Genomic DNA, 115343 nt, shown 5'->3' with positions numbered 1-115343 from the left:
TTGGAAATGAATATGCTTACTTGATACAAAATGAGTACAGGTATACATACAATTATTTGACTGGTAACATCTGGAGGTGTAATGATTGCTGATAGTACCAAAATGATCACCAATGCAATTTTTCGGTATTTCTTCAGGATTTCTGGTGTTACCAATCCTACCTTGGTCAAGAAGAAAATAACAATGGGCAGTTCAAACATTATTCCACAGGCGATTACCGAAGCCCTTACCGTCCCGATATACGAGGCAAGGTCGATTTCATTCAGTACTTCTTTACTAACTTGGTAGGATCCTAAAAAGTTGATGGATAATGGAGCAACTATATAATATCCAAATAATACACCTAAAAAGAACAGACCAGAAGCTGTAATAATGAATCCCCTAGAATGTTTCCTTTCGTTCTCGTAAAGCCCCGGGCTAATAAATTTCCACAATTCATATAAAATATAAGGAAAGCCAAGAATTACCCCAGCCCAAATAGATGTCCAGATATGTGCGGAAAACTGTCCTGCCATCAATCTACTTTGGATGGTAAATGGAATTGTATCGCTACAGAACTCGGAATCTACCCCGAAGAACTTTCCAATGTTGCAAAAGAACTGATAGGTTGGAAAATCCATGTTCTTGGGACCGAACAATATTGTATCAAAAATAAAGCCTCTAAATACAAATGCTACGCAGGCAATTATAACAATTGCTAAGGTGGAGCGCACCAAATGCCAGCGTAATTCTTCCAAATGGTCCAAAAAGGACATTTCATCTGGACTTTTTCTCTCTTTTTTTGCCATTATAGGATTCCCTCATTTATAAGGTTATGAATATGGACCACTCCCGCATATGTTTCCCCATCAAAAGCCAATAACTGGGATATGCTTGTTTCTTGTAGCATTTTAAGAGCCTTGACAGCCAAGGTATCTACATCTATAGTTTTCGGGTTGGAAGTCATAATGTCCTTCGCTGTTAGTCCACTAATATTATCGTATTTACTCAACATTCTTCGAACATCACCATCGGTAACAATGCCGACCACCTTGTCTTTGTCCAGTACTGCGGTAACTCCAAGCATTTTTTCGGATATTTCCATAATTACATCTTTTACTTTGGAATTGATGTCCACCTGTGGCTTTTGATTGTTCACCACAATATCGGCAACGCGCAAATATAATTTTTTCCCCAAAGCCCCACCTGGATGATATTTGGCAAAATCGGAACTACTGAACCCTTTCAATTCCAATAAACAAATTGCAAGGGAATCTCCCATGGCCATTTGAGCCGAGGTACTTGTGGTGGGTGCCAAATTATTTGGGCAAGCTTCTTTTTTTACATGGGTGTTCAGAACAAAATCTGCTTGTTTTGCCAAGACAGAGTCCATATTTCCGGTGATGCCGATTAACTTGTGCCCTCTAATTTTTATTAAGGGAAGCAATGCTTTTATCTCTGGGGTGTTTCCGCTTTGTGACAGACATATGACCACATCGTTGTTTTGGATGGTGCCCAAATCTCCATGTATCGCATCTGCGGCATGCATAAAAATGGCAGGTGTACCGGTAGAGTTTAATGTTGCAACAATTTTGGATGCTACGATGGCACTCTTGCCTATACCGGAAACAATAACTCTTCCTTCCGATTCTAAAATATGTTGTACGGCGTGCGCAAATTGATCGTCCAAAAGATCGATTAGATTGGCTATGGCCTTACTCTCTATTTCGAGAGTTCTCTTTGCTGTAGATAAAATTGACTTAATGTCGTTCAAAGTAAATAACCGATTAACTGATTGTATTCCTAAAAGAATGTCTTATATTTAAAATTACAAAACTAATCAAACTATCTTTTACAGACTATTTGTAAGAGAAATTAGATTTCTTAGTAATTTAACGGACAAAAACAGCATCAACTACCTTTTAGGTTGCTTGAAATAAATTGAAAAATGCGGAAATGAGCCTAACGAACACTGATTTGCATTCCTCGCTCAAAAAATATTTTGGTTTCTCAAAGTTCAAAGGATTACAGGAAGGTGTAATCCAAAATATATTAAGTGGTAAAGACACTTTTGTAATTATGCCCACTGGGGGGGGGAAATCCCTTTGCTATCAGTTGCCGGCACTTATGGAAGAAGGAACAGCAATAATTGTATCCCCCTTGATTGCCCTTATGAAGAACCAGGTAGATGTCATCAGAGGAATATCGGAGCAGCATGGTATTGCACATGTATTGAACTCATCATTGACAAAAACAGAGGTGAGACAGGTGAAAGAGGATATTACCAACGGTGTTACCAAATTACTATATGTGGCTCCAGAATCCCTCACCAAGGAGGAAAACGTGGATTTTTTAAGAAAGGTGAAACTTTCTTTTGTTGCTGTAGATGAAGCCCATTGTATCTCGGAATGGGGGCACGATTTTAGACCTGATTACCGGAATCTTCGTAGTATCATAAATAGGTTGGGAGATAATATTCCAATAATTGGACTTACCGCCACGGCTACACCAAAGGTGCAGGAAGATATTATTAAAAATTTGGGTATGACAGATGCAAAGGTTTTCAAAGCATCGTTCAATAGACCAAATTTATTTTATGAGGTGCGTCCAAAAACCAAGAACGTAGATGCTGATATAATTCGCTTTGTAAAACAAAATCAGGGAAAATCTGGAATTATTTACTGCTTGAGTAGAAAGCGTGTGGAGGAATTGGCTCAGGTACTACAGGTAAATGGGGTCAGTGCCGTACCTTATCATGCAGGGTTCGATGCCAAAACCCGCTCAAAATACCAAGATATGTTCCTCATGGAAGAAGTGGATGTTGTTGTTGCAACTATTGCTTTTGGTATGGGAATAGATAAACCAGATGTGCGTTTTGTAATCCATCATGATATTCCTAAAAGTATTGAGAGTTATTATCAAGAAACCGGCCGTGCAGGTAGAGATGGGGGCGAAGGACATTGTTTGGCCTACTATGCTTATAAAGATGTAGAAAAACTGGAAAAGTTCATGTCGGGTAAACCAGTGGCCGAGCAAGAGATTGGAAATGCCTTATTACAGGAAATTGTAGCTTATGCCGAAACATCCATATCCCGTAGGAAATTTATACTTCACTATTTCGGGGAGGATTTTGATGAGGTGAACGGCGAAGGAGCCGATATGGACGATAACTCAAGAAACCCTAAGCCCAGAGTAGAAGCTAAGGAGCAAGTGGTTAAGCTATTGAGCGTGGTAAGGGACACCAAAGAAAAGTTTAAAACCAAAGAAATTGTTAGGGTTTTGGTCGGACAGACAAATGCCATGCTATCTTCCCACAGAACAGATGAAAAACCTTTTTTCGGAATAGGAAAAGAAGAGGATAAACCTTTTTGGATGGCTTTGACGCGACAGGTATTGGTTGCCGGTCTCTTAAAAAAAGAAATTGAGCAGTATGGGATTCTTCATTTAACAGAAGCAGGTAAAATGTACATTGCCAATCCGGAGTCGTTCATGATGACTAAGGATCATGTGTATTCTAAAGATGATACAGGTAATATTGTGGTCGCCGAAAAATCGGGAGGCGCTGTTGCCGATGAAAATTTATTGAAATTATTAAAAGACCTTCGAAAAAAAGAAGCGCTAAAAAGGGAAGTTCCTCCTTTTGTGGTTTTTCAAGACCCTTCTTTGGAAGATATGTCACTAAAATACCCAGTGACCATGGAAGAACTTTTAAATATACAGGGTGTAGGTGAAGGAAAGGCAAAAAAATATGGAAAGCCTTTCGTGGAAATGATTTCTACGTATGTGGAGGAAAATGAAATCATTAGACCAGATGACCTAGTTGTGAAAAGCACGGGTGCAAATTCTGGTTTAAAGCTCTATGTAATACAAAGTGTTGACAGAAAATTATCTTTGGATGATATTGCTTCCGCCAAAGGGTTGGAACTTCCCGAACTAATAAAAGAAATGGAGCAGATTGTTTTCAGTGGAACAAAACTGAACATTGGTTACTGGATCGATGAAATATTGGATGATGACCAACAAGAAGAAATCCACGATTACTTTCTAGAAGCCGAAAATGACTCCATTAATTCCGCCATTGACGAATTTGATGGCGATTACGAGGATGAAGAGCTTCGTTTGTACCGGCTTAAATTTATAAGTGAAGTGGCGAATTAAAATTCGCCACTATATTCACCGGTAGTTAAAATAGCAATGATAAATCCAAAATAAAGGATGAAAATCACTAGGAAGATCAACGCTAGGGCTAATCCGATATAGGATAATATCTTTCCCGTTTTTACATTGCTGTAATCCGTGTAGTTTTCTGGGTTTTGTTGGTATAATCCGTTAGCGGTCTTCGCCTTAACCAATCCTATGATACTGAATATTGCACCTAATGGACCACAACAAAACAGGGTGCCGACAATGGAAAGTATCCCCATTGTCAACACGGTGCTTGCCCCAGGTAAGGGTTGTTGGTTCATATTGTTAATTTATTGATATTGTTCCATCATTTCATTAACCTTGTCCATGTAGCCATCCCAGCCACCCATTTGGCTGACAGACCATAATGTGTAAATCAAATAAAGTGCTCCAATTGCCATTCCTATAATGGCTAAAATTTTTACAGTTTTAAGCGTACTGTAATTTTTATACAAGTCTGGATTTTCTGCATATGTGCTCTCATCTTTTTTAATTAAGAAAAAAGCTATGCCGCCAAGTACAAGGCCGGGCACACCTCCAAAACAACAACAGAGGAATGATAAAATGGCCAACACTAGGGCGATGGTTACATTAGGAAGATTTTTTTGTTCCATGGTTAAAATGTTTAGTTTATAAATTTGATTAGGTAATTTATTAAAATTAAAACAACAGAGGCTACTCCCAGTCCAATGATTGACCGGTTATCGATTTTTAAATTAAAAACCTTCGTGCCAATGACCGCTGCAAAAAGTGGTAATATGGTATAAATGGCCGGATACATGTGAAATGCGGCCACAAACTCACCATGCAACAATAAGTCAAGCGAGCGTTGCATTCCACATCCGGGACAATCCACTCCCAAAAGCTGTTTGTTAAGACATGGAAGCATATAATCCTGTAAATTAATGGCGTATATGAATGGTCTTAGGTGTATCATAGTCTGTAGTGCCCGAAAAATACTATTATTTTTGTATTCAGGTTTAATTTTCGCATCATTTTTTACTATAACAATTAAATATGGGCAAGTTTTCGGTTGGTGATAGGGCAGAGGTTTTGGATGAGGCTGTTTCTGGCATAGTTCAATTAATAGAAGGCGATTCGGTGACACTGCTTACAGATGATGGTTTTTCCCTTCAATATGCTGTTGATAGTCTTGTAAAAATTGAAGGGGATATTGCCGTAACCAATTATGAAGCTGCCCAAATAAAAAAACAAAAAGAGCAACCAAAGAAAAGAAAAGCTCCGACGATTAAATCAAAGGAACGGAATACTCCCAAAATGGAAGTGGATCTTCATATTCATCAATTGGTGAAATCCAGTAGGGGCATGAGCAATTACGATATGCTCAACATTCAATTGGATACTGCAAAGCGGCAATTGGATTTTGCCATTAGAAAACGTATACAAAAAGTAGTGTTCATACACGGGGTTGGCGAAGGTATCTTAAAGGAAGAATTACGGTATCTTTTTAAAAGGTACGAGAACGTAAAGTATTACGACGCTGATTATCAAAAATATGGACTTGGAGCTACCGAGGTGTATATTTATCAAAATAATTAATCGGGCACATTTGTGGTTACATCCCCAAATTCACTAATGGCTAAATTGGTAATGCGTTCTCCACTTTCTGTAACAAAGGAAATGCCGCTTAAACTTATGGTGTGAACAAACACAGTAGCGTCATCTGGGTCAATCACAGTTTCAACTATTACTTGGCCTCCTTCGGCTTCAACTTCGGTAACGACTGTGGGTTCGGCAGGAGGAACGTCGTCACAAAAGTATCCATCATCCACGGTATCGGAAAAAATACGGTAAGTAACCTGCGATTGGCTAGGAACAGTACTTTCGGATGTAACGGTCTCGCCAACTTCACCATTGTTTAAAACGCCACTTTGAAGTTCCAAAATAAGGGCTTCACTATCGTTTATTTTAAATAACAAATTCTTGGAATCGGTTGTTGGTTCGGAACAGTATTCCAATGATACACTATCAAAGTCAATGGTCTCAATTTCAAGGTCACCATCGCTACAAGAAAAGAGTATGCCCGAACAAAGAGCTAAAAGGATGAATTTTCTCATAGTCCAAATTTAATGTAATTCCATTTTAATACCCCAATTCCTGGATATAGTTTAAAAGAAATTAACTTTATTTCATGTACTTTTACACCTCTTTAAAAGTGAACTCAGCCATGCAAAAAGTATATCTGGATAACGCTGCCACAACGCAGGTAAGAAAAGAAGTAATAGAACGTATGCAAGAGGCTCTTGCCCAGCATTATGGGAATCCATCTTCTACCCATAGTTTTGGAAGATCGGCAAAGACCGCCGTTGAGCAAGCGCGGAAAACGGTAGCTAAGACCTTGAATGCCCAACCATCTGAAATAATTTTTACATCAGGTGGAACTGAGGCGGACAACATGATTTTGAGGTGTGCGGTAAGGGATCTTGGTGTGAAGACCATTATTACCTCCAAAATAGAGCACCATGCCGTTTTACATACTGTGGAAGAGCTGGAAAAAGAATACAATATTGCTATTTGGTATGTGGATTTGGATAAGTTCGGAAATCCAAAACTCGATCACTTGGAACAACTCCTGCAAGAGGACGATTCCAAGAAATTGGTCAGTTTAATGCATGTGAACAATGAGATAGGTAATATTACGGATATTGCGGCTGTTGGTGCTCTTTGTAAAGAGTACAATGCACTATTTCATTCGGATACGGTACAGTCCATTGGACATTACCCCTGGGATGTACAAGCTGTTCCTGTTGATTTTATGACTGCGGCAGCACATAAATTCCATGGGCCAAAAGGAGTTGGTTTTGCTTTTATCCGTAAAAATTCAGGATTAAAACCGTTGATTTTTGGTGGCGCCCAAGAAAGAGGTTTTAGAGCTGGAACTGAGCCCTTTCATAACATTGTTGGATTGGAAGAAGCTTTTATCAAGGCATATGAGCATTTGGAGGAGGAGACCAATAAAGTTAAGGAGCTCAAAAGATACTTCTTGGACAAAATCGGCAAAGAAATTCCCGAAGCAACTTGTAATGGTCTTTCTGGCGATTTGGAAAAAAGCACCTATACCTTGACGAACATACGCTTGCCTTTGGATAAACAAAAAGGATTAATGCTGTTGTTCCACTTGGATATGAAGGGAATTGCTTGTTCGAAGGGTAGTGCGTGCCAGTCCGGAAGTAACCTTGGTTCCCATGTACTTTCCCAGATCTTGTCGGAAGAGGAGTTGGAGAAGCCAAGTTTACGTTTTTCTTTCTCTATGTACAACACTAAAGAAGAATTGGACTATGTGATTGAGGTTTTAAAAGAGTTCGCCAAAGCTTAGATCTAGTTTTTAGCTCTTTTTTTCTCCCTGTCATATGGGAATTTCCTAGATGCGGTTTTCATCATTTTATCGATGAGCTCAGTGGTGTTTTTACCGGTTTTTTTGGAGATTTCGTTCTCGTACTTCCAAAGCAGTTTACCAGTTTCACCGTCACTTACCTTAACCCCGATTCTACCATAGTTGGCATTCCCGCTAAAATAATCCAGGATACTAAAATCCGTGGGCACGCCTTCAGATAGCAAAATGTTAAGATTTAGATTGCCACTTATAATTCCATCGACTTTCAATATCTCGCACAATTCTTGCGTGGTAAAAGTGTCGATATTGTTATAATCGATATCGTTTTGGGTCAAAATAGCATTGGTGTTATTGATGTTCTGGAAATCAACATTAAACTTTTTACGAGATTTTCTTTTGGAGAAATACATCTCCAGTGCGTTTTGTACGGCATAACCCTCTTTTTGGGCCAGTACCTTTAATTCATTCATGTCCACTGCCATTTTCAGTTCCAAGTGCGCTATAAAAGGAATAATGGCCAACACCTCATGATTGTTCGTGAGTTCATCAAACCTAATGTTTTCATAGATGTTCTTTTGGGCCGATACCATAACGGAAATCAAAAGAATAACAACGAAGACGATTTTTTTCATTAATCAATTTTTAATTTAACACCTCTTAATTGCTAGCTTCGGATGGTAAAAAGTTTAGGTTGATTTGCTTTTAAGGATTGGTGAAAAAAAACTATAGAGTGGTCGAGGCTACAATTTGTTTGCAAAAGTAAGTCTATTTCCTGAAAAAATTACTGGTAAAGATAGTGGAGTTGCCTACATTATCAATTACAGTGACTTTTAGTTCGCACTCGGTATCGTTAGTGACGTTATCTTCAAAATTATAAGTTATGGTGTTTGTCTTGGGTTCGTATTCCATAAGTATCCATTTGCCATTTAAGGTGGCCGAATAGGAGTCGATTCCACTAAGGTCATCTGTAATGCTTAGACTTAAGTAATTATAGTTGCTAAGCCATTGTTTCTCCTTGAAGTTTTTTGGACTTACCTTGGGCGCAATGGTATCCCTTACCAATGTGTAGGTGCCCAAAGTACGAGTTCGGGTCGTAAATGAGCCATCTCGCTTGTAGGTTTTTGAATAGGACGGCCTCATTTTACTGTTCAAGTGTGCAATAAACATTTGCTTCTTTTCTTCGGTCGTGTAGTTTGATGGGTCAAAACTAATGGTGAAATTTCGGTGCGCTGCCACACTATTGTCGTGTATGGTGACGGTATCTTTTCCCTTTTCTAGTTTGATGAAAAAATCTTCGTAAAATGTATTTGCAGGAAAAAACACTTTTGCCGCACCAAGGTCAAAGTTGTTGGGTTTGTTTGCAATTACAAAATTATCCGTGGTTTCATCTTCCTTCGCAATTTTTATCTCTTGCTTTTTTCCTTCTATGGGAATAATAAGCTTTGTAGTGTTTCCCGCTAGGTCTGATATGAGCAATTCCACATTATAAGCCATGCCCTCTCTTATATTTATTTTACCATCATTGTAAAGGGATTTATAAATGCTCAAATGGTTGTAAGGCTCTTTAAAACATTTTTGGATACGCTGTCGATGATCATAAAAATGAGCATAATCAATAAGGGTGTTGATATATCTGGTCTCACCAAAAGAGAAAGATTCAAAATCAAATTCTGAATAAACCTTTCCGTTAACAATTTGTTTTATGGCATAAACCCCATTTTTGTTAGCGGCCATGTCCAAACGGTCAAAACTGTTGATGCCTAAACCAATAGTACCTAGCGCGATTACTTTATCGGCCAAATACGAGCCATCAGCTTGTCTGGTATAGTTCAATTGGATTTTTTTAGCGCTATGGTTTATCAAAGCATCGTTGGACAATGGGTATCCAAATAGTCCTAGGACCGAAGGATCTGTGGCATCTCTAACATCATAACCGTACAACAGTGGATTTGTAGGTTTACCGTTTACGCTATTCCGTATTTCGAAATGAAGATGAGGTCCTGCCGACCCTCCAGTATTTCCCGAGTAGGCAATGATGTTTCCCTTTGTAACCTTAAGTTCGCCGTAATCGGGAAACATTTCTACTTCATACGATTGTTTTTGATACTGTATTTTTTTTACATATTCCTCAATCTCTGGACCAAATTTTTTAAGGTGGGCGTAAACCGATGTATATCCGTTCGGATGTGCAATGTAAAGAGCTTTTCCATAGCCCCAATGTGAGACTTTGATTCGTGTAACCGTGCCATCCTCAATGGCAAAAATGGGCAAACCCTCTCTTTGCTGGGTTTTTATGTCCATGCCAGAGTGGAAGTGGTTGGACCGCAACTCACCGAAAGTTCCTGCCAAAACCAATGGAATATCCAAAGGAGAACGGAAGGTGTCTTGGGGATATTTTTTTTGTGCAGGTAAATATAGTGTGATCAAAAAAAGGGCTAAAAAAAAATTACAACGCATAAAAAACCAATATTTTCTTACGAAAGTAACCAATGTTTTGCTTTGAGAAAAAGATTTAAGGGGCCGCCGAGTGTCTTCAAGCAAAGCTTTAAGAATAAATCTTAAAAGTATTGCGAGGTTGCATTAGGTTGGTTAACTTTGTGTAATACGTATTGTTGTTTGCATATATGAGCGAACTTGTTGAGATTGTGGATTCTTTAGAGAACAAGGTGAGCAAGCTGCTGCACAAAATGGAGCTGTTGCACCAGGTCAATGCCAAATTGAAAAAGGAATACGAACTTCTAAAAGAGGAAAACGAACTTAAACAGAATGCTATAAATGAATGGGAGGAAAAATATGACTCCCTGAAAATGGCGAACACGATGCTGGGTAGTAATACAAGTAAAACAGAAGCTAAGCTCAAGATAAATACATTGATTCGCGAACTTGATGTTTGTATAGCAAAATTAGCGGATTAATTGGCACCGAAATTATGGACGAGAAGCTCAAAATAAAGCTTTCCATTGCAGATAGGGTTTATCCTTTAACGATTGATCCAAAGCAAGAAGAAGGGTTGCGCAAAGCGGCTAAGAACATAGAAAATCTGGCAAAAAAATTTGAGCAAAATTATGCCGTTCGGGATAAGCAAGATGTATTGGCCATGTGCGCCTTGCAGTTTGCTTCTAAAATTGAGCAAGGAGGAATAGATCGTTCGGAAAATGCGGAGGTCACTATGCAGCGCCTTAGAGCATTGGACGAATTGGTTCATTCTAAATTGGGGGAATAAGTTCTTTTAAATAAAATATTGTTACTGCCCACATTGGTAATTAATTTTTGACAAACTCAACACTATTATAATTAGAAAGGGTGAGTTTAGGTTGTAAAAGCAGGCCCTACTTGTATAGGGATCCTTGATCAGTCTGTTAGCCCTAAACCTGTAATTAGGAGTTTGTACAAAACTTCGGCCGATGTGGGCTTTTTTTTTAACTAAACACAAGCAAACATGGATAATATCATATTAATTGTAGTGGCAGCGGTTGTGGGGCTGGCAATAGGTTTCGCAATTGCAAAGATGATGGAGAAAGGCAAAGCATCCAAAACCATTGCAAATGCAAAGAAGGAATCGGCAGACATCATTAAAGAAGCGAAGAAAGAAGGAGAAAGTATAAAGAAAGATAAGATTTTCCAAGCCAAGGAAAAGTTTTTGGAGCTGAAAGCTGAGCATGAGAAGGTAATTATCAATAAAGATAAAAAGATTGGGGAAGCTGAAAAGAGAACCAGGGACAAAGAATCTCAAGTAAGTAGTGAGCTTGCCAAAAACAAAAAACTTAACGAACAACTACAGGAAAAAATAAAAGAGGTTACCTTTAAAAGTGAAATACTCGAGAAAAAACAATCCGAAGTAGAGAAGCTGCATAAGAGTCAAGTTCAACAACTGGAAGTAATATCTGGACTTTCCGCAGAAGATGCTAAAAGTCAATTATTGGAATCTTTGAAAGAAACTGCGAAAAGTGATGCCATGACTTATCTTCAAAGTACGTTGGAAGAGGCAAAGCTAACCGCACAGCAGGAAGCCCGTAAAATTGTGGTGAACACTATACAACGAATTGGGACGGAGGAAGCTGTAGAAAATTGTGTTTCCGTTTTCAATTTGGAGTCCGATGATGTAAAAGGCCGTATTATCGGTCGTGAAGGAAGAAACATTCGTGCCTTGGAATCTGCTACAGGTGTTGAAATTATTGTAGACGATACTCCTGAGGCTATTATCCTATCTTGTTTTGATTCAGTAAGAAGGGAAGTTGCCCGTTTATCATTGCATAGGTTGGTCACCGATGGAAGAATACATCCAGCACGTATTGAAGAGGTGGTGAAGAAGACGGAAAAGCAAATCAACGAAGAAATCGCAGAGATTGGTAAGCGAACCGTAATTGATTTGGGTATCCATGGATTGCATCCAGAATTGATAAAAGCTGTAGGACGAATGAAGTATCGTTCATCATACGGACAAAACTTATTACAACACTCAAGAGAGGTTGCGAAACTCTGTGGTGTAATGGCCGCGGAATTGGGATTAAATCCAAAACTTGCCAAAAGAGCCGGATTGCTACATGACATTGGTAAAGTTCCCATGGCCGAAGTTGAAGTAGAGACACCACACGCCATTTTAGGAATGCAATGGGCACAGAAATATGGTGAGAAAGATGAAGTGTGCAATGCAATCGGAGCCCACCATGATGAAATTGAAATGACCACCCTGATTTCTCCTATAGTACAGGTGTGTGACGCCATAAGTGGTGCACGCCCAGGAGCTAGGAGACAAGTATTGGATTCCTATATTCAGCGTTTAAAGGATTTGGAAGATATAGCCTTTGGTTTCAATGGGGTGCAGAAGGCTTATGCCATCCAAGCTGGTAGAGAGCTACGTGTGATTGTTGAAAGCGAAAGAGTCAATGACGACAAAGCTGCTGAGCTGTCCTTTGAAATATCACAAAAAGTACAAACTGATATGACTTATCCCGGCCAGGTAAAGGTTACCGTAATTCGGGAAACACGCTCTGTGAATGTGGCCAAATAGCAAGAGCTGACAATTATCATACTTTTCCAGTTATTATAACATTAATTTTATTTAATGAATCTTAAACTACTGGAAACTATGAAAATTGGTATACCTGTTTCGAAAATAATGACCAAAAACTTGGTGACATTGAGTGTCAAGGATGATTTGGTGACTGCTGAAGGACTTTTTAAAAAGCATCATATACGACATATTCCTGTAGTGGAGAACAATACTATTAAAGGTATGTTGAGCCACACAGATTTAATGCGAATCAGTTTTGCCGATGCTATAGATGATAATGAGCAATCTGTGGACACCATCGTTTACAACATGTTTACTATTCCACAAGTTATGGTGCATGATGTTGTGAGTGTAACTTCTGATACGACTATCAGGGAAGTAGCGGAAATCTTATCTAAAAAGGAGTTTCATGCCTTACCGATAGTGGATGATGGAAAGCTAAAAGGAATCGTTACTACAACGGATCTTATACAATACTTTTTAAAAAATATAGATAATAGTTAACTCGTGTTGATTAAGAGTGAGTAAGTCAGTTGACTTACTCCTCTTCATTGACGTTTTCTTCTTCTTCTTCTTCGGTTTCTTTATTGATTTTACGCTCTAAAATGTTAAGCCTCTTCATTTTTTCTTTCCAAGTGAGAAGCGCTTCTTTTTGTTTATCCAGTTTTTGGATAACCTCTTTGACCAAAGGATTGTCTTCGGAATCATTGGAGAAAAACTGAAGGTTGTTTTCCAATTGGCGAATTTCTGATTTTACCTCGTCAATCTTGCGTCTTACAAAAACGCGTTCGTTGCCAATGGCATAATTGTCCTCGGTTTTGGCAAGTTCCTGAACCTTGTTTCCATATTTGAGTAGTTCGGACTCTTGTTTGCCAATCCCCAGCTTTTTAAAAAGGGCATCCACAATTTTATTGAACTTGCTATTGATATGTTTCTTGTTGTAAGGGATGCGCCCATATTCTTTCCATTCGGCCAAAAATTGTTTAAGATCTTCAAGATCTTTCTTTTTATCGCCACTTAATTGAAACTTTTTAAGGCGGTCCAAACATTCATTTTTCTTTTTAAAATTTTCAAATTCTTCATTATGCGCATCATTTTTTTCTGCGTGTAAACGATCAAAGTAATGGTTGCAAGCATTTTTGAATTCTTTCCAAATTTTATCGGAAAATTTTCTGGGAACATGGCCAATTTTTTTCCAGTCCTTTTGTATACGCTTCATTTGTGGGGTAACCTCAGACCATTCATCGCTATCCTTTAAGGAAATGGCCAAAGCCAATAGTTCCTTCTTTTTTTCCAGGTTTGTTTGTTGTTCTTTTTTCTGATTTTTATAAAAAGCATTTTTAGACCTGTTGAACTTGCGAACGGTTTCTTTGAAATTGTTCCAAGTTTTCTCATTTACTTTCTGTGGCACCTTTCCAGCCTTGAAAAACAAATCTCTTAGTGCTTCGACTTCTTTTATTTGTTGCTGAATGCCTCGATGGTTGTCCGCCACATTCTCTGAAATTTTTTCTAAAGAAGCAATAATTTCTTGCTTTTTCTCCAGGTTCTCCTCATAGACCTTTTCCTGTTCCTGAAAATGTTCTTGCCTACGTTGATGCATTGCCTTTGTGGCATTACTGAACTTTTCCCAGATTTCTTCTCGATGTTCTTTGGCCACTGGGCCAATATCCTCTTTCCAAATCTTGTGGAGTGTTTGAAGCTCTCTAAAGGCTTTGCCTAAATCGGGTTCTTCAACCAAAGCTTGTGCTCGCTCTACCAGTTTCTGTTTTTCCTCAAGGTTATGTTTAAAATCTAAATCGCGCAATTCACGGTTCAGATGTAGAAAATCATAAAAGATTTCCATGTGGTGGTGATAGGTGCGCCAAACATCGCTATAATTCGTGCGTGGAATGGGTCCAGCATTTCTCCAGCGGTTCTGAAGGTCTTTAAAATTGTTATAGGTGGTATTTATATCCTCCTCAATGTCAATCAGTCCTTTCAATTCTTCTATAATATCCAACCTTTTTTTTAGGTTGTCTTTTAAGGACTGGTCAAGTTTTTTATAGTACTGGTCTCGTTTTTCACGAAAGTCCGCATACACTTCATTAAATTGCCTTTTGGCCACCGAATTGTATCTAAAATCTATTTCGTTTCCTCCTTTGGATACAAACTCTTCCTTTTTCTCATCTAGAAATTCTTGAAACTTTTGGTCAAACTCGTACTTTATGGCACTCACGTGTTTGCTTATCGCTTGCACTTTTTCATTCTTGACCAAACGTTGTAATTCTCCAACGAGGTTTTCCATGGACATGGAATGGTAGTCCAACACTGGGATAGTATGCCGCTTTTCGTTTTCGCTGTCTTCGGCATCCTCTGCATTGGATTCGTCTATTTCGTCCAAATGTTCATTGGACTCATTCTTTTCGCTACTTTCTTTGTCGCTTTCAACTTTAGGAGCAGTATCCTTATCAGGAACTTTTTCTTCCTCGTTTTCAGACGTTGCCGATTCGGACGGTTTTGGTTCTGCTTTATTACTTTCTTCCAAATGTCCTTGCGTGTTTTCTGACGTTTCTTCTATTCCACCTTCAGCTTGCTGAAGTTTACCATCGTTTTCCTGCATTAGTAGCTTGTTTACTATTGATTGATGTAAATTAAGCCAATTTAACAACTTAATTGTCTAATAGCAAAAGTATTGATTCTTCTTTTGATGATGATAATACTTGTACCGATTGGCAAAACAGCTATGTCAATTGCCGTTTTCTTAGGATTTATTCCAAATTCCCCAGGCTTTCTCTGCTTGGTGTACCAACATCTGCGCTCCATTGCAAATAATGGCTCCATTGGCTTCCCCAGCGGCCAAGAATGCAGTTTTTTCTGGATTATAGGTGAGATCGTATAATAAATGTTTTGATCCAATATATTGATAGGGAAGTTCTGGTTTATCTTGGATATTGGGGAATGTTCCCAAAGGAGTACAGTTAATGATCAAGGTGTTTTTTTCGATAACACTTTTGTCGATGTCTTGATACGTATATTGTCCATTTTGTTTCCTACGTGAAACATAGGTATTTGCAATTCCCAACTCATCCAAAACAAAACGAATGGCTTTGGAAGCGCCACCTGTTCCCAGGATCAGTGCATTTTTATGATGCGGTTTTAAGAAGCGTTCCAAAGATTTTTGAAAACCATAGGCATCGGTGTTAAAACCTTTTAGACCATGTTCCATGAACTTAATGGTGTTTACTGCGCCAATTTTATCCGCTATTGGATCTAATTCATCTAGAAAAGGGATGACCTCTTGTTTGTAGGGAATGGTAACATTGAGGCCTTGTAAGTGTTTTTGGGCCAGCACGCTCTTGAATTCTGTTATATGTTGAATGTCAAAATTTTCGTAGCTATAGTCTGTAAGTCCGAGATCTTCAAATTTTTGTGTGAAATACCCCTGTGAAAAGGAGTAAGAGATGTTTTTACCTAGTAGCCCGAACCTGTTCATTTCTTTTCCTGTTTTTACCATACCAATCCAAAATCAATAATATGAGTATTCCTATTAAAATAAAAAGCATGGCCCACCATGTTTCTGCCTCTGCCATATCTGGAAAATGCCTAGTGTAGTTTAGGATGATTTTGTCCCCGTTGGAATCCAATAATGGATTACCTGACTCATCCAATTTAAACACAGTTCTTTTCCATGGCCAAAGTACACCCAAGCTGCCCGTAATAAACCCTAGCAATACGGCTGTTGTTGTAGTTTTAAAGTGTTTTAACACATAACTGAGCAAATGGGAGAAGGAGACGAGGCCAGCGGCAGAACCTAAGGTGAAAACACCTAATATTTTTAAGATGCGAATACGTTCTGCATCCTCCGTGAAGCTAAAATCACCTGAAAAAATTTCGGAAAAAGTATCATAGAGCGCATTTACCGAGTCTACCAAAAGCAGTACATAATTGCCTAAAAGTATCAAAATAAAGGAACCGGATAAACCAGGGAGCGTCATGCCAGAAACGCTTATTATTCCACAAAAAAAGATAAAAAATAAGTTGTCATTTTCTTTGGCTGGATTTAAAAAACTTATGGATAAACCGATAATCAATCCGATGGTTCCTGCAACAATGGTATGTTTGTTCCAAGGTGTAAAATCTTTTCCTATATGATAAATGGAGCCAATGACCATTCCGAAAAAAGTGGCCCAAACAAAAACTTCGTTATGCTCTAGGAAATAGTCTAAAATTCTGGAAACACTGAAATAGCTTACCAACATTCCAAAAATCAATAGGCCCAGAAATTTAGCGTTGATATACTGGAAAAAACTTTTAAACCTTCCGTTAAAGAATAATTTGAGGGCTTTGGAATTAAGTTTTTGTAGGGAATAGATAAATTCTTCATAAAAACCGGCCACAAAGGCAACAATGCCACCCGAAACACCGGGGACCTTGTTTGCGGCTCCCATACAAAGGCCTTTTACGACCAAAAAGAAATTATCCAGATATGTTCTAGGTTGATGCATATACCTAAGTGGGTTTCCCTTATTTTTTGGAGGCTAATTTTTCCAGTATAAAAATAAGTGAAAAACCTAGGACGGCTAATAAAATGGCAAGCATTAATTTGTTATCTCCCTCAAAAGCGTGTGGTAGTATGTTCATTTCATCGACCACAATAACCTTTTCTCCAAATGTTTTGCTTTCCAGCACCTTTTTCCATGGCCAAATTTTGTTCAGGGAGCCCAGGATAAACCCCGTTAAAAGTGCTAAAGTTATGTTTTTGTAATTGTTGAACATCCATTTCAGCAATCGGGCAAAGCTCAGTAGACCAAAAATTGCGCCTACACCCACCGTAAGTATAATTTTGATATCTCTTTCGTGAACGGCATCCAAAATGGTTTTGTAAGACCCTAAAAGAACCAATATAAAAGCACCGGAAATACCGGGAAGTATCATAGCGCATATTGCCAATGCACCGGATAAAAATAAATAGGGCAGACTGTCCACATTTTCACTTGCTGGCAGTTCCGTGATGAAGAATGCCAGAGCAGCACCAAAAATCAGTACGACGATTGTACCAATTGTCCATTTGGAAATTTCTTTCCCTACTAAAAAGATGGAAGCAACCACAAGTCCAAAGAAAAATGACCAGAGTAAAATAGGCTCGTTTTCCAATAACCAGCTCAAGAATTTTGCCAAGGAAAGTACACTGATAAATATTCCTAAAAAAAGAGCCAATAAAAAATTGCCATTTACTTTTTTCCAAACAGCTTTAATGCCGTCTTGTCGTAAAATCGAAATTAGGGAAAAATCGATATTGTTTATAGAAGTTATGAGCTCTTCATAAATACCAGATATAAAGGCAATAGTTCCTCCCGATACTCCGGGGACTACATCTGCGGCTCCCATGGCCATTCCTTTTAGCGTAACAAAAATGTAGTCAACTATACGACGTGCTTGCATGAATTTGGAAATAAGGTGGGGTTACTTTGCAGTTTTCCTAATTTGTGAAACCAGCATTTTGACCCAATCAACTTCGATGAATTCCGGGAACTCTTTTTCAAATTGCTGCAATTTACCAATATCCAATTTCATGGCCTTGGATAAAATCGTTTTTGCTTGGTCTAAATCATCATTTTTTAAATAAATACCTGCTAATTTATAAGTTAGGTCTACGTGGTCTGGATAAAATTCCAATCCTTGTGATAAAACTTCGATTGCGGAATTATAATCGCCGATTTTGTTGAGTACTTCTGCCCAGTTGCTCCATGTTTCCAATTCATAGTTGCCCAATTCAACGGTTTGTTTATAGGCAAAGTCGGCCTCGTCCATATTGTTCATGGCAAAATAGATCCTACCTGCTTTTTTCCAATATTTTGGGTTTTCTCCGTCAATATTTATGGCTTTATTAATGTAGTATAAAGCCTTCTCATGATTTTTTTGTTTAAAATAGAAATCAGTGATGGCCAACCAACCTTTATCCAATAAAGGGTCTTCGTGAACGGTATGGTAATAATAATGTTTGGCTAAATCGTAGTTTCCCAATTTTTCGTGGCATTTGCCTAAACGAAGAAAGGCATATGAAGTTGGGTCCTCAATGGCAATGGTGGATTCATAGTTCTCAATGGCTTCGTTGTACCGGCCCAATTTTTCCAGGACTTTGCCTTTCTCAAAGTAGGCGCCGATAAAGGAATCATCTGAAATAACGGCAAAATCAAAAGCAGTTAAAGCTTCTATGTACAATTTTTTGGCCAGATACATTTTACCCAATTGGTGCCAGGCCACTTCGCAATAAGGGTTGCGTTCCAAATAGTCGTTGAGATAATGAATACTACCATCAAAATCTTCCAAAAATTCAAAACAGTACACCACGTTATAAAGGGATGAATAATCTTGATCGTCCATTTCTACACAGCGCATAAAGCTGAGTTTGGCTTGCTCATAATTATCCATAAAAAGATATTCCATTCCCAACAGTGAGTGAATATCGAAAGAGTGGTCGGTTATATCCAATGCTTCCAATAATAAATTTACTGCTTCCTGGTGTTTATCTTGTTTGGAACGAATATTGGCACGTTGGATATAAACTTCTTCATTACCGGAATTAATGGTCTGAATTTCATCTAGAAGCGTTTCGGCAGCATCAAACTTGTCTTCAAAAGCTAAAACTTCTACTTGTAATAGTTTTAATTCCATTGAATTAGGGTGCTGTTCCAATCCAATTTGAATGGCTTTTTTTCCCAAGGAAACTTTACCATTGTTCAAATAGTAGTGTACAATTTCCTCAAAGTCCTCCGCATCAAAGAAATAGACGTCATCCGTCTTGAGCATGGACTCAAACTTGTTTATGGATTTGTCTGGATATTCGTTAGATTCTAACGCCATAGAAACGTTTTTGGTTGAACTATGGACTTAAAATTAACCCTTTGTGGTTCTGTTTAAGTCAAAATTCGGGGTATGTTATCAACAAATTAGTTAACAGCTTCGGATTTGTAGCTGTTTAAAATACTGAGGATTTGGTCGCATCCCTCCTCGATTTCTTTCAATGATATGGTTAAAGGTGGTGATATTCTCACTGCTTTGGGCTCGAACAATAGCCAAAAAAGTATCAAACCTTTTTTAGTGGCCTCTAGAACCAAATAGTCGGCTATTTCCTTGTTCTCCATAATAGGAGCGAGCATTAACCCTTTACCTCTTATCTCTTTTATCAGAGGATGTTTTAGCTTATTTCGGAACAGTGTTTCTTTTTCTAAAATTTGTGGGATTATATTGGTTTCGGTTATTTCTTTTAATGTAGCCAAACTCGCTGCAGCGATTACAGGATTCCCCCCAAAAGTTGTAATATGACCAAATTTGGGACTGTCCTTTAAATCGGCCATCAACTCTTTGGATGAAACAAAAGCACCCACGGGCAATCCAGAGGCCATTCCCTTTCCGATAACCAGAATATCTGGAGTACAGTTAAAGTGCTCAAAAGCGAACAATTTACCAGTTCGGCCAAAACCGGGTTGAATTTCGTCCAAAATCAACAGGGCACCGACTTCATTACAGCGTTTTTGAACCTTTTCCAAATAACCGTTTTTTGGCAAAATGAATCCGGCTCCACCTTGAATGGTTTCCAATACTACAGCGGCTGTTTTTTCGTTGATTTTTTTCAGTTCTTCATCAGAATTGAATTGGATAAACCGAATAGCTGGAATCAACGGTCGGAAAGCGCTTTTTCGCTCTTCCAGCCCCATAAGGCTCAAACTACCCATGGTATTTCCATGATAGGCATTTTTCGCTGCAATTATTTGTGATCTTCCCGTATGTCTTCGTGCCAGCTTTAATGCGCCTTCTATTGCCTCAGTGCCCGAATTGACCAAGTACGTACTATTTAAGTTCTTCGGAAGGTGTGAAGCCAATAGCTTTGCATATGCTACGGCAGGCTCTTGTACGTACTCACCATAGACCATAACGTGCATATATTTTTCCACTTGTGTTTTAACGGCGTCCACAACTTTTGGATGGCAATGTCCCAGACTGCACGCGGACACTCCAGCCACAAAATCCAAATGGGCGTTGCCATCTGTATCGTAGATGTAGCTTCCCTTGGCGTGTGAAACCTCCAAGGCCAATGGATGAGGGGAGGTTTGGGCTTGGTATGTGTAAAAATCGCTTTTGGACATTACGGGGTTTGTTCCTTTTTTGTAAGAACGGGCTTTTTTGGTTTTACTGCTTTGGTATTTGGAGCATTTATAGGATCGTTCTCGTTGTTCTGGCGTTCATTTTCTTCTGCATCAATATCAATGGGATTGTCGATACCTTGAATTTTAACTAGTTCAATGTTGTTGTCATCATCATCAAAAATTTCTTCTTTGGACCGAATTCGTTCATCCCCACGCCAAACAAAGCCTTTTAATTTTCGACTATCAACAGGTAAGTCAGTTTCAGGGAATATATCTCCATCCGGAGTTACAAAAAAGGTGATGTCTTCAATGTCGTTATTGGCCATGAGCAGCCTTATCTTGCTACAAATGGTTTTATCTATTCCAACAAGTTCTTCGTCATCATTGTACACATAATAAATGACTTCGGTATTTTGTACCAAATCGATGATTTTCAACTCATTTTCTATAAATTTTCCAAATAGATTTTTACCCTTCGCTTGATTGTACCCAGTTCCACTTATAGTGTCCAATGAAATAATAAAGGCATTATCTATAACCTTGAGTGAGTCCAACTTGTCGGTTGCCGTGTCGGATATTAGATGAATACTGTCTCCGGTAATTTGATTATCCACATTCCATAAGACGGGTTCGGTTATCAATTGAGTGATGCCTGTTTTCTCATTAAAATGTATGGAATCACACTTGCCACTCAAATCGGTTTTATAGAATTTGGCATTTCTAAATGCTCTAAGGATTCTTTCTTCTTCTTTACCCGTCACCATTAAAGTGTCCCCATGCATGTATAGTGAATCTTTTTCCACTAAACTAATAGAGACTGCTCTTTTGGTGGCAAAAACAGAGTCTTTGGCTTTGTGCACTTCGGCATAGTGAGCTTTGATCACCCCATTGTTAATGGTGTCCGTAATTTTTATGTTGTTGGTGGCCGAAGCAAACTCCGTGGCCTTATCAAAATAAAGACTGTCACCCTCTATAATCTTATTGTCATAATCAATGCGGGTATTTTTAATGCCATAACCTTGTTCGATGGTTGTATTGTAAAAGCCTCGCTCACAATATATTTTATATTCCTCTCCGGTAATGGTAGAAGGGCCATACATATAAGCGTTCTTTGAGGTTGTATAATAATCCAGTTGTTCGGAATCGATTACGTAATCGGGATTGTCTATATGTACATTTCTTTGAAACTGATACTTTTTTGGAGTCATGAAATAAGTACCTACTTTACTCGTGAGTATGTTAGCAGAATCTACTACTTTTCCACCCGAATTATAGTAAGCCTGTTGCTTTTCTCGATCAAAATAAAGCGTGTCGGTAACCAATGTCATCTGACCATTGGTTAGGTCTACTTTTTCCCAAGCTTTGGCCAGTTTGGTATTTCCATCATAATCCATTTTACCGCTATTCATTTCAATGGAATCACCTTGTTGCAGGCGAATATTGCCAATGGCCTTCAAACGGTTTTCTTTGGTGTAGAATATGGCAATGTCGCACCAAAGGTCGGCTCCCTGGTGTTCAAATTGTACTTGTCGTTCGTCATCCTTACTGAAAATGGAAGCACCGGGGAATTGAGCTTCATCTTTCGTAAAGTTGGCTCCGTAGACAATGTTGATTTGTCTCCCTTCCTCGGGCTGCTGTTCTTGGGCAGGTGCGCCAAAAGCCAAAAGAAATAGGATGAAAAATGAAATGCTTTTCAATTTCATGAAATTTTGCCCAAAAGTAGGATTTTTAACCGAAGTTGCACATATCCATTTGGAAAGCTTTAGGAAATCAGAGTTTGGTAAAGCTTACATAAAGCAAATAGTATCTCATGGTCATTATTTTAACCGAAGAGGAATAGGACCAAATAAAATAAAATTGCCCAGAAAACTGGTTACCAGTTTTCTGGGCAATTTTAATATATGATTGTCGTAGGATTTAAGATTATACCACGAAATCGCTCAAATTTTAATTTTATAATAGAATTAATTGTTCATAAATGCTGAGTACATCCAAATCAATTTTTCCTGTTCACGGATATAATCGCTCATTAGGGCATTGGTACCTTCATCTCCAGAATCTCCGGCCATTTCCAATAGTTCTCTTTCCAAAGGAAGAAGAACCTCATACCCGTTTAAAATTGCCTGAACGGCTTCCCTGCCATTTGATACATTCTTTGCGGCTTTAATCTTGGATAGCCCGGAATAATCGCCGTAGTTGTGGAGCGGGGTAAATCCTAGGGTTAAAATTCTTTCTGCGATTTCATCAATTTTTATTAGTGAATCATTATAAAGTTCTTCAAATTTTATATGGAGTTCAAAAAACTTTTCACCTTTAATGTTCCAATGAAATCCACGGGCGTTCATGTAGAATATTTGATAATTGGCCAAAAGTTCATTCAATTTGTCGGAAAGGTCGCTTGATGCTTTTTTGTCGAGACCTATTTGATTTAGTTTATCTGTCATGATTTTTTATTTTAATTTGATTCAAAGGTAAAAAACGTACGCTGTCTCTATTGTGATATTAATCACTTTAAATAGATGAAAATCAATTATTTTTCTTAATCAGGCTGATGGCAAATCCTCCACCTTCTGCCATCGGAACAGTTAAAGTAGAACCTTTATCAATATTGATGTTTTCAATGGCAATGGCCGTTGGATTGTTTTTATAATGTGCATCTTCCGCATCTTTGTAAATAATAGCTTCGTAGTCGGTTCCATCATCCAAAAAATCAAAACCTATAGTAATTTCCCTTGCGTTTTCGTCAGTGATTCCACCAATAAACCAGTTACCTGTTTTTCTCTCTTTACGTGCAATGGTTACATAGTCACCAACCTCTCCGTTCAATACTTTGGTTTGGTCCCAATCTACCCCGACATCTCGGATAAATTGTAAAGCAGGTTGGTTTTCATAATTTTCAGGAAGGTCGGATGCCATTTGAACAGGACTATAAATTACCACGTACAATGCCAATTGTTGGGCAATTGTGGTACTTACACGGTTATTTTCTTTTGTGGGAAGTTCAATATCAAAAACACCGGGCGTAAAATCTATGGGGCCGGCCAACATTCGGGTAAATGCCACGATGGGTAAATGTTCTGCTGGGTTTCCGCCATCTGCGGACCAAGCATTGAACTCTTGTCCTCTCAATCCTTCGCGAGAGATTGCGTTCGGATAAGTTCTTCGTAGTCCGGTCGCTTTTATGGGTTCGTGGGCGTTTATGGCAACATTGTATTTGGCGGCAGTTTCCAGTACTTTTCTGTAATGGTTGACCATCCATTGTCCATGGTGGTATTCCCCTTTCGGAATTATTTTGCCAACATATCCGGTTTTAACGGAATGTATGCCCAATTTGTTCATTAACTGGTATGCAGTATCCAATTGTTGTTCATAAGTTCTAGGTGCAGCTGAGGTTTCGTGGTGCATAATGATTTCCACCCCCTTTTCTTTGGCATATTTGTTCAGACCTTCCAAATCATAATCAGGATAGGGTGTTATAAAGTCGAAAACACCTTCACGATCCTCAAAACCTACCCAGTGTTCCCAACCCGTGTTCCAACCCTCTACCAAAACTCCCTTAATATTGTTTTCAGAAGCAAAATCGATATACCTTTTCGTGTTCTCGGTTGTTGCACCATGCTTACCGGTTGGTTTTACATCTTCGGTAAACGTCCCCATATCTTGCGAACCTGCATAGTCCCAAGTGGATTTACCAAGGTGCATCTCCCACCAAATACCAACATATTTTTTTGGTTCGAACCAGCTTACATCTCCCAATTTGTTAGGTTCGTTAAGATTGACGATTAGTTTGGACTCAATTAGTTCACTGGCTTTGTCTGCAATTTGGACAGTCCTCCAAGGTGTTTTAAAGGGCAGCTCTCTTTTTACTTTGTAACCTGATCTTCCAGAGCCTACCAATTCACTTGTCAGCAACAGCGATTCATTGTCCACTTTTAGCGTCATGCCGGCATAATCAGTGAGATTGGCTTCGTGGAAACTTAAGTGTAGACCATCTTCACCTCGCATGGTAACGGGTGTGTTTACTGCGTTTTCAGGGATATAAGTTTGTTTAAGGTCCGCGTTGTTACGTTTGGAAATGGCATCTATTTCGGAAATTTTTGTGGTGTTGTACAAATGCTCATAAATATCCCAATCCCCTGGAATCCACCATGATGTGTAGTCTTCTGTAAGTTGAAATTCAGTATTTTCATCTAATATGATGATACTGTCAATCCCGTGCTGCTGCATAAACTCGTAGCGGAAGCCTATTCCGTCATTGTATGCCCTAAAATAGATATTGAGTTTGCGGTTGGGAGCAACTGCTTCTTCAAGCTCAACGACCAATTCATTATAATGGTTCACCACTTCCTTTTGTTCGCCCCAGGGCATTTCCCAAGTTTCATTGACCGTCTTTGCAGTTGAATTGATGATATTGAGGTTTGATTTTAAAGCGTTTTGGTCTTTAAAATCAAATCCCATTGAAGAAGAATCGATAACAATTTTATTGTTATGATTGACAAAATAGTAAGGTGAGCCATCTTCCGACAAGTGAAAATTTATAGAATTTGACCCATTTGGTGATGTAACCGATAACGGAGTGGATTCTTTAGTGCAGGAAAGGATACTTCCTATTAATAATAGAAGAGTAATAGTTTTTTTCATTATATTGATTTTCAGTCAATTATATATGTGTAATTAATTAATGTCCAGTATTGGAAATTGGACATAAAAGTTACTGAAAAATCAACAAAAAACCGAGACTTATCTATGTATGGTTTGAAGCCTGTCTGGACCTACTGAGACTATTTTAATGGGAACATGCAACTGCTCTTCCAAGAATGTGATATAATCATTTAAAGCAGCTGGTAATTCTTCCACTTTTGAAAGTCCTGTGAGGTCTTTGGACCACCCTTTCATTTCAGCGAACACAGGAGATACGTGTTCTTCTTCAATATTGTAGGGCAAATGTTCAATTTCTTCTCCTTTATAATTATAGGCCGTACAGATTTTAATAGTGTCAAATCCGCTCAAAACATCAGCTTTCATCATTATTAATTCGGTTACCCCATTAATTTGAACTGCATATTTTAAAGCGACTAGATCCAACCAACCACAACGCCTTGGCCTTCCCGTGGTTGCCCCAAATTCGTTACCTATTTTTGCCATTTTGGCTCCATCCTCATCAAAAAGCTCGGTAGGGAAGGGGCCACTACCTACACGGGTAGTATAAGCTTTGAATATTCCCAATACTCTTTTAACTTTATTTGGAGCTACTCCCAATCCGGTACATGCACCCGCGGCTGTAGTATTAGAAGAAGTTACAAAGGGGTAGGTTCCAAAATCAATATCCAACAAAGAGCCTTGCGCACCTTCTGCCAAAATTTTCTTGCCTTCGGCCTGAGCTTTGAAAATATACTCCTCGCTATCAATAAAGGTCAGTTTTTTAAGTGTTTCAACTCCTTCACAGAATTCAGCTTCCAGCTCGGCGAGATTGTATTGGATGTCTACATTGTAAAAATCGATCATGGCCTCATGCTTATCGGCCAAGGCACGGTATTTTGTCTTCCAGTCATCAAATTCCAAATCACCGACACGCATACCATTACGCCCAGTTTTGTCCATATATGTGGGGCCAATCCCCTTAAGGGTAGACCCAATTTTTGCTTTTCCTTTAGATGCTTCCGAAGCGGCGTCCAGCAAACGATGTGTTGGCAAAATCAAGTGCGCTTTACGAGATATAAAGAGTTTGGATTCAATATCAATATTGAATTTTTCCAAATTGTCCAGTTCTTTCTTGAAGATAACTGGATCTATTACAACTCCGTTCCCAACAATATTGATGGCGTTTTTGTGAAAAATACCAGATGGAATTGTATGTAAAACGTGTTTTATACCATCAAATTCCAAGGTGTGTCCTGCATTAGGGCCTCCTTGAAACCGGGCGATAATATCGTATTCCTTGGTCAGTACATCAACAATTTTACCTTTTCCTTCGTCTCCCCATTGGAGTCCAAGCAATAAATCTACCATGAAATGTGTGGGTTATTCAGTTATGTTTTTTTCTTTGTTACGAGTTCCGTAGAAATATAAAGAGTGGTTATTGATCTTAATGTCAAAAACCTCCTCAATGGTTTTTTTTATGGATTGAATGCGGGGGTCACAAAACTCTACTACTTCACCGGTATCAGTAAGTATAACATGGTCGTGTTGACGATCAAAATAAGACTTCTCATACTGGGCTTGGTTTTTTCCGAATTGATGTTTACGGACCAGTTTGCTATCAAGCAAAAGCTCAATGGTGTTGTAGAGTGTTGCACGACTCACCCTGTAGTTTTTTGTTTTCATCTTAATGTAAAGGGATTCTACGTCAAAATGATCGTCACTATTGTAAATTTCCTGTAAAATGGCGTAGCGTTCAGGAGTTTTTCGGTGCCCTTTTTCTTCAAGGAAGGCAGTGAACACGTTTTTTACGATCTCCTGATTATTATTGTTTCCCATGACTTTCTACATACCTAGTGTACAAAGGTACAGTTTAAAATTAAATTCTTGTCACTTTATCTATCCCTTCAACCTGCTTTAAACGGTTCATAAGTTTTTTAAGGATATTGTTGTTTTTTACCACAAGGGTTATTTTACCTTTAAAAGTTCCTCCGTCTGCACTGAAGTTAAGGTTCCGCATATTTACGTGCATATTTTCGGAGATGATTTTGGTAATATCCTTTACCAACCCCATGTTGTCGATTCCAGTAATTTGAATATCAACCGAAAACTCTTCTTGTGACGAATCTATCCATTTTGCACTTATGATTCGATATGCATAATTGGATTGTAGGGATATGGCGTTGGGGCAATTTTTTTTGTGCACTTTGATGCCATCGTTGACACTTACAAATCCAAAAACTTCATCACCGGGTATTGGGTTACAGCATTGAGAAAGTTTATAGTTCAATCTTTCTTCCTCTTTTCCAAATACAAGAAGGTCATATTTTGTGGTTATTTCATTTTTGTCAACATCTTTTGGAGCGGGAGTTTTACGCATCCTGTTTTTAAAGAAATTGATAAAAGCATTGTGATATGTAGAAGAAAAATCTTTAAGCTTTTCGTTGTCAATGACACCGATTCCTACGCGATAAAACAGATCTAAACTGGTCTTTAGTTTAAAAAAAGTGACCAATTTGTTTACAGTGTCTTCGTTCAGGTTTATTTTTTGTGCCTTGAGTTTTCGGCGCAATATTTCTTTCCCTTCGGCTGCAACCTCCTTTTTCTCTTCGCTTAATGAAGATTTGATTTTGGACCGTGCTCTTGCTGTTTGGGCGTAATCCAACCAACTTTGGGTTGGTTTGGCACTTTCCGATGTTATGACCTCCACTTGGTCGCCACTGCGGAGCACGGTTCCCAATGGTACCAGTTTGCCGTTTACTTTAACACCGCGTGTCCGCATTCCCACCTCAGTGTGTATATTGAATGCAAAATCAAGACCTGTTGCACCCTTTGGCATCGATTTGAGGTCACCTTTGGGCGTAAATACAAATATCTCCTTGGCGTATAGGTTGAGCTTGAATTCTTCGACAAAATCGACAGCATTTCCGTTAGAACTTTCCATTGCCTCTTGAAGCTTGTTCAACCATTCTTCTATTCCTTGCTCTTTTTGTTCACCGTGTTTGTACTTAAAATGCGCGGCGTAGCCTTTTTCAGCAATTTCATGCATACGCTCGCTTCGAATCTGAACCTCCACCCATTTCCCTCTAGGTCCCATTACTGTAATGTGAAGTGCTTCGTAACCTGTAGATTTTGGGGAGGTTATCCAATCACGTAATCGAATGGGGTTGGGGGTAAAATGATCGGTGACAATGGAATATATTTTCCAAGCAAGAAACTTTTCATTCTTACGATCGGATTTATAAATAATTCGAATTGCGAATTTGTCGTAAACCTCATCAAAGGTGACATTCTGGGTCTTCATTTTTTTACGGATGGAGAAAATAGACTTCATCCGTCCTTTGATGTAGTAGTTGAGACCCTCTTTATCCAAAGAAGTTCGGATTACATTGGCAAAGTCTTCAATATATGCTAGGCTTTCCTCTTCCGTATCTTCAATTTTGGCCTGAATGTCATTAAACACCTCGGGCTCCGTATATTTTAGCGATAGATCCTCTAGGTGTGTTTTGATGTTGTAAAGTCCAATTCTATGGGCAAGAGGGGCGTATATGTACAGGGTTTCCGAAGCTATTTTCACCTGTTTGTGCTCTGGCATGGAATCCATAGTGAGCATATTGTGATAACGGTCCGCAATCTTTATGATGATTACCCGAACATCATCATGCAAGGTCAGCAACATTTTTCTAAAGTTCTCTGCTTGCTGACTTATGTCTTTGTCTTTTTTTAGGTGGGCAATCTTGGTGAGTCCGTCCACTATTCGTGCCACCGTTTCACCAAACATTCGCTCAATATCGGCCAAAGTATAGGGTGTGTCCTCGACTACATCGTGTAGTAGGGCAGAAGCAATGGAAACTGCGTCAAGGCCAATTTCCGAAGCTACAATTTTGGCCACGGCAATTGGGTGGAAAATATAAGCTTCACCAGATTTACGCCGCTGATCCTTGTGGGCGTCCACGGCAACGTCAAAGGCAGAACGAATCAACTTCTTGTCCTCATCCGTCAAAGTTTGGTAGCTTATACGAAGTAATTCTTTGTACTGCTTCGCAATCTCCTTGTTTTCTTTTTCAATAGCAGCCTCTGTCATAGTATATTAAATTTACCACAATCTTATATTCTAAACAACAAAATCTATGCCTTTAAGTTTCGGATGCGTTCAATTAATGGTGGATGTGAATAATGAACAAAAACATAGGCAGGATGCGGTGTTAAATTGCTCAAGCTTTTTTTGGACAGCTTTTTTAACGAAGTTACCAAGGGTGTTGCATCAAATGTGGTCTTGGCAAAATCGTCTGCCTGGAACTCGAACTTCCTCGATAAATAGTTCATAATCAATCCGGTTATCTCTGAAATTGGACTGTACAAAAGTGCAAACCCGACCAAAGCAGCATGAAAACTCGGTGTGGACACTCCAATGGCCAATGATACTTCGGGGTGGTTAATGAACAAAGAAAGAATAAAAAGCGTCAAACCTGTTGTAAGCAACGAAACGATTAGGTTTACGATAATATGTTTGCGTTTGTAATGGCCCACTTCATGTGCTAAAACTGCAACAATTTCATCTTCTGTCAGGTCATTGATCAATGTGTCGAACAGTGTGATGCGTTTTTCTTTTCCAAAACCTGAGAAATAAGCATTTGCTTTTGTGGATCGTTTGGAACCATCTATCACAAAAATGTTTTGGAGCTCAAAACCCACTTGCTGGGCATAGTTTTCAATGGAGCTTTTTAAGCTTCCATTCTGCAGTGGCGTTTGTTTATTGAAAAGTGGGACAATAAGACGGCTATAGAATAAATTGATAAAAAGGATGATTGCGGAAACCATTCCCCATGCATAAACCCAAAAATTTGAACCTGTAGACTGGTAAAACAGTATAAATAGAATCAGTATCCCTCCTCCCAGAACAATGGAAAGTATAGCTCCTTTTAGTTTGTCCGATAAAAAAGTGGACTTGGTGGTTTTATTGAACCCATATCTTTCTTCTATCACAAAGGTTTGGTAATAAGAAAAAGGTAACCCCAAGACCGCACTTCCCAGCATAATGATTCCGAAAAAAATCAAGGCCATTGGAATCATATCTTTCGTAATGGAGCGTGTAAGCTGATCCACCCATTCAAACCCTCCAAAAGAGAGAAAGCAAATGGTTAAAACTAGCGAAAACCCATCCGAAATAACTCCGAATTTATAATTTGTCCGTTGGTATTGTTGTGATTTTTGATATTCATCTTCATCAAAAACATCGGCAAGTTCAGAAGGTAAACTCGATTTAAAACGTTTGGCATTTAGGTGCTCCAAATACTGGTGTACAAGATATTGAACCACTAGAATGGCCAGAATTACATAAAAGAGTGAATTTTTTTCCATAGCTTAAAATCCGCGCTGGCGCTTCGCCTCAAATATAAGTATTGCAGCGGATACAGAAACATTCATGGAATCTATTTCTCCTTGCATCGGTATTATTATGTTTTGGTCGGAATTTTTTAGCCAATTCTCGGTTAATCCAGTCGCTTCCGTGCCCATCACCAGGGCCGAAGCGGCTTTGAAATCACAGTCCACATAATTTTTTGAAGCGGTTAATGCAGCACAATAAATTTTTATTTGGTTGGTCTTTAAAAAATCAATGATTTCGTCCGATGTCCCAACACCTATTTGATTGGTGAAAAGACAACCTACACTGGAACGAATAATGTTTGGACTATATAGATCGGATTTGGGGTTTGCAATTAAAACAACATCAACAGCAGCGGCATCGGCAGTACGTAAAAGAGCGCCTATATTTCCTGGTTTTTCAGGTGCCTCGGCAACAAGCACTAAAGGTGATTTATTTTTAAAAACAATCTGGGTCAAATTATGGTCCTTGGATTGCATTAACCCAAGCAGGCCCTCTGTAGTGCCACGATGTGCAATTTTACGGTATACATTTTCTGTAACCTGGATAATTTTAGTTTGGTGAGTTTTAGTGAACGATTCAATGGAGATATCTCCCATGATTTCTGGACAGTAAAGAAGGGAGTGTAATAAATATTCTCCTTTTTGAGCCAGTTCAATTTCCCGTTGACCTTCAACAACAAAAAGCCCGGTCTTTCTTCGTTCACGCGACCTTTCCTTAAGAAGCAGGATTTGTTTTACCAAGGGATTTTGGACACTACTTATCAATTTAGCTTCCATAGGATGGTAAAAATAGGTATTCTTGTAATTATAAAGAGATCTTTTCGTCCAAAGCACAAAATACGAAACAATGAATAAACCAATCATCCTATTATTTTTATTGGGCATTTTTGCCTGTAAACAAGCCCCGAAAGCTGAAAAAGTTGAAGAACCTGTTCCGCAGGAAATGACCGAATCCAAACCTAGGTATCCAGATGCAATGGTCCAGGTTTTTGAAGCACACGGAGGTATTAAAAAATGGAAAGAGCAGCGTACTCTATCTTTTGTTATTCCCAAACCCGATCTTCCGGAAATATATACCATTGACCTATGGTCGAGAATGAACCGGGTTGACACAGAGATGGTTTCTAGAGGTATGGACGATCAGGATGTATGGTTGCTGGATACAGGAAATAGTTATAAAGGTGATGCTAGATTTGCTAATAATTTAATGTTCTATTTCTATGCTATGCCCTTTGTGTTGGGAGATACGGGCATTGTTTATTCGGAAGCGGATGATTTGGAATTTGAGGGGAAAAGTTTTCCAGGAGTAAAAATCGGTTTTCAATCCGGTGTCGGGGATTCTTCCAAAGATGAGTATTTTATTCATTATGACCCAGAAACCTTTCAGATGGCTTGGTTGGGATATACGGTTACGTATCGTTCTGGGGAAAGCTCGGATAATGTTAAATGGATCAGGTATGACGATTGGCAGGAGGTTAATGGAATTTTGTTGCCAAATTCCATTAGTTGGTTCACGTTAGAAGATGGAAATTTGATAGAGCCAAGGAACACCGTTACCTTTAACGAGGTTACTTTGAGTGAAAACCCAAAACCCAAAGACTATTATTTAAAGCCAGAAGGAGCTAAATATGTTCCAGTTAAAAACTAAATTTAAAAAGGCGCCCAATTGGGCGCCTTTTTTATAAGAATCTACTTTACTGTCTTTATTGTCCTTCTTTTTCTCTCTCGTATTTACCCATATATCTTTTCCAAAGCTTTGTTTGGTGGGTTTCCAAAGAAACGTCCCTACCATCAATGTATGCTTTCTCCAATTTATTGGTGCGCATGTCCAATGCATCTCCTTCAGAAATAAATAGCGTAGCGCTTTTACCTTCTTCCAGAGTTCCATACATATCATCGATGCCCAGAATCTTTGCGGTATTGCCAGTAATAAGTTGTAGTGCAGCTTCTTTATCAAGTCCTTGGGCCACGGTTTGTCCGGCATAGAACCCTAAGTTTCTAGTTGAGAAATTAGCAGCTTCCTCATTTTGGAGGCCAACCAATAGCCCTGCGTCTACCAACAATTTTGGCAATTTATAGGCATGATCGTAGTCATCATCATCAAATTGGGGCAATGAATGAGTATGCTCTACTAAAATAGGAATATCATGCTCTTTCAAAAAATCGGTGATTTTGTGAGCGCGAGATCCACCTACAATGATTACATGTTTCACGCCCATTTGTTTGGTCAAGGTAATTGCATCGGTCATTTCTTTTTCTCCATTGGCATGGATATATAAATGCTGCGAGCCATCAAAAAGTCCTTGCATTGCGGCAAAAGGGAGGTTTTTTTCTTTTTCGGACGCTTTTCCATAGGCTATGGAATTTTGCAAAAAGATTTTAATATCATCCATTTCCTTTCCATACTCCTTATTTGGAATAAAGCCTCTGTCTTCTCCCATCCACCATCTACCTCGTCTAAAGAGGTTTGGCCAGTTCATATGGATGCCATCATCTGTTTTTATTGATGCATCTTCCCAGTTCCATGCGTCAAACTGCACAATGCTCGATGTCCCTGAAATAGTTCCTCCCTGAGGGGTTACCTGTCCGATAAGAACGCCATTGGGACGCATGCTCTCCACAACCTTGGATTCCGCGTTATAAGCAATTAAACTGCGAACATGTGGAATCATCTCTCCAATTTCATCTTGATCGTCACTGGCCCTTACAGCATCAACTTCTACCAAACCAAGCGATTTGGCTGGGGCTATAAAACCTGGGTATACATGTTTGCCTTCGGCATTTATCATGGTGCCCACAGTGGGTGCCATAAGGTTTGCTCCAATGGCCGTAATCTTACCATCTTTAAAAATAATGGTACAATTTTCAATCACCTCTCCATTTCCGATGTGGGCGGTAGCACCGATTATCGCAATTTGTTCAGATTGAGGTGGGGCAGGGGTTTGCTGTGCATTTAACGAAACCCCAAGTACTATTGCTATGATTAATACTATTTTTTTCATGACTTATTTTTTAAAGGGTTTCACATTCAAATCGTTCTTTTTTGTTTTGGACAGGAGTACGGGTTTTTGCCCCATTCTTTTTTTCATTCAACATCATTCCGATTAGTTCATTTCTCTCCTTTTTTACAGATTCTCTCAGTAATTTGTCTTTTTCCAAATCAAAATATACTTTTCCTTCAATCAAGGTTTTTTCCGCTTTGGCATATACAGATAATGGATGGTCGCTCCAAAGAACAATATCTGCATCTTTCCCTTCTTCAACGCTACCTACGCGATCGTCCAAATGCAATAACTTTGCGGGATTCAATGTTACGGTTTTCCATGCCTCTATTTCTGACATGCCACCATATTTCACGGTTTTCCCAGCTTCTTGGTTCAATCTTCGCGACATTTCGGCGTCATCACTGTTGATTGCAACAGTAATTCCTTGGCTTGTCATAATGGCGGCATTATAGGGAATGGCGTCATTTACTTCATATTTATAAGCCCACCAATCGCTGAATGTACCTCCTCCAACACCGTGTTCGGCCATTTTATCGGCTACTTTATAACCTTCTAGAATATGGGTAAAGGTGTTTACGGTGAAGTCGAATTTATCAGCTACCTTCATCATCATGTTGATTTCGCTTTGCACGTATGAATGGCACGAGATGAATCGTTCCCCATTTAAGATTTCCACCAAAGTTTCCATCTCTTCATCATAGCGGAATGGTTCTCCACTTTTTTTCTTGGTCTCGTATTCTTTGGCACGTTGGAAGTAATCGGTATACACCTGTTCAACACCCATTCTTGTTTGAGGGAAACGAGAGTAGCTACCCCAGTTGGATTGCTTTACGTTTTCACCCAGAGCAAATTTGATGAACTTTGGTGAGTTGTCAAATATCAATCCTTCGGAATTTTCACCCCACTTAAGCCTTAATATGGCGGACTGGCCACCTATTGGGTTTGCGGAACCATGTAAAAGTTGCGCAGTTGTTACTCCACCGGCCAGATTTCTATATATATCCATGTCTTTTGGATCTACCACATCTTCCATACGGACTTCAGCGGAAGAATTATGCCCACCTTCGTTAATGGATAAGGCTGCGATATGTGTATGTTCATCTATAATTCCAGCAGTTAGGTGTTTTCCTGTGGCATCCACTACAGTAGCTCCAGCGGCACGAAGGTCATTCCCAACTTTGGAAATTTTACCGTTCTTAATTAAAACATCAGTGTTTTCCAAAACACTTTCACCTGTCCAAACCGTTGCGTTTTTGAACAACATGGTTTCTTGTTTTGGTTTAGTTTTATAACCGTATCCCACGTTAGGGTAGGTCAATGCCATTAGCTGAGGTTTTTCCATGGACTCTTTGTCCTTTGATTTTTCCTCAAAAGAAGAAGTCTTCGTCATGTTGGCCGAAGTTTCATTTCCATTGGGTAATACTACGGTTCCTTTTAAGGTTTCTGTATTTGGAGAAACATGGGCCACCAATCGATAAGCACCGGTATCACCATCACTAAATGAAATATTTAACCATTCAGAGGAATAGCCAATCTTGGAATCCAAGGTTTCAGAGCCTTTTTTAACCTCTGTTTTGGGCTTATTCGCATCCCCTGTAAGCGAAATTGAATAAGTGTTTCCGTTTACGGTCAGGTTGTAATCGCCACGAATATCGGTTACATCTATATGCGCTACTATGTTTTTGCTTCCTTGTACCCAATTCTCGTAAAGTGTTGTTTCTTTCTCAAAAATATCTCCTGATGTAATTAAGAAGTTGGCTTGACTTCCAGCTTGTAACGTACCTAATTCATTGGATTTATTCAGAATCCCAGCGGGGATGGTAGTCAAAGCTTCCAATGCTTTGGTTTTTGATAGGCCATAGTTAATGGCTTTCATTAATTTTCCTTTTAGCTCTTTGGGTGAGTCAAGTCCGTGCAGGGTTATGGAAAAATCCACTCCGTTATCGGACAATACTTTTGGGTTGGAAGGTGCTAAATTCCAATGCTTCAAATCTTTTAAGGCAATGTATTTTGCTTTGTAAGGGTCGGAAACGTCAAATGCATCAGGGAAATCAAGGGGTAGAATCAGTTTGGCGTTTGTGGCTTTTATGTCTTCTATATGCTCATATTCATCACCTCCTGCCAAAATGGTGTATTGAATTCCGAACAAATCTCCGATTTTATCGGCACGGAAAACATTGCCATTGTCGCCAGCGGCATAAATCTGAGTCAATCCTTTATTGGCTATTAGGGCCTCCAAAGAACGATCTTTAGTGTCCACGTTGCCTTTGCTGTACCAATCCATGTCGTAGTATACTTGGCGCATCAATGCCATGGCTCCCATTAAGGATCCAGGATAGGATTGATTGGAGGCAATACTTTTGCTAAATGAAAAGTATTGCGCCGATTTATCAGAAAGAATTCGTTGTGCTTCCGAGGCGTCATCGTTCAAGGCGACCAATAAGCCAGTTCCTCTTGCGATGCCATCCTGAAGATGTGTGTTGATGGTTCCAAAGCCAGCATTTCTGAGTTCTTTAGCTTTTTTAGCATCATACTCGAAACTAGTAATGGCATCATTCTCTGGCATAATGTGGTCATTCCAGTAAAACCCCTCTCTCGATGGGCCATACTGCGAGGATCTTCCTGCTCCATTAGCTTTTTTTGGAAGCTTAACTCCGAATCCTGAGAACACATCAATAAATGAGGGGTAAATAAATTTCCCTTTCATATCCTCAATAACAGCGTTCCCGGGAATGTTAACAGATTTGCCAACTTGTACCACTTTGCCGTTCCTAATTAGCAAAGTTCCATTGTTGATCACTTGTGTAGGTGTCACATAAATCTTGGCATTGGTAAATGCAGTGTAGTTGTTGTTCTTCTTTGCCTTGACTCCATCATTTATTGGAAAATAATCTTGTGCAAACAAAGAAACGCCGCTCATAAATAGAAGCAGCGCTAAAAGTTTAATTTTCATAGGGTTTAGAATTAATTAGTCGGTTTAAAGATAACCTTTGTAGGAGGACTCTACAAGTTTTGGATTTGGTCAGATTGCTTATTTCGATGGTTGATAATGAGTCCTACCACGGAGTTGTAACTTTTTATACCGTCTTTTTGGTTGTTTACCTTTAAAAAAGTGTTGAACACGGATTTGAAAAGAGGTTCTAATGGGGTTTCATATTTATTCCAAAAATCACTCAATTCATTAAAGTTTTGTTTTACGCCAAAGTGTATTTTGGTAACGATTTCGTTGTATTTTTCCTCATCTTTATGGTAAAGGTCGGTAAGGCAATAGCCTAAAGCATGATTGTAAGCGGAATATTTAAAATACGGGTCTGTGCTTTGCGATGTGACCAAAAAACCTATAAAGTTGGTGGCGCCCTCTGCAGAGTAGCCTAATTGATGACCTACTTCGTGACCGCTGACGGTGGGCAACCTGAATTTTGGTGTAACCCCGTTTACTTGTGCCTCATTGGTAAAAGGATTTAGGTAGCCACCGTATCCCATAAACGTAAGTGGGATACTGTAAATGGACGATTTAAGGCTTCTATGTTCGTAACCGAAGTCCGGGTATTGCTTTTCAAATTTTTTATATGCTTCCTCTGTTTTTGCAAAGATCTCTTTTTTAGTATAGGGGATATGAACAGGTGATATAGTGTCCCCTGTAAGTTCTAACTGATATTGGTTTGTTTTATCAGCAATAAATTGAGTTAGTTCTACCAGTTCTTCAACCGTATAATCTCGTTCAATTCCCAGTTTCCATGAGATGGGTTGTCGATGATAGTTCATGCCCCAAAATAAATGAAAGATAAAGAATGTTATGGACAGCACCACGATGGTGTCTTTTAAAAACGATAAAGGTTTGTTTTTGATTTGCTTCCAATGTATGTAGATGTGCCTAATTGCTAAAAAAACAAGAGCTGTATAGAATAAGTCACCAATTGAAAACGGCAACCAACCGAAAATCAACCGTAAAAACCGTGAGATGTATGGATAAATGCCATTACTATAATAATCTTCAACAAAGCTTGGGTAGCTCCCGATCCACTTTACCAATACTATTTGGATTGGAAGCGCAATAGCAATGATTGTCTTGATTTTTTGTCTCATCAAAAATGAAGCAAATCGTTTTAGGCCAATAAAAAAGCCGCACTGAAAAGTACGGCTTTTTTATATTATATATCCTGTCCTGTAATAAGTTGATCTACAAACGGGCTCAAAAGGCCTATGGCATCCAAGGTAGAAGCACTGTTCTGGTTTGGCCCTGAAAACATGGTGCATTAGATTGGAAGAATCCTAAACGCCATTAAATGCCAAAACCAAAAGAAATACCTGCCCAAAAAATCAAATGCTTGGAGAGAGAGCTGTCCGATGAAAAATTGAGGAACAAAATTCTCAGCACCAAAATTGACATTTCTGATAAACAGTATGGTGCCGCTATTAGAAAAGAGCATTTGTCCAATCAATCCAGCACATCCGACAAGAACAGCGATTAAGTTTGTCTCGTTGTTGTCGATAGTTTGGGATAAGTAGGCAAGCTGTCTACCGAGCAAACAAACGTAACATAGAAAGAGAACAAGAGTTTGTAAAAGTAAGGGACTTGGTCGAAGGTGTTCGTAAGGATATGCCAAGGCTCGGTACACGAAAGTTGTATTACCTGTTAAAGGACGAATTCGCAAAGCACAATTTAAAAATAGGAAGAGATGCCATGTTTGGATATTTACGCTCGGAATCGATGCTGATAAGGCCAAGAAAGAATTACACCAAAACTACAAACTCCAAGCATTGGCTTAGAAAATATCCTAATCTGATGAAAGAAATCAAAGTTTCCAAACCGGAGGAGTTCTTCGTCAGTGATATTACATACATCAAAAGCAGGGAGCGGACACATTACCTATCCTTGGTAACCGATGCCTATAGTAGAAAAATAATGGGGTACCATCTTAATGATGATATGAGTGCCGAGAATGTGGTAAAGGCAGTAAAAATGGCGAACAACAATAGATTGACGAACAAACATCTAATTCACCATTCCGATAGGGGATTGCAATACTGCTCGGCCATATATCAAAAGGAACTACAGCTAAGTAATATGACCCCTCCAATGACAGATGGGTATGATTGTTACCAAAATGCATTGGCAGAACGAATGAACGGCATATTGAAAGGGGAGTTCCTAATCTGTAAATGTAACAGTGGCAAAGAGTTAAAAAAAACTCATAGCAGAATCAATAAGAACATATAACAACTAAAGACCACACTTGAGTGTAAAATATAAAACACCTAACGTTATACACAACAAAAAACCAGAGAAGCTAGCTTCTCTGGTTTAATATTAATTATTTAAAAACTGTCAACCTATTTTAGGACGACTCAGCCTTATGTTTTCGATAAAACACAGAGCTAGGTTATTAAGGTTTTCTTATCATTTCCCTAGTAGATAGTATTTAAAGATAAGGTCTTGGATACCATTTATAGCCGAATAATCAGGGTTTATTTATTCTGCACTGAAATCTGTAATTTAGAACAAAGCTCCATATTTACTTTTTTTATAAAAGGGAGTGATTCAAAATTGAAAAGATGATAAGATGACAAAAAATAAGAGTGGTTTGGTTAAGTTTCTTTTATGAGTTTTCACCTCTTTTTTTTACACCCGTCGAGCCCGTTTTAGATGGGTATAACTCATAAATATACTCAGGATTCAATTGAGGTTCTTTCCTGTGCGAGACAAAAACAATAGCAGTGTCGCTTTCATTGGCAATTTTATTCACTAAGGCAACAAATAGCGTGGCGCTTGCATCATCTAGGCCAGCTGTAGGTTCATCCAAAATTAGTAGCGGTGGGTGTTTAACCATGGCCCTGGCCATCATTACCAGCCTTTGATCTCCAGGTGTGAGATCACAGAAGTAATCATCTTTTCTTTTATTAAAATTTAGGAGGTCGAGCCATTTTTTGGCTAATTGCTTTTGGTTGTCCGTTGGTAATACATAAAGGCCAATCGAATCGTGCAACCCGGAGATGATCATATTTTCAAGACTGTGATATCCAGTAAATTTGTTGGTAATTGATGGTGTAAAATAGCCGATTCTCTGTTTTAGGTCCCAAACACTCTCACCACTTCCTTTTTTCTTACCAAAAATGGTCAGATTTTGACCATAACCTTTATGACTGTCGCCGGTAATCATGGATAACAGTGTTGATTTTCCACTGCCATTAGGCCCTAATAGCTGCCAAAACTCTCCTTTCTTAATGGTCCAATCTATTTGGTCTAAAACCGGACGACCACTAAAGTTTACGGATACTTTGTTGAACCTTACCAATTCAATGTTCTCGATTTTAATTGGCGATATAGGAGCTGGGATTTCACCATTAAAGTTTATGGGTTCAGTTTTATTCTCATTCCAAAAATCACCTTTCGAATTGTATTGGTGAAGCGTATTCCCATCCAATTTAAAAAAATCTGTAGCGATAGGTAAAATATCACCCAATCGACTTACTATTTGAACTACAATTGTTTGGGAGGCAATATCCAAAATTTGTTCCTTAAGTTTGGTCTGTGCGGCAACATCCAAATTATCAAAAGGATTTACTAAAACCATAAAGTCTGGGTTCTGTTGTAGTAAATGGTTAAGCAGTGCTTTTTTTTGCTCTCCGCTACTCATGGTTTTTAAGAGCTGCTCACTTTCCTTGGTCAAAACTTTGATGTCGTGTCGATCCTCCTCGTCCAAGTATCGATTGATTTCTGACCGTGAAAATAAAAGTCCTTTTAACCCGTGTAGTTTAGCGAATCCATTAATTGGTTTATTATTGAGCAAGCTGTTAACCAATGGTTTGGTGTTGGAATTGTTCAAGGTTAGGATGACGTAGCTCTTAGGTAGCTTCATGAGGTAAATGGTATTGACCCAAAAATACAATTATCCTTGGTTTGCCCTAAAAATATGCACTGGATTATCCTTATAAATTGTCGTCTTGTCCAAGAACATTTCATTTTTCACTGCGACTTTTTGGGAAGGTATATTGTCCACGTGAATTATGGAGATCAACGAGCTGGAAAAATTATTGTCAAAAGCGAATTTCTTGCATTTTTGCGCAGCTTCAAATGCGAAGCCTTGTAACCAAAATTTTGGTAGCACGGAGTATCCAATTTCCAATTCTTGAATGTCATCCACCGTTTGGACCAGTAGACCACAAATTCCGATTAATTCTCCCGATTGTTTGGAAATCAAAGCGTTCATCCCTCCTAAATTATTTTCATACCTTTCAAAAACACGGTCGAACTGAATGCGACATGCTTTAACAGGGTCTGTAGGTAGCCCTTTCCAGTATTGTATGGATTTAGGGTCGTGGTAGAAGGGCAACCAGTCTTCAAAATCCGATGCTTCCAGCTTTCGAAAAATTAATCGCTCCGAAGTCTGATGTTGCAATAAATATTTTGACATCTAATTGCGTGTAAAGGAAATGCTGTCACCTACTTGCAGACCAAATTGGTCCGAAAGCTCTGCATTGATTTCCAAGACATATTTAGCAGGAGCATTAGAGGGTAGGCCACTTTCATTGTATGGCTGGGCGTTTTTTTGAAAACTAACAATTTTCTGCCCTTCGTCAATATAGATAATATCCAAAGGAAACTCTGTGTTCTTCATATAAAATGACCGGTTGCTCACATTGGGGAATATAAAGAGCATCCCCCTATTTTGTTTCATGGATGGGCGGTACATGAGCCCTGTTTGGGTCTCATACTCCGTTTCTGCTATCTCTATTTCAAAATTGGCCTTTATGGAATCCGTTTCTTCGCTTAGGATAACGAGCTCACCTTCTTTGCTAAAAGATATAGATTCTGTTTTAATGGCATTTTTTGATTCCGTTTTGCAGGATGCCAAAATAACTATGAAACCTAAAAACGTTATTCTTATAAATTGTACCATACTGTTAGAGTTCTACGGGTGCAGGTTTAACCATAAAATAGACGCCGATAAGTATCATGGGAATACTGAGCCATTGTCCGGTAGAGAGCATGCCCAATGTATCTTCGAATCCGCCTTGACTTTTTTTGTAAAACTCGGCAAAGAATCGAACCACAAACAATAGCACCATAAAAAGTCCAAAAAGAAAACCAGGTTTATTTTTCCAATCAGTTTTCCAATACAAAAGGTATAGCGCAATGAATACGAAAATATAACAAATGGCTTCGTACAATTGTGCAGGATGCCGGTACGGGATGGATTGTAAGGCCTCAGAAAATTCTGGATTATGCTGGATGGCCTTATAGGCTGCATTTGGAGTTTGCTCCTTTGTTAGTGCCATGGCTTGGTAAGCGGGCATATCATCGGAATCTCGGATAAATCTTGTTGCTAAAAAATACGATTTATCAACTACTTTACCGTTAATCTCGGAATTGAAAAAATTGCCAAACCTTACGAACGCGGCTCCAATTGCCGAAGGCACTACCAACCTGTCAAGTAGCCAAAGCATTTTAATGTCTTTCCATTTTCTACAGTACAGCCAAATTCCAATAATGGCGGCAATGGTGGCTCCATGACTGGCCAATCCAGTAAAACCGGTAAACTCGTATCCGTTTATTAAGCCAAAAAGTGAGCTGTTGGCTCTTTCGCGAATTGGTAATAGAATTTCCACCAAATGATCTTTGTAGTAGTCCCAATCGTAGAAAAATACATGTCCCAAACGTGCTCCCAACATAATGGAGACCACAGTGTAAATGAAAAGTGAATCCAGCTTCTCCATGGATTTCTTTTCGTTGAGGAAGATTTTTTTCATGATGAACCAGCCAAGTACAAAGGCAGCGATCCATAAAAGGTTGTAATATTTTATCTGTAAAAAACCCAATTTAAAAAGGGTTCCTTCGGGGTTCCAATCAAATCCTAGGAAATACATTTAAATAAATTTTGGGACTAATATAACTACTTTGAACGGTTGCACGGTGTTAATTAAACTGCATTTTTTTAAGGAACTGGGTCATAACCGCTTCCGCCCCATGGATTACAACTTACGATACGTTTCATGGCCAGCCATCCTCCTTTGAACAGACCATGCTTTTTTAAGGCTTCCAAGGTATATTGGGAACAGGTAGGGGAATAGCGACATGTAGAGGGTAGCATTGGAGAAATAAATAGTTGGTAGAACCGTACCAACAGCACAAATGGCGCTATTAAAATCTTCTTCATGTAATCTTAAGGTGATAAGCAGGTACAAGGTAATAAAAAGCCCCGACTTTGTCGGGGCATGTTTTAAACTTCTTCAGCAGATTGCACAGGTTTTAAGAATTTCCGTTCATCTTCTGTGTATAGTCGAGACTTGATGACAAAACGAAGTCCCAATGGAATTTCCAGACTGAAACTGGAGCCGCGGCCCGTGGTAATGTCAACCGTAAGCTGTGTGTGCTTCCAGTATTCGAACTGGTCTTTGCTCATAAAGAAATCACAACCATGTATGGTGCCCAATTTTACGTCGTTTTCGTTGAGCATCAATTCTCCTTTTGGAAAGCACATGGGCGAAGAGCCATCACAACAACCGCCGCTTTGATGAAACATTAGCTCACCATGTCGCTCCTTAAGTTGGTCGATAATCTTTATGGCGCGGTCCGAAACCAACACGCGTTTTATCAACTTTTCCATCCTAGAAAAAGCCCAATTTATTCTTATCGTAAGAAATCAGCATATTTTTGGTCTGGGTGTAGTGGCTGAGCATCATTTTGTGATTCTCTCTACCGATACCCGACTTTTTGTACCCTCCAAAAGGTGCGTGTGCCGGATAATTATGGTAACAATTCACCCAAACACGACCTGCTTCTATCTTTCTAGATATTTTATAGGCTTGATGCATATCGCGAGTCCAAACGCCAGCACCCAATCCATATAGGGTATCGTTGGCAATTTCCAGAGCTTCTTCTTCATCCTTGAACGTGGTGACACAGACAACCGGGCCAAAAATTTCTTCTTGGAACACACGCATTTTATTGTTTCCTTTTAAAATTGTTGGTTGGATGTAATACCCACCCTCGAGTCCTTCGTTGTACGCAGCTTCGCCTCCTGCAAGTATTTCACATCCTTCTTCTTTACCAATTTGGATATAGTTAAGGATTTTCTCGTATTGATCATTGGATGCTTGTGCTCCCATCATAGTATTTGGATCTAGAGGGTGTCCAAGTTTAATGGCTTTGGTACGTTCTACTACACGTTCTATAAATGCATCAAAAATACTTTCCTGCACCAATATTCGTGATGGACAGGTGCATACCTCACCTTGATTTAAGGCGAACATTACGGCTCCTTCCAAACATTTGTCGAAAAACTCATCATCTGCATCCATTATGCTTTCAAAGAAAACGTTGGGGGATTTACCACCCAATTCCAAGGTTACAGGAATAACATTTTTGGAAGCGTATTGCATGATCAATTGTCCAGTGGTGGTTTCTCCCGTAAAAGCAATTTTATTGATTCTTGGACTGGAAGCTAGAGGTTTTCCTGCTTCAAGACCAAAACCATTTACGATGTTGAGTACGCCTTCGGGAAGAATGTCCTCGATTAATTCCATTAAGATCAAAATTCCAACAGGTGTTTGTTCTGCAGGTTTAAGTACCACACAGTTACCGGCTGCCAATGCGGGTGCCAATTTCCAGGCTGCCATTAAAATAGGGAAGTTCCAAGGTATAATTTGGCCCACAACGCCAAGTGGTTCCATAATGTTCATGGAAACAGTGTTGGAATCCAATTCGCTAACGGAGCCCTCTTCTGCTCTTATTACTCCTGCAAAATATTTAAAATGGTCTACGGCCAAGGGCATATCGGCAGCTCGTGTCTCGCGGAGAGCTTTACCGTTGTCCCATGTTTCGGCGCGGGCCAAAACCTCAAGGTTTTGCTCCATAACATCGGCAATCTTTAATAATAGATTACTACGGTAAGTAGCGGACGAGTTATTCCATTGAGGGGCTGCTGCCCATGCGGCATCGATTGCTTTATCGATATCTTCGGAGGTTGATCGTGCAATTTTGGTAAAGGCATTACCATCTACTGGAGAAACATTGTCAAAATACTCTCCTTTTGTCGGTGGGGTCCATTTTCCACCTATGTAATTTTCATACTGGTCTTTGAACTTAGGTTTTTCCAAAACGCTACGTTCGGTAGTTTGTACATTGCTCATAATACTTGTTGTTAAAAATTAATTCTTATGTGTTTTGCACTTTGCTCAAGTGACTGATTCTAAAAGTATTGGTTTTGAACCCCGTACATCTGACGTATACTGTTAATGACATGACCAATTCTCTTTGTTATTGTATTTTTAACAAAATGTGGCAATGTATTTTCTATATTTATTAAGTATTTGTATATTATATTAAGGAGTAAGTATTTTTTATGCGGCTACCAGAACAATTTTTTAAGGAAAGAAAACTTGAGCATTTGGTCGAGAACCAAACTTCTTATACGTTGAACAATGCCTCAATGCATGTTTTTGAAACCCACTTACAAGCAGAGAAAGTATTATTGCAGTTTGACCAACCTGTATTGGCCTCAATGTTGATTGGAAAAAAAACAATGCACTTACGGGATAAGAAGTCTTTTGATTTTTTGCCTGGCGAGTCATTAATACTACCTTCTAATGAGGTGATGTGTATTGATTTTCCCGAAGCGAACGAGGAGAACCCAACACGTTGTTTGGCCATGGCCATTTCAGATGAAAAAATTAATAATGTAATTAATCTGATGAATGAAGTGATGCCCAAGCATGATGGTACGGAGTGGGCACTCATGGATTATAATTATCATTTTACCAACGATGCCAGTATTTATGGGATCATTCAACGCTTATTATACTTGTTTGCTGAAAACCATTCCTCCAAGGATTTTTTTGTGGATAATATGCTGCAAGAGCTTATTATACGGATCTTACAAGGAAATTCACGAGAAACCTATGTGCAAAAAGCATCAAAGCTAAGTCCGAACAATAGGTTGGCTTATGTGATTGAATACATTCGACAGCACTTGCACGAGCCACTATCTGTAAGTGAGTTGAGCAATCGGGCTTGTATGAGCGAATCGCATTTTCACAAGACCTTTAAGAATGAGTTTGGAGTTACGCCCATTGATTATATTAACAGTGAGCGTATAAAAATGGCAATAGACTTATTGAAAGATCCTAACCGGAAAATCAAGGAAATCTATTTGGAATGTGGTTTTGAGAACCGTTCTTATTTTAACCGTTTGTTCAAGCGAAAATTTGATGTTTCACCAGGGGAATACCAATCAAAATTTATAAAGCACCACTAATTTACACTAAATGTGGTTCCCTCTTTACCATCTTTTAATTGAATGCCCAAGACAATAAGTTGGTCTCTAATCTTGTCGGAAGTGGCAAAATCCTTGTTGGCGCGCGCTTCGTTTCTAATATCGATCAATAATTCCACAACACCGCCAAGGGTATTGGAATCGTCTTTCGTCAACGATTGATTTTCTATACCAAGAACATCGAATATAAAGGCATTTAGCGTACTGGTCAATACATCCTTGTCTTCTTGGGTTATGGTTTCTTTGTTCTCTTTTATGAGGTTGATATGTTTTACGCCTTCGAATAATTGAGCAATTAGAATCGGCGTATTAAAATCGTCGTTCATGGCATCATAGCACTTCTGTTTCCATGCCTGTACATTAAAATCAGATGTTTCGCCAGTTTTTAGCGTATCAATGTTATCCAATGCATCCATTAAGCGATTGTATCCTTTTTCCGATGCTTGTAAAGCTTCATCACTAAGGTCCAAAATGCTGGTATAGTGGGCCTGCATCATAAAAAACCGAACCACAGAAGGTGTATAAGGTTTACTCAAAATATGGTTATCGCCACTAAAAATTTCAGCAGGATAAATATTATTGTCCGTGGATTTAGACATTTTTCTACCATTCAATGTCAGCATATTGGCATGCATCCAATAATTTACAGGTGATTTTCCAGTGCTGGCCTCTGCTTGGGCTATTTCACATTCATGGTGAGGAAATTTAAGGTCCATTCCGCCTCCATGAATATCGAAGGTCTCTCCTAAATATTTGGTGCTCATGGCGGTACACTCTAGGTGCCATCCTGGAAAACCATCTCCCCATGGGGATGGCCACCTCATTATATGTTGGGGCTCCGCTTTTTTCCAAAGGGCAAAATCCTGAGGGTTCTTTTTTTCACTCTGAGCAGTGAGCTCGCGGGTGTTGGTGATCATATCCTCCAACTTTCTTCCACTCAATTTGCCGTAGTCGTGATTTTCGTTGAATTTGACAACATCAAAATATACCGAACCGTTTGCTACATAGGCCAATCCTTTTTCCAGAATTTCCTTAATAATTTCTATTTGTTCTATAATGTGACCGGTAGCTGTTGGCTCAATACTTGGCGGCAATAAATTGAATTGCTGTAGAGTATTATGGAAATCTACAGTGTAGCGCTGTACCACTTCCATGGGTTCGATTTGCTCTAATTTGGCCTTTTTGGCTATTTTGTCTTCCCCTTCGTCTGCATCGTTTTCCAAGTGTCCTGCATCGGTAATGTTTCTAACATAGCGAACCTTGAAGCCTAAATGCTTGAAGTAACGAAAAATCATGTCAAAGGACATAAAGGTACGGCAGTTGCCCAAATGGACATTGCTGTAAACTGTTGGGCCACAGACGTACATGCCCACATGCCCTTCATTTATGGGCTTGAAAATTTCTTTTTTTCCGGTAAGCGAATTATGGATTCGTAAGGATTGGTCTTTATAAAGCTGCATTTAAACGATTGGTGTTTAAAATTCTGTTTCCAGGTTGATGTAGTCCAAAAATTCCCTACGTGTGGCTTCATCTTTAAATTTCCCACCGTATTCCGCAGTTACTGTACTACTCTCAATATCTCTTATCCCTCTGGAATTTACACAAAGGTGTTTTGCGTCTATCACACAAGCAACATCTTCCGTTCCCAAAACTTTTTGAAGTTCTTTTACGATTTGGATGTTCAAACGTTCCTGGACCTGTGGTCGCTTTGCGTAATAATCAACAACACGGTTCATTTTGGAAAGACCTACCACTGTTCCGTTGGAAATATAGGCAATATGTGCTCTGCCAACAATCGGCAATAAATGGTGTTCACAAGTAGAGTAGACCACAATGTTCTTCTCCACCAGCATTTCTCCATACTTGTACTTATTGTCAAAAGTTGATGATTTCGGTTTTTTGTCAGGGTGCAGTCCACCAAAAATTTCCTGCACAAACATTTTGGCTACACGTTTGGGTGTACCTTTTAAACTGTCATCATCCAAATCCAGACCGAGGGTAAGCAAAATCTCCCTTACATTGTTTTGTATTCGTTCGATTTTTTCATCATCGCTCAATACAAAAGCATCTTCCCGCATCGGGGTGTCCGTTGAGGTACCAACATGGTCGTCTCCTCTTTCTTCATATTGTTCTTCCAATGCTTGCTCTAGTTTCATAGCTAACGCTTAAGGAGAGCAAAGATATACATTAATGACCGATTTAACATCTGGTATAGGGGGTTTGACAACATAAATTATTGTTAAGGCAAATGCCATGGTATTTTTATAACGCCCAAACCAATAGTCTTTTATGATCAATACCTTTATAAAGACCTTACTAATTCTACTATTTTGGCAAGGTGCCCTCGGGCAGGTTGCCCAAGATTGTATCAATACGATTCCTATTTGTAGTAATACCCCAATAAATGGAGGGACCAATGGGTTTGGTGTTGACGACTTTAATGGAGCATCATCTAGTGGATGTTTGGAACAGACCACCACAGGTGCCATAGAATCAAATTCCGCTTGGTATCGATTCAGAACGGCTGAATCTGGTCAATTAGGGTTTAATATTGGTCATAACAGTAATGAAGATTGGGATTTTGCGCTTTATAGAGCTACTGACTGCAGTAACTTGGGAGACCCTATACGATGTAACTTTTTTGATAATAGTGAAAGTGTCAGTTTTATTGGGGTAGGGGAAGACCCTACTGGCAATGATGATTCTGTACATTTCGAAGATTGGCTTCAAGTGGAAGCGGGCGAAGATTATTACCTCTTCATCAATAATTTCAGCAATGTTAATTCCGGGTTTTCCATTCAATTTACAGGAGATATATGGGTAGATTATCCAAATACTGCTTTGGATTGTTCCATTGTAAGTAATTTGTTGGGGCCACCAATTGCAGCTTGTGAGGGCGAAAATGTGGTTTTGGATGCTGCAATGTCCGGAGCAATGGGGTATGCGTGGTACGTGGATACGGGAATTGGTTTTCAGTTGATTTCTGGAGCCAATGGCGCTACATACAATGTTCAGAATTCTGGACAGTATCGTGTTGTGGTAAATACAGCTAGTGAAAGTATTGTTAGTGATGTGCAGGTCGGTTTTAACGAAGTTCCAATTACAGGAGCATTGTTCGAGGAAACACTTTGCTATGAAACGGATATGATTTTTGATTTGAACAGTAAAACAGCAGAGGCATTAGGGGGGATGAGCCCAAATGAATTTGTGGTCAGCTACCATAGTTCGCAGACCGATGCCAATTTAGGGTTAAATCCTATTGAGAAACAGTATGTGATGTCCGTAGGTTCCCAAACAATTTTTGTAAGGACTGCTTCAATGGCAAACCCCGATTGTTTTGATGCATCCCAAAGTTTTACATTGAATGCTATTGAAACACCAGTGCTGAATTTTGAGGAAGAAGCTGTGATCTGCGAAGCAATTGGAAATTTGGAAATTGGGGAAACCCAACCAAACCCTAACTATGATTATCAATGGAGTACGGGTGAACAAACGCCATCCATTATAGTTTCGGAAGCAGGAGAATACACGCTGACCGTGAGTAACGAATCCAATGGAGTTGTTTGCGAGACCATTCGCACGGTAGCTGTTGCCATATCCAACTTACCGGTAATTGCCAGTATCGATATTGAAGATATGAGTGTGAACAACACCGTTACCATTAATACGGAAACCAGTGGTGAATATGAATTTAGCATTGATGGAGGTGATTTTCAGCAAAGCAATGTTTTTCAGGGAGTTGCTCCGGGGGTACACTCAGTTAATATGCGTGATCCATTTGGTTGTGGTGAGGTTGAGGAGGAGATAGTCGTGGTCGGGTTTTTGTCCATATTTTCGCCCAACGGAGATGTGTTGAACGAAACTTGGCAGATTGAAGGATTATCAACCTTAAATTCTCCAGTGGTGACCATTTACGACCGTTATGGCAAACTAATAAAGCAAATGACAGAATTTGACCCAGGATGGGATGGAAACTTTAAAGGGAAACCCTTGCCATCTACGGATTATTGGTTCAAACTATCTTATGTGGATGATAGCGGCAATAGGACCTATGCCAAATACTTGCAGAGTCATTTTTCTTTAAGACGATAAGGTAGATAATGGTTGTTTATCGATTAACAGCAAATTAATCGGATAAAAACATACTAAAACCATAAATTAGGGAGTTATACAGGTTATAAATAGAATAACCTTTAGCCCCAAAATTCTATGAGAGCTCTATTAAGCGCTATCTGTTGTTTCTTTCTATTCCAATTTGTAAGCGCGCAAAATTCTCCAGATTGTAGAACAGCGATTCCTGTTTGTGCAGATGCGCCCATTATGGGAACCACCGATGGCGGTGGTGATATCGATGATTTTGATCCTGAAGTAATTACCCAGACCGGATGTTTGGAAAAGGGTAGTGTGAGTTCTGCAAATATAGAGAACAATACAGCTTGGTTTGTATTTAGGGCTGGTACCGATGGCCAAATTGGTTTTGATATTGAGGCCTTGCCCGTAAATCCAGGCAACCCGGTTACGGCTGAATGGGATTTTGCATTATATGGCCCTTTTGATGAAACCTCCAATGAAAATTTTTGCACCATTATTGGCGATGGAAGCGCACAACCCATTCGTTGTAATTATGAATATAACGAGACTAATTTAACTGGAATTGGTGTAAACCCAATCGATGGTAGGGAAGGAGCTCCTTTCGTTAAAGGAAGCCAAAACACATATGATGAATGGCTGAATGTAACGGCTGGCGAGATTTACTACCTGTACATCAACAACTACAACACCAATTTTGATGAAGAACCAGAGTCTTTTGAGTTGACTTTTACAGGTGCTTCCGTAGATGAAGATCAGGATAGTGCACTAGACTGTGATTTTAGAGATGAATTTCTAGGGTTTGATATTTATGCTTGTGAGGGAGATCCGGACATTATCTTATCTGCTTTAAACTCTCCTGCAGGTGCTAGTATAACGTCTGTAGAATGGAGTGTAGATTATGATGATGATGGAACTATAGATGCTATTTTGGCTGGGACAGGTTCTTTTGGTGCCGAGTTGATAGTTCCGAGTCCTAATTCCGGAAGATATTATGTTGACATTGAATGGCCTTTTGGTGACCCCATTACCGATGATATTTTAATTACATTTTATGGAACTCCAGAGTTGGATGAGGTTCGCGTGATAGATGATCTCGTAAATAGCGACCAAACAGACCCTTACAATATAGAAATAGTTCCCGTTGGTGATGGAAACTATGAATATGCCATTAACGATGGGGAATTTCAGGATGACCCTATTTTTTACGATGTGCCACCAGGGGTGAACACGGTGGTTATCAACGATCAAAATGGTTGCGGTACTACAGAACCCATTGAGTTTTTGGTAGTGGGTTATCCTAAGTTTTTTACCCCTAATAGTGATGGTTTCCATGATAATTGGAATGTATATGGGGTGGAAGAGTTGGTTAATCCCGTAGTATATATTTTTGACCGATATGGCAAACTTTTAAAACAAATAGATGTTAACGTCGGATGGGACGGTACTTTCAATGGAAGAGATATGCCTTCTTCCGACTACTGGTTCCGGTTAGATTATAATCGTGATGATGAGGGTGTTTTAGTGGCTACATCAGTAAGGAGGCACTTTTCACTGGTTAGATAAAAAAAGGCCGGAATCTTTTCCAGCCTTAATCTTATGCTATATTACCCAATTTAGAATTTTAAGGTATATCCCAATGCTATATTTGTATTGATTCTGTTAATGAAAGCGGCATTGTCGATTCCTCCATCAAAAAAATAAGTGTTTACATCTTGTTCCGACCTGCTATATGATAAATCCAATCTGTTAGCGCCAAAATTATATCCAATACCTGCTGAGTACCCATTAAGATCACCAACAAAATTACTGTTTTCATAAGGGCTTTCTTCAAATCGGTAGCCAGCTCTAAGACTTACTTCTTCAATTCTATATTCACCACCCAAACGATAAGAGTTTACGGCGCCCAAAGTACTTGCGATATAGTTGTTTTCTGCGCTAAAACTAGGGTCGGAAGTAGGTCTAAGCTCAGCTTTGGACATATCTTGATACGAATAATCCAAACTTATAAGTCCGTCCTGTCCGAATACAAGAGCTACACTACCGGTATATTTTTCAGGTGTTTTAATCTTGTATTCATCATAAAGGTTTACAACATTAAAGTTGATAAAGTCTATATCCGATACTGCTAAATTGGAATTGATACGCTGTGAAGTGTCATCTGTCAATGTATACCATGTTGGTGATTGATAGCTACCACCCACTCTAATGGATTGGTTCAATTTTGCAATAGCTCCCAAGCTAAAAGAAAAGCCATGACCTTCGGTATGTAAAAAGTTGTCAAAAGATATATATTGAATAGGAGAGCCAGCATCGTAACCATCTTCATCCAAATAGGAGATCCTATCATAAAATATATTGTGGAAATTTACGGAGGCACCTAAATAAAGGTTGTCTTCATACTGACTGGCAAAATTCAAAGTAAATTTACTATTGAAGCCCGAAGTATTTTGAATGTATCGTTGGTTGACACTCCCATATTGGGCATTTGAAAAATAGGAAGTGTTTTGGTCGTCGTCATCGACAGGTTCTATTATGCCACTTTGGAACCCTAGAAAAGCCTGTTGGGCCGAGTAACCGAGATTGGCACCAATGTCCAAATAAGCATCTTCAATATATTCGCCTTGTTGTGTACGTAATGGGCCTAAGGGCTCTCCTTGCGCAAAATTGAGAAAATAATTGTCTATACCTACGGATGAATTGCCCGATGCCACAAATTCATTGTCAAAATTTTGCGCCAGATCATAATTAAATGCCAATGTGATTTTTTTCCAAGGGCTATCATTAGAAGAATTGAAAACAAACACTCCGCCTACTTGATTAAAATCCAATGAATTGGAAGTGCTGGTACTAAGGGTGTTACCATAAAGTGCATCATTGCTCGTGTGATAATTGGAACCGGTAATTCCAATTTCACTAAAATTAAAGACAGCCGAACCTGCTGGGTTGATGTTTAGCGCAGATAAATCGCCGCCCAATGCTCCAAATGCGCCCCCCATGGCCTGGTATCTTGCAGTGCCCTGAATGTTCTCCGTGCTATAGCGCAATACATCATCAATGGTCTGTGCGCTTGCAAAGGTGCATGCCAATATCATTATGAAAGTTGAGATTCTTTTCATTTTTTACGTTTAAAATTAATCAAAACAATTTAAGGGAATTAAGGTCTGCCGCCACTTCTTCCGGAAGAACGCGATGTTCCTGATGATCTGGAAGAGGAAGATCCTGAAGACCTGCTTACACCTGAACTTCTTGAGCTGCTACTCCCTGAGCCTCTATAACTACCACTTGATCTACTGCTTCGTGAAGACCCACTGCTACGGTAGCTTCTGGAACTGGAACTGTTCGAAGAACGGCTATAGTTTCTACTGGGTGTAGTGCTTCTTGATTGATAGCTTCTAGAAGTGTTGCCCGAATTCCTGTAACTTCTGGATGAAGGCGAAGTACTTCTATTATAACTACTGCTACTTCTGGTGGAAGGCGATGTTCCATAGGAGCGATAGGTGCCCGAGCTTCTATTGTAACTGGTAGAAGTTCTGGTGCTTCTACTTGTTCTATAGTTTTGGTTTCTGGCAGCCGCATCGGCACTCACTGACCTTCTTGCGGTAGAGGTATTGCTATAACTTCTTGAGCTTCTGCTCACCAAATTATTGTTTCTGGCCGTAATGGCATTTGAGCGTCCACTATTATTTCTAATGCTGCTTGAGTAAGCTCTTGTCCTAGATGATAGAGTGGTTCCGGGTATACGGGAATATCCTCTACGTCCTGATGTGTAGGCGTAATTTCTACCATAGTATCCTCTGTTATAATATGGTCGATTCCAATAGTGGCCATAATAGCCGCCCCAGCCCCAATTGTTGTATGGATGTCCCCAGTTGTAGTAACCGGCCCAGCCCCATCGATTATATCTCCAAGGGTTGTTCCATCCCCAACCCCAGTTGTAATATGGGTTGTTCCATCCCCAACCCATCGCAAAATAAGGGTCGTTCCAGCCATAATAACCGCCCCAGCCCCAACTGTTGTCATAAACGTTTATGGAAATGCTTGATGGGTTGTCTCCCCATCCTGGGCTTCCGTTATAATTGTTGTTATATGCGTAGTAATCGGTTTGTTCGCCATAAGGAATGGTGTCGTTAGCTGCTTGGCTAGAGTAGTTGTCAATATCTGTAAAAACTTCACTATCCAAAATCTCATTGTATTCATTTGCTTTTTCACCAAAATAATCTCCGTAGATGTTATTTTCCTGTTGTTCGATTCTTACAGCTTCAGCATTTCGCTTTTCAACTCCAACAACACGGTTATTGTTGGAATATATACCATCATCGTAATAAGAAGCTTGTTGATAAGAACCGCAAGAAGCCATAAAGAGAGCGCTAATCATCAATATGGAAGGGATTATCAACTTATTATGGAGTAAAGACTTTAACATGGTGCAATTTTTATTGTTGAACATACTAAAAATAATTAGTTTTACCCAATCATTTTTATGACTTATAGCACAAGTTTTGTGCCAAACTACAATAGATGGGTAAAAATTTAACGAGCAGAGCAGAGGATTATTCCAAATGGTATAACGAACTAGTTGTAAAGTCAGATTTGGCTGAAAACTCAGGGGTTAGGGGGTGCATGGTAATTAAGCCCTATGGATATGCTATATGGGAAAAAATGCAAGGGCAATTGGACAAGATGTTCAAAGAGACAGGTCATGAAAATGCTTATTTTCCTTTGTTTATACCTAAATCATACTTGAGCAAAGAAGCAAGTCATGTAGAAGGTTTTGCCAAAGAGTGTGCCGTTGTAACCCATTATCGTTTAAAGAATGCTGAAGATGGTAGTGGTATTGTAGTGGATGAGGATGCTAAATTGGAAGAAGAACTTATTGTTCGCCCAACATCAGAAACCATTATTTGGGATACGTACCGAAGATGGATTCAATCTTACAGGGATTTACCCTTAAAGGTTAACCAATGGGCCAATGTGGTGCGCTGGGAGATGAGAACGCGTCTGTTCCTTAGAACTGCCGAATTTTTATGGCAAGAGGGGCATACGGCCCATGCAACTCGGGAAGAAGCTGTAGAGGAGGCTGAATTGATGATGAATGTATACGCAGAATTTGCGGAAAAATATATGGGTGTTCCCGTGATCAAAGGGACTAAAACGGAGAGCGAACGTTTTGCCGGAGCTGAAGAAACCTATTGTATCGAGGCTTTGATGCAAGATGGAAAAGCATTACAGGCAGGTACATCCCACTTCTTAGGCCAGAATTTTGCAAAGGCGTTTGATGTTAAATTTGCTAATAAGGAAGGTAAACAAGAATACGTTTGGGCCACATCGTGGGGCGTTTCAACTAGATTAATGGGGGCATTGGTAATGACCCATAGTGATGATAAAGGTTTGGTGCTTCCGCCTAAGTTGGCACCCATTCAAGTTGTGATTGTCCCTATTTATAAGGGATTAGATCAATTGGATGCCATTTCTGATAAAGTGGACCCATTGGTGAAGGCTTTACGGGACAAAGGGATTACAGTTAAATACGACACCCGGGACACTCACAAGCCTGGTTTCAAATTCAATGAGTATGAATTAAAAGGTGTTCCAGTACGTTTGGCTGTAGGGCAACGCGATTTGGCGAACGGAACATTTGAAGTGGCGCGTAGGGATACGTTGACCAAGGAAATTGTAAAAGCCGAAGATGTTGTGGATAAGGTGGTATCGCTAATGGATGAAATTCAGGAAAATATCTTTAAAAAAGCGTTGGACTACAGAGAAGGACATATTACCGAAGTGGAATCTTATAGCGAGTTTAAGAGCGTTATTGAAGAAAAGGGAGGTTTTGTTTCCGCTCATTGGGATGGAACAACAGAGACGGAGGATAGGATAAAAGATGAAACCAAGGCCACAATTCGCTGTATTCCATTGAATAATACAAAAGAAGAAGGTAGGTGTATTCTAACAGGAAAACCGTCCGTTCAAAGGGTGTTGTTTGCAAAGGCCTACTAAGCTAGGTGCAAAAAATAAAAATTACAGTTGCAAGACTTAAAAATAGTTGTATTTTTGCATCCGCAATTATGTAAGCATAATGGCCCGTTCGTCTAGGGGTTAGGACGCCAGGTTTTCATCCTGGTAACAGGGGTTCGATTCCCCTACGGGCTACAAAAGGTTGTTGAAACTTTTAAAATTTGGGCTCGGCCCTAGTTTTTTGAAATTTAATGGCCCGTTCGTCTAGGGGTTAGGACGCCAGGTTTTCATCCTGGTAACAGGGGTTCGATTCCCCTACGGGCTACAAAAAAAGGATTTAGAAAGAATTAAATTTAAGCAATGGCAAACCATAAGTCAGCATTAAAGAGAATCAGAAGAAACGAAGCAGTACGTTTACGTAACAGGTATCAGCACAAAACTGTGCGTAATGCCATAAAAAAATTACGTAGCGAAGAAGATAAAAAAGCTGCTGAGGCTTTGTTGCCTACCGTAGTTGGTATGATTGATAAATTGGCAAAGCGAAATATTATTCATAACAACAAGGCGGCAAACCTTAAAAGTAAATTGATGACCAAGGTTGCAGGCATGTAATTTTGTAAATCTCTAAAAATGTATGCGCCTCCAAATTGGAGGCGTTTTTATTTTACCATATTCTTATCTAAATGCTCTTCTTTTATGGAATAGAACTCCCACTAAAAATGAGCCATACATAATCAAGATCAAAATCTTTAATATACCCCTTAGGTTATATTGAATCCATATTTCCGGTGCTTCGTATCCAATTAGTAGAAGAAAAGGGAAGAAAATATGGAAAATCACCAATCCCAAACTGGTCCAGAACATAAGGTTGTCTTTCATAAGGTAAGGACTGGACTCACTCCTTTTTTCCTTAAAATAATAACCTATGGTCAGCAATAGTATCATTGAAGCTACCACATCTGCATAATATAGATTGGAATAGAAAGGGTCTTGAAAAAACAGACTGATGAGATAAGCGGACAAACTTACCACGGCTCCAACCTTTATCCATTTTCTGCGTTTTTCGTTTTGTACTATTAGCCAATAGATGTAATAAAAAAACATAAAGGAGATTACCGAATAGATGTTGTATATTATAACATTATACCAATGATAGGTATCGTCGTTGACCACTTGAAATTCGTCGTTGAATCTTATAAAATACCCTAGTAATTCTGTTAAAAATGTATACATCAGGTATATGGGGTAGTATTTTAAAGGCGTATCAAAATAGGTGCGATAACGCATCACGGCCACAAGCCATACCATAATGTAAAAAGGCATTATATAGTGCTCGGAAACGAAATTATATAGTCCCTCCATTGTTTCTGGGTAACCTTTAGATACCCGTATTTATGTTTTAAATAACCTCCAAGCTTGCAGGTAGTTTAATTTATATCCAAGATTTTGTCTTAACGAAATGCTTTTCTGTGTCCCAATATTAGTCCAATTATGTAAAAGCAATACATAATGGCAATTAGTACAAATAATATTTGTTGAAAATGATATTCAAACCATACATGGTCATTTATAGATCCAATTAAAAATATATAAGGGGTGACCAAATAGAATACAAAGGATCCTGCACTTACCCAGAAAAGTAAATTTTTCCATTGTGGGTAAGTTACATTTTCCATTTTCTTTTCCCTAAAATAAAATATAATAGAAGCCAATAATACCCAAGAACCAATGAGTTCACCGTAATAAAGTCCTTTGTAAAAAGGATTTTGAAAGATCATGTTTACAATATATCCCGATACAACTATGTATATTCCGTATTTGACCAGTTTTATATGCTTGGCTTTTTTCAAGGTTTTTAAATACACCCAGAAAAAAAATAAGTATGCTACAAATTGATATACATTATAAACTACGATATTGAGTGATGAATAGCGCCCGTCCGAATAAAATTGAAAACTATCATTGAATTTAATAAAGTACCCCAATAGATCGGTAAAGAATGTATAGGCAATAAAAATTGGGAAGTACTTTAAAGTGGTGTCAAAATACTTCCGATATGTCAAAACCGATACGATCCATGTTACTAAATATGTTACAAGGAAAAATTGTTCTTTAAGAAAAACTATTAAATCTTCGATTGCTGTCTAATTTAATAATCATTATTGGGAGGAGGTGATGAGTTTCCTTTATTTAAAATTAGACTTTGATCGCCATTTTGGGGTGCGATAGGGATAAAACTGGCATAGGATTTACCCTTTTCACTATTTGCTCCCACCTTAGAATCGCCAACAGCATCTTTAATCAATTTAGCCTTGCCATCTTCGCCGATATAAAAACCATATTCTTCACCATCAACCATCATTGTGGGTACAATAAAAATAGAGTTTTGTCTTGGGTGCACTATTTTTTTTCCATCAGGAAAATTCTCTTTGTCGGGATAGTTCGCAAAGTATAGACGAAAGGAGGCGATTTTTACCCCTGCTTTCTTTGCTTCTTGCTCAACAAAAGCGGTATAGTTTTTCATTTTATCCAAGCTAAAGGAGGTGTAACGTGCTGGAATGTATTTTTCATCAGGATATCGTTCCATTTCGTACTCCTCGATGATTCCAACTCGGTTTTTACTGTAATTGTCGTATAGGGACTTGGATTCTTTCAGGGATATAATGCCTTCGGGTGCGGTAATTTTTTCTTCTTCCGGTTTGGTCGGTTCATCTTTTTTTGGCCCTTGTTGGCAGGATCCAATTAATAATAAGGAGGCTCCAAAAAATATAAGATAGCCCTTTCTGTAGTGTTTCATAGTTCAGTGTTTAAGGTTTAGTTTGAGGAAACTGAAATAAAGATATGCCTTTTCTATAAAATGATCAAACAAAAAGCCCTTCAAAAAAAGAAGGGCTTTTTTATATTTATCCTGTCCTGAAATAAGTTGACACAAAATCGACTTATTTATGAATATACAAGTGTTACAGTAAAGAAGCGTTCACAGCGCGATTATAATTTGGGCTTTAATTAAGTGTTGTCCATCAGGTTGAATAAGGCGAGTTGACCTACAAACAGGCTCAAAAGGCCTATGGTATACAAGAAATGTAACAATGGCAAAGAGTGAAAAAGGCTCATGGCAGAATCAATAAGAACGTATAACAACAAAAAACCAGAGAAGCTAGCTTCTCTGGTTCAATTTTAATTACTTAAGAACTGTCAACCTATTTTAGGATAACTCAATATTTCTGGATATTTATTGTTGTATTCCCACTACTTCTACGTCAAACACTAAGGTTGAACCACCTGGGATGGGTCCATAATCGTTGTCTCCATATCCCAAATGTGGAGGAATGAACAAGCGAACTTTGTCACCAACCTTCATCGTTAAGAGTCCTTCACGGAAACCTGCAGCCAACTGTGCATCGGGGCTGTAATCCATTGGAAATGGTTGGTAACCGCCTTGATCTCTTCTCCCTGGATTCAGTTGGTTGAAATTTGCAGCTACCTCTTCAATATTGCTGTCAAATAAGTCGCCGTTGAACAACCACCCTGCATAGTTTACCAATACTTTTTGGCCCACTTTTGGCTTTTCACCATCACCTTCTTCCAAGGTTAATATACGTAAACCGCTGGCTGTTTCTTCAGCCTCATTGATTTGTTCTGTAAATTGAGTGGCCAAATCTTCTTTCATTTTTTTGAATGCTTCTTCAGCTTCTTTTGCTTCTTCAAAATAATCGTTAAGAATTTGAACGGCATCAAATTGGCGAGCCTCCTTGCCGTTGCGCACAATTTCCACATGATCCATTGCGATATCGGTTTTTGGCTTGTCACCCGCGCCAGTCTCCACATTAGCAATGGTGTCTACAACGTCCATTCCAGCCACAACTTCTCCAAAAACAGTGTGTTTGCCATCCAACCAAGGGGTAGCTTTATGTGTTATAAAGAATTGACTGCTATTGGTCTTGGGGCCTCTATTGGCCATAGAAAGGATTCCTTTTTTGGAGTGTTTTAAAGAGTCGTTGAATTCATCTTTAAAAGTGTACCCTATATTTCCACTTCCAGTACCGGTTGGGTCGCCACCTTGAATCATAAAGTCTTTGATGATTCTGTGAAAAACAATGCCGTCATAAAACTTTTTGTCCTTGTATTCATCATTTACAAATGGGTTTTTCCCTTCTGCCAAGGAAACAAAGTTGGCTACGGTAACAGGTGTTTTCTGGTATTCCAGTTGGATGATGATATCTCCTTTAGTGGTTTGGATATCTGCAAAAATACCATCTCCTAAATCGGCATATTTACTCGACTTGCATCCTATGATTACTAGGAGGAACAATGGTATGATGTAAAATAATTTCTTCATTTCTTATAAATTTAATTTAAACTGTCGTTATTTATTATGATGGTATGTAATTCTATAGATGATTTGAGCGGTGTGTTAGGTCCAATGGATTTATTGTCGCCTTGATAGCCGTAAGCTAAAGGAGATGGAAACAAAAAAGTTGCCTTCTCATTAACTTTTAAAAGTTTTACTGCATTTTGAAGCCCCGGAAACAGTTGTTGTTTGTCTATCACATGTGATATGGGGCCAATTTCGTCCGCAGTATAAATAGTGTCGTTGGTGAGACCCATCAAATTATGGGAAAATAGAATTTGATCTCCTGTTTTTGGGGAATAAACAGCGGTATCGTTCTTGGACTCGTAGTAATACCAAAACCCATTTGGACTTGATAAATATTCGTGAATCGTGTCCTTGGATATAATTTCCTCGATGGCTTTTCCTTCTGCTGCCAATAAATTTTTGGTACGTTCAATGGATTCCTTGTAAAAACTACCCGATTTCACCTCTATGGGCCTTCTCGGTTCCGGGCCTCCACAGCTCATTAATAATACGCCCAACAATGCAACTAAAAAAAATTTCATGGGTTCAGTTTACTTTTATATTTTTTCAAAATTTCATTGAAATGGAAAATGGTTTCTTCCATGCTCATTTCGCTTCTCCCTCCGGCAGCATTGTTATGTCCACCTCCATTAAAATGCTCCCTAGCAAATTCGTTAACGGAAAAATCACCAACTGAACGCAGTGAAATTTTAATAATACCTTCTTCCCTGTTTTCAATAAAAATGAGCGCAAAAATAATACCTTCCAAAGTTAGCCCATAATTTACAAAACCTTCGGTATCTCCCTTTTTAAACTCGTATTTGTCCAACTCGTCTTGTGTAAGGGTAATGTAAGCTGTGCTGTATTCGGGCAAGATTACCATATTGCTCAAGGCAGCGCCCAACAAATGTAGGCGGGAAGGCGAATTAGTATCAAAAACCTTACTATGGATTTCCATGTTGTCGGCACCTTTATCGATAAGTTCGGCCACCACGCGATGCGTTTTACTCGAGGTTGAACGATATTTAAAAGAGCCTGTATCCGTCATAATACCGGTATAAAGATTCGTGGCAATATCGGCATCGATAAAATTCGTCTCCCCTAAAAAGTCAATAAAATTATATACCATCTCACAAGTGGAGCTCATTCCAACATCTGAATAGGTAACCTTGGCATAGTCACTAGGTTGCTGGTGATGGTCTATCATAATAAAATCAGCAGTTGCTTCTTGTAAAACAGTCTCCATTTGTCCAACACGGGACAGATGATTAAAATCCAAGGTGAAAATTACGGTAGCTTGCTCAATTAGCTCTTTGGCCTTGGAGTTCTCCCTTTCAAAATTTATCACGGTCTCGTTACCTGGCATCCATTTCAGAAATTTTGGGTAGTCGTTGGGTGCAATTAATTGTGCGCTATGCCCTTTGGACTTTAAAAATTTATAGAGCGCTAAACAGGAACCCATGGCGTCTCCATCAGGATTTCTGTGAGGTACGATTACAATCTTTTGGGGTTGGGAAAGAATTGACTTTACTGTCGTGATATCCACTGAATTCATGCGGCCAAATATACAATAATATAATATAGAGGTGATTTGGTTTATTTGTATTTTTGATTCAATAAATACGCATAATGAAAAAATACTATATTTTTCTCATGGCCTTGGTTCTGTTTACGGCCTGTAAAAAGAATGCAGGAAAAAAAGTAACGGTAATAGAACAACCAACTCCTGATTTTGTAGTTGCTTTTGGATCGTGCAATATGGCGCAAGAACCCAATCCATTTTGGGACGATATTTTGGCGGAAAACCCTAACGTATGGATTTGGGGTGGGGACATTGTTTATGCCGACACCGATGATGTTGAAAGGTTGAGGTCTATTTATGCCATGCAGGATACTGTTGCGGAATATGCAAAATTGAAAGGTGCAGTGCCTATTATTGGTACTTGGGACGACCATGATTTTGGTTTGAACGATGCAGGTGCCGATTTTGCCATTAAGGAAGAAAGCCAGAAGGTGTTCTTGGATTTTATGGGTGTGCCCGAGGATAGTGAAAGAAGAAGTAGGGAAGGAGTCTATGCTTCCCACGAATATGAGGTTCCTGAGGGAAAAGTAAAAGTCATTGTTTTGGATACCCGATATTTTAGAAGTGAGCTGATCAAAGATGAGGAATCTGAAAAACGCTATAAACCAACCACTGATCCAGAGGCTACTGTTCTCGGTGATGCACAATGGCAATGGTTGGAGAACGAACTTGAAGGGTCCGACGCTGATTTTAACTTAATCATGTCGAGTATTCAAGTGCTTTCTGGTGAACATGGCTTTGAAACTTGGGGGAATTTTCCTCTGGAAGTAGAAAAACTGGAAAACATGATAGCCCAGTCTGGGGCCAAAGGTGTGATTATTTTATCGGGAGATAGGCATATTTCGGAGTTTTCGAGAACCGATATTGAAGGTCTTTCCCATCCTTTGGTGGACTTTACCAGCAGTGGACTTACTCATTCTTATTCCAGTTTTAGTGGTGAACCAAATCAATACCGAATAGGAGAAGTGGTGTCCGATAAAAGTTATGGGATAATCAATTTAAATTTTGCTGATAAAGAGGCAGAATTTAAGATTATGGGAGATAATGGAACTGTACTACAAGAGTTAAAACAAACCTATTGAGCCTTGTACCTTGGGTTAAAAAGCGTAAGTTTGCGCAAAAATTAAAAAAATGACAGGAAATAGAACTTTCACCATGATCAAGCCCGATGCTGTTGAAAACGGATACATTGGTGCGATTTTGGATAAAATAACGGCTGCTGGTTTTAAGATTGTGGCCATGAAATACACGCAACTTAGTAAAAGAGATGCCGAAATATTCTACGCCATCCACAAAGAGCGTCCGTTTTTTGGTGAATTGGTAGAGTTTATGACGAGGGGCCCTATTGTGTCAGCCATATTGGAAAAGGACAATGCTGTAGATGATTTCCGTGCATTGATTGGTGCTACTAACCCACAAGAAGCTGCCGAAGGAACGATTAGAAAACTGTATGCATCCAGTATAGGTGAAAATGCAGTACATGGTTCCGATAGTGATGAAAACGCTGCTATCGAAGGAGCTTTTCACTTTTCAGGAAGGGAAATGTATTAAACCTAATAACTTGATATAAAATAAAAAAGCCACCTAATAGGTGGCTTTTTTATTTTATATCACTACTCAGTTTAGAATCTCATCTGAGTATAGAAGTTAAGCATGATGCATGATTTATCTTAAAACCAACTTCTTAACCAAATCCTTTCCAAGCTCTTCATTGATCATCTTGATTATTTTGGTCTTGCCCAAACTCAACTCTTCTCTAAGTACGGAAGAGGAGAGTGAGATAAAGAGTGTTTCGTTCCTTAAATCAACGGCGGTGGTATAATTGTTCACCCCATTGCCCATTAGTTTTACCCATGCCTCTCTGGTGTCTACCTTATCTATACCTTTCTGGAGCTTGTTCTCCTTGATGAATTCGCCCAAAGCCTCACTTAAAGGTATGTGTGAACTGTGTCTCTTGGCCATTACTGTGGGATTTTGATAGGTTCGAAACGTTTGTATTTATAGGTGATTCCTTCTTGGTTGGTTACTGAAAAAGTTAAAGAATCCAATTGTACCAATTTTTCTTCCCATTCACTTAATGCAGTTGAATACCGTAGAATTATGGTTTCACCCGTATTGGAAACTGTAAAACCTTCCATATCTAGTGAGGTATCGTATGAGCCGTCAAATTTAGGTTTCATCTTTTTTCGATACCCTTTCTCATCATCTAAATGGATAAAATCAATGTTTGTGTTTATACCATATTCCTTTATGGATCCATCGGGGAATTCCACTTCGGCTATTTCCCAATATCCGTTCAAATAATTGAGGTCTTCTTTATGTACAACAGAATCATTACATCCCCAGAATATTAAAACCAGTATAAAGGAAAGTATTTGTTTCATGATATTACAAGTTAAATATTTTATAACTCTGATGAAAGTTCTTTACCACATCTTCTGTTCTATCCGCATGGGTGTCGCTGATAAAAATTTGACCAAAATTGTCTTCTTTTACCAATCCTACAATACGTGAAACCCTGGTTTCATCCAGTTTATCAAAGATATCATCTAACAATAAAATAGGGGTAGTATCCGCTAATCCTTTGATAAAATCAAATTGCGCCAGTTTTAATGCAATCAAAAAGGATTTTTGCTGACCTTGGCTCCCAAATTTTTTGATGGGATGTCCTGCAATGGTAAAACTTAAATCGTCCTTGTGCACCCCGACAGAGGTGTATTGAAGCGCACGGTCTTTCTCAATATTTTTTTCCAAAAGATTCAAAAGTGTATCATCGCCAAGTTGGCTCTCGTAAGAAAGGTTGATTTGTTCATCTTTTTCAGAAATAGTTTGATACTGTTCTTTAAAAGTGGGCAGGAAAGAAGCAATGAATTCGTTTCTTTTATTATGGATGGCTGTTCCTAAGCTGTTCATTTGTTCGTTATAAATACCCAAAGTGTCAGGGTCGAAAGTATGGTTGGCCACAAAATATTTGAGCAGGGAATTTCGCTGCGATACTACCTTGTTGTATTTAATGAGGTTTTGAAGGTATACCTTGTCGGATTGCGAAATAACACCGTCCATAAATTTCCTTCGGGTATCGCTTCCTTCCAAAATAAGATCTCGATCGGATGGTGAAATGATTACCAAGGGCAAAAAACCAATATGTTCGGAAAACTTTTCATAGGGTTTGCCATTTCGTTTTATCACTTTTTTGGTACCTTTTTTAAAGGAACAAAGTATTTTCTCCGTTCTGTTTTGCTTTTCAAATTCACCTTCTACCACAAAAAAATCGGTACCGTGTTTTATGTTTTGTGTAGAAACGGGATTAAAGTAGCTTTTACCAAAGCACAAAAGGTAGATAGCATCTAAAATATTTGTCTTCCCAACCCCATTGTCACCCACTAAACAGTTGATTACGGGGTCGAATTCCAAGGTCTTGGAGTCGAAATTTTTGTAATTGACTAAAGATAAATGTCTTAAAAACATAAAGGGTAAAGAAACAATTTGGAATTAAAAGGAGTCCCTCTAAAAAAGGGATTCCAAAAATAACGAATAAATTACCTTTTGGTTTTGGATAAAAACTTTATTTTTGCGCGACCAATTAAATGACGGATGGCAACATACAAGAAGAGAGGCTTTAAGCCAAAAAATAAGGAGGAAGAAGCTCAGATAGAAGAACACGACAGCACAACAGCTGAAGTTTTCAATACTTTGGACGAAGGTGCTTCCAAAACCGAAGCATGGGTTCAGAAGAATCAGAATTACATTTTAGGTGTTATTGGTGTAATTGCCGTGGGTGTTTTAGCCTATTTGGGTTATCACCAATTCATCCAAAATCCAAAAGAAGCTTCGGCAGCAAACGAACTATTTTATCCACAACAATATTTTGACCAAGCCTTGGCCAGTGAAACACAAAAAGATTCGTTGTTTACTTTGGCTTTGAACGGTGGTCAGGGAAAATATGGTTTCTTGGATATAATAGAGGAATATAATGGTACTAAAGCGGCCAGTTTGGCCAAGTATTCTGCGGGTATGACCTATTTGAACCTGAAACAGTATGACCAGGCTGTTGCACATTTGGAGGACTTCTCTACCGATGACGACATCATGGGAGCTATGGCCAAAGGTGGTATCGGAGATGCTTTTTCCCAATTGAATCAACCAGAAGATGCTTTGGATTACTATGAAAAAGCCATTGCACATAGCGATAATGAATTTACTACGCCAAGATTTTTATATAAAGCAGGTGTGGTTGCTTTGAATTTAGAAGAGAAAAGCAAAGCTTTAGGGTACTTTGAGCGAATCAAGGAGGAATTTCCGAATTCACAAGAAGCCAACGGTGTTGATGCCCTTATTGGGTTGGCACAAAACTAAAGCATGGCTACAGAGAACAAAAACTTATCCGTTTACGATAAAAATAAAATCCCAAACGCAAAAGACCTTCGCTTTGGGATTGTTGTTTCTGAATGGAACAATGAAATTACCGAAGCACTTTATCAAGGCGCTAAAGAAACCTTTTTGGACTGTGGGGCACTTTCAGAAAATATAGTCCGTTGGAAAGTACCGGGAAGTTTTGAATTGACTTTCGGTTCCAAAAAAATGATCAAAACGGAAAAGGTCGATGCCATTGTTGCCATTGGTAGTGTTATCCGTGGCGAAACCAGTCATTTTGATTTTGTGTGCAGTGCCACAGCACAGGGTATTAAAGATTTGAACATAGCTTACGATGTCCCTGTTATTTTTTGTGTGCTCACAGACGAAAATCTTCAACAAGCCAAGGATAGAAGTGGTGGAAAGCATGGGAACAAGGGCACAGAAGCTGCAATTGCTGCCATTCAAATGGCTGTATTGGGCAAATAAGGTCGTTATTAGGTAACAACTCCCAGTTCGAAAGCTGATTTTTTATTTTTTTGTAAAACTATCATCTAACTTTCATCATCTAAGAACGTACCCATATAGATGGTTGTTAACATTTTTTGGGACTATCATCCAACCCTTTTTTTCTAATTTGAGTACCTTTGAGCATACGGCGATAAGGATACCATGCGAAACCCTTTAAAACTTAAGAAAAATAAGAGCTTTGATTACTCTCCTAGATATTACAAAGGAGAGGGGAATCCTTATAAAATTGAACACAAACTGGATAAGTTTAGAAGTACGGCTCACACCACTAGAGGGCTCAAGAACAAACTTACTTCTGCGGTAGATGATTTACAAACTGAAGGTGACCGGAATTTAAAACTTCGATTTTGGATTATTGTTGCTGTTCTAGTGCTCCTGTTCCTTTTTATAATCGATTTTGATTTATCAATATTCCTAAATCCATAATGGCGGACATCATTAAACTTTTACCAGACCATGTTGCTAACCAAATAGCTGCAGGGGAAGTGGTCCAACGGCCTGCTTCCGTAGTTAAAGAGTTGATGGAAAATTCGATTGATGCAGGTTCTACCTCGATTAAGTTGATTATAAAAGATGGGGGTAAAACACTTATTCAAGTGGTTGATGACGGTGCAGGTATGAGCGAAACCGACGCACGCTTGTCTTTTGAGCGACATGCAACATCCAAAATATCATCTGCACAGGATTTGTTCAATCTGGAAACCAAAGGTTTTCGTGGAGAAGCATTGGCTTCGATTGCAGCAATCGCACATGTGGATATGCAGACGCGAACTTCTTCCCAAGAAGTGGGGACCCATCTTAAAATTGAGGGTAGCAAGGTAGTTTCGCAAGATCTTGTCGCGACTCCTCAAGGCACGTCTATTGCTGTTAAAAATTTGTTTTTTAATATTCCCGCAAGGCGGAATTTTTTAAAATCAAATCAAGTAGAGCTTCGTCACATTACAGATGAGTTTCATAGAGTAGCTATGGTGCATCCTGATATTGAGTTCTATTTTTATAACAACGGTTCGGAAATATTTAATCTACCTCGTACAAAACACCGCCAACGAATCGTGCACATCTTTGGTAGTAAAATGGAACATCGTTTGGTTCCCGTGAATGAGGAAACAGAAGTTGTGAAAATATCAGGATTTATTTGTAAGCCTGAGTTTGCCAAAAAGAGTCGTGGGGAGCAATTTTTCTTTGCCAACAACCGATTTATTAAAAGTCCATATCTGCATCATGCTGTTGTGGCCGCCTTTGAAGGATTGATAAAACCTGACACCTACCCGGGTTACTTTTTGTTTTTAGAGGTGGATCCATCTTCTATCGATATCAATATCCATCCTACTAAGACAGAGGTGAAATTTGATGATGAGAATACGTTATATGCGATTCTAAGGTCGACAATTAAGCATAGCTTGGGACAGTTCAACGTTGCTCCTGTATTGGATTTTGAACACGATCCTAATTTGGATACTCCTTATTCATACAAAGAAAAGGGAGTAGTGATACCTAAGGTAACAGTGGATGCTGCTTTTAACCCTTTTCAGGAAACGCCGGTCAATAAAAGTTCAGGATCGAACTATCGTAAACAAAGCACTAAGGGCTGGGAGGATATGTACGAAGGTCTGGGCCATCAAAATGATCATAATGACTTCAGCAGTGTTATCATTGAGTCTGAAAGTGAAGTGCAAGGCACTTTGTACTCGGGCAAAGAGGTAGAGGAACATTTGGCCAGTACGTTTCAAATGCGACGAAAGTATGTGGTAAGTACGGTAAGGTCAGGTATGCTGGTCATCCATCAAAATAGGGCCCATGAACGTATCCTTTTTGAAAAATTTTTGGGTGAGATAACAGTTAAAGAAGGAGTGAGCCAACAATTACTTTTTCCTTTGGAGCTGACCTTTAGCAAACAAGAATTGGCAATATTAATGGAAATTAAAGAAAGCCTGACAAACATTGGTTTTGCTTTTCAAAGTTTAGAGGAAGAAACTGTAAAAGTGACAGGTGTACCCATGATGGTTCCCGAAAGCGGGATTGGCACGGTATTGGATCGTTTGATTGCAGATTATAATGAGGGTTACGCCGATGGTTCCATTTCACAGGCCGAAATGTTGGCCAAGGCATTGAGTAGGAATCTAGCGGTAAGAACCGGAGAGGTTTTGGATCAAGAGTCCCAATTAACCTTGGTGAACAATCTTTTTGCATGTAAAGAACCTACGTTGAGTCCATTTCAAAAAATAACATATACTATTATCTCCGAAGGGGATATCGATAAAAAATTCAACTAAATGGGTAGAATGACCGAGGCAGTGAAACATATATTGATCATTAACGTGATTATGTTTTTTGCCACACAGCTTTACGGGGATCAAATGTACCAATGGATGTCTCTTTGGTTTCTTGAAAACCCCAATTTTAAATGGTGGCAGTTGGGTACCCATATGTTCATGCATGGAAACCTTATGCATATCCTGTTCAATATGTATGCGCTATGGGCTTTTGGGACTCCTTTGGAGCGTATTTGGGGCAAGAATAAGTTCTTGTTTTTTTATTTTTCAGCAGGGTTAGGGTCGGCTGCATTACACACAGGGGTGAATTATTTTCTTTTTAACGAAGGATTGAATGCTTTGGAAAGTTCAGGTATTGCCCGAGCCCAGATTTTGGATATCTTGTCCAATGGCCAGTATAGTCCTGGTTGGTACGATATCGTTGGAAAAAGCACAGTGGATAATATGTTAACAGCTTTTAATACTCCAGCTGTTGGGGCATCGGGAGCTATTTATGGTATTTTGGTGGCCTTTGCGTTTATGTATTCGGAAGCCAAGCTGATGCTTATCTTTTTGCCGGTACCTATAAAAGCGAAATATTTTGTGCCTATCCTTATAGCAGTAGACCTTATTTTTGGAATAGGTAACATTAATACAGGAGTGGCTCATTTTGCACACATAGGTGGTGCATTGATTGGTTTTATAATGATGTGGTACTGGAAAAATAACCAGTTTAACAATAAACGGTGGGATTAAGTTATGATGCGTGGTGGACTACAATATCAATTTTCACGGCTAAACATTGCCGAAAAGCTTATAGCCATAAATGTATTGATATTTTTGTTGGATGGGCTTTCTGGTGCATTGTTGGGACAGTCTTTCTCACATTGGTTCCATTTGCCCAAAGATTTTTTTGAGTTTTTGGCTCAGCCTTGGTCGCTGGTCACCTATTCTTTTTTTCATGCAGGGTTTGGTCATATTTTTTGGAATATGATTATGCTCTACTTTGCCAGTCGAATTTTTCTTAACCTTTTTGATGGCCAACGTTTTATCAATGTCTATTTTTTAGGATTGATGTTGGGCGGATTGGTATTTTTGCTGAGCTATAATGTGTTTCCTACCTTGGTCAACTCCAACACGGCACTTATTGGTGCTTCAGCGGGGGTAAACGCTGTTCTTATTTTTGTTTGTGCATACCTGCCCAATCAGGAGGTTCGAGTTATTTTCTTTAATATCAAATTGTGGTATATCGGTGCTGCTTTGGTAATTAAAGATTTGGTCTTGATTGGTATGGGAGAGAACATCGGTGGAGGTATGGCTCATATAGGAGGTGCTTTTTTAGGATATGTATATGCGCGACAATTGTTTAAAGGAAACGATATAGGTTCAGGTTTTGCAAACCTTAGAAATACGATTGCCAATCTTTTTAAACCTAAAGAAAAAAAGGCTCCCCTAAAGACGGTATACAAGAAAAAAAACACAACAAGCAATAAGACAGATTACGATAGACAGACCAAACAACGTAAAATAGACACAATTTTAGATAAAATCAGTAAATCTGGTTATGAGAGTTTGTCCAAAGATGAAAAAGATTTTTTGTTTAAAGCTGGTAAGGAAGACTGATACGTGAAAAAATCTATTTCTACATTTGACAGGGTGGTCTTTGTGATCAATATAGTTATTGCGTCCTTGTTGGTGATTACTGGTATCATTTCATTTTTACCATTCCAATTTATCTCTGCTCTTTCCGTACTGAGTTTGTTTGTTCCTTTCCTGTTTGCTTTTAATATATTATTCCTTTTGTATTGGGGTGTCAAACTTAAAAGAAAGTTGTTCTTGTCCTTATTGGCTGTTTTTCTTGGTTATTTGATATTTGGGCCTTTTTATGGTCTTGGAAAGGATAATCTTAAGAAAAGCAAGCCGTCAGATTTAAAAATAATGTCGTACAACGCTCAGGGGTTCAATAAAAATAGGTGGATGAAAAAATCTGGAATAGGGGATAGTATTATCAAATTTATAATTGATGAATATCCGGCTATATTGTGTGTTCAAGAGCATGCAAGAACACGTCACCGTCAATTGAAAAAACAGTACCCTTATAGAAGCGAGACCCCTTATGTTGCCCAAAGATCTATTCAAGCAATATTTTCTAAATTCCCTATAATTAACAGTGGGTCTATGGATTTGCCCGATACGACGAATAATATAATTTACGCGGATATCGTACGCCAAGAAGATACTGTCAGGGTGTATAATATACATTTTCAGTCGTTTAAAATTGTCCCAAGTACTGATAATTTTACGGATGTAGAAAAATCGGAGAGGGTTTATAAAAGGTTGGTCTATACGTTTTCAAAACAGCTGGAACAAGCAAATCTTTTTAAGGAACATTTAAAGAGTAGCCCCTACACCAATATTGTTTGTGGAGATTTTAATAATACGCAATTTTCCAATGTTTATAAGATAGTAAAAGGGGATTTGCAAGATACATTTTTGGAAGAAGGGACGGGTTTTGGAAGAACGTATAAATTATGGAAAATACCCTTCCGCATTGATTATATTATGGCTGACCCAAACTTTGAAGTGCTTTCCCATCAAAACTTTAATGAGCGATGGTCCGACCATTATCCCATAATGGCCACATTGCGTTTGAAATCACATCAATAAACAATCTAATGTATCCGCAAAAATGTGGATGATTGCGGCCAAGCCAATAATCCGAGTTGTTTTAAAGAACGGTAATATACTATACACCAAAATAGCCCAATAGCTGTGTAGCGTATGGAACCCGATACTACAACGATTGGCATCAAAAACAGGGGTGGCCCAAAGATGGTCTATGTCAATCAAGATGCCAGCTAAAAGTACCAAGGTAATTTTTATTCGGTTCTCCTTAAAAAACCAAAAAGCAATTATGATGGGAACTAAAAAATGGATACCGTAGTGAATAAAATGCCTAAACATGTTGTAGATTTAACGATACAGTTTTTAGGTAGCTAATTGCATTTGTCCCTTCGTTAAACAAGAGATCTAATATGCTTAAATTAGAAATGAATCCGTGACGCTCCTCAAAAACTTGGTTATAAGGCTCAAGGCCCCAATTTTTCTCCTTTTTGGCTTCAACCAAAAATCTAGCATCAACATTGTTTTCTGGTGTTAACGCATATTTCTCTGTCATTTGTATTGGAATCTTGACACCAATACAATCGCCGATTATACGAATTGCTTTTAGATTAAAATTATAAAGGGAGTCAGTGGAACATTCGTAAATTGGCTTAATGTCATCTTCATAAAACTCAAAAAATGGAGAGGCCCTGTAGGCAGTTTCTAGAGTTCGCCAATGCTCTTTTTTCCAATTGTATGCATTTTCTATGATTACATCCGCGTACTTTTGCCGTCCTTCTTTTTCACCAACATGTTTTATGGGAATATTGAGCATATGTTTGCCTTTGTCCGTGGCAATATAGCACCTATTTCTATAGGTCTGCTTTTGAAAATTATCATGAGCTTCCCACTCCACATTGTGCTGGGCAATAACTGCGAAGGTAGCAATACTTGGTAAATAAGAAGGATGGAGCAGTATTTTCAAAGAACAATCAAATTAAGGGTTTACGATGTTTTTTTCTTCTTTTTTCTAATGAAATCAAAAATAAACCATGCCGCTACAACTGCCATAAAATACCAAAAGTAAGATACTGGTTCTCCACTTCCACCAACAGTAGTGAAAACACGGTCCCAACGAACCCTCCAATTGGCGATCCCTTGTCTAAAATTGTCAAAGCTCATCCAAAGGAATACAGGTTTGCCAACAATATGATCTTCTGGAACATAACCCCAAGTTCTACTGTCTTCAGAATTGTCACGGTTGTCACCCATCATCCAGTAATAATCTTGTTTAAACGTGTATGAGTTTGCTTCGATTCCGTTGATGAGTACCTTGTCGCCAGTGACCTTTACATCGTTATATTCGTAATCTCGTATAATTTTTTTGTACAATGGAATCGTTTCTGCATTGATTTCTACCGTTGTGCCCGCTTTTGGAATGTAGATAGGTCCAAAATTATCGTTGTTCCAGGGATATAGGTTTGGTTTTTGAGGGAACGTATTTCCACCGTACATTCCTTTTGCGTCTATTGTTTGTATCACCGAATCTATACCTGGATTATTTCTCAGCGAACTAACCATTTCATGGGTTAGGTTGGCCATACGGGAACGTGGTTTCTCCTCGGTCAACGAAAGCCTTAATTGACGAATAACATCGGCCGGGATGCCATTTTCTTGCGTGTAAAGCTCAATTTTACCATCATCCGTGGGTCTACCTCCAGAAATATATGGTGCCAGTGCATTGTACTGGGCTTCGTTGATGTTTGTGGCAATGTACTTTCTAACATAATCAGAAGCATCGACTTCTTCTAAATATCTGCTTGATACGCCATTTTTTGCAAATATTTCGTAAACATACATGGGCTTGGCCCTGTCTGATAACTGAAGTTGTTGCCCATTTATATAAACATATCCATTAATCACTTCTAGCGAATCACCGGGCGTTCCTACGCAGCGTTTTACATAGTTAGACTTTTTGTCTATCGGTTTAATTACAGCTTTTTGTGCCTTAAAGAATTGATACAATGTATCAGCCGGTAAACTAAAGACAACGATGTCATTTTTCTTCACTTTTTCAAAACCGGGTAACCGCATGTAAGGTAATTGCAGTTTATTGATCCAAGAGGTTTTGTAGGTATCGGGATCTACATCGGCCAGGTAGGACCTTGTTTTTAGCACGGGAAGCGTATCATGTACCATTGGTGCGGCCAAAGTGGTCATGGGTACCCTTGCTCCATAATGGAATTTACTTACGAACAAGAAATCACCTACTCTTAAGGTACGTTCAAGCGATCCTGTAGGTATTACATAGGGTTGAATAAAATAAGTATGCACAACAGTAGCTGCAACAATGGCAAAAACAATAGAGCTAACCCATTCGCCCAACCCTGTTTTAGGTTTAAGACTTCTGTCTTCGATGTATGTTACATTTTCGACATAATTGATGTAATAAATATAAAAGCCCAAGGTGAGTATAACCAGCCAGGTATCCAAGAGCGAGGTTTTTCCAAAACTTCTAATGGTTTCCACCCAAACTACAGGAAACATCAATAAATTGATGATGGGTATGAACAATAATATTACCCACCACCCAGGTCTATTGATTATTTTCATCAAAACAATACCATTGTATATAGGAATGGCAGCTTCCCAAGGCTTTCTGCCTGCTTTAACGTAGAGTTTCCATGTTCCCAAAAAATGGATAACTTGTATGATGAGGATAAAAATAATCCACTGTGTACCGTCCATATTAAAAGTTTCTTTGTTAGACTTTATGTCTAAATTGTTGTTACGTTTTTTAGCTTAGGTTTAACACATCTTTCATAGAAAAAACACCCGTTTTTCCGTGAATCCATTCCGATGCGATTACTGCACCTAGGGCAAAACCCTCCCTATTGTGCGCTTCGTGCTTTATCTCGATTGTGTCCACAGAACTTTTATAAGAAATACTGTGGGTACCCGGTACCATACCCTCTCTGATGGATTTAATTGGAATGGTCTTATCTCCGGATTCGTCCAATTTCCAATTTGTATAGGCAGTATTCTCTATTACTCCTTCTGCAAGGGTGATAGCTGTACCACTGGGCGCATCCAATTTTTGGGTATGGTGGATTTCTTCCATGCCCACACTGTATTCTTGTAGCCCAGTCATCATTTTAGCTAGATGTTTATTGAGTTCAAAGAAAATATTTACCCCTAAACTAAAATTGGAGGCATAAATAAATGCGCTCTTGTTATTTTCACAAATGCTAACGGCATCGGAAAATTTTTCTAGCCAACCTGTTGTTCCGCTTATTACGGGTACTCTGTGCTTAAAACAATTTGTAATATTGTCAAAAGCAGCTTCGGGAGTGCTAAAATCAATGGCGACATCAATTGAATCATAATCTACGTTTTGAGTGCTATCGTCAACTCTTGCAACAATTGTGTGACCTCTATCTTGAGCAATCTGCTCTATCATCTTTCCCATTTTGCCATATCCAAACAAACCAATCTTCATACATCAAAATTTAATGACCAATGCCATGCCGTAGTTTGGACTATTGGTCAAAGGGTTTATATCTAAGTAAGGGTTGAAGTCGATAGTAAGATCATCATCGACATTGTATTGTTTTAAATGTGAGTCTACATTGGCATCAATAATGTTCAATGCATATAACGCTATAGAAATAACCAAAGCCAAATCTCTGTCCCTCTGCGTATTTTCCTGAGCTTCTTGAAGCGCATCGGAGGAAACATCTGGGCCACTTCCATCACCATTAATATCATAAAACTCATCATCGGTAAAACCTGCGAGCCTTCTTTTAAATGCGTTCCTTGCTCTACGATATTCAGTGTTGTTATACGAATACACATAAATTCCGGTCCCCAAAGCCCCCCAAACTATAGGAGCCTTCCAATAGCGCTTGTTGTATATCTGCCCCAAACCGGGGAAGATAGCTGAATAAAAAGCTGCTTTACTCGGCGCCAAAGGGTTGATGCTTTTTTTCTTGGAGACTTCTTCAAAGGAAACACCACTATCTTCCATATTCTGTGCAAGGGAATCGACCTCACTTACTTGAGGTTCTTTTGTATCACCTTTCTCTTCTTTTTCTTGAGAAAAGCTAATATGGAACAACAAAAATGCAAATAGCAATAAAAGGGGAGTTTTATTCACCAGTCAACAATTTTTTGATACGCTTGAAATCTTCCTCGGAATGGAAGGGTATCACAATCTTACCTTTCCCATTTTTCGATGCTGTGATGTCAATTTTAGTGGCAAGTCGTTCTTTAAGGGAATCCAAACTATCGGAAACAAATTCAGGTATGTTGTGAGTGCTTTTTTTGTTTTCAGAACCAGCGTTTTGTGGTTCTTTACGGTTTTTTACCAGTTGCTCGGTAGCTCTTACGGACAGGCCTTCGGAAACCACTTTTTCATATATGGCGATTTGATCCTTTTTCTTATCAATATTGATAAGAGCCCTACCATGTCCCATGCTTATAAAACCATCTCGCATTCCCGTTTGAATTATCGGGTCCAATTTGAGCAAACGCAAATAATTGGTGATGGTGGAACGTTTTTTACCAACACGGTCGCTTAATTTTTCTTGGGTAATTTCAATCTCATCTATAAGCCGTTGGTAAGACAATGCGATTTCGATTGGATCAAGGTCTTGTCTTTGAATATTCTCCACCAAAGCCATTTCGAGGGACTCTTGATCATTGGCAATTCTGATGTAGGCCGGAATGGTTTCCAGTCCAACCAACTTGGATGCACGGAACCTCCGTTCACCAGAAACCAACTGGAATTTGTTGAAATCCAATTTCCTGACGGTAATGGGCTGTATAATACCCAATTCTCGAATAGAACTGGCCAGTTCTTCAAGAGCTTCGTCGTTAAAATTGGAACGTGGCTGAAAGGGGTTGACTTCAATAGAATTAACATCCAGTTCTACCACATTGCCGATTACCTGATCTGCATTTTTATCGGAAACAGATTTAATATCATTTTCCGGATCTTTTAAAAGTGCTGATAGACCTCTTCCCAGTGCCTGTTTTTTAGTTGCTTTCGCCATTTAAACTTTCTCCTTGTTTTTTTTCAAAATTTCGTTGGCCAAATTCAGATAATTGGAAGCTCCTTTACTGCTGGCATCATATTTTATGATACTTTCGCCATAACTAGGGGCTTCACTCAATCTAACGTTTCTTTGTATAATAGTATCAAAAACCATATCTGCGAAGTGTTTCTTAACTTCTTCCACAACCTGATTGGAGAGGCGTAACCTAGAATCGTACATGGTCAACAACATTCCCTCGATATCCAAATCATTATTGTGTATTTTTTGAACACTCTTTATAGTATTTAATAGTTTGCCAAGTCCTTCCAGAGCAAAATATTCACATTGGATGGGTATCATTACCGAATCGGCCGCAGTCAGTGCGTTCAAAGTCAATAGCCCTAATGATGGAGCACAGTCAATTAGTACAAAATCGTACTTGTCCCCCAAATCCTTGAGGGCTTCTTTCATCATGTATTCCCTATTGTCCTTATCCACCAGTTCAATTTCGATGGCTACAAGGTCTATATGTGATGGAACCAAATCCACGTTTGGAGAATCTGTTGGGATGGTCACCTCGTTGATGCCCATGGTGTGTTCCAAAAGTTGGTAGGTGCCTTTTTCAACCGAGTCAACATCAACACCCAAACCAGATGTTGCATTAGCTTGAGGGTCGGCATCAATCAGTAACACCTTTTTTTCCAAAACACCCAAGGATGCTGCAAGGTTAACCGTAGTGGTAGTTTTGCCTACACCACCTTTTTGGTTTGCAATAGCAATTATCTTGCCCATTTCATAGTAAGTTAGGTGCTAAAAATACGATTATTTAAGATGCAATAAAATGTAATTTGTTAACAGGAGGTGAATAATAGGGGCAACTTACGTTAAAGAGCGTTAAATTTTTGTATCTACACTGTGTAAGTGCTCTAATCCAACAAAATATTGAGTATTTCTGTGGCCGCATCGGCTATTTTGGTTCCTGGACCATAAACCGCAACGGCCCCATTACTGAGCAGATGTTCATAATCTTGCTTTGGAATTACGCCACCAACAATTACCATAATATCCTCCCTACCATATTTTTTCAGTTCTTGAACTACTTCGGGAACCAAGGTTTTGTGTCCTCCTGCAAGTGAAGAAACTCCTAAAACATGGACGTCGTTTTCCACCGCCTGTTTGGCAACTTCGGTAGGTGTTTGGAACAATGGTCCAATATCTACATCAAAACCAAGATCTGCATAGCCTGTAGCGACCACTTTGGCGCCACGGTCATGCCCGTCTTGTCCCATTTTAGCAATCATTATGCGAGGCCTTCGCCCTTCTTGCTTGGCAAACTTGTCCGCTAATTTTTGGGCATTTTCAAAGCTTTCGTCGTTCTTTATTTCTTTTGAATACACTCCGGTAAAGGATTGAATTTTTGCTCTATATCGTCCAAATGCGGTTTCCATGGCGTCACTAATCTCGCCCAGGGTGGCACGCTGTTTGGCAGCTTCTACCGCTAAAGCTAACAAATTTCCACGCTCGGAGTCGTTTTCTGTGGCTTTTTTGGCGGTAATACGAATTTTTTCAAGTGCTTTTTCCACTGCTTTGGAATCTCTGGTGCTGCGGATTTGAGCTAGGCGTTCCATTTGTTGTTTACGAACCTTAGCATTGTCCACTTCCAAAATTTGAAGGTCATCCTCGTTGTCTAATCTATATTTGTTGACCCCTACAATAACGTCCTGACCGCTATCTATACGTGCCTGTTTTTTGGCAGCGGCCTCTTCAATGCGCATTTTTGGGATGCCTTTTTCGATGGCTTTGGTCATTCCGCCCAATTTTTCCACTTCTTGGATTAATTCCCAAGCATGTTCGGCAATCTCGTGAGTCAATTTTTCCACAACATGACTTCCGGCCCAAGGATCTACTGTTTTGGTAATATGGGTTTCCTGTTGTAAGTAAATTTGGGTATTACGGGCTATCCTTGCTGAGAAATCGGTGGGTAGGGCAATGGCTTCATCCAATGCATTGGTATGGAGGCTTTGGGTGCCTCCAAAAGCTGCGGCCATTGCCTCAATGGTAGTTCTGGCCACATTGTTAAAAGGGTCTTGCTCCGTTAGGCTCCATCCACTAGTTTGGCTGTGGGTACGGAGCATCAATGATTTTTGATTTGTTGGATTGAATTGACCGACCAATTTGGCCCAGAGCATTCGTCCTGCCCGCATTTTTGCAATTTCGGTAAAATGGTTCATGCCAATACCCCAGAAAAATGAGAGCCTTGGGGCAAATTCATCAATTTTTAAACCTGCTTTTATTCCGGTACGGATGTATTCAATGCCATCGGCCAAGGTGTATGCCAGTTCCATGGCTGCCGGAGCTCCTGCTTCGTGCATATGGTATCCAGAAATACTGATACTGTTGAATCTTGGCATGTTCTTACTGGTAAACTCAAAAATATCAGCAACAATTTGCATGGAAGGCGTAGGTGGGTAGATGTAGGTGTTCCGCACCATAAATTCCTTTAATATATCATTTTGGATGGTTCCTGAAAGTTGATCCATGGAAACACCTTGCTCCAGTCCTGCTACGATATAAAATGCCATAATCGGGATAACGGCTCCGTTCATGGTCATGGAGACAGACATTTTATCCAAAGGGATGCCATCGAACAGAATTTTCATATCCTCAATGGAGTCTATGGCGACGCCGGCCTTGCCCACATCTCCTACCACACGGTCGTTGTCGGAGTCGTAACCACGATGGGTGGGGAGGTCAAATGCCACGGAAAGTCCTTTTTGCCCCGCTTCTAGGTTTCTTCGGTAAAACGCATTGCTTTCCTCTGCAGTGGAAAAGCCAGCATATTGGCGAATAGTCCAAGGCCTGCGAACATACATGGTAGCGTATGGACCTCGTAAAAATGGTGAAATCCCAGCCGCAAAATTTTCATGTCCGTAAACGGTTGTAGCTTTACCTGAACTAGTAGCCAATTCCAGATGCTGAAGGTTTTTTCTACTCATCATTCAATCGTTTTTGTTCGGAGGTTTCGGCCAATCTTTTTTCAATTATGGGTTCAATGATCGTTTTTCTAGCTTTGGTCTTTACAAAAGGATAGAGTTCTAGGTCTTCCTTCATCCGATCTTGTGGGTTCTGATAGGTATTGGTTCCAAGAGAAATTATCTTCCCTTCATCAAAAAGCTGTTGTTCCTTTTCGGCACTTTCCTTGATTTTTCGTTGAACCATACCTTTTTTAAGACTGTCCAAAAAACCACCGGCTTTTTCAATCTGTTTAAAAAGCACCAAAGCTTTTTCTGCAAGTTGCTTGGTGATTGATTCAATATAATAGGCACCATCAGCAATTTGTGATGCTTCGGTAAAATGTCCCTCTTCTTTTAATAATAAGAGTTGGTTTCGAGCTATGCGTTCCCCAAAAGGATTGTCTTTGTGATAAATTGCGTCGTAAGGTAAATTACAGATTGTATCGGCCCCTCCTAATACTGCGGACATTGATTCTGATGTGGTCCGCAGCAAATTTACATTGTAATCGTACAAGGTTTTATTTCGTTTGGAAGGCACCGCTAGGATATTGCATTCACTTTTGATACCATATTCGGATGCTAGACTCTTCCATAGCCACCGTAACGCTTTTATTTTTGCTATTTCAAAGAAATAGTTGCTTCCAACGGCTACTTTAAAAGTGACCGCTGACAACTTTTCGATGCCACTCGAGGTAATATGATTTACATATTCGTTCGCGTGTGCCAAACCGTATGCCAATTGTTGTACCATATTGGCACCTGAATTTTGATATAGTGTGGTATCTACCCCAATTACCGGAATTTTCGAATTGCTCAAGGAGCATATTTCAGTAAATAGTTGATGGTCTTTGTCAAGGTTATGGTACCAATTGCCATCTTTGGCCAAGTGACCAATAATATCAATGTTCAAATGTGCTTTTGCATTGTTGTCTTTTAGAAGGGAAACCAGTTTTTGGATGGGCTCCAAGGCTAAAAAAGCAAAATTGAAATGAACTTCAGTGCTTTCCAAATTAAGACCAGATAACAACGCTTCAAAATCGGTATCTTCGTTTGGAATGACAAAAATTAAACTTTCCCCACCTTTTTCCACTACATCCAAAGCTTTGGTATTCGCTTTTTTGGTGTCACCAACATAAATGGATTGCCCTACTGACCACTTATGTCCTTTGTTAAGTGAAAAGGGAGGTATGTTCTCAATATCTTCGTTATTATAAAAAGGTTTTATGGTAATACCCTCCAAAGACTCCCAAACCAAGGTTTCGTTGTAGTCCGCACCCTTGAGATCAAACTGGATTTTTTGTTTCCACTGTTTGGCGGAAACTTCAGAAAATTCTTGAAAAAGACCAGTGTTATTCATCTTGTTTGTGCTTTAAACTATCTTCATATTCAATTAGGAAAATTTCTTCATTGTCCTTTTTCATGAAATATTTTTCACGAGCGAGTTTTTCCAGTTCATTTCCATCGGACATTTTTTTAAGTATTTCCTTGTCCTTGGCAATTTCATTTTTTAGAAATTCTTTTTCTTTTTCCAACTTATCGATTTCATTCTCCAGTTCCAAATGAATCATAAAAGAATTAGTGTCAAAAAAGGCCATCCAGATCACAAAAATAGTCAGCACCAAAATATAGGTGTTGGTCATGATCTTGAACCATTTCTTTTTTCTCAACGTTTTTAGACCCATGTTACGAAAGGTTATTGTTGATAATTGTTCTAACAACGTCCACGGCAACCGTATTGTAACGGTTATTTGGAATAATGATGTCTGCAAACTCTTTCGAGGGCTCAATAAATTGAAGGTGCATCGGTTTTACTGCAGTCTGGTACCTGGTGAGTACTTTGTCCAGGTCATGACCACGTTCCTTGGTGTCGCGTTGCAACCTTCTGATCAAACGTTCGTCTGAATCTGCATGTACGAATATTTTAATATCGAACATATCTCGCAATATTGGGTTGCTCAACACCAAAATACCCTCTACGATCATCACCTTTCGAGGATGGGTGGGGATTGTTTCTTCCATTCGTGTTTCTTCCACGAAGGAATAGATCGGAGTATCTATGGTTTTTCCCTGTCTTAACAGTTCAATATGTTGAATCAATAGATCAAAATCGATTGAGTTCGGATGGTCAAAATTTACCAAAGCTCTTTCTTCCTTGCTCATGTGAGAAAGGTCGTTGTAGTAAGAATCTTGTGAGATTACCCCCACCTCATCTTGGGGCAACTGCTCCACAATTTGGTTTACCACCGTTGTTTTACCGCACCCTGTACCTCCTGCAATCCCTAAGATCAACATAGTTTAAAATTTGTCATCAAAAATAAACAAATGAATTGGATACCCTAGTTGTCCAAAACACTACATAATTAGCGATTACCAGTAAATCAATTAATGATGATCGTCATAATTAATACTTCTCAATACACATAGCTTTGTATGGTTTTTAATGCATTAACCTTTATATTTATCAAGCTAATCAATGGAAATTTCAATTTATGAATGATTCATATTCGGTCAAGGTTGGGAGTGATTTTGACTTTAAACTTTCCAAGGACGACATAACTTTTCTGGATTTGATCAAAACAGGTGATCAAACTTTTCATTTGCTGAAGGATGGTGTGTCATATCATATTGCGATTCTGGATTCTGATTTCAACAAGGGCACTTATACTTTAAGTGTCAACGGAAGTGAATACCAAACTACGATTCAGACCCCAGTGGATGAACTTATCGAAAAAATGGGTTTTGCATCCAATGGAAGCAAAAATATAGACTCCATTACCGCACCTATGCCAGGATTGATCTTGGACATTTTGGTGGAAGAAGGACAAGAGGTGACTGAAGAAGATCAATTGGTGATTTTGGAAGCTATGAAAATGGAAAATATTATTACCTCTCCGCGAAACGGGCTAATCAAAAAGATTGGAGTGTCAAAAGGCGATACCGTTGATAAGAAACAATTGTTGATTGAATTTCAATAGAACAATATGAAAAAAGTATTGATTGCCAATCGAGGCGAAATTGCGATTAGAGTAATGAAAACCGCAAAAAAAATGGGCATTAGAACTGTGGCCGTATTCTCGGTTGCAGACAGGAATGCCCCACATGTGCAATTTGCGGATGAAGCCGTTTGCATAGGTGAAGCACCCTCTAGCCAATCGTATTTGCGCGGAGATAAAATAATAGAGATTGCCAAAAAACTCCACGTGGACGGTATTCATCCAGGATATGGGTTTTTAAGTGAAAACGCGGATTTTGCTGAAGCGGTGGAGAAAAGCGGTATTACGTTTATTGGTCCAAAGTCCAAGGCTATTCGGATCATGGGAAGCAAATTGGCAGCTAAGGAAGCAGTGAAAGCATACGATATTCCGATGGTTCCAGGGATTGATGAAGCCATTACCGACGTTGGCAAAGCCCATGAGATTGCCAGTGAAGTGGGTTACCCTGTATTAATCAAGGCCTCTGCTGGGGGTGGAGGCAAAGGTATGCGGGTAGTGGAAAAAGAGGAAGACCTGGAATCTGGAATGAAGCGCGCCATAAGCGAAGCAACCTCAGCTTTTGGTGATGGCTCGGTATTCGTAGAAAAATATGTGGCATCACCAAGGCATATTGAAGTACAGGTGATGGCCGATACCCATGGAAACGTGCTCCATTTTTTTGAACGGGAATGCAGTGTTCAAAGACGTCACCAAAAAGTAGTGGAAGAGGCACCTTCCGCTATTTTAACCCCTGAATTACGTGAGGAAATGGGAATTGCGGCCTGCAAAGTGGCCAAATCTTGTGATTATATTGGTGCTGGTACAGTTGAGTTTTTGATGGATGCCGACCATAATTTTTATTTTCTGGAAATGAACACCCGTTTACAGGTGGAGCATCCCGTTACTGAATTGATTACAGGCGTGGATCTTGTTGAATTGCAGATTAAAGTGGCCAGAGGCGAAGAACTTCCCATGAAGCAGGAGGATCTAAAGATTCAAGGGCACGCTGTGGAGCTTCGAGTGTATGCCGAAGATCCATTGAACGATTTTTTGCCCAGCGTGGGTAACTTGGAAACGTATCAATTGCCCGTTGGTGAAGGTATTAGGGTGGACAATGGTTTTGAAGAAGGAATGGATATTCCCATTTATTATGATCCAATGTTGTCCAAACTCATTACCTATGGTAAAACGCGAGAAGAGGCCATCGAACTAATGTTGGATGCCATTCAAAATTATAAAATAAAAGGGGTGAGGACCACATTGCCTTTTGGAAGTTTTGTGTTTGCTCATGAAGCTTTCCGGTCTGGAAATTTTGATACCCATTTTGTGAAAAATTATTATTCGCCAGAGAAAATCAAGGAACAAACGGCCAAAGAAGCTGAAGTTGCAGGCTTGATTGCACTTTATCAATTTCTTGAAGACAAAAAAATAGTACGATTACCTTCAAATTGAATCCTATGGATCCCAAAATAAAAGTATTACAAGAAAAAATAGCACTTGCCCATTTGGGCGGTGGGGAAAAACGTATTGAAAAGCAGCACCAAAAGAAAAAATTAACAGCACGCGAAAGAATACTATATTTTTTGGATGAAGGTTCATTCGAGGAAATGGGTATTCTAGTGACCCATCGCACTACAGATTTCGGTATGGATAAGGAAATGTATTATGGTGATGGTGTGGTAACGGGTTATGGTACGGTGAACGGACGTTTGGTATATGTCTACGCGCAGGATTTTACTGTTTTTGGAGGAGCACTTTCCGAGACCCATGCTGAAAAAATTTGCAAGGTGATGGACTTGGCCATGAAGGTAGGGGCTCCCATAATTGGTCTAAATGATTCTGGAGGGGCACGTATTCAAGAAGGAGTAAGGTCTTTGGGAGGGTATGCCGATATTTTTTATCGAAACGTGCAAGCTTCGGGTGTAATTCCTCAAATATCAGCTATCATGGGACCTTGTGCCGGGGGAGCAGTTTACTCGCCTGCCATGACGGACTTTACCATAATGGTAGAGGAAACCAGTTATATGTTCGTAACCGGACCCAACGTAGTGAAAACTGTAACCAACGAAACCGTGACATCGGAAGAGTTGGGAGGAGCGAGCACCCATGCTGTGAAATCCGGGGTGGCCCATAGAACCTCGGCCAATGATGCTACTTGTTTGGACGATATTCGAAACTTGTTGAACTATCTACCTCAAAACAATAAGGAAACCGCACCTTTGTTGCCCTATAAACTTGCTGATGAAACCAGAGAGGAACTGTCCGGTATTGTTCCCGACAATCCAAACAAACCTTATGATATGCACAATGTCATCAATGGTATTATTGATGCAGGTTCATTTTACGAAATCCATAAGGATTATGCCGAAAACATTATTACAGGTTTTGCTCGTTTGGGAGGTAGGAGTATAGGTGTTATAGCTAACCAACCGATGTTTCTTGCTGGAGTGTTGGATGTACAAAGTTCAAGAAAAGCAGCCCGATTTACCCGTTTTTGCGATTCGTTTAATGTTCCATTGCTGGTTTTGGTTGATGTGCCAGGGTTTTTGCCGGGAACTGATCAAGAATGGAGTGGTATTATTATGCACGGTGCAAAATTGCTATATGCGCTCAGTGAAGCTACAGTGCCAAGGGTAACCGTGATTACTCGAAAGGCCTATGGCGGTGCGTATGATGTGATGAATTCCAAGCATATTGGTGCGGACTTTAATTATGCATGGCCAAGTGCTGAAATCGCGGTAATGGGTGCCAAAGGGGCCAGTGAGATTATATTTAGACGAGAAATTGCGGCATCAGATAATCCAGATGCTAAATTGAAGGAGAAAGAAGCAGAGTATGCGGACAAGTTTGCCAATCCATATCGTGCAGCCCAGCGTGGATTTATTGATGAGGTAATTCTTCCAAAGAATACACGGAGCAAACTGTTGAAGACCTTTGCAATGTTGGAGAAAAAAGAAGTACAGACTCCTTGGAAAAAACATGGCAATATTCCGTTGTGATGGTATGTAAGTACATTTGGAAAGTTTATTTAATCACAATAATCTATCCCTGTTTTAAACATAACATTAAACCTTTCATAAAAGCTTTACCGATCCGTTGGGTATGCCTAATTTTGCCGGATGCAAAAAACAAATCAAAAACCCAATTTTGAATTTGTGGCCATGATGGCCGCCTTAATGTCCATAGTTGCCTTGGCTATAGATGCTATCTTGCCCGCTATCTCTAATATTGGGCAAGCTATCAATAGCACGGATTCAAGGGATAATCAATTGTTGGTTACCATGATTTTTTTGGGTCTTGGTGTTGGTCAATTGTTCTTTGGCCCAATATCGGATAGTTTTGGAAGGAAACCAGTGGTATATGTAGGTTTTTCTATTTTTTTAATGGCAAGTGTGATTTGTTTGTATGCATCATCGTTGGAAATAATGGTGGTTGGAAGAATTTTGCAGGGAATAGGGCTTTCCGCACCTCGCACCATCTCCATTTCCATTATTCGAGATACGTATAAAGGTGATTATATGGCCAAAATAATGTCTTTTGTAGTGGCATTTTTTATTCTAGTTCCAGTTGTGGCGCCTGCCATAGGAAAATTGATTTTGGATGCAGCTGGTTGGAAGGCCATTTTTTATGTACAAATGTTTTTTGTTCTTATCGTGGCAGCCTGGTTTTGGAAAAGGCAGAAAGAAACGCTTCATCCAGAATATAAAATCCGGTTTACTAGACACGTATTTGTTGATGGTTTAAAGGAATTTGTAAAATACAAAGAGACGGTTGCGTTTACATTGACATCAGGAATGGTTACAGGAGCATTTTTAGTTTATTTGAGTTCTGCTCAACATATTTTCGAAGACCAATACGCCCTAAAAGAAATGTTTCCCTACATCTTTGCAGGACTTGCGGTTTCAATAGGACTTTCCACATTTTTGAACGGAACTTTGGTAATGCGTTTTGGAATGCGAAAACTGTCTTTAATGGCTACTATTGTGTTTTGTTTGGTGGCCGTGACATACTCCATTCTGTTCTTGGATGCTCCCAATCCGAGCATTTATGTTTTAGTAGGATTTTTATCCGTACAGTTTTTCTGTCTAGGCTTTATGTGGGGGAATTTTCGCTCTATTGCCATGGAGCCCATTGGCCATATTGCAGGAATCGGAGCAGCCATTAACGGGTTTGTATCAACATTGCTATCCATACCTATTGCAACTTTTATTGGTGAGTTTGTAAAAGATAGTGTTTGGCCCTTATTTGCAGGATTGGCAATTTGTGGTCTTTGTGCATTGGCTATTTTTCTTTTGGTAAATAAACCCAAAAGAAAGCGAGTGGTTACGACTTAAGTTACTTCTGGAAAAAAAACTTCACCACTACAGGAATCTGATGTTGCACCAGTAACTGATTTTAGTACATTGTTTTTCCCTTCCAATCGGAGCACGCCCATTAACGCAAAAACGAGTGCTTCTTTATAGGCGACCAATGTTTTATTGGGAATTGTAACCTCAATACTAGAGCCTAATTTAGTTAGAAGCGTATCCATAAAAAACTGATTTAGTGCACCACCTCCAGTAACCAAGAGTTTACTGTTGGATTTACTTTTGTTTTTATACTGGTGCACTGAAATAGCAATTTGCTCACAGTTATGATGAATAAATGTATGTAATAGGTCTTCGTTTGGAATTTTGGCAGCCTTAATTAAAGGAGTAATTTCTGAAGTGAACCATTCATAACCCGTGGATTTAGGGTGGGGCAGTTGGTAATACTCCAAGCTATTCAATTTAGTAAATAAATTATGATCTAATTTTCCCGAGCGGGCTAATTTTCCATTGTTATCATAGGGCAATCCCATTTTATGGGTGATATAATTAAGGGGCATATTGGCCAACCCAATGTCATAAGCAATGCGTTCACCATTCTTATCAAACGAAATATTGCTGATTCCTCCCAAATTCAAACAAAAATCATACTCATGGAACAGAAGTTTGTCACCAATAGGCACCAAAGGCGCTCCTTGTCCCTTTAGGGATACATCTTTGGTCCTGAAGTCGCACACCACTTGCTTGCCCGAAGTATTTGCTAGAAGTTGCCCATCTCCTAGCTGAAAGGTGACCCCATCAACCGGTCTATGATGGGAGGTGTGTCCATGGCTTGCTATAAAATCAACGTCCTCTCCCAATTCTTCCAAAAAGTTCTTGGTTTGTTGTCCCAACCAAATACCATAATCTTTGTGGAGTAGCGCATGCTGTTCTTCGGAAAGATGAATCGCATTTTTAAGATGTTCCCTCATTTCATCGGAATAGTTGATTTCCGAAGTGTTTTTAATAGAGAACTTCCATTGGCCGTTTTCTTCACAAAAATGGCAATAGGCCATGTCCAACCCATCCAAAGAGGTTCCGGACATAAGACCCAAGACTTTAAAATGTTTCATAGTGGTGCTCCATAAAAGTTAAAGATTTTCCTTTAATTTTCGGATTCGACCATAACTTTGCTCAATTCTTTTTTCTGAAATCTTACCTGTTTTGACCAATTTTAGAATATGGTCAATCGCTTTTTTTCCAATTTCTGGATCAAACGGAATTTCTTCGCAATTATTTTCATCATCGGGACATGGCGCTGCATTGTTGGAGAACAGTAGAACGTCTACCCCTGCATTGATTGCTTTCTCAATGGCTGTTTCAAAATCATAAAAATTTGAAATGGCTCGCATTTGCATATCGTCTGAAATAATGACCCCATTGAATCCAAAGTTCTTACGGAGTAAGCTGTCAATTATCTTGGGAGATAGGGTAGAGGGAAGGGTGTCAAGCTTTTCGTTAAATACGTGCGATGTCATAATGACCTCAAGCAAACCTTCATCCACAAGCGTTTTATAGGGTGTTAATTCAGATTTGTCCCAAGTTTGGGTTACATCAGCCATCCCTCTGTGGGTGTCGTTTTTGGAGCTACCATGACCGGGAAAATGTTTGGGAACACATAAAACACCCTGATTTATATGCTCTTCAATAAAAATTCTACTGTTGTCTATCACAATTCCCACCGAATCCGAAAAGCTTCTTTCTCTCATTCCAATGATTGGGTTTTCCGGATTGATGTTGATGTCCATTACAGGCCCAAAATTCATGTTGATGCCAAGGGATGCCAATTCCTCGGCCATTTTTTTTGCCCAAGATTTGGTTGAATCAGGTTTGTTCAGCTGACCAATAACTTGATGTGATTCATGATGTTGAAAACCATTTTCTGAACTTAGTCGGGTAACCAACCCTCCTTCTTCATCAATGGATATCAATAATTTTGTAGAATCTATCGCTTGCAGATCTTGGTTCAGTTTTTTGAGCTGTGAAGGCGAGGTAACATTTCTTTCCAGGTTTTCCCTGGATGGAAGATCCCTGCTGTAAAGCACCACACCACCAATATGATGATCACCGATCATTTTATAAATGGCGTCATTTTTATTGATGGCAGTTCCTCTAAACCCTACCATAATCATTTGTCCAACCTTTTCTTCCAGCGATATTGTCTCCCCGGTCTTTTTCTCTTTCTTATGAGAGCATGAGGTGAGCAGAATTGGCAAGCTGATGCATATGATGGTACTTAACTTGAGTAATTTCATAATGATTTGGATTGGCCCAAAAAATGGTTCCGTCTATACGAATATAGTAGGTTTTATGCGAAATGATATCGCACAAAGCCTTCCATGGCCTCGTACTCTGCCATTCCAAGTTCATTATATCTGTTTGCTGTGTCCTTGTTTCTTTGTTCGGCACGTTGCCAAAATTCGCGATCATCATTTCCTGGGAACATAGCGCTGTCCTTTTGTGATTGGTGCTTGAATATAGCATTGATTTTTCGAGCCATATCTTTGGGTCCAATGGGTACGGCCATTTCAATATCGGCAATATCCCATTCCTGCCAAGCGCCCCTGTACAACCATACATAGCAGTTTTTTAACCAATCCACCCTGTCTTCCTTCAATTTTTCGAGTGCTTTGAATATTATTTGAAGGCACACCCTGTGCGTGCCATGAGGGTCGGATAAATCCCCGGCTGCAAAAATTTGATGCGGTTTTACTTCGTTGAGTAGGTCGTAAGTGATCTGAACATCTTCATCGGAAATAGGTTTTTTTCTTACTGTTCCTGTTTCATAAAACGGTAGGTTCAAGAAATGGGCATTATCTTCGGATACTCCACAATATCTGCATGCCGCTAAAGCTTCTCCTTTTCTGATAAGACTTTTAAATTGCTGTACTTCCAGATTGTCCAAATCTCCAGGTTTTTTATTGGCTAAAAACTGGCGTACTTCTTTGGTTCTCTTTTGGAACTCCTTATTATCTTTTTGAACATCGGAAGCAAAATCCATAAATCGTATCACCTCATCATCAAAGACCGATATGCTTCCCGAAGTTTGATAGGCAATGTGAACTTTGTGTCCTTGATCCACCAATCGTAATAAAGTGCCTCCCATAGAAATGACATCATCATCGGGGTGGGGACTAAAAATCAATGATGTTTTTGGGTGGGGTTCTGCTCTTTCCGGCCTTTGGCTATCATCTGCATTAGGCTTTCCACCCGGCCAACCAGTTATAGTGTGTTGTAAATGATTGAACACTTTGAGGTTGATTTGTTCTGCGGAACCAATTTCTGCAATGAGGTTACCCATTCCAAATTCGTTGTAATCTTCATTGGTCAATTTAAGAATGGCTTTACCAAGTTTTTCTGACAACCAAATAGTAGCGGTTTTAATCAACCTATCGTTCCATTCACATTCTGTTGCCAACCAAGGGGTTTTAATCCGGGTCAGTGAAGAAGCTGCAGCTTTGTCCAGTATAAAAGTGCAATTTTCGTGGTGTTGGAGAAAAGTAGCGGGCACAGACTCTTTTATTGCCCCTTCAACAGCTTGTTGTACAATACTCGATTTTCCTTCTCCCCAGGCCATAAGTATCACTTTACGGGCGTTCATTATAGTGCCCACTCCCATGGTAATGGCTCTTTTGGGAACATTTTCCTCTCCAAAGAAATCGCTTGAAGCATCTAATCTGGTAACACTATCTAAACGAATTAAACGCGTTTTACTATTCAATGTGGAACCCGGCTCGTTAAAACCAATATGTCCGGTTCTTCCAATGCCTAGAATTTGGATATCTATGCCACCTACATTTTTTATCTTTTCTTCATAATCTTCACAATATTTTCTCACTTCATCCATGGAGAGGCTTCCATCCGGAATGTGGATGTTGTATGGTTCAATATCAATATGATTGAACAAGTGTTCATTCATGAATTTTACATAGCTATGGATAGAATCCGGTTCCATTGGAAAGTATTCGTCCAAATTGAAGGTGACCACATTTTTAAAGCTCAATCTTCCTTCCTTGTAAAATTGGACTAAATAATCATACACTTTAATAGGGGTGGATCCTGTCGCAAGTCCAAGAACAGCTTTTTTTCCCTGATCTTGTTTTTGTTTGATTAGACTGGCGATTTCATTGGCCACGTACCATGATGCCTGTGGAGAGTCCTGATATATTTGGGTATTGATTTTTTCAAACTTTACAGTTTCATAATCCACAGGTTCTATTTTTATATTGTTATCCGCTATTTCTTGCATTATTTAATGATGTAAGTTGATTTTTGGATGTAAATATATTAATAAACCGCATTAAACTGCAACAATTATGCTGTTTATTGCAGTGTTTAAGAAAATATAACATTGTTTTAAAGCAACCAGTATTTTCTGGAATTGTTTTCTACTTTTGAATTTAAATGAAACTGATTTCTAATGTTAAAGGAAGAAAGGCAACACGCCATAGTAAATGAGGTGGAATTGCATAATAGGGTCTTGCTAACGGATTTAGCGGAGAAACTGGATGTTTCCATTGATACAGTGAGGCGTGATGTAAAAGAGCTTGATGCAGAAAATCTGCTGGTCAAAGTACATGGAGGGGCAGTTTCGTTGGGCTTTGCGAATCATAGTCCCCAACGAAGTAATGTATATGCCCAGGACAAAAAAATGGTCATTGCTAAAAAGGCCATGACCCTTCTTAAGATGAATAGTGTTATTTTGATTGATGGAGGTACAACTTGCTTGGAATTAGCTAGATTATTGCCCCAAAATATAAAACTCACGTGTTTTACCTTGAGTTTACCAGTGGCCATGGAGTTGCTGGGCAAACCCAATATAGAAACCATATTTATTGGAGGAACACTTTCAAGGGATTCCCAGATTTCTATGGGATCCAGTGCTATCCACGCTTTGTCACAAATAAAAGTGGATTATAGTTTTATAGGAACAGGCTATGTGGATGTTGAGTTTGGGTTGACAGAATTCGACTGGGATATTGTGCAGACAAAAAAAGCTGTCATAAATGCATCAAAGAAGACGGTGCTTCTATCTATTTCTGAAAAACTAGGTTCCCAACATCGTTTTAAAACATGTGATTTGAATGTAATAAATACCATGGTTACAGAGTTGGAGCCATGGGATGAAAAACTCGATGCATTTAAAAAATTGAACATACATATATTATAATATAGTGGCAGAAAAAAGGATTAAGATTACGGAGGAACCATCTAATTATGATAGATTGGATGAAATGGATACTTTGGAAATTGTAGCCAATATTAATAATGAAGATAAAAAAATTGCGGATGCAGTTGAGTTGGTTTTGCCCCAAGTGGCCCAGGTAGTGGATGAAACAGCAAAACGTTTTGAAAAAGACGGTAGATTATTTTACATCGGTGCCGGTACCAGTGGTAGATTAGGTATACTGGATGCCTCCGAAATACCACCAACTTTCGGTATGCCATATGACAGAGTCATCGGTCTCATTGCAGGAGGAGATCAAGCGATACGGAAAGCCGTGGAATTTGCGGAAGATGACTCCGATCAAGCGTGGAAGGACCTACAGGAATATCAGGTCAATAAAAATGACGTATTGGTGGGTATTGCTGCTTCTGGGAGTACACCGTATGTATTGGGAGGAATCGCTGATGCCAAAGATAACGGGCTTCTTACAGTTGGGATTACCAACAACCCTGGGTCACCTTTGTCGGAAGACGTTGATATTCCCATAGAAATCAATGTAGGACCTGAATTTTTGACCGGAAGCACCCGGATGAAAAGCGGAACTAGTCAAAAATTAGTACTTAATATGATTTCAACAGCTTTGATGATTCGCGTAGGCAGGGTAAAAGGGAATAAGATGGTAAACATGCAATTGAGCAATACCAAATTAGTAGATCGGGGCACGCGCTATATTATGGAAGAACTTGGTCTTACTTATGACGAAGCCCAAAAAATGCTGATAAAGTACGGTTCTGTGAAGTTAGCCATCGATGCGATGAAATAATATAGGTCTTCTAGACTATTTTGGATTTAATCGGTAAATTCCCTTCCCTTCAATACCAACATATATATATCCATCGGGTCCTTGGCGTACATTTCGAATACGCCCCATCCCATCCAGTAATTTTTCACGGTAGACCACTTTATTATTTTTTATTTCCAAGCGCTCCAAATATTGGAAAGCCAATGACCCCACCAATAAGTTACCCTGCCATTTTGGATACTTATCAGAAGTAACAAAGCTCATTCCGGAAGGCGCAATGGATGGTGTCCACTGATAAAGAGGTTGTTCCATTCCGGGTTTGGCAGTTTCATCCGTAATCTTAGTACCACTGTAATTAATACCATAGGTTATAACAGGCCATCCGTAGTTTTTACCTTTTTCTATGGTATTGATTTCATCCCCACCCCTAGGTCCGTGCTCATGTTCCCAAAGAACGCCCGTTTCTGGATGTAAGGTCAATCCTTGAGGATTTCGATGACCATAGCTGTAAATGGCTTTTTTTGCACCAAGCTCATCTACCAATGGGTTGTCAGTTGGAATACTGCCATCATCATGTAAGCGATAAATTTTTCCACCATCCCTCGTAATATCTTGTGGATTAACATCTCTATTGCCTCTATCCCCAATAGAGAAGAATAAAAAACCATTATTGTCAAACTCAAGACGTGATCCAAAATGTTGCCCTCGGGTTGAATTTGGAGTTGCTTTGTATAGTAATTCTTGGTTCACGAGCTTATTATCCGATAGTTTTGCACGCATTATGGTAGTATTTCCACCTTTTTCATCACCTTCCATCGAAGCGTAAGAAAAATAAATCCATCCATTTTCATTATAATCAGGGTGTAGTTCGATATCCATTAAACCACCTTGACCTCGATTGTAAACTTTTGGTGGATTTTCGATTGAAGTTGCCATTCCAGATTTGATGAGTATCAACTTTCCGGACTTTTCAGAAGCTAAAATTACGTTGTCTGGCAAAAAAACCATGCCCCAAGGATTTTGGATATCCTCGAATACAAGTTCTGTTGTAAAATCGAGTGTTTTGGGAAGATTTATGCCCTTGTCGGTGGTTTGGGCGCATGATGTACTAAGCAGTACAACGAAAAAATAAGGTATCAGGAGACTATTTTGCATAATTTTACGTTCAAATAACATATTTAACGGATAAACGACTTTTTTTATGGTCGTGTGATTAAGATAAAGAGAAATTTTATAAGAACAGAAAATTACTATAAAAGAATATTGAGGTCCCAAATCTGAATATTCTACTTAACAAGACTTAACCTATGCTCCCACAAAAAACAAGACATTTGCTATATGTCGTGTTGTTGGTGTTCATATCAATCTTCGGTTCCACGGTATTAGCAAAAACTCATGTAACAAGGATGCTGGTAAACATAGCATCCAATAAAACAGAGGCCAATACAAAACAGGAGGTTCCGGATCCTACCTTCAAAGTAGCATCTAACGAAGATACTGAACTATTCGCAACTACGGCAATGTTTGCTACCATTATAAATGGGGCAAACGAGGAAGTGGTGTGTCCTAATGATGGAAGTACCCTGGCCAAGTTCTTTTTGTGCGGTACAAGTGATGTTAGAACACTCACCTTGAGCCAATCCGGTAGTTTGTATCAATGGCAACAGCTAGACCCAAATTCTTGTGCACCGACTGTTATAGATGATTGTCCTACAATTAATGGTGCCTGTACATGGAATACTGTTGGAGCCGATTCAACCTTTGATTTGTCCACATCAGGAGAATTTAGGGTCCGAGTAGATTCTGGTCAGTATTATTATTTTAAAGCTACACTCAATCCTTTAGACCCACAATTGATCAAAGAAGATATAATTTGTGGCAACCCAGGTAGGGTAGAGGTTACCAATGTTCCCGCCGGATATGAATATAGTTTGAACAGTGCTGCCGGACCATATCAAGATGATCCATTTTTTGACATTACTGCGTCAGGTGACTACCGCGTTTATGTAAGGTTGAAAAATGTTTCCGAGACAGCCTGTATTTTCCCATCCAACGAAGTCACTATTGATGATTTGGAAATCAATGTTGATGTTACTGCAAACGATATTTTATGTAGTGGTGAGTTGGGCAGTATTGATGTTCAAGTTTCCGGTGTTCCCGGTTTTTATACCTACAGACTTGTAAAAGGTGGGGTGACTGTTGATACTTTTGGTCCCAACGGAGCGGATAATTATACTTTTGCCAATGTAAGTACAGGTACGTATAGTATACGAGTAGAAACCAACAGTTGCTCAGAAACCATTACCACCGATATTGATGGAGACCCTATAGTGATTGGAGGAGGAATAAGCCCATTGGCTGTTTCCGCAACGGCATCGGACAGTTTTGGATGTGGTGCTAGTTCGGTAGATGTAAATGTGACCACCAGTGGGGGAACTGCTCCATATAGATTTAGTGTTGATGGAGGTCCTCTTGGTTCAACGTACTTGAGCAACGCAACTTTTTCTGTGTCAACAGCAGGTACTTATAATATTTTGGTCGAGGATGCCAATGGATGTCAACGAACAGCCGCGGTAGCTGTGGAGAATATTCCACCACCCATATTCAACTTTACGGAAGAAGACGCCAATTGTGGAGGTGCCAATAATGGAAGGATTACTGTAAATGTAACCAGTGGATACGGATATGAAATTCTATACAGTGTCGATAATGGCGCAAACTTTCAAATTAGTAATGTTTTCTCAAATTTGGCGCCCGGCAATTACGATGTAGTCTTGCGCTATGAGCAAGATTCCTTTAGCTGTACCACCTCCCCATTGACGGCTACCATAGGTACACCGTCCACAATCACGGCAACAGCATCTCCCGATAGTGCTCCTACTTGTTTGGACGAAAATGGAGGTCAAATTACAATTTCAGGGGTTTCAGGAGGAACTGCACCATACGAATACAGTGTAGGAGCTGGTTTTAGCACAAATCCGGTATTTCCCGGTCTGGGGGTTGGAACCTATACCCCAATGGTTCGAGATGCCAATGGATGTGTAGAGGCACTTTCGGATATTGTATTCAACAATTTGAACAAGCCAACAGATCTCGACTTTAGTATATCAAGTCTGGATTGCATTACTACCACAGCTTCTTTGGATTTGGCCGTAACCGGAGGTTCAGGAACGTACACTTATGAAATAATAGCACCGGCCGCCAGCATTGTAAATAACGGCAGTAGCAATACATTTACAGGTTTGGGATTGGGAACATACACTTTTAGGGTGACTGATGATGAGGGATGTTCTTACGATGAAAATTATGCTATCACAGATATTAGTTCTATCGGAGTACAAGGGCAGCAAACCAAAGTAGTCTCCTGTGTTGGTGATACAGATGGAGAAGGACGATTTTTGGTTGACGGATTCAATACAACCTATAGTTATAGTATAGACGGAGGTCCTGTATCTGCTGGCCAGAGCAGTAGTATTGTGCCTTTGACAGGATTGTCTGCTGGAAGCTACGTGATATCGGTAACCGATGAAGAAACCAACTGTACCGATACGGCAACATTGGTGATAGAGGAGCCTTCAACCGCTTTTGCAATTTCCAGTCTTGATGTTACCGACATGAGCTGTCAAAATGGAAACATTGGAGCAGTACGTATCAATACCGTTGGAGGGTGGGGAGGTAATCGATATACTTTGACCCAGCCCGATGGTTCAACCAGGGGTCCAAAAAATGGAAGTACATTTTCTAACCTATCCCTAGATGGAACCTATCAGGTAAGTGTTACCGATGCGAATGGATGTACGGTAACAGATAGTTTTACCTTAACACGTTTGGATGCGCCAACTTTGACTCTGGATAACGGAGCATCTGATTTTTGTTATGATAACTTCACCGCAGCGACCCTTGTAGTAAATGGAGCAGGTGGCTTGGCACCATATCAGTATCGAATCAATAGCGGCACTTTGGGGGCCAGCAATAGTTTTACTGGACTTACCCCGGGAACATATACCATTGAGGTTGTTGATTCAAATGATTGTAGAGATACGGTAACTGCAACTATAGAGCCTCAAGTAATGGCCAATGCTACAACCATTCAAGAATTGGACTGTGCAGGCCCTCCCGGTCAAATACAAGTGGATATCAGTAATGGATATACATCTTCCGGAAATTATGATATATATGAAGTGAGCATTAATGGTGCTCCATATACTTCAGATAACAACAATATAACTGGAAACTCCTTTGTGTACAGTGTTCCAAATGATGGTTCCATAATTTCAGATACCACCTTCCAGTTTTTGATTACAGATGCTAGAGGGTGTACCACAGAAACAAATACAGTGACCATTACTCCACCAGAAACCATTGCAGGTGCTGCAGTGCCTACCGATACCCAATGTGGGGACAACACAAGTGGGTTAGTGGAGTTGATTCCTGATACAACTTTAGGTGTTCCTCCGTATGAATTCAGTAATGATAATGGAGCAACATTTAGCACACAAAATATATTTTCTGGCTACGGTCCAGGAGCCCATGGTGGATTCATGATTCGAGACAGTAGAGGATGTGTTAGTCCAGCGTATGATGTAACCATAGGAACAAGTGATCCTTTGGACACCACGGTGACACCAACCGATGCCGTTTGTTCTTCAGGGGCTGTAAACGGTTCTATTTCCGCAACTATAACCAATGGTATAGCACCGTTTGATTATATTTTGGTGGATGAATATGGAGGTATGGTCGGTTCATCAACGGGAACAGCCAGTACAACCGCTAATTTCCCTAATCTACCATTGGGTAATTATACCCTTATTACTTCGGATGCCACAGGCTGTGAGGACCGCGATCAAGTGATCATTGACCAAAATCAGTTGGATTTGACCCCTATTGATGCAGAACCTGCTCTTTGTTCCGATACAGCATTCCCATACAGAGTTCAAGCATCGGGAGGAACAGCGCCATACCAATTTAGGTTGGTTGGGGGAGGAGCATTTCAATTGGGAACAGGTGCTGGAAATGATATTTTTGATGTCACAGGATTGGTAGTACCCGGAGTAACCTACTTTGTTGAGGTAATCGATGCCTTGGGTTGTACGTATATTGAAGAAATAGACCCAATCGGTCCAGTTAATCCTGTAGCCGTTACCGCAACATCTTTGGCAGCCTCTTGTAATGTAGCAGGCAGTGGTTCTATTGATTATGAAGTTTCTGGAATCTCAGCAGCTGGTGATTTCACCATCACAGTGCAGAATACAGATGACGGAACAACGGTCGCTACAACAGCCTATACTGGCGAAGCTATCCCGTACAACGGAACCTTGACCGGATTAGCTCCTGGTAACTATCAGATTGTTGTTACCGATGACACCAATGGATGTAGTGGAAGCACCTTGTCATTTATTGATATTAGTTCGGTGTCCATATCCATAGATAATTTTGTAGAGGCCACTTGTAACGTTGGAGCTTTGGTTACCGTAAGAGGTTTTGGTAGCACAGGCCCGTACAACTATGCTTATGTGCCGGCAGGAGACCCTGCGCCGATAACATTCACCTCAGAAACCACCTTTGAGATACCAGGGCCATACCCAGAATTTTATGATTTTTATGTTCAGGATTCTAATGGATGTACTGCACTAACAACACTGGAGGTAACTCAAGAAGCCGGTGTTCCAGACCCTGTAATTGATGTTGTCAACCAATGTACAGCAACCAGCGGGTATCAAATTGATATTGTTTCACCTATTTCAACAGGTTCTGGACTACCAGAGGAAACTTTTCAGTATGATATTGGAAGTGGCTATCAGACAGGAACCAATTTTATTGTACCCAACCCGGGCACCTATATTATAACAGTTAGGGATGGTAATGGATGTACCAATACCGTAACAGCTGAAGTATTTGATTTCTTTGCTATTTCAGCAGATGCTACCTCTTTCCCAACCTGTAATGCAGGAGATGGTGAAATAACAGTAAACACCACTGGAGGTAGTGGTAATTTTGAATACCAACTGAGAGATTCTGCTACATTGACCAATATTGGTCCGGCACAATCGACCAATGTGTTCCTAAGTGTATTACCAGGAGATTATAACATTTTGGTAACCGATTTGGATTCCAACACCACACCATTATGTTCAGATGAAGCTATTGTAAACGTTTCCACGGTAGATACGCCGGTAATCACTGCAACACCAAGTAGTGATGTAACGTGCTTTGGAGCCGACAACGGAACCATTTCCGTAGAGCTACAACCGGGAAGTGATACCGATACCCCAATAAATTACGTATTGTATCAAGGTTCAACCGCAACCATAATTGCAGGACCACAAGGATCGGCAATATTTGATGATTTGCCACCAGATACATATCAAGTTGAAGTAATTTCCGATAGGGGATGCTCCGATCGTTCTGGAGACATCCTCATAGGTGAACCATCCGAGTTGTTGGTCAATGCAGTTAATACAGACTTTAGTTGTAATCCATCCAGTAATCAATTTAGTACGGCCACCATTACCATTTATACTGATGATAATGGAGATGGAACTGGAACAGCTACTGGTTCAGGATCATACACGTATAGTATGAATGATGGTACCCCTCAATTTGACGGTACCAATTTCCAGACAAGCAATACGTTTGAAGTGATTGACAACGGAACGGACCAAACTATAATATTGACAGCAAGGGATCAAAATGGCTGTGAGGAGACTTCAACGGTAACCATAAACACGCCAACAGATATTACCTTTAGTTACAATGTGAACCAAATTACATGTGATGCTACAGGAATAGGAGTAAGCCCAGGATCAATTGATATTATTGTGAATGAAGGCCCCGGAAACTACGAGGTGGAAATTCTGCCATTGGGGTCAGAACCTGCGCGAAGCTCAGGTGGAACCGATACAGTAACTTGGGATATTGCAACTCCCGGAGATTATATTTTTGCCGTAACCGATGTGGGCAGTGGAGGATGTACCTATTTGACCACCACCGTTAATATGCCGGAATATAACAATATTGAGGCTGTTATTGCCGAAGTGGACCCCGTAACCTGTTTTGGTGGAAGTGATGGTTCCATTAGTTTGGAAATAAACAATTATAGTGGGGTATATAATTATGAAGTATTTACCCGGGACAATGCCGGAGTAGAGACATCCACAGGTGTGACCGGTACTTTCGATACCAATGCACCAATAAATTCTCCCGAGATAATTCAAAATGTGCCAGCGGGTAATTTGGTAGTGCGAATTGAGGCATTGGACACACCGTATTGTGACGCAGTAAGCAATGTTACCACAGTTCGTTCACCCGATAGGGCTTTAACGGTTGATGCGATTCAAACATCACCTGTTACCTGTAATGTGCCCGGTTTTGGTGAAATTACAGTAACTGGCGACGGTGGTTGGGGAACCTATGAGTATCAATTGGTAGCTTCGGACGGTACCATTCTGACAGATTACCCGAATACCAATCCTGTTTTTGAAAATTTATCAACCGATACCTATACCGTAAATATTAGGGATTTGGAAGGATGCGAATCCACAATGGATATAAACTTGCCATTGCCTACTCCCATTTCAGCAGATATTCAAATAGTAAGCCCATTGGCCTGTAATAACGATAACGATGCGGTAATAGAAGCTTTTAATGTAGCCGGAGGTCAAGGTGCAGGCAACTATTTGTATCAATTGAACAGAATTACTGATGGCTCCAACAGCGGACTTCAAACTACGGCAACTTTTGCGAATTTATCCGCAGGCGAATACACCATTACTATTTTTGATGGTTGGAACTGTAGTTTTACCACTGTACCAATAGAAATACAAGATCCAGAAATTGTGGTAGCTGAATTGGTTGAGCTCCAACCACCAGGTTGTGGAGACTTGGGTAGAATGCAACTATCGGTGACCAATCCCGAACCTGGAGTGGATTACTTCTATAGAAGATCGGGAACCGCAGATCCATTCTTGCCATTTGGAGTAGGAATTACCAGTATTGAGATTTCGGAAGACATTACCTTAGACCCAGGTCCATTTCAGTACGATGTTCAAAACTCCAATGGATGTCCTTTCGAAAAATCCAATCAAATATCGTTGGATCCAGCAGCACCTTTGGTAATTGCTTTGGATTTGACAAATGCAACCATAAACTGTGCGGGGGAGGCAACAGGAATTATCCGATCGGAAGCTTTTGGTGGAATAGGCAACTATATGTACACCTTGGTCAATTCCAATACACTACCGCCTTCTGCTGCAACGATTGTTCGTCCTGCCCAAAACTCTGGTATATTCAGGGAGTTGAACCCGGGAACGTATTATGTTTATGCTCAGAGTGGAGGTTGCGAGGCAATTTCTGACCCCATCGTTATTGAACCTAAAGACCCGTTGGTATTGGATTATCTGGAAGCAGTTCCAGTGGTTTGTGCAGGCGATATGAATGGACAGATCATAATTGAGGCCAGTGGAGGAACAGGACAAATCAGATATTCCATTTCGGATACCCTGAGCGAATTTTTTGAAGGTGACGACCCGGTTAACCCAAATAGAAAAACCTTTAACGATCTGGCACCTAGAACCTACGATATTATCATTCAAGATGATTTAGGTTGTACCATAACAAGGACTGTGGAGATTACCCAGCCTATGGAATTGGTTGCGGGGGTTGCAGAAACAACACCGGAAACCTGTATGGGAGATGCCGATGGTTCTTTAACACTTAATGTTGCGGGAGGTACTGCTCCGTATTATACCAGTGTAAATTCTGCAGACGATGCCGATTTTGAACAAAACGATAACCTGTTCTTTGAGAATCTTCAGGGTGGTGAAACCTATGTAATATTTGTAAGGGATGCCAATGGCTGCCAGACCAATGTGATTGCTGAAATAGGCATAGGGATAGATATTGTTGCCGAACCTGTTGTGCAATATGGCTGTGAAGGAATATTCCCCAATAGTACAGTAACAGTAAATATCGAAGACGAATCTCAATTATCCAGTCTATTGTTCTCATTGGATGTTGATGATGTTCAGTTGGCGACAAATCAACGAACATTCGGGGATTTATCCGCAGGGGAACATACAGTGTATATTTATCATGCCAATGGATGTGTCACTTTCGTAGAATTTGAAATTGAAGCGTACGAGCCGCTGACATTGGAAGCCATCAAATCAGGTCCTGATGAAGTGACTGCAATTGCCACTGGTGGTTTTGGAGGGTACGAATTCTTCTTCCAAGGAGAACCCTATGGAGAGGAGAACACTTTCAATATTAATGTGGACTCCAATATTAATATAAGGGTTCTTGATCAAAATGGATGTGAAGCCACTTTGGTAATGCCCTTTAATTTTGAGGGAATGCCAGAAATGCCGAATTTCTTTACGCCAGATGGAGATAACCTAAATGATTACTGGTATCCTGGAAACAGGGAGTATTTCCCCTTTATTGATGTAATTATTTATGATAGGTACGGTAGGGTAGTGGCCCGTTTGGACCAAGTTAAAAAGTGGGATGGAACCTACGAGGGAAAACCTCTGCCTACTGGTGATTATTGGTATGTTGTAAATGCCAATGACAATGAAAAACAACAGTTTGTTGGACATTTTACTTTATACCGAGAGTAAATACATTGGTTAAATATGAAAGCATAGGCCCCTATAAAAAGTTTTAATGGTTCCGAGTTAAAATCTCATCAAAATTTCTATTTTTGCAATCCGTTTTCGGGATGTAGCGCAGTCTGGTAGCGTACACGCCTGGGGGGCGTGTGGTCGCAGGTTCAAATCCTGTCATCCCGACGAACCATAATTCATATGGTATCAAGCACTGTCAACTGACTGATTGACAGTGCTTTTTGTTTTTATTGCATTCATTTGATATCATCTAAAACCAGATAAAAGGTGTAGAGTTCGGTGAATGGTTCGGTACGTTCCTTGTGCATAATTTAGCTACAGTTTAACGCTGTTTATGGGTGTTTTGCAAACATGTTTTGTCAAACCCAAAAATTATGTATTATGCGCAATTCCAACACTTTAAAAGTGCTCCTCTTCACACGGAACACTTCCAACAACCCCCAAAAGTTGACCATTTATGCCCGTATCACCGTCAATGGAAAGAGGGCAGAGATCAGTCTGAAACGTTACACATCGGTGAATGAATGGGACGAAAACAAGGGAAGACTCCATGGCCTTACCCACAAGGCCCGTTTGTTGAACAGCTATCTTGATGAGGTCTATGCCCAGATTATGGATACCCACAAGATATTGTTGCGTGAGGAAAAAGTAATCACCGCACAGGCCATTAAGGCTCGTTATCTCGGGCAAGATGAGCACCACAATACCCTCCGAGAGCTTATCCAATATCATAACGATACCCAAAAGAGTGTACTCCGTCCGGGAACGATGAAGAACTATTACAGTACCGAAAAGTACTTATTTCTTTTTTTGGAGTCCAAATACAGACTCTCCGACATCCGATTGAAACAATTGAATTATAAGTTCATTGCCGATTTTGAATACTATTTAGTGAACGGCCCAGAACTCCAAAAGGGAAGAAAATGTACAAATAATGGGGCCATGAAACATTTGGAACGCTTGATGAAAATGGTCAAACTGGGCGTTAAATTGGAGTGGTTGGACAAAGACCCTTTTATTAACTATAAGCTCCGGTTTCATAAATCGGAACGCAGTTATCTGACCGAAAGGGAACTTAGGCTTATAGAAGAGACAAGTTTTACTGGAGTGGGCTATGAGAAGGTGAAGGATATGTTTCTGTTCTCATGTTATACGGGTCTATCCTATGTCGATGTCAGGGAACTTGAAAAGAATCAACTGGTACTTGGTATTGATGGAAAACAATGGGTATATACCAAGAGGGAAAAAACATCGGAAAGTGTAAAATTGCCATTGCTGCCCAAAGCAAAAGAAATCATTGAAAAGTATTGGAATAGTCCTGAGACCGATAAAAAAATGCTCCCTGTGCTCAGTAACCAGAAGACAAACAAGTATCTAAAGGAAATTGCCAAGGCATGTAGTATACATAAAAGTATATCCTTTCATTCTGCCAGACACACTTTTGCTACAACGGTAACACTGTCCAACGGTGTTCCAATCGAAACCGTTTCCAAAATGCTCGGCCATACCAAACTGTCCACTACCCAGATCTATGCAAGGGTACTGGAACATAAGATAGGGGAGGACATGCAAAATCTGATAGAACATATGCAGACCAAAAAATTAGCTGAAGGATGATTAGTCTGTATTTATTCGGTCCCGCTTGCGGGACGAAGGAATAGCAAGAGGATAGCGCGCTAAAGCGACGCTATTGATTCATTTTCCTTCGGAAAAGCCCTATTTATAAGGATTTTCGAAAATTTCTGATTCTAGGAATTACGGCAGTCATTGTTACAAAATTGCTGGGATTTCCAGTAAACACTGAACAGAATTGTAACAATTACCTCGTTTAAACAAGTAAATATGGACGATTTCAAAGCAGTTAGGATAAAGAAAAGAACGCTTTCCAGATTTAAGAGTTTTTCTAAAAAAGTTGGCAAAAGTTATTCCCATACCTTGGATATGGTCATGGACTTTTTTGAGTGGCACGGCTTTTTGCCATCGGAGCGGTTTGAAAAGAGCATTGGTCAGGAGATTGTTAAGAACCGGAAACGGACCGATGCGGTCATTGCCATTATCAGGGACATTGAAAAGAACCAGACCCTGCCCACCATTGGAATGATGCAGGCCCTGTTCAATCAGGAATTGGACAATGAAGAGGAAGAGGATGATTTCCTTGAGGATATGATCGAAAAGAATCCACCAAAGCCATACCCAGTGTTCGAAGGTGAGGTAATGATCCACAAAATCAAGTATGATCGGTTGGAGGAAAAGGCGGCCTCACTTCAAATGGATTTAAAGGACGTCCTTGAAAAGGTCAAAGTGGTCAAGAGCAGTTTTGGAAAGAGTTATCTGAAGCTTGAAATAACCGAAGGGAGATTAGAAAGATATAAGCTTGAAGCCAACAGACCATTGGATTACCTCAAAGGATGAGAAGAATGTATCCGATAAATAGATAAAGATGCCTCGCTCAGTAAGGGAATAAACAAGGAAGCCAATGGAGGACTATGCCAAGAGTTTCCATCGTAACCAAGAGGTCAAGGCCGAAGACCAGAAGTATTATGTCAAGATAGAACATGAGCGCACCTATCGGGGTTCTGACAAAGTAGCCGCAGGAATGAAGAAAAGGGAACCACAGACCCAAATCCATACCATAGTAAGCAGAAGGGATGTGACCAACACTTATACCCTTCCCCAATGGCCAAGCACAAGGTATCCGAAGTAGAATTGAACGGAAAGACAGTCAAGAGAGGCTTTGACCAGGACAGTTTTTACCAAGCCGCAGAAAAAACTTTTGACAGGACAACGGGGTTCAAAAGGAACCATGTGGAATCCTATGTTGGAAGAAAGGCCCATGCCAAGGAACCGGAGAAATTCTTTGCCAAGGTCATGGGACTGCCCACGAAGGAAAAGGACATGGCCTTTAAACTTCTTAAAACGATAGGTGTCAAAGCACCAAGTATACCGACCAATAAAGTGCAAATTGCGGCCAAGATCATCAAAGCTCTTGGGAGGGGAATCGATAAGGCCAGGGGCACGGGTGAGGATATAGGCTACTGAAATCCAAAAAGTAGGTTGCGCCCTTTCGGGTTTTTGCTTTACGCTTATCTATCTGAACACTACAAAAACCCGATAGGATCCATGCGCAAAAGTTGGGGGTAAGGATTTGGGACGCTTGCAGCGTGAAACCCCGTTTCACTTGCTCTTTCTTGATGGTTAAATAGTTCTGGTACGCTTACTCTATTTGCTGTAAATGAACGGAGACCTGTAAGTAGCTTTTTCTTTGGCGCGGGTCGTGCTGTTTTTCAAAGGCCATATGGGTGATACCACCAAAACTGGCCCGTGTCTCCAAGCTATGGGCGACTGTTAGGATGTCGGTAAAGGAACCCTCCAGTACAAAACGATAGGTTCGTGTGGCGGTAGCCCCCTCCGTGACCAAATGGGGCGCCTTAAAGTCTATGATCTTTACCGAATGTTGGCCGCCCTGTTCGTTCAGGAAACGTAACAGCTCGTTCTGCACATTGGTGGATCCGAGGTTCAATTGTTCAAATTGGGCGTCCAAGTACATTTCCTGTTTTTGAAGGTCTGCAAGCTTTCTTGGGATGTCCCGGGCCTCTTCGCGGTTTTCCATATCCCCGAGGTACTGTGCCCGAAGGAAAAGGGTCTTTTTGATGCCCAGTTGATAACAGACCACCAGGGCAAGGACAAACCCGCCGATCAATAGTTTATTTCGCTTGTCCAATCGCATCACATTGTATTTTTATGCTGAAGTTGTCCACGGTGTTCGAGGTATATTCATAGCGTTCGATCTCCAGGTTCCCGACCCATTCCATGGATTCCAATAGTGCCGTCCATTCTGCAAAAGCTTCCTTGTTATTGGTCTGGCCCGAAATCCTAATTTGATCGCCCGCCGTGCGAATGGACTTGTCCGGCTGTACGGGCCTGGTAAGGGGTTGATATGCCAAAATGTCCAAGAGAATACTTTCCGGGAGTCCTTCACCAATTCTGTCCATATAATAGGTCGTACGGGAGCGGGATGTACCTAAAAGCGCCTTGAGCTTGTTTTCTTTGGTGTCGACCCTTTCCTGGATATTTTGTAACATCCGGGCCTGTTGCTCGGGGTCTATCGGCCCTTCGCTCGTCATGGTCTTGGAACGGTAATGGGCAAACAAAAGAAAGTTCACCAGTAGAACCCCCAACAGTATGCCCAAGCCCCATTGGAGTCCCTTTTGATAGAAACGTTGGTTCTTAAAATGGTTGTCCATTTCGGTGTTGACGTCCTCTAGGTTGGAGTAGGGTGCCGAGCCCTGTATATGTCCCAGTATCTGGGAAAAGGATAGGAGGTGGGTCGTTGGCAAGCGCAATCCTTGGATATCGGTTTCCATGTCCGCGGCCGGAACCTGTTGGGAGAGTTCAAATTCCCCATCCACCTTGACATGGAAACTGAAATTGGAACCTCGAATAGGGGACTCCAGAAACGAAATACTGGGGGACAACCCGGAAACACCTAGGGATAGTCCGGTCGGTACGATTCCCATCTCCTTGAGTTCCACCAGATGTTCCTCCACGACCGACCTTTTGGCCATGGATACCATCCGCAACTTTGAATCATCCAATATCTGATAATAAAACTGTTCCAGATCCAGATTGGGAAAAGCATGTTTCACCCATTGCTCAGGTAGTTTGGGCAGGTCTCCATCAAGCTGCTTGTTCAGTACTTTGGTCGTGTTTATTTGTAACAACAAGGCTTTTTTCAGTTCCATTTGAGGGACCAAATCCCTTAGGACGGAGGATGACAATGCCCCGATCAGTTCCAGTTCCCCTTTGTTGAGCCGTAACTTTAGGAGTGCATAGTGAAGGGTGCCCGCCACCTCGAAGATTTCCAATCCTTGATAGTCAGTGCCCTTGAAATCATATGTAATCTTTGTGAACCTCATTAATAGATTACGGTTGGTTTGATCAGTATGGTCAGTTTTTGTTTGCTGTCCTCACGGCGACGTTGGCTGAATAGCCATTTGATGACCGGAATCCTTGCCAGAAACGGGACCCCACTACCTGAATCATCCTTTACCTTTTCTTCCAGTCCTCCCAAAATGGCCAGGTCCTGATTTTGCATGCGGATAATGGAACTGAACTCCCGGGAGGTCAGTCCGGGAGGCGCATCTTCTTCGATGCGCTCTCCACTGAAATCCGATTGTATGACATTGATGTTCAAGGTGACCTGTCCGTCCCCGGATACCAAAGGTTTGATGCTGACCCCCAGTTCTGCGTCGATGGGCGCATAGTTCCTTACCTCCGAAGTTGTTGGGACCTGGGAACCAAAAAAGTTCTGGTTGGTGATTACATAATAGGTCGTTTCCCCGATGGATAAATGGGCCCGATGACCGTTGAGGGTCGATAGTTTTGGGGTAGAGCGGATCTTGATGTTCCCGTTCTCTTCCAAGGCCTTGATGGTGGCGAAAAACTCTGGGACCACTTGACCGATATTAAAAGAACCAAAACCATCAAAACCACCGATGACCTTGTTGATCGTACTGGCTCCCAAGGTCAAATCGGTACTTGGGAACAATCTCCCCTGGGTCTGGACGGGTTCTTCCCCGATGCCCCAACTGATGCCCGTTTCCACAAGCGAGGATTTACGGACCTCGATGATCATCACCTCGATCAATACTACGGGAACAGGCTTGTCGATTTCATCGATAAAGTTTTTGAAGCGCTCAATATTTGCCGATGGGCCACTGACCAAAAAGCTGTTGAGCTCAAAATCCACTTTGATATCCAGTTCGGACTTGATCTCGTTCGGGACAATGTTGACCAATGCCTCCGCCGTGTCCTGATAGTTCCCGAAGCCGTTGTTGCCGGTGGTACTGATGTTCCGGGTGTTGTTATAATTGTTCTGCCCCCAGCCCGGACCGGAATTCTGGCCATTGCCATAATAATTGACATTGCCCGCACTCGTACGCCCCGCGGTCCGATAGCCTCCCGAACTGGAGGCAGGATCGCTCATGAGCTCCACCGATCGGTGCATCATTTGAATGACCTCCACTTCGCGAACACTAAGTTGGTCCGCCGTGCCAAAAAAGTAAATATTGTTTTCTTTTTTAAAGGTAAAATGCGTCGGATCGGAAGTCCCCCCTGTATTGGCCGTGTTGTATTGATTTCGGTTGCGCGTCCGGCCATCCGGGGTCGGTTCCTCCTCCGCAGGACTACTGTTCGTCTGCCGGCTTTCAAACATATGCGACAACAGATCGTCAAAGAAGATGTGTTTGGCCTTGAAGGTCACTTTTCCGGCCTCTTCCAAGGGAGTGGCCGTATAAATATCCAAATGGAGGTCCTGTCCCATAGAAGCGACGATATCGGAAATGGGGATCGCATTGAAATCTACATTGAGGATTTTATTGACCGTATCCAGGACCTCGTAACGGAGGCCCGGTCCGAAATTGGGCGCACCATTTGCCATTTGTGCCTCCTTGGCACTGAACAGGTAGAATCCATCACGGGATTTGGAGTGGGTAAGTCCATTGAGGGCCGATAATTTTTCCAATGCCGCATCAAAAGGCACCTGTTTTAAATAAATGTTCAGGGGCCGGCTTTTTAGGGTGTTGGCATAGAGCAGGTTGTGGCCCGATACCTCCATGATCCTGCGGAAGACCCGTTCCAAGGCAATGTCCGATACATCCAATGAAATCAGTTTTGAATCCGGGTCAATATCAACTATAAAGGTCTTCTCAACGGGTTCGGGCCGGGGAGGGGCAAATTTTTTGATGGATAGGATGCTGCCGGTAAATTCAATGGTCAAGTTGTATTCCTTACAGAGAAATATCAAAAGTTCCGCTATTGTCACATTGGAAAAATTGTTGACGATCGTGATATTGGCAATGTCATTGGAGACACTGAGATTAAGGTTGTGCACCTTGGATACCGCGATCAAAAAGTTGGGCAGGGTCACGTTGGTCACATTGACCTCCAGTTTCAGGGTCTCGTTATAGGCCGGATGATCGACGGCCAAGAGCTCCAATTGGTTTTGGATGCGCTGAATCCGTTCCTTCCCATCTTGTGAGTGGGTAAGTTGCACGGCAGATAGTAGCAATACTATGGTGATCAGGTATATTTTCATAGATCAATGGCTTAATAGGGCATAGACTTCCTCAATAGAGGTGATTCCTTGGCGGACCAGTTGTAGGGCATTGTTCCGTAAACTGGAAATACCCTGTTCGTTCATATAATCATCAATTTCCAATACATTGTCCTTGATAGTGTTTTCCAGGTCTTTTCGGACCGGCAGAATTTCATAGAGGGCCATACGGCCATGGTAACCGGTATGGTGGCATTCGTTGCAGCCCACGGCCGACCAATGGTGTTCCATGTCCTTTGGAACGGAAAAATCAGCAGGGAAGGCCGTTGGATCAATGGCCGTCCTTTGTTTGCAATGCTTGCAAAGCTTGCGGACCAGACGTTGGGCCACGCTCATATTCAGGGTACTGGCAATCAAAAAGGGGGGCACCCCCATATCGATCAATCGCGATATGGTGGCCCAGGCAGAGTTTGTATGGATGGTGGAGAGCACCAAATGTCCTGTCAGGGCCGCCCGTATGGCCATATTGGCAGTTTTGACGTCCCTGATCTCCCCTACCATGATGATGTCTGGATCTTGACGTAAAAAGGTACGCAGGGCACTGGAAAAATCCAGTCCGATGTTTTCTTTCAGTTGCACTTGGTTGATGCCTTCCAAGGTATATTCAATAGGATCTTCAATGGTCAGGATATTGGTCGCTCCAACGTTCAATTGTTTCAGGGTCGCGTACAAGGTGGTGGTCTTTCCCGACCCTGTGGGCCCGGATATCAGTACGATCCCATTCGGTTTTTTGATGCCTTCCCGATAGCGGGACAGTTCTCTGGAGGTCATGCCCAAGGTTTCCAAATCAATGCTCCCCGTATCCCGGCTCAGTATACGTAGTACCAATTTTTCTCCATGAAGGGTAGGGAGGGAAGAAACCCGGATATCGAATTCCTCTCCATGGGAATTGACGGTGATCCTGCCATCTTGGGGCAGGCGTTTTTCAGAGATATCGAGATTGGCCCTGATCTTGATCTTGTTGACCATGGTAGGGTAATCCACGATGGGTACACTGTAATACTCCAAAAGCTTGCCGTCCAAGCGCAGGCGTACCCGGCTTTTGTGCTCATAGGGCTCAAAGTGGATGTCGCTACTGCCGATGGCCTTGGCCTCTAACAATATTTTTTCCAAGAAATCATTGGTATAACCGATTTGTGAAACGCTTTGTCCATTGCGCTGTCGGTAGTTGGTGGTGAGGTATTGCTGAAGTTCTTCTTGGTCGCAAGCTTCTAGCACTACAGGGGTGTCCAGGACGATGTTCAGTTCTGATAAGAGGGCTTCCAATGCCCCGCTATCGGTTTTTAGCACAAGTCCTGTGCTGTCATTGGAGATCGGGACGATTCGATAGTGAAAGGCCTGCTCGGCAGTGATGCACTGTTGTAAACGGGGCGATATTTTATAGGATTGTTTTGACATTCAATAAGCGTATAAAGAAGGGGTTCCGGGTATCAGGGCCAATAAGATAAAGGCCATTAAGAACAGACCCATAAGACCTGCCAAGGGCACCGTTTTTGTTTGTAACAGGAATTTCATCAGAAAAAAGGCCGCAAGTGAAAAAAGGAGGGACCCCACTAAGAGAAACACAAAGGTCATTGTCGGGAATCCCAGGGCGAATACATATAGGAACAACATATCTCCCAATCCGAAGCTCACATCCAAAAATGGTTTTTTCAAGATAAACTTGGTGATACCCCAGAGGAGTAGGACCACACAAGTGATCAAGATGAGGTTGACCATGACGCTGAAGGTAAATACAGAAATACCTACTTGAAGCCCATAGCTCAGAGCCAGGCAAATGCCCAACAATGGGAACAATACCCATGAGACCTCACGGTCCCTGATATCCTGATAGGCCATGATACCATAGCCGAATACGGAAAGCAACTGCAATACCAACATCAGTCCTTGATGATTTGCTTGGGGTTGCCATTTTCATCGATCTCCCAAACGTTGAGGATTCCGTCCCCGTCAAAATCGGTAATGGCTTCTGCACGGGCGGTAAAGGCCGCATTATCGGCGGAAAGTATCTCATAACGGTAATTGGCCGTACCGTTCTCCTCGACAGTCTTTGGAGATACAAAATCCAGTTCGTTCATTTCCAGACTGTATTTGCTATGCATGTACCGATACGTGGTCTGTGCATTGTACAGGGCCTTGAGCTGGGTCTGTGCCTCGATGCTTTTTGCCTTGGAAATCAAGGGCATCAGATTGGGTAGGGCCAAAAGGAGCAATATACCGATGATGGCCAGAACGATCAGGGTCTCCTGAAGGTTGAGGGCCTTGAGTTTTTTCGTGCGTAATGGTCGTGTCATAAGTGGTCAAATCGGATTTGGTAATAGGAATAACTTAAAAAAAGTAAGAATAGTATACATTTAATGTAAAAAAAAATAGTTTATAATGAAAATATGTAATTCATCGAAAAACAGAAAAAGATTGTTAATTTTTTAAAAAATGAACTTATGTTTGAAACGGTCAACCCAAATTGACCAAGAATAAATACTAACCTTAACCTACATTTATGAAGCTCTCCTGTTGCCTTTACAATGGGCTTAAGTTGTTTTATCAAAAAAAGACATTCAATTTTTCTAAAAAGTCAATTTTATTATTTGTCCTCACTACGCTCATATCCAATATGGGATTTTCCCAAGAGGAGGATATTTTCAGAGGTGAACTCAATAGGATATATAATGAAGTAAAATCGCCCGAGTCAAAAGCTTTCGAAAATTATGGAGATACTCAGGTTAGCCTTTATTCAGGCACCCCTCAAATAAGTGTTCCTCTGCACACATTAAAGGGAAGAGAGTTTTCTCTACCTTTATCCCTGACCTATGATGCATCCGGGGTAAAAGTAGAACAATTGGCCACCTGGGTGGGGCTTTCATGGAACTTGAATGTAGGAGGTCGGATCTCCCGTATCACCAATGGCCTGCCGGATGACTACACTTCAGGGGGATATGATACCATGTTCAACGACCCGACCACACAACAAACAGCACAAGATTATCTTGATGATTATGCTGGCCTAAATAATCCTATATTCCCGAACGGACCAGCAGCTACCGATTACGTTCATTTTTTATATGATGTGAATCTCAATAGGATCGATACCCAGGTTGACCATTTTAATCTTAGTGCTCCGGGTCTTAATGCAACTGTAGTGCTAGAGAAAAATACGGGATATGGATTTACCGCCCGTGCATTGAACAATCCCAGAATAAAGATTACCTATAATCTAGGACCTACTACACCTAATTATATAAGTTCATGGACCGTTACCAATGAGGACGGTACCAAATATATTTTTTCCGATCACGAAACTACTTTTAGGCAGAATTTATCAGCTGATGCAGGTGAATTGATGGGTGATGCCAACATTACCTATGTTTCAGCTTGGTCTTTGACGCAAATTGTTTCCAAGAACGGTAAGGATGTTTTTGATTTTACCTATGTGGATAATGGGTATGAGCCACTTAGGTCTTTTGCATCAGCATCAGGTTCCACAGTAACGGAAATCCAAGAGAACGTGTATAATTATTCAGCTCCGCCACCCGGAAATATCAGCTCAGTGATATCTCAGGTAAAACAACGATTTCCCATTGCCATTTACCATAACTCTAAATTATTGGTTGAAATAAATATGGGGTCGCGAAGAGATGTTGATAATACAGACAAGAACAAAAGGCTGGCATCCATTGACTTTTTGGACTGGAATGGAAATGTTATCAAATCAGTTGAGTTTGATAATGACAACTATTTCAACTCTGATGGATTGAGTAATGCCAATATTTTCTCAACAGGTAAATCTTATTCTGATATTCGCTTGAAATTGGATGGTGTAACGATTAAAGGTAGTGATAATGTCGGATATCAAAATTATTATTTCGAATACTTTGACCCCGATGGTCTACCGAAACAGAGTTCCTTTGCGCAAGATTATTACGGATATTATAACGGTAAGGGCAACAATAGTTCACTTTATCCGAGTATTGATGTGGAAAATTTTTCATTTGCCGGAGCGGATAGAGAACCCAGTACCAACTATGGAAAAAAAGGAACATTAAGTAAAATAACCTATCCAACAGGTGGTTACACAGAATTTGATTATGAAGGCCATGAGATATATACCTCCAATACCAGTACTTATCAAGACTTTATTTTAAGTGCCAATTTAAATATCAGTAGCCCTACGAGCCATAATTTATATACCGACGATCAAGGGATTTATTGCGATGACAAGTATATGTCGCCGCAAGACCCAAGGATAGTAATTAAAACGATTACCGTAATTGAGGAGGATGATTATATCTTGTCGGTAAGTTCCTCAAACAATGATATGGAATTCTATTTGGTCGATTCCTTGCACAGTACTGCAACCTATAATAATTACTGCGATTTCCATTATGGTCCTTCGGCATATAATGTTGTGAGTCCAATATATGTTTCTGGAAACCAGTCTGTTCATTTAACGCCTGGCAAATACAAGGCACTTCTTCTTTTAGGGAATTTGAACAATGCTCAATCCATTAGTGCTTCTGCTACTATTTCAAAGCAAGTAACCTCTGTAAATTGGAACAATATGGATGTTGGAGGTCAAAGAATCGCTGAAATCAGGGATTATACTTCCACCGGAAATTTGGCCTTGAAAAAGGTCTATGATTATGATGTGAATTTTAATCACAGTAGTGGTACGATCAATTACAAACCCATCTTGCATGATTTTCGTGAAAATGAAACCGAAAATGGTTCCAAGACCCAGTTGATAAGGTATGCGACCTATGCCAAAGGCAATGAACCCTATGTGACCTATTCCTCGGTAAAAGAATCCAGAGTAAACGGTTCCAATGAAAAGCTCGGTTACACCCAGCATAATTTCTACAAAGACCAAAAAGGCAGTGTGCCAATGACCTCTCCCCCTTATGAAAATTGGTATTTCCCTAGTCTTTCTGCTGGCAACCTATCCTCTAAGGTTATTAATAGGGAAACTGGCAATAAAACGTTGGTTTCAGAAGAATTTGAATATTATGAAACATTGCAACGGCCAATCAGTATTGAGTCATTGGTGGTCTATGTGGACAACGAAAACTTTCAGAAAAATATTTTTTTAAAGCAGCACAATGGTCCCGATGGGACTCCCGATACAAGCGATGATTTTGTGAGCCTTGAATATCTGGATACCTATGAATGTCCTTCGACACCCTGTGATTATCCCGATTATTTGGCCCATTTCCAAAATTATGGATACCTAGGCTATTTTGACCCAAAATATTCCCCTTATAGGGCAAGGGTATCAAAAACTAATGGGGCTTATGGGGGATTGGATTATTATAAAAAGGAATCCATTTTTTATGATGCCAATGGAAATGTGGTGGATACATTAGTTTCCGAGGAAAATACAATCTATGATCATGCCGAAGCTTCACCGAAATATCTACCGAGAAAGAAAACGGTACAGGACAGCAAGGAAAATACCATAGAGACCAATTATACGTATCCACATGATGGTATTGTGAACGGCTCATCTTCCTTGGTTACAAAAAACATATTGTCCGAAGTGGTGATAACTGAAACTATAATGAATCCTGGCGAACAGGATGAACAG

Annotated in this window: 98 protein-coding genes, 3 tRNA genes, 1 other RNA gene and 2 pseudogenes (2 of these 104 cut by a window edge); 38 read left to right on the top strand and 66 right to left on the bottom strand. The window is 40.0% G+C overall.

Annotated features, from left to right (window positions below; all coding sequences use genetic code 11):
* On the bottom strand, window positions 1–788 hold the 5' portion of the coding sequence (gene tatC, locus MWU56_RS06200; protein WP_247043047.1) for a twin-arginine translocase subunit TatC. Its footprint begins 55 nt before the window's first position; only the first 788 of its 843 coding nucleotides appear in the window; it begins with the start codon at window positions 786–788; the stop codon falls past the left edge of the window.
* Complete coding sequence (locus MWU56_RS06195) at window positions 788–1753, bottom strand: SIS domain-containing protein (RefSeq protein ID WP_247043046.1); 966 nt, start codon at window positions 1751–1753, stop codon at window positions 788–790. The genes tatC and MWU56_RS06195 overlap by 1 nt, the downstream gene beginning before the upstream one ends.
* Before the next feature lie 182 nt (window positions 1754–1935).
* Here MWU56_RS06195 and MWU56_RS06190 point away from each other — a divergent pair, with 182 nt between their 5' ends.
* The gene (locus MWU56_RS06190) at window positions 1936–4137 is read left to right on the top strand and encodes a RecQ family ATP-dependent DNA helicase (protein WP_247043045.1); all 2202 of its coding nucleotides are present in this window, start codon (window positions 1936–1938) and stop codon (window positions 4135–4137) included.
* On the opposite strand, the gene MWU56_RS06185 is transcribed toward MWU56_RS06190, so the two are convergent.
* From MWU56_RS06185 to MWU56_RS06175, 3 genes are read right to left on the bottom strand one after another with little or no spacing between them, the layout of a single operon-like run.
* Entirely contained in the window at window positions 4134–4445 is a 312-nt protein-coding gene (locus MWU56_RS06185) for a CCC motif membrane protein (RefSeq protein ID WP_247043044.1), read from the bottom strand. The two genes, MWU56_RS06190 and MWU56_RS06185, sit on opposite strands and share 4 nt — an antisense overlap.
* Before the next feature lie 9 nt (window positions 4446–4454).
* On the bottom strand, window positions 4455–4778 hold the full coding sequence (locus tag MWU56_RS06180) for a CCC motif membrane protein (RefSeq protein ID WP_247043043.1): 324 nt from the start codon (window positions 4776–4778) through the stop codon (window positions 4455–4457).
* An 11-nt stretch (window positions 4779–4789) separates the two neighbouring features.
* Complete coding sequence (locus tag MWU56_RS06175; protein ID WP_247043041.1) at window positions 4790–5101, bottom strand: DUF2752 domain-containing protein; 312 nt, start codon at window positions 5099–5101, stop codon at window positions 4790–4792.
* A gap of 80 nt (window positions 5102–5181) precedes the next feature.
* Here MWU56_RS06175 and MWU56_RS06170 point away from each other — a divergent pair, with 80 nt between their 5' ends.
* A complete protein-coding gene (locus MWU56_RS06170) occupies window positions 5182–5724 on the top strand; it encodes a Smr/MutS family protein (RefSeq protein WP_247043040.1) in 543 nt (180 codons plus the stop codon).
* Here MWU56_RS06170 and MWU56_RS06165 read toward each other — a convergent pair.
* Complete coding sequence (locus MWU56_RS06165; RefSeq protein ID WP_247043038.1) at window positions 5721–6242, bottom strand: hypothetical protein; 522 nt, start codon at window positions 6240–6242, stop codon at window positions 5721–5723. The two genes, MWU56_RS06170 and MWU56_RS06165, sit on opposite strands and share 4 nt — an antisense overlap.
* A 110-nt stretch (window positions 6243–6352) precedes the next feature.
* Here MWU56_RS06165 and MWU56_RS06160 point away from each other — a divergent pair, with 110 nt between their 5' ends.
* The gene (locus MWU56_RS06160; protein WP_247043713.1) at window positions 6353–7501 is read left to right on the top strand and encodes a cysteine desulfurase family protein; all 1149 of its coding nucleotides are present in this window, start codon (window positions 6353–6355) and stop codon (window positions 7499–7501) included.
* Window positions 7502–7503: 2 nt separating this feature from the next.
* Here MWU56_RS06160 and MWU56_RS06155 read toward each other — a convergent pair whose 3' ends face one another.
* Together MWU56_RS06155 and MWU56_RS06150 are read right to left on the bottom strand one after the other, a co-directional pair.
* The gene (locus MWU56_RS06155) at window positions 7504–8151 is read right to left on the bottom strand and encodes a hypothetical protein (protein ID WP_247043036.1); all 648 of its coding nucleotides are present in this window, start codon (window positions 8149–8151) and stop codon (window positions 7504–7506) included.
* A gap of 133 nt (window positions 8152–8284) precedes the next feature.
* Window positions 8285–9976, bottom strand: coding sequence for a M23 family metallopeptidase (locus MWU56_RS06150; RefSeq protein ID WP_247043034.1), 1692 nt, complete (start codon window positions 9974–9976; stop codon window positions 8285–8287).
* 167 nt (window positions 9977–10143) lie between these two features.
* Between MWU56_RS06150 and MWU56_RS06145 the strand changes: the two genes are divergently transcribed.
* From MWU56_RS06145 to MWU56_RS06125, 5 genes are all read left to right on the top strand, one after another.
* Window positions 10144–10434, top strand: coding sequence for a hypothetical protein (locus MWU56_RS06145; protein ID WP_247043032.1), 291 nt, complete (start codon window positions 10144–10146; stop codon window positions 10432–10434).
* A gap of 14 nt (window positions 10435–10448) precedes the next feature.
* Window positions 10449–10742, top strand: coding sequence for a cell division protein ZapA (locus tag MWU56_RS06140; RefSeq protein ID WP_247043030.1), 294 nt, complete (start codon window positions 10449–10451; stop codon window positions 10740–10742).
* Between the two features lie 54 nt (window positions 10743–10796).
* A non-coding RNA gene (gene ssrS, locus MWU56_RS06135) (6S RNA) lies at window positions 10797–10906 on the top strand.
* Between the two features lie 52 nt (window positions 10907–10958).
* Complete coding sequence (gene rny, locus MWU56_RS06130; protein ID WP_247043027.1) at window positions 10959–12530, top strand: ribonuclease Y; 1572 nt, start codon at window positions 10959–10961, stop codon at window positions 12528–12530.
* Between the two features lie 78 nt (window positions 12531–12608).
* Complete coding sequence (locus MWU56_RS06125) at window positions 12609–13037, top strand: CBS domain-containing protein (protein WP_247043025.1); 429 nt, start codon at window positions 12609–12611, stop codon at window positions 13035–13037.
* A 34-nt stretch (window positions 13038–13071) separates the two neighbouring features.
* Here MWU56_RS06125 and MWU56_RS06120 read toward each other — a convergent pair whose 3' ends face one another.
* The 14 genes from MWU56_RS06120 to MWU56_RS06055 form a co-directional block, all read right to left on the bottom strand.
* Entirely contained in the window at window positions 13072–15132 is a 2061-nt protein-coding gene (locus MWU56_RS06120) for a DUF349 domain-containing protein (protein ID WP_247043024.1), read from the bottom strand.
* Between the two features lie 141 nt (window positions 15133–15273).
* The gene (locus tag MWU56_RS06115; RefSeq protein WP_247043023.1) at window positions 15274–16005 is read right to left on the bottom strand and encodes a shikimate dehydrogenase family protein; all 732 of its coding nucleotides are present in this window, start codon (window positions 16003–16005) and stop codon (window positions 15274–15276) included.
* Window positions 15980–17017: a DUF368 domain-containing protein gene (locus MWU56_RS06110; protein ID WP_247043022.1), complete on the bottom strand. Its 1038-nt coding sequence runs from the start codon at window positions 17015–17017 to the stop codon at window positions 15980–15982. Before MWU56_RS06110 ends, MWU56_RS06115 begins: the two co-directional genes overlap by 26 nt.
* A gap of 19 nt (window positions 17018–17036) precedes the next feature.
* Window positions 17037–17954, bottom strand: a complete 918-nt coding sequence (locus MWU56_RS06105) for a DUF368 domain-containing protein (protein WP_247043021.1) — start codon at window positions 17952–17954, stop codon at window positions 17037–17039.
* A gap of 21 nt (window positions 17955–17975) precedes the next feature.
* Complete coding sequence (locus MWU56_RS06100) at window positions 17976–19376, bottom strand: tetratricopeptide repeat protein (protein WP_247043020.1); 1401 nt, start codon at window positions 19374–19376, stop codon at window positions 17976–17978.
* Window positions 19377–19462: 86 nt separating this feature from the next.
* Complete coding sequence (locus tag MWU56_RS06095) at window positions 19463–20659, bottom strand: aspartate aminotransferase family protein (protein WP_247043019.1); 1197 nt, start codon at window positions 20657–20659, stop codon at window positions 19463–19465.
* Entirely contained in the window at window positions 20659–22362 is a 1704-nt protein-coding gene (locus tag MWU56_RS06090; protein WP_247043017.1) for an OstA-like protein, read from the bottom strand. The genes MWU56_RS06095 and MWU56_RS06090 overlap by 1 nt, the downstream gene beginning before the upstream one ends.
* A gap of 261 nt (window positions 22363–22623) precedes the next feature.
* Window positions 22624–23103 carry a Dps family protein gene (locus MWU56_RS06085; RefSeq protein WP_247043015.1) on the bottom strand — a complete coding sequence of 160 codons (480 nt, stop codon included), beginning with the start codon at window positions 23101–23103 and terminating at the stop codon, window positions 22624–22626.
* 82 nt (window positions 23104–23185) lie between these two features.
* Window positions 23186–25300: a glycoside hydrolase family 97 protein gene (locus MWU56_RS06080; RefSeq protein ID WP_247043013.1), complete on the bottom strand. Its 2115-nt coding sequence runs from the start codon at window positions 25298–25300 to the stop codon at window positions 23186–23188.
* A gap of 99 nt (window positions 25301–25399) precedes the next feature.
* Window positions 25400–26668 carry an adenylosuccinate synthase gene (locus MWU56_RS06075; RefSeq protein ID WP_247043011.1) on the bottom strand — a complete coding sequence of 423 codons (1269 nt, stop codon included), beginning with the start codon at window positions 26666–26668 and terminating at the stop codon, window positions 25400–25402.
* Between the two features lie 12 nt (window positions 26669–26680).
* A complete protein-coding gene (locus MWU56_RS06070; protein ID WP_247043009.1) occupies window positions 26681–27136 on the bottom strand; it encodes a Fur family transcriptional regulator in 456 nt (151 codons plus the stop codon).
* A gap of 40 nt (window positions 27137–27176) precedes the next feature.
* Window positions 27177–29381, bottom strand: coding sequence for a RelA/SpoT family protein (locus tag MWU56_RS06065; protein WP_247043007.1), 2205 nt, complete (start codon window positions 29379–29381; stop codon window positions 27177–27179).
* A gap of 44 nt (window positions 29382–29425) precedes the next feature.
* Window positions 29426–30658, bottom strand: coding sequence for a M48 family metallopeptidase (locus MWU56_RS06060; RefSeq protein ID WP_247043005.1), 1233 nt, complete (start codon window positions 30656–30658; stop codon window positions 29426–29428).
* 3 nt (window positions 30659–30661) lie between these two features.
* Window positions 30662–31462, bottom strand: coding sequence for a TrmH family RNA methyltransferase (locus MWU56_RS06055; RefSeq protein WP_247043711.1), 801 nt, complete (start codon window positions 31460–31462; stop codon window positions 30662–30664).
* Window positions 31463–31532: 70 nt separating this feature from the next.
* Here MWU56_RS06055 and MWU56_RS06050 point away from each other — a divergent pair, with 70 nt between their 5' ends.
* A complete protein-coding gene (locus MWU56_RS06050) occupies window positions 31533–32333 on the top strand; it encodes a DUF6503 family protein (protein WP_247043003.1) in 801 nt (266 codons plus the stop codon).
* 55 nt (window positions 32334–32388) lie between these two features.
* Here MWU56_RS06050 and MWU56_RS06045 read toward each other — a convergent pair whose 3' ends face one another.
* Genes MWU56_RS06045 through MWU56_RS06035 form a run of 3 tightly spaced genes read right to left on the bottom strand, consistent with a single transcriptional unit; the run spans window position 32389 to window position 37776 of the window.
* Window positions 32389–33687, bottom strand: a complete 1299-nt coding sequence (locus tag MWU56_RS06045; RefSeq protein ID WP_247043001.1) for an amidohydrolase family protein — start codon at window positions 33685–33687, stop codon at window positions 32389–32391.
* A 10-nt stretch (window positions 33688–33697) separates the two neighbouring features.
* Entirely contained in the window at window positions 33698–36643 is a 2946-nt protein-coding gene (locus tag MWU56_RS06040; protein WP_247042999.1) for an amidohydrolase family protein, read from the bottom strand.
* Between the two features lie 50 nt (window positions 36644–36693).
* The gene (locus MWU56_RS06035) at window positions 36694–37776 is read right to left on the bottom strand and encodes a DUF3810 domain-containing protein (protein ID WP_247042997.1); all 1083 of its coding nucleotides are present in this window, start codon (window positions 37774–37776) and stop codon (window positions 36694–36696) included.
* A gap of 38 nt (window positions 37777–37814) precedes the next feature.
* Between MWU56_RS06035 and MWU56_RS16665 the strand changes: the two are divergent.
* A pseudogene (locus MWU56_RS16665) lies at window positions 37815–38999 on the top strand (IS3 family transposase); the annotation flags it as partial.
* A gap of 291 nt (window positions 39000–39290) precedes the next feature.
* Here MWU56_RS16665 and MWU56_RS06020 read toward each other — a convergent pair.
* The 7 genes from MWU56_RS06020 to MWU56_RS05990 all read right to left on the bottom strand — a co-directional run bounded on the left by MWU56_RS06020 (window position 39291) and on the right by MWU56_RS05990 (window position 44823).
* Window positions 39291–40550 (bottom strand): ATP-binding cassette domain-containing protein, encoded by a 1260-nt coding sequence (locus MWU56_RS06020; RefSeq protein ID WP_247042992.1) that lies wholly within the window; start codon window positions 40548–40550, stop codon window positions 39291–39293.
* Window positions 40551–40580: 30 nt separating this feature from the next.
* Complete coding sequence (locus tag MWU56_RS06015) at window positions 40581–41105, bottom strand: GNAT family N-acetyltransferase (protein WP_247042990.1); 525 nt, start codon at window positions 41103–41105, stop codon at window positions 40581–40583.
* Window positions 41106–41591 (bottom strand): DUF192 domain-containing protein, encoded by a 486-nt coding sequence (locus MWU56_RS06010; protein WP_247042988.1) that lies wholly within the window; start codon window positions 41589–41591, stop codon window positions 41106–41108.
* A 4-nt stretch (window positions 41592–41595) separates the two neighbouring features.
* A complete protein-coding gene (gene lgt / locus MWU56_RS06005; RefSeq protein WP_247042987.1) occupies window positions 41596–42558 on the bottom strand; it encodes a prolipoprotein diacylglyceryl transferase in 963 nt (320 codons plus the stop codon).
* Between the two features lie 68 nt (window positions 42559–42626).
* A complete protein-coding gene (gene yidD, locus MWU56_RS06000) occupies window positions 42627–42848 on the bottom strand; it encodes a membrane protein insertion efficiency factor YidD (RefSeq protein WP_247042985.1) in 222 nt (73 codons plus the stop codon).
* Window positions 42849–42911: 63 nt separating this feature from the next.
* Entirely contained in the window at window positions 42912–43298 is a 387-nt protein-coding gene (locus MWU56_RS05995) for a DUF779 domain-containing protein (RefSeq protein WP_247042983.1), read from the bottom strand.
* A gap of 1 nt (window position 43299) precedes the next feature.
* Window positions 43300–44823, bottom strand: a complete 1524-nt coding sequence (locus MWU56_RS05990) for an aldehyde dehydrogenase family protein (protein ID WP_247042981.1) — start codon at window positions 44821–44823, stop codon at window positions 43300–43302.
* Between the two features lie 212 nt (window positions 44824–45035).
* Between MWU56_RS05990 and MWU56_RS05985 the strand changes: the two genes are divergently transcribed.
* A complete protein-coding gene (locus MWU56_RS05985; protein WP_247042979.1) occupies window positions 45036–45947 on the top strand; it encodes an AraC family transcriptional regulator in 912 nt (303 codons plus the stop codon).
* Here MWU56_RS05985 and cysS read toward each other — a convergent pair.
* Together cysS and folE are read right to left on the bottom strand one after the other, a co-directional pair.
* A complete protein-coding gene (cysS, locus tag MWU56_RS05980) occupies window positions 45944–47425 on the bottom strand; it encodes a cysteine--tRNA ligase (protein WP_247042978.1) in 1482 nt (493 codons plus the stop codon). The two genes, MWU56_RS05985 and cysS, sit on opposite strands and share 4 nt — an antisense overlap.
* Before the next feature lie 15 nt (window positions 47426–47440).
* Window positions 47441–48121, bottom strand: a complete 681-nt coding sequence (folE, locus tag MWU56_RS05975; protein ID WP_247042977.1) for a GTP cyclohydrolase I FolE — start codon at window positions 48119–48121, stop codon at window positions 47441–47443.
* Window positions 48122–48254: 133 nt separating this feature from the next.
* Between folE and MWU56_RS05970 the strand changes: the two genes are divergently transcribed.
* Both MWU56_RS05970 and MWU56_RS05965 read left to right on the top strand, forming a co-directional pair.
* Window positions 48255–50057 (top strand): T9SS type B sorting domain-containing protein, encoded by a 1803-nt coding sequence (locus MWU56_RS05970; protein WP_247042976.1) that lies wholly within the window; start codon window positions 48255–48257, stop codon window positions 50055–50057.
* 117 nt (window positions 50058–50174) lie between these two features.
* A complete protein-coding gene (locus MWU56_RS05965; protein ID WP_247042975.1) occupies window positions 50175–51620 on the top strand; it encodes a T9SS type B sorting domain-containing protein in 1446 nt (481 codons plus the stop codon).
* Window positions 51621–51670: 50 nt separating this feature from the next.
* On the opposite strand, the gene MWU56_RS05960 is transcribed toward MWU56_RS05965, so the two are convergent.
* Together MWU56_RS05960 and MWU56_RS05955 are read right to left on the bottom strand one after the other, a co-directional pair.
* Window positions 51671–53173 (bottom strand): OmpP1/FadL family transporter, encoded by a 1503-nt coding sequence (locus MWU56_RS05960; RefSeq protein WP_247042974.1) that lies wholly within the window; start codon window positions 53171–53173, stop codon window positions 51671–51673.
* 38 nt (window positions 53174–53211) lie between these two features.
* Window positions 53212–54480: a hypothetical protein gene (locus MWU56_RS05955; protein ID WP_247042973.1), complete on the bottom strand. Its 1269-nt coding sequence runs from the start codon at window positions 54478–54480 to the stop codon at window positions 53212–53214.
* A 95-nt stretch (window positions 54481–54575) separates the two neighbouring features.
* Here MWU56_RS05955 and proS point away from each other — a divergent pair, with 95 nt between their 5' ends.
* From proS to rpsT, 4 genes are all read left to right on the top strand, one after another.
* Window positions 54576–56051 (top strand): proline--tRNA ligase, encoded by a 1476-nt coding sequence (gene proS, locus MWU56_RS05950; RefSeq protein WP_247042971.1) that lies wholly within the window; start codon window positions 54576–54578, stop codon window positions 56049–56051.
* 81 nt (window positions 56052–56132) lie between these two features.
* Window positions 56133–56204 (top strand) — tRNA-Glu (locus MWU56_RS05945).
* Between the two features lie 58 nt (window positions 56205–56262).
* Window positions 56263–56334, top strand: a tRNA-Glu gene (locus MWU56_RS05940).
* A gap of 35 nt (window positions 56335–56369) precedes the next feature.
* Entirely contained in the window at window positions 56370–56621 is a 252-nt protein-coding gene (gene rpsT, locus MWU56_RS05935; protein WP_247042969.1) for a 30S ribosomal protein S20, read from the top strand.
* A 63-nt stretch (window positions 56622–56684) separates the two neighbouring features.
* On the opposite strand, the gene MWU56_RS05930 is transcribed toward rpsT, so the two are convergent.
* The 6 genes from MWU56_RS05930 to MWU56_RS05905 form a co-directional block, all read right to left on the bottom strand.
* Entirely contained in the window at window positions 56685–57371 is a 687-nt protein-coding gene (locus MWU56_RS05930; protein WP_247042967.1) for a hypothetical protein, read from the bottom strand.
* Window positions 57372–57460: 89 nt separating this feature from the next.
* Window positions 57461–58072, bottom strand: coding sequence for a hypothetical protein (locus MWU56_RS05925; protein ID WP_247042965.1), 612 nt, complete (start codon window positions 58070–58072; stop codon window positions 57461–57463).
* An 86-nt stretch (window positions 58073–58158) separates the two neighbouring features.
* Window positions 58159–58806, bottom strand: coding sequence for a hypothetical protein (locus MWU56_RS05920; protein ID WP_247042964.1), 648 nt, complete (start codon window positions 58804–58806; stop codon window positions 58159–58161).
* Window positions 58807–59241: 435 nt separating this feature from the next.
* The gene (locus MWU56_RS05915; RefSeq protein ID WP_247042963.1) at window positions 59242–60348 is read right to left on the bottom strand and encodes a peptidylprolyl isomerase; all 1107 of its coding nucleotides are present in this window, start codon (window positions 60346–60348) and stop codon (window positions 59242–59244) included.
* Between the two features lie 11 nt (window positions 60349–60359).
* On the bottom strand, window positions 60360–60908 hold the full coding sequence (gene gldI / locus MWU56_RS05910; protein ID WP_247042962.1) for a gliding motility-associated peptidyl-prolyl isomerase GldI: 549 nt from the start codon (window positions 60906–60908) through the stop codon (window positions 60360–60362).
* The gene (locus MWU56_RS05905; protein ID WP_247042961.1) at window positions 60905–61921 is read right to left on the bottom strand and encodes a DHH family phosphoesterase; all 1017 of its coding nucleotides are present in this window, start codon (window positions 61919–61921) and stop codon (window positions 60905–60907) included. The genes gldI and MWU56_RS05905 overlap by 4 nt, the downstream gene beginning before the upstream one ends.
* A 74-nt stretch (window positions 61922–61995) precedes the next feature.
* Between MWU56_RS05905 and MWU56_RS05900 the strand changes: the two genes are divergently transcribed.
* The gene (locus tag MWU56_RS05900; protein WP_247042960.1) at window positions 61996–63030 is read left to right on the top strand and encodes an alkaline phosphatase D family protein; all 1035 of its coding nucleotides are present in this window, start codon (window positions 61996–61998) and stop codon (window positions 63028–63030) included.
* A 49-nt stretch (window positions 63031–63079) separates the two neighbouring features.
* Window positions 63080–63499, top strand: coding sequence for a nucleoside-diphosphate kinase (locus MWU56_RS05895; RefSeq protein WP_247042959.1), 420 nt, complete (start codon window positions 63080–63082; stop codon window positions 63497–63499).
* Between the two features lie 114 nt (window positions 63500–63613).
* On the opposite strand, the gene MWU56_RS05890 is transcribed toward MWU56_RS05895, so the two are convergent.
* The 3 genes from MWU56_RS05890 to recF are packed head-to-tail and all read right to left on the bottom strand — an operon-like array spanning window position 63614 to window position 65416.
* Window positions 63614–63910, bottom strand: coding sequence for a DUF721 domain-containing protein (locus MWU56_RS05890; protein WP_247042957.1), 297 nt, complete (start codon window positions 63908–63910; stop codon window positions 63614–63616).
* Window positions 63910–64332 (bottom strand): hypothetical protein, encoded by a 423-nt coding sequence (locus MWU56_RS05885; RefSeq protein WP_247042955.1) that lies wholly within the window; start codon window positions 64330–64332, stop codon window positions 63910–63912. The genes MWU56_RS05890 and MWU56_RS05885 overlap by 1 nt, the downstream gene beginning before the upstream one ends.
* Before the next feature lie 4 nt (window positions 64333–64336).
* Window positions 64337–65416, bottom strand: a complete 1080-nt coding sequence (recF, locus tag MWU56_RS05880) for a DNA replication/repair protein RecF (protein ID WP_247042953.1) — start codon at window positions 65414–65416, stop codon at window positions 64337–64339.
* 126 nt (window positions 65417–65542) lie between these two features.
* Between recF and MWU56_RS05875 the strand changes: the two genes are divergently transcribed.
* The 7 genes from MWU56_RS05875 to MWU56_RS05845 all read left to right on the top strand — a co-directional run bounded on the left by MWU56_RS05875 (window position 65543) and on the right by MWU56_RS05845 (window position 71751).
* Window positions 65543–66304 carry a tetratricopeptide repeat protein gene (locus MWU56_RS05875; RefSeq protein ID WP_247042950.1) on the top strand — a complete coding sequence of 254 codons (762 nt, stop codon included), beginning with the start codon at window positions 65543–65545 and terminating at the stop codon, window positions 66302–66304.
* 3 nt (window positions 66305–66307) lie between these two features.
* The gene (ribH, locus tag MWU56_RS05870; protein ID WP_247042948.1) at window positions 66308–66790 is read left to right on the top strand and encodes a 6,7-dimethyl-8-ribityllumazine synthase; all 483 of its coding nucleotides are present in this window, start codon (window positions 66308–66310) and stop codon (window positions 66788–66790) included.
* 183 nt (window positions 66791–66973) lie between these two features.
* Window positions 66974–67258, top strand: a complete 285-nt coding sequence (locus MWU56_RS05865) for a riboflavin synthase subunit beta (protein WP_247042946.1) — start codon at window positions 66974–66976, stop codon at window positions 67256–67258.
* Complete coding sequence (gene mutL, locus MWU56_RS05860; RefSeq protein ID WP_247042944.1) at window positions 67258–69105, top strand: DNA mismatch repair endonuclease MutL; 1848 nt, start codon at window positions 67258–67260, stop codon at window positions 69103–69105. Before MWU56_RS05865 ends, mutL begins: the two co-directional genes overlap by 1 nt.
* Window positions 69106–69840 (top strand): rhomboid family intramembrane serine protease, encoded by a 735-nt coding sequence (locus tag MWU56_RS05855; RefSeq protein WP_247042943.1) that lies wholly within the window; start codon window positions 69106–69108, stop codon window positions 69838–69840.
* Window positions 69841–69843: 3 nt separating this feature from the next.
* Complete coding sequence (locus MWU56_RS05850; RefSeq protein ID WP_247042942.1) at window positions 69844–70707, top strand: rhomboid family intramembrane serine protease; 864 nt, start codon at window positions 69844–69846, stop codon at window positions 70705–70707.
* A 3-nt stretch (window positions 70708–70710) separates the two neighbouring features.
* The gene (locus MWU56_RS05845; RefSeq protein ID WP_247042941.1) at window positions 70711–71751 is read left to right on the top strand and encodes an endonuclease/exonuclease/phosphatase family protein; all 1041 of its coding nucleotides are present in this window, start codon (window positions 70711–70713) and stop codon (window positions 71749–71751) included.
* Here the strand turns inward: MWU56_RS05845 and MWU56_RS05840 are convergent.
* The 11 genes from MWU56_RS05840 to udk all read right to left on the bottom strand — a co-directional run bounded on the left by MWU56_RS05840 (window position 71740) and on the right by udk (window position 82030).
* The gene (locus MWU56_RS05840; protein WP_247042940.1) at window positions 71740–72048 is read right to left on the bottom strand and encodes a DUF6122 family protein; all 309 of its coding nucleotides are present in this window, start codon (window positions 72046–72048) and stop codon (window positions 71740–71742) included. The genes MWU56_RS05845 and MWU56_RS05840 overlap by 12 nt on opposite strands.
* Complete coding sequence (locus MWU56_RS05835; RefSeq protein WP_247042939.1) at window positions 72041–72673, bottom strand: WbqC family protein; 633 nt, start codon at window positions 72671–72673, stop codon at window positions 72041–72043. Before MWU56_RS05835 ends, MWU56_RS05840 begins: the two co-directional genes overlap by 8 nt.
* A gap of 20 nt (window positions 72674–72693) precedes the next feature.
* Complete coding sequence (gene lepB, locus MWU56_RS05830; RefSeq protein ID WP_247042938.1) at window positions 72694–74436, bottom strand: signal peptidase I; 1743 nt, start codon at window positions 74434–74436, stop codon at window positions 72694–72696.
* A 49-nt stretch (window positions 74437–74485) separates the two neighbouring features.
* Complete coding sequence (dapB, locus tag MWU56_RS05825) at window positions 74486–75187, bottom strand: 4-hydroxy-tetrahydrodipicolinate reductase (protein ID WP_247042937.1); 702 nt, start codon at window positions 75185–75187, stop codon at window positions 74486–74488.
* A gap of 3 nt (window positions 75188–75190) precedes the next feature.
* The gene (locus MWU56_RS05820; protein ID WP_247042936.1) at window positions 75191–75844 is read right to left on the bottom strand and encodes a DUF5683 domain-containing protein; all 654 of its coding nucleotides are present in this window, start codon (window positions 75842–75844) and stop codon (window positions 75191–75193) included.
* Complete coding sequence (locus MWU56_RS05815) at window positions 75837–76742, bottom strand: ParB/RepB/Spo0J family partition protein (protein WP_247042934.1); 906 nt, start codon at window positions 76740–76742, stop codon at window positions 75837–75839. Before MWU56_RS05815 ends, MWU56_RS05820 begins: the two co-directional genes overlap by 8 nt.
* Window positions 76743–77516, bottom strand: coding sequence for a ParA family protein (locus tag MWU56_RS05810; RefSeq protein WP_247042932.1), 774 nt, complete (start codon window positions 77514–77516; stop codon window positions 76743–76745). It lies immediately after the preceding gene.
* A gap of 134 nt (window positions 77517–77650) precedes the next feature.
* Window positions 77651–79720, bottom strand: coding sequence for a methylmalonyl-CoA mutase (gene scpA / locus MWU56_RS05805; RefSeq protein ID WP_247043707.1), 2070 nt, complete (start codon window positions 79718–79720; stop codon window positions 77651–77653).
* The gene (locus MWU56_RS05800) at window positions 79713–81095 is read right to left on the bottom strand and encodes a methylmalonyl-CoA mutase subunit beta (protein WP_247042930.1); all 1383 of its coding nucleotides are present in this window, start codon (window positions 81093–81095) and stop codon (window positions 79713–79715) included. Before MWU56_RS05800 ends, scpA begins: the two co-directional genes overlap by 8 nt.
* The gene (locus tag MWU56_RS05795) at window positions 81088–81420 is read right to left on the bottom strand and encodes an FtsB family cell division protein (RefSeq protein ID WP_247042928.1); all 333 of its coding nucleotides are present in this window, start codon (window positions 81418–81420) and stop codon (window positions 81088–81090) included. The genes MWU56_RS05800 and MWU56_RS05795 overlap by 8 nt, the downstream gene beginning before the upstream one ends.
* Before the next feature lies 1 nt (window position 81421).
* Window positions 81422–82030 carry a uridine kinase gene (udk, locus tag MWU56_RS05790; protein ID WP_247042927.1) on the bottom strand — a complete coding sequence of 203 codons (609 nt, stop codon included), beginning with the start codon at window positions 82028–82030 and terminating at the stop codon, window positions 81422–81424.
* 197 nt (window positions 82031–82227) lie between these two features.
* Between udk and MWU56_RS05785 the strand changes: the two genes are divergently transcribed.
* The 4 genes from MWU56_RS05785 (at window position 82228) to MWU56_RS05770 (ending at window position 87044) form a co-directional block, all read left to right on the top strand.
* On the top strand, window positions 82228–82713 hold the full coding sequence (locus tag MWU56_RS05785; RefSeq protein ID WP_247042926.1) for an acetyl-CoA carboxylase biotin carboxyl carrier protein subunit: 486 nt from the start codon (window positions 82228–82230) through the stop codon (window positions 82711–82713).
* Between the two features lie 6 nt (window positions 82714–82719).
* Window positions 82720–84162, top strand: a complete 1443-nt coding sequence (accC, locus tag MWU56_RS05780) for an acetyl-CoA carboxylase biotin carboxylase subunit (RefSeq protein ID WP_247042925.1) — start codon at window positions 82720–82722, stop codon at window positions 84160–84162.
* Between the two features lie 5 nt (window positions 84163–84167).
* On the top strand, window positions 84168–85709 hold the full coding sequence (locus MWU56_RS05775) for an acyl-CoA carboxylase subunit beta (protein ID WP_247042924.1): 1542 nt from the start codon (window positions 84168–84170) through the stop codon (window positions 85707–85709).
* A 120-nt stretch (window positions 85710–85829) separates the two neighbouring features.
* On the top strand, window positions 85830–87044 hold the full coding sequence (locus MWU56_RS05770; RefSeq protein ID WP_247042923.1) for a multidrug effflux MFS transporter: 1215 nt from the start codon (window positions 85830–85832) through the stop codon (window positions 87042–87044).
* Here the strand turns inward: MWU56_RS05770 and MWU56_RS05765 are convergent.
* From MWU56_RS05765 to nagB, 3 genes are read right to left on the bottom strand one after another with little or no spacing between them, the layout of a single operon-like run.
* The gene (locus MWU56_RS05765) at window positions 87041–88129 is read right to left on the bottom strand and encodes an anhydro-N-acetylmuramic acid kinase (RefSeq protein ID WP_247042922.1); all 1089 of its coding nucleotides are present in this window, start codon (window positions 88127–88129) and stop codon (window positions 87041–87043) included. The genes MWU56_RS05770 and MWU56_RS05765 overlap by 4 nt on opposite strands.
* An 18-nt stretch (window positions 88130–88147) precedes the next feature.
* The gene (locus tag MWU56_RS05760; protein WP_247042921.1) at window positions 88148–89311 is read right to left on the bottom strand and encodes a glycoside hydrolase family 3 protein; all 1164 of its coding nucleotides are present in this window, start codon (window positions 89309–89311) and stop codon (window positions 88148–88150) included.
* A gap of 53 nt (window positions 89312–89364) precedes the next feature.
* A complete protein-coding gene (gene nagB / locus MWU56_RS05755) occupies window positions 89365–91305 on the bottom strand; it encodes a glucosamine-6-phosphate deaminase (protein WP_247042920.1) in 1941 nt (646 codons plus the stop codon).
* A 171-nt stretch (window positions 91306–91476) separates the two neighbouring features.
* On the opposite strand from nagB, the gene MWU56_RS05750 reads away from it, so the two are divergent.
* Both MWU56_RS05750 and murQ read left to right on the top strand, forming a co-directional pair.
* Complete coding sequence (locus tag MWU56_RS05750; protein WP_247042919.1) at window positions 91477–92226, top strand: DeoR/GlpR family DNA-binding transcription regulator; 750 nt, start codon at window positions 91477–91479, stop codon at window positions 92224–92226.
* 4 nt (window positions 92227–92230) lie between these two features.
* Window positions 92231–93046: an N-acetylmuramic acid 6-phosphate etherase gene (murQ, locus tag MWU56_RS05745; RefSeq protein WP_317236514.1), complete on the top strand. Its 816-nt coding sequence runs from the start codon at window positions 92231–92233 to the stop codon at window positions 93044–93046.
* A 15-nt stretch (window positions 93047–93061) separates the two neighbouring features.
* On the opposite strand, the gene MWU56_RS05740 is transcribed toward murQ, so the two are convergent.
* Window positions 93062–94180 carry a PQQ-dependent sugar dehydrogenase gene (locus tag MWU56_RS05740; RefSeq protein ID WP_247042918.1) on the bottom strand — a complete coding sequence of 373 codons (1119 nt, stop codon included), beginning with the start codon at window positions 94178–94180 and terminating at the stop codon, window positions 93062–93064.
* Between the two features lie 251 nt (window positions 94181–94431).
* Here MWU56_RS05740 and MWU56_RS05735 point away from each other — a divergent pair, with 251 nt between their 5' ends.
* The 5 genes and pseudogenes from MWU56_RS05735 to MWU56_RS16660 all read left to right on the top strand — a co-directional run bounded on the left by MWU56_RS05735 (window position 94432) and on the right by MWU56_RS16660 (window position 105687).
* Window positions 94432–102642: a T9SS type B sorting domain-containing protein gene (locus MWU56_RS05735; protein WP_247042917.1), complete on the top strand. Its 8211-nt coding sequence runs from the start codon at window positions 94432–94434 to the stop codon at window positions 102640–102642.
* 97 nt (window positions 102643–102739) lie between these two features.
* A tRNA-Pro gene (locus tag MWU56_RS05730) sits at window positions 102740–102813 on the top strand.
* A 216-nt stretch (window positions 102814–103029) separates the two neighbouring features.
* Entirely contained in the window at window positions 103030–104265 is a 1236-nt protein-coding gene (locus MWU56_RS05725; protein WP_247042916.1) for a site-specific integrase, read from the top strand.
* A 225-nt stretch (window positions 104266–104490) separates the two neighbouring features.
* A complete protein-coding gene (locus tag MWU56_RS05720; RefSeq protein WP_247042913.1) occupies window positions 104491–105060 on the top strand; it encodes a BfmA/BtgA family mobilization protein in 570 nt (189 codons plus the stop codon).
* A 64-nt stretch (window positions 105061–105124) separates the two neighbouring features.
* Window positions 105125–105687: pseudogene (locus MWU56_RS16660) on the top strand (DUF5712 family protein).
* A gap of 175 nt (window positions 105688–105862) precedes the next feature.
* On the opposite strand, the gene MWU56_RS05705 reads toward MWU56_RS16660, so the two are convergent.
* From MWU56_RS05705 to MWU56_RS05680, 6 genes are read right to left on the bottom strand one after another with little or no spacing between them, the layout of a single operon-like run.
* On the bottom strand, window positions 105863–106375 hold the full coding sequence (locus MWU56_RS05705; protein WP_247042908.1) for a hypothetical protein: 513 nt from the start codon (window positions 106373–106375) through the stop codon (window positions 105863–105865).
* Window positions 106353–107564, bottom strand: a complete 1212-nt coding sequence (locus MWU56_RS05700) for a hypothetical protein (protein ID WP_247042906.1) — start codon at window positions 107562–107564, stop codon at window positions 106353–106355. Before MWU56_RS05700 ends, MWU56_RS05705 begins: the two co-directional genes overlap by 23 nt.
* Window positions 107564–109744: a type II secretion system protein GspD gene (locus MWU56_RS05695; RefSeq protein WP_247042904.1), complete on the bottom strand. Its 2181-nt coding sequence runs from the start codon at window positions 109742–109744 to the stop codon at window positions 107564–107566. The genes MWU56_RS05700 and MWU56_RS05695 overlap by 1 nt, the downstream gene beginning before the upstream one ends.
* A 3-nt stretch (window positions 109745–109747) precedes the next feature.
* A complete protein-coding gene (locus tag MWU56_RS05690) occupies window positions 109748–111160 on the bottom strand; it encodes a GspE/PulE family protein (protein WP_247042902.1) in 1413 nt (470 codons plus the stop codon).
* Window positions 111161–111643, bottom strand: a complete 483-nt coding sequence (locus tag MWU56_RS05685; protein WP_247042900.1) for a hypothetical protein — start codon at window positions 111641–111643, stop codon at window positions 111161–111163. It lies immediately after the preceding gene.
* A complete protein-coding gene (locus MWU56_RS05680; RefSeq protein ID WP_247042898.1) occupies window positions 111643–112056 on the bottom strand; it encodes a general secretion pathway protein GspG in 414 nt (137 codons plus the stop codon). The genes MWU56_RS05685 and MWU56_RS05680 overlap by 1 nt, the downstream gene beginning before the upstream one ends.
* Before the next feature lie 206 nt (window positions 112057–112262).
* Between MWU56_RS05680 and MWU56_RS05675 the strand changes: the two genes are divergently transcribed.
* On the top strand, window positions 112263–115343 hold the 5' portion of the coding sequence (locus MWU56_RS05675) for an RHS repeat domain-containing protein (RefSeq protein WP_247042896.1). 531 nt of this gene lie beyond the right edge of the window; only the first 3081 of its 3612 coding nucleotides appear in the window; the start codon lies at window positions 112263–112265; the stop codon falls past the right edge of the window.

The organism is Allomuricauda sp. F6463D (assembly GCF_023015965.1).
Lineage (GTDB): Bacteria > Bacteroidota > Bacteroidia > Flavobacteriales > Flavobacteriaceae > Flagellimonas.
This window is presented reverse-complemented; position numbering and strand designations above follow the sequence as displayed.

Bases quoted from the DNA above. Each gene is read 5' to 3' on its own strand.
- MWU56_RS05850 (WP_247042942.1), top strand. From the start codon at position 69,844: ATGATGCGTGGTGGACTACAATATCAATTTTCACGGCTAAACATTGCC.
- MWU56_RS06050 (WP_247043003.1), top strand. From the start codon at position 31,533: ATGAATAAACCAATCATCCTATTATTTTTATTGGGCATTTTTGCCTGT.
- MWU56_RS05740 (WP_247042918.1), bottom strand. From the start codon at position 94,180: ATGCAAAATAGTCTCCTGATACCTTATTTTTTCGTTGTACTGCTTAGT.
- MWU56_RS06190 (WP_247043045.1), top strand. From the start codon at position 1,936: ATGAGCCTAACGAACACTGATTTGCATTCCTCGCTCAAAAAATATTTT.
- MWU56_RS05900 (WP_247042960.1), top strand. From the start codon at position 61,996: ATGAAAAAATACTATATTTTTCTCATGGCCTTGGTTCTGTTTACGGCC.
- yidD (WP_247042985.1), bottom strand. From the start codon at position 42,848: ATGAAGAAGATTTTAATAGCGCCATTTGTGCTGTTGGTACGGTTCTAC.
- MWU56_RS05895 (WP_247042959.1), top strand. From the start codon at position 63,080: ATGACAGGAAATAGAACTTTCACCATGATCAAGCCCGATGCTGTTGAA.
- udk (WP_247042927.1), bottom strand. From the start codon at position 82,030: ATGTTGATCTTAGGGATTGCAGGAGGTACAGGGTGCGGTAAAACAACG.
- proS (WP_247042971.1), top strand. From the start codon at position 54,576: ATGGGTAAAAATTTAACGAGCAGAGCAGAGGATTATTCCAAATGGTAT.
- MWU56_RS05990 (WP_247042981.1), bottom strand. From the start codon at position 44,823: ATGAGCAATGTACAAACTACCGAACGTAGCGTTTTGGAAAAACCTAAG.
- MWU56_RS05725 (WP_247042916.1), top strand. From the start codon at position 103,030: ATGCGCAATTCCAACACTTTAAAAGTGCTCCTCTTCACACGGAACACT.
- MWU56_RS05735 (WP_247042917.1), top strand. From the start codon at position 94,432: ATGCTGGTAAACATAGCATCCAATAAAACAGAGGCCAATACAAAACAG.
- MWU56_RS05785 (WP_247042926.1), top strand. From the start codon at position 82,228: ATGAATGATTCATATTCGGTCAAGGTTGGGAGTGATTTTGACTTTAAA.
- MWU56_RS05765 (WP_247042922.1), bottom strand. From the start codon at position 88,129: ATGAAACATTTTAAAGTCTTGGGTCTTATGTCCGGAACCTCTTTGGAT.
- MWU56_RS06090 (WP_247043017.1), bottom strand. From the start codon at position 22,362: ATGAAATTGAAAAGCATTTCATTTTTCATCCTATTTCTTTTGGCTTTT.
- MWU56_RS05995 (WP_247042983.1), bottom strand. From the start codon at position 43,298: ATGGAAAAGTTGATAAAACGCGTGTTGGTTTCGGACCGCGCCATAAAG.
- MWU56_RS06180 (WP_247043043.1), bottom strand. From the start codon at position 4,778: ATGGAACAAAAAAATCTTCCTAATGTAACCATCGCCCTAGTGTTGGCC.
- MWU56_RS05720 (WP_247042913.1), top strand. From the start codon at position 104,491: ATGGACGATTTCAAAGCAGTTAGGATAAAGAAAAGAACGCTTTCCAGA.
- MWU56_RS05985 (WP_247042979.1), top strand. From the start codon at position 45,036: ATGCGGCTACCAGAACAATTTTTTAAGGAAAGAAAACTTGAGCATTTG.
- MWU56_RS05915 (WP_247042963.1), bottom strand. From the start codon at position 60,348: ATGAAGAAATTATTTTACATCATACCATTGTTCCTCCTAGTAATCATA.
- MWU56_RS06085 (WP_247043015.1), bottom strand. From the start codon at position 23,103: ATGACAGATAAACTAAATCAAATAGGTCTCGACAAAAAAGCATCAAGC.
- MWU56_RS06070 (WP_247043009.1), bottom strand. From the start codon at position 27,136: ATGGGAAACAATAATAATCAGGAGATCGTAAAAAACGTGTTCACTGCC.
- MWU56_RS06125 (WP_247043025.1), top strand. From the start codon at position 12,609: ATGAAAATTGGTATACCTGTTTCGAAAATAATGACCAAAAACTTGGTG.
- folE (WP_247042977.1), bottom strand. From the start codon at position 48,121: ATGAAACTAGAGCAAGCATTGGAAGAACAATATGAAGAAAGAGGAGAC.
- MWU56_RS05840 (WP_247042940.1), bottom strand. From the start codon at position 72,048: ATGTTTAGGCATTTTATTCACTACGGTATCCATTTTTTAGTTCCCATC.
- accC (WP_247042925.1), top strand. From the start codon at position 82,720: ATGAAAAAAGTATTGATTGCCAATCGAGGCGAAATTGCGATTAGAGTA.
- MWU56_RS06105 (WP_247043021.1), bottom strand. From the start codon at position 17,954: ATGCAAGCACGTCGTATAGTTGACTACATTTTTGTTACGCTAAAAGGA.
- dapB (WP_247042937.1), bottom strand. From the start codon at position 75,187: ATGAAGATTGGTTTGTTTGGATATGGCAAAATGGGAAAGATGATAGAG.
- MWU56_RS05960 (WP_247042974.1), bottom strand. From the start codon at position 53,173: ATGAAAAGAATCTCAACTTTCATAATGATATTGGCATGCACCTTTGCA.
- MWU56_RS06035 (WP_247042997.1), bottom strand. From the start codon at position 37,776: ATGAGACAAAAAATCAAGACAATCATTGCTATTGCGCTTCCAATCCAA.
- MWU56_RS05705 (WP_247042908.1), bottom strand. From the start codon at position 106,375: ATGCGATTGGACAAGCGAAATAAACTATTGATCGGCGGGTTTGTCCTT.
- nagB (WP_247042920.1), bottom strand. From the start codon at position 91,305: ATGCAAGAAATAGCGGATAACAATATAAAAATAGAACCTGTGGATTAT.
- lgt (WP_247042987.1), bottom strand. From the start codon at position 42,558: ATGTATTTCCTAGGATTTGATTGGAACCCCGAAGGAACCCTTTTTAAA.
- gldI (WP_247042962.1), bottom strand. From the start codon at position 60,908: ATGAAATTTTTTTTAGTTGCATTGTTGGGCGTATTATTAATGAGCTGT.
- MWU56_RS06115 (WP_247043023.1), bottom strand. From the start codon at position 16,005: ATGAACAGGTTCGGGCTACTAGGTAAAAACATCTCTTACTCCTTTTCA.
- MWU56_RS05970 (WP_247042976.1), top strand. From the start codon at position 48,255: ATGATCAATACCTTTATAAAGACCTTACTAATTCTACTATTTTGGCAA.
- mutL (WP_247042944.1), top strand. From the start codon at position 67,258: ATGGCGGACATCATTAAACTTTTACCAGACCATGTTGCTAACCAAATA.
- MWU56_RS06170 (WP_247043040.1), top strand. From the start codon at position 5,182: ATGGGCAAGTTTTCGGTTGGTGATAGGGCAGAGGTTTTGGATGAGGCT.
- MWU56_RS05855 (WP_247042943.1), top strand. From the start codon at position 69,106: ATGGGTAGAATGACCGAGGCAGTGAAACATATATTGATCATTAACGTG.
- MWU56_RS06110 (WP_247043022.1), bottom strand. From the start codon at position 17,017: ATGCATCAACCTAGAACATATCTGGATAATTTCTTTTTGGTCGTAAAA.
- MWU56_RS05680 (WP_247042898.1), bottom strand. From the start codon at position 112,056: ATGACACGACCATTACGCACGAAAAAACTCAAGGCCCTCAACCTTCAG.
- MWU56_RS05920 (WP_247042964.1), bottom strand. From the start codon at position 58,806: ATGAAACACTACAGAAAGGGCTATCTTATATTTTTTGGAGCCTCCTTA.
- rny (WP_247043027.1), top strand. From the start codon at position 10,959: ATGGATAATATCATATTAATTGTAGTGGCAGCGGTTGTGGGGCTGGCA.
- MWU56_RS05750 (WP_247042919.1), top strand. From the start codon at position 91,477: ATGTTAAAGGAAGAAAGGCAACACGCCATAGTAAATGAGGTGGAATTG.
- MWU56_RS05695 (WP_247042904.1), bottom strand. From the start codon at position 109,744: ATGAAAATATACCTGATCACCATAGTATTGCTACTATCTGCCGTGCAA.
- MWU56_RS06165 (WP_247043038.1), bottom strand. From the start codon at position 6,242: ATGAGAAAATTCATCCTTTTAGCTCTTTGTTCGGGCATACTCTTTTCT.
- MWU56_RS06100 (WP_247043020.1), bottom strand. From the start codon at position 19,376: ATGGCGTTAGAATCTAACGAATATCCAGACAAATCCATAAACAAGTTT.
- MWU56_RS06065 (WP_247043007.1), bottom strand. From the start codon at position 29,381: ATGACAGAGGCTGCTATTGAAAAAGAAAACAAGGAGATTGCGAAGCAG.
- MWU56_RS06045 (WP_247043001.1), bottom strand. From the start codon at position 33,687: ATGAAAAAAATAGTATTAATCATAGCAATAGTACTTGGGGTTTCGTTA.
- MWU56_RS05690 (WP_247042902.1), bottom strand. From the start codon at position 111,160: ATGTCAAAACAATCCTATAAAATATCGCCCCGTTTACAACAGTGCATC.
- MWU56_RS06120 (WP_247043024.1), bottom strand. From the start codon at position 15,132: ATGCAGGAAAACGATGGTAAACTTCAGCAAGCTGAAGGTGGAATAGAA.
- MWU56_RS05875 (WP_247042950.1), top strand. From the start codon at position 65,543: ATGGCAACATACAAGAAGAGAGGCTTTAAGCCAAAAAATAAGGAGGAA.
- MWU56_RS06055 (WP_247043711.1), bottom strand. From the start codon at position 31,462: ATGGAAGCTAAATTGATAAGTAGTGTCCAAAATCCCTTGGTAAAACAA.
- MWU56_RS06095 (WP_247043019.1), bottom strand. From the start codon at position 20,659: ATGTCCAAAAGCGATTTTTACACATACCAAGCCCAAACCTCCCCTCAT.
- MWU56_RS05795 (WP_247042928.1), bottom strand. From the start codon at position 81,420: ATGGGTCTAAAAACGTTGAGAAAAAAGAAATGGTTCAAGATCATGACC.
- MWU56_RS05890 (WP_247042957.1), bottom strand. From the start codon at position 63,910: ATGGCCAAGAGACACAGTTCACACATACCTTTAAGTGAGGCTTTGGGC.
- MWU56_RS06185 (WP_247043044.1), bottom strand. From the start codon at position 4,445: ATGAACCAACAACCCTTACCTGGGGCAAGCACCGTGTTGACAATGGGG.
- MWU56_RS05865 (WP_247042946.1), top strand. From the start codon at position 66,974: ATGCGAAACCCTTTAAAACTTAAGAAAAATAAGAGCTTTGATTACTCT.
- ribH (WP_247042948.1), top strand. From the start codon at position 66,308: ATGGCTACAGAGAACAAAAACTTATCCGTTTACGATAAAAATAAAATC.
- MWU56_RS05885 (WP_247042955.1), bottom strand. From the start codon at position 64,332: ATGAAACAAATACTTTCCTTTATACTGGTTTTAATATTCTGGGGATGT.
- MWU56_RS05965 (WP_247042975.1), top strand. From the start codon at position 50,175: ATGAGAGCTCTATTAAGCGCTATCTGTTGTTTCTTTCTATTCCAATTT.
- MWU56_RS05930 (WP_247042967.1), bottom strand. From the start codon at position 57,371: ATGGAGGGACTATATAATTTCGTTTCCGAGCACTATATAATGCCTTTT.
- MWU56_RS05800 (WP_247042930.1), bottom strand. From the start codon at position 81,095: ATGAATAACACTGGTCTTTTTCAAGAATTTTCTGAAGTTTCCGCCAAA.
- MWU56_RS06075 (WP_247043011.1), bottom strand. From the start codon at position 26,668: ATGGTAGATTTATTGCTTGGACTCCAATGGGGAGACGAAGGAAAAGGT.
- MWU56_RS06010 (WP_247042988.1), bottom strand. From the start codon at position 41,591: ATGGTACAATTTATAAGAATAACGTTTTTAGGTTTCATAGTTATTTTG.
- recF (WP_247042953.1), bottom strand. From the start codon at position 65,416: ATGTTTTTAAGACATTTATCTTTAGTCAATTACAAAAATTTCGACTCC.
- cysS (WP_247042978.1), bottom strand. From the start codon at position 47,425: ATGCAGCTTTATAAAGACCAATCCTTACGAATCCATAATTCGCTTACC.
- MWU56_RS06020 (WP_247042992.1), bottom strand. From the start codon at position 40,550: ATGAAGCTACCTAAGAGCTACGTCATCCTAACCTTGAACAATTCCAAC.
- scpA (WP_247043707.1), bottom strand. From the start codon at position 79,720: ATGAGTAGAAAAAACCTTCAGCATCTGGAATTGGCTACTAGTTCAGGT.
- MWU56_RS06015 (WP_247042990.1), bottom strand. From the start codon at position 41,105: ATGTCAAAATATTTATTGCAACATCAGACTTCGGAGCGATTAATTTTT.
- rpsT (WP_247042969.1), top strand. From the start codon at position 56,370: ATGGCAAACCATAAGTCAGCATTAAAGAGAATCAGAAGAAACGAAGCA.
- MWU56_RS05770 (WP_247042923.1), top strand. From the start codon at position 85,830: ATGCAAAAAACAAATCAAAAACCCAATTTTGAATTTGTGGCCATGATG.
- MWU56_RS06175 (WP_247043041.1), bottom strand. From the start codon at position 5,101: ATGATACACCTAAGACCATTCATATACGCCATTAATTTACAGGATTAT.
- MWU56_RS05815 (WP_247042934.1), bottom strand. From the start codon at position 76,742: ATGGCGAAAGCAACTAAAAAACAGGCACTGGGAAGAGGTCTATCAGCA.
- MWU56_RS05810 (WP_247042932.1), bottom strand. From the start codon at position 77,516: ATGGGCAAGATAATTGCTATTGCAAACCAAAAAGGTGGTGTAGGCAAA.
- MWU56_RS06160 (WP_247043713.1), top strand. From the start codon at position 6,353: ATGCAAAAAGTATATCTGGATAACGCTGCCACAACGCAGGTAAGAAAA.
- MWU56_RS05775 (WP_247042924.1), top strand. From the start codon at position 84,168: ATGGATCCCAAAATAAAAGTATTACAAGAAAAAATAGCACTTGCCCAT.
- MWU56_RS06155 (WP_247043036.1), bottom strand. From the start codon at position 8,151: ATGAAAAAAATCGTCTTCGTTGTTATTCTTTTGATTTCCGTTATGGTA.
- MWU56_RS05955 (WP_247042973.1), bottom strand. From the start codon at position 54,480: ATGTTAAAGTCTTTACTCCATAATAAGTTGATAATCCCTTCCATATTG.
- MWU56_RS06140 (WP_247043030.1), top strand. From the start codon at position 10,449: ATGGACGAGAAGCTCAAAATAAAGCTTTCCATTGCAGATAGGGTTTAT.
- MWU56_RS06060 (WP_247043005.1), bottom strand. From the start codon at position 30,658: ATGGAAAAAAATTCACTCTTTTATGTAATTCTGGCCATTCTAGTGGTT.
- MWU56_RS05685 (WP_247042900.1), bottom strand. From the start codon at position 111,643: ATGTTGGTATTGCAGTTGCTTTCCGTATTCGGCTATGGTATCATGGCC.
- MWU56_RS05905 (WP_247042961.1), bottom strand. From the start codon at position 61,921: ATGAATTCAGTGGATATCACGACAGTAAAGTCAATTCTTTCCCAACCC.
- MWU56_RS05760 (WP_247042921.1), bottom strand. From the start codon at position 89,311: ATGAAATTACTCAAGTTAAGTACCATCATATGCATCAGCTTGCCAATT.
- MWU56_RS05700 (WP_247042906.1), bottom strand. From the start codon at position 107,564: ATGAGGTTCACAAAGATTACATATGATTTCAAGGGCACTGACTATCAA.
- MWU56_RS06080 (WP_247043013.1), bottom strand. From the start codon at position 25,300: ATGAAAAAAACTATTACTCTTCTATTATTAATAGGAAGTATCCTTTCC.
- lepB (WP_247042938.1), bottom strand. From the start codon at position 74,436: ATGGACGGTACACAGTGGATTATTTTTATCCTCATCATACAAGTTATC.
- MWU56_RS06040 (WP_247042999.1), bottom strand. From the start codon at position 36,643: ATGAAAATTAAACTTTTAGCGCTGCTTCTATTTATGAGCGGCGTTTCT.
- MWU56_RS06150 (WP_247043034.1), bottom strand. From the start codon at position 9,976: ATGCGTTGTAATTTTTTTTTAGCCCTTTTTTTGATCACACTATATTTA.
- MWU56_RS06145 (WP_247043032.1), top strand. From the start codon at position 10,144: ATGAGCGAACTTGTTGAGATTGTGGATTCTTTAGAGAACAAGGTGAGC.